This is a genomic window from Streptomyces sp. NPDC047886 (assembly GCF_043204435.1).
Classification (GTDB): Bacteria; Actinomycetota; Actinomycetes; order Streptomycetales; family Streptomycetaceae; genus Streptomyces.
Genome location: NZ_JBIDCF010000001.1, coordinates 955119 through 1070461, shown reverse-complemented (window position 1 = coordinate 1070461; position 115343 = coordinate 955119). Strand labels below are relative to the sequence as shown.

At 73.5% G+C, this 115343-nt stretch carries 92 protein-coding genes, 1 tRNA gene and 1 pseudogene; 57 read left to right on the top strand and 37 right to left on the bottom strand.

The features are described from left to right. Window positions 1-63: 63 nt before the first annotated feature. Window positions 64-1506 carry a PucR family transcriptional regulator gene (locus ACGF5U_RS04645; RefSeq protein ID WP_392713202.1) on the bottom strand — a complete coding sequence of 481 codons (1443 nt, stop codon included), beginning with the start codon at window positions 1504-1506 and terminating at the stop codon, window positions 64-66. A 186-nt stretch (window positions 1507-1692) separates the two neighbouring features. Between ACGF5U_RS04645 and speB the strand changes: the two genes are divergently transcribed. Then, complete coding sequence (gene speB, locus ACGF5U_RS04640; RefSeq protein ID WP_392712896.1) at window positions 1693-2694, top strand: agmatinase; 1002 nt, start codon at window positions 1693-1695, stop codon at window positions 2692-2694. A gap of 13 nt (window positions 2695-2707) precedes the next feature. Beyond that, complete coding sequence (locus ACGF5U_RS04635; RefSeq protein WP_392712895.1) at window positions 2708-4393, top strand: thiamine pyrophosphate-binding protein; 1686 nt, start codon at window positions 2708-2710, stop codon at window positions 4391-4393. A 75-nt stretch (window positions 4394-4468) separates the two neighbouring features. Here the strand turns inward: ACGF5U_RS04635 and ACGF5U_RS04630 are convergent, their stop codons facing one another. Next, window positions 4469-5284 carry an endonuclease I family protein gene (locus tag ACGF5U_RS04630; RefSeq protein ID WP_392712894.1) on the bottom strand — a complete coding sequence of 272 codons (816 nt, stop codon included), beginning with the start codon at window positions 5282-5284 and terminating at the stop codon, window positions 4469-4471. A 406-nt stretch (window positions 5285-5690) separates the two neighbouring features. On the opposite strand from ACGF5U_RS04630, the gene ACGF5U_RS04625 reads away from it, so the two are divergent. The 3 genes from ACGF5U_RS04625 (at window position 5691) to ACGF5U_RS04615 (ending at window position 11868) form a co-directional block, all read left to right on the top strand. Next, on the top strand, window positions 5691-9434 hold the full coding sequence (locus tag ACGF5U_RS04625) for an ABC transporter ATP-binding protein (protein ID WP_392712892.1): 3744 nt from the start codon (window positions 5691-5693) through the stop codon (window positions 9432-9434). A 488-nt stretch (window positions 9435-9922) separates the two neighbouring features. After that, entirely contained in the window at window positions 9923-10291 is a 369-nt protein-coding gene (locus tag ACGF5U_RS04620; protein ID WP_392713201.1) for a hypothetical protein, read from the top strand. A gap of 101 nt (window positions 10292-10392) precedes the next feature. Continuing rightward, entirely contained in the window at window positions 10393-11868 is a 1476-nt protein-coding gene (locus ACGF5U_RS04615; protein WP_392712890.1) for a S28 family serine protease, read from the top strand. A 112-nt stretch (window positions 11869-11980) separates the two neighbouring features. Here ACGF5U_RS04615 and ACGF5U_RS04610 read toward each other — a convergent pair whose 3' ends face one another. After that, window positions 11981-13822, bottom strand: a complete 1842-nt coding sequence (locus ACGF5U_RS04610; protein WP_392712888.1) for a glycoside hydrolase family 3 protein — start codon at window positions 13820-13822, stop codon at window positions 11981-11983. 602 nt (window positions 13823-14424) lie between these two features. Next, the gene (locus ACGF5U_RS04605) at window positions 14425-15204 is read right to left on the bottom strand and encodes a sugar phosphate isomerase/epimerase family protein (protein WP_392712887.1); all 780 of its coding nucleotides are present in this window, start codon (window positions 15202-15204) and stop codon (window positions 14425-14427) included. A gap of 90 nt (window positions 15205-15294) precedes the next feature. Here ACGF5U_RS04605 and ACGF5U_RS04600 point away from each other — a divergent pair, with 90 nt between their 5' ends. Continuing rightward, a complete protein-coding gene (locus ACGF5U_RS04600) occupies window positions 15295-15987 on the top strand; it encodes an SMI1/KNR4 family protein (RefSeq protein WP_392712885.1) in 693 nt (230 codons plus the stop codon). Window positions 15988-16012: 25 nt separating this feature from the next. Here ACGF5U_RS04600 and ACGF5U_RS04595 read toward each other — a convergent pair whose 3' ends face one another. Together ACGF5U_RS04595 and ACGF5U_RS04590 are read right to left on the bottom strand one after the other, a co-directional pair. Then, on the bottom strand, window positions 16013-16204 hold the full coding sequence (locus tag ACGF5U_RS04595) for a DUF397 domain-containing protein (protein WP_392712883.1): 192 nt from the start codon (window positions 16202-16204) through the stop codon (window positions 16013-16015). After that, window positions 16201-17043: a Scr1 family TA system antitoxin-like transcriptional regulator gene (locus ACGF5U_RS04590; RefSeq protein ID WP_392818320.1), complete on the bottom strand. Its 843-nt coding sequence runs from the start codon at window positions 17041-17043 to the stop codon at window positions 16201-16203. Before ACGF5U_RS04590 ends, ACGF5U_RS04595 begins: the two co-directional genes overlap by 4 nt. Before the next feature lie 144 nt (window positions 17044-17187). Between ACGF5U_RS04590 and ACGF5U_RS04585 the strand changes: the two genes are divergently transcribed. The 3 genes from ACGF5U_RS04585 (at window position 17188) to ACGF5U_RS04575 (ending at window position 18432) form a co-directional block, all read left to right on the top strand. Continuing rightward, window positions 17188-17619 carry an ATP-binding protein gene (locus ACGF5U_RS04585; protein WP_392712880.1) on the top strand — a complete coding sequence of 144 codons (432 nt, stop codon included), beginning with the start codon at window positions 17188-17190 and terminating at the stop codon, window positions 17617-17619. A gap of 172 nt (window positions 17620-17791) precedes the next feature. Further along, on the top strand, window positions 17792-18142 hold the full coding sequence (locus ACGF5U_RS04580; protein WP_392712878.1) for a DUF6247 family protein: 351 nt from the start codon (window positions 17792-17794) through the stop codon (window positions 18140-18142). Then, a complete protein-coding gene (locus ACGF5U_RS04575; protein WP_392712877.1) occupies window positions 18139-18432 on the top strand; it encodes a hypothetical protein in 294 nt (97 codons plus the stop codon). Before ACGF5U_RS04580 ends, ACGF5U_RS04575 begins: the two co-directional genes overlap by 4 nt. A 321-nt stretch (window positions 18433-18753) precedes the next feature. On the opposite strand, the gene ACGF5U_RS04570 is transcribed toward ACGF5U_RS04575, so the two are convergent. Then, window positions 18754-19812 (bottom strand): LacI family DNA-binding transcriptional regulator, encoded by a 1059-nt coding sequence (locus tag ACGF5U_RS04570; RefSeq protein ID WP_392712876.1) that lies wholly within the window; start codon window positions 19810-19812, stop codon window positions 18754-18756. Between the two features lie 233 nt (window positions 19813-20045). Here ACGF5U_RS04570 and ACGF5U_RS04565 point away from each other — a divergent pair, with 233 nt between their 5' ends. The 6 genes from ACGF5U_RS04565 to ACGF5U_RS04540 all read left to right on the top strand — a co-directional run bounded on the left by ACGF5U_RS04565 (window position 20046) and on the right by ACGF5U_RS04540 (window position 27412). Further along, the gene (locus tag ACGF5U_RS04565; protein ID WP_392712874.1) at window positions 20046-21197 is read left to right on the top strand and encodes a Gfo/Idh/MocA family protein; all 1152 of its coding nucleotides are present in this window, start codon (window positions 20046-20048) and stop codon (window positions 21195-21197) included. Beyond that, the gene (locus ACGF5U_RS04560) at window positions 21194-22369 is read left to right on the top strand and encodes a dihydrodipicolinate synthase family protein (protein ID WP_392712872.1); all 1176 of its coding nucleotides are present in this window, start codon (window positions 21194-21196) and stop codon (window positions 22367-22369) included. Before ACGF5U_RS04565 ends, ACGF5U_RS04560 begins: the two co-directional genes overlap by 4 nt. Then, entirely contained in the window at window positions 22366-23178 is an 813-nt protein-coding gene (locus ACGF5U_RS04555; RefSeq protein WP_392712871.1) for a sugar phosphate isomerase/epimerase family protein, read from the top strand. Before ACGF5U_RS04560 ends, ACGF5U_RS04555 begins: the two co-directional genes overlap by 4 nt. A gap of 234 nt (window positions 23179-23412) precedes the next feature. Further along, window positions 23413-23592 carry a hypothetical protein gene (locus ACGF5U_RS04550; protein WP_392712869.1) on the top strand — a complete coding sequence of 60 codons (180 nt, stop codon included), beginning with the start codon at window positions 23413-23415 and terminating at the stop codon, window positions 23590-23592. 127 nt (window positions 23593-23719) lie between these two features. Further along, window positions 23720-25945, top strand: a complete 2226-nt coding sequence (locus ACGF5U_RS04545; RefSeq protein ID WP_392712867.1) for an ATP-dependent RecD-like DNA helicase — start codon at window positions 23720-23722, stop codon at window positions 25943-25945. Window positions 25946-26122: 177 nt separating this feature from the next. Further along, a complete protein-coding gene (locus tag ACGF5U_RS04540; protein WP_392712866.1) occupies window positions 26123-27412 on the top strand; it encodes a citrate synthase in 1290 nt (429 codons plus the stop codon). 669 nt (window positions 27413-28081) lie between these two features. On the opposite strand, the gene ACGF5U_RS04535 is transcribed toward ACGF5U_RS04540, so the two are convergent. The 4 genes from ACGF5U_RS04535 to ACGF5U_RS04520 all read right to left on the bottom strand — a co-directional run bounded on the left by ACGF5U_RS04535 (window position 28082) and on the right by ACGF5U_RS04520 (window position 30176). After that, complete coding sequence (locus tag ACGF5U_RS04535) at window positions 28082-28393, bottom strand: heavy-metal-associated domain-containing protein (RefSeq protein WP_392712864.1); 312 nt, start codon at window positions 28391-28393, stop codon at window positions 28082-28084. 158 nt (window positions 28394-28551) lie between these two features. After that, window positions 28552-28737: a hypothetical protein gene (locus ACGF5U_RS04530; RefSeq protein WP_392712863.1), complete on the bottom strand. Its 186-nt coding sequence runs from the start codon at window positions 28735-28737 to the stop codon at window positions 28552-28554. Between the two features lie 32 nt (window positions 28738-28769). After that, window positions 28770-28967 (bottom strand): helix-turn-helix transcriptional regulator, encoded by a 198-nt coding sequence (locus ACGF5U_RS04525; protein WP_392712862.1) that lies wholly within the window; start codon window positions 28965-28967, stop codon window positions 28770-28772. A gap of 294 nt (window positions 28968-29261) precedes the next feature. Then, the gene (locus ACGF5U_RS04520; RefSeq protein ID WP_392712861.1) at window positions 29262-30176 is read right to left on the bottom strand and encodes a sugar phosphate isomerase/epimerase family protein; all 915 of its coding nucleotides are present in this window, start codon (window positions 30174-30176) and stop codon (window positions 29262-29264) included. A gap of 136 nt (window positions 30177-30312) precedes the next feature. On the opposite strand from ACGF5U_RS04520, the gene iolC reads away from it, so the two are divergent. The 5 genes from iolC to mmsA all read left to right on the top strand — a co-directional run bounded on the left by iolC (window position 30313) and on the right by mmsA (window position 36657). Next, on the top strand, window positions 30313-31419 hold the full coding sequence (gene iolC / locus ACGF5U_RS04515; RefSeq protein WP_392712860.1) for a 5-dehydro-2-deoxygluconokinase: 1107 nt from the start codon (window positions 30313-30315) through the stop codon (window positions 31417-31419). Further along, window positions 31416-32309 (top strand): deoxyribose-phosphate aldolase, encoded by an 894-nt coding sequence (locus ACGF5U_RS04510; RefSeq protein ID WP_392712858.1) that lies wholly within the window; start codon window positions 31416-31418, stop codon window positions 32307-32309. Before iolC ends, ACGF5U_RS04510 begins: the two co-directional genes overlap by 4 nt. A 62-nt stretch (window positions 32310-32371) precedes the next feature. After that, window positions 32372-33199, top strand: coding sequence for a 5-deoxy-glucuronate isomerase (iolB, locus tag ACGF5U_RS04505; protein ID WP_392712857.1), 828 nt, complete (start codon window positions 32372-32374; stop codon window positions 33197-33199). After that, window positions 33196-35082: a 3D-(3,5/4)-trihydroxycyclohexane-1,2-dione acylhydrolase (decyclizing) gene (gene iolD / locus ACGF5U_RS04500; protein WP_392712855.1), complete on the top strand. Its 1887-nt coding sequence runs from the start codon at window positions 33196-33198 to the stop codon at window positions 35080-35082. Before iolB ends, iolD begins: the two co-directional genes overlap by 4 nt. A gap of 75 nt (window positions 35083-35157) precedes the next feature. Next, a complete protein-coding gene (gene mmsA, locus ACGF5U_RS04495) occupies window positions 35158-36657 on the top strand; it encodes a CoA-acylating methylmalonate-semialdehyde dehydrogenase (RefSeq protein WP_392712853.1) in 1500 nt (499 codons plus the stop codon). Between the two features lie 12 nt (window positions 36658-36669). Here the strand turns inward: mmsA and ACGF5U_RS04490 are convergent, their stop codons facing one another. Continuing rightward, window positions 36670-36813, bottom strand: a complete 144-nt coding sequence (locus ACGF5U_RS04490) for a hypothetical protein (RefSeq protein ID WP_392712851.1) — start codon at window positions 36811-36813, stop codon at window positions 36670-36672. Window positions 36814-36957: 144 nt separating this feature from the next. Here ACGF5U_RS04490 and ACGF5U_RS04485 point away from each other — a divergent pair, with 144 nt between their 5' ends. Together ACGF5U_RS04485 and ACGF5U_RS04480 are read left to right on the top strand one after the other, a co-directional pair. Further along, window positions 36958-39690, top strand: a complete 2733-nt coding sequence (locus ACGF5U_RS04485; RefSeq protein ID WP_392712850.1) for a CocE/NonD family hydrolase — start codon at window positions 36958-36960, stop codon at window positions 39688-39690. Continuing rightward, window positions 39687-40547: an ABC transporter permease gene (locus ACGF5U_RS04480; RefSeq protein WP_392712849.1), complete on the top strand. Its 861-nt coding sequence runs from the start codon at window positions 39687-39689 to the stop codon at window positions 40545-40547. Before ACGF5U_RS04485 ends, ACGF5U_RS04480 begins: the two co-directional genes overlap by 4 nt. A gap of 48 nt (window positions 40548-40595) precedes the next feature. On the opposite strand, the gene ACGF5U_RS04475 is transcribed toward ACGF5U_RS04480, so the two are convergent. Further along, the gene (locus ACGF5U_RS04475; protein ID WP_392712848.1) at window positions 40596-41234 is read right to left on the bottom strand and encodes a DNA-binding response regulator; all 639 of its coding nucleotides are present in this window, start codon (window positions 41232-41234) and stop codon (window positions 40596-40598) included. 324 nt (window positions 41235-41558) lie between these two features. Between ACGF5U_RS04475 and ACGF5U_RS04470 the strand changes: the two genes are divergently transcribed. From ACGF5U_RS04470 to ACGF5U_RS04455, 4 genes are all read left to right on the top strand, one after another. Continuing rightward, window positions 41559-42032 carry a DUF1772 domain-containing protein gene (locus ACGF5U_RS04470; RefSeq protein WP_392712846.1) on the top strand — a complete coding sequence of 158 codons (474 nt, stop codon included), beginning with the start codon at window positions 41559-41561 and terminating at the stop codon, window positions 42030-42032. Window positions 42033-42158: 126 nt separating this feature from the next. Then, complete coding sequence (locus tag ACGF5U_RS04465; RefSeq protein WP_392712844.1) at window positions 42159-42839, top strand: DUF4142 domain-containing protein; 681 nt, start codon at window positions 42159-42161, stop codon at window positions 42837-42839. 93 nt (window positions 42840-42932) lie between these two features. Further along, window positions 42933-43550 (top strand): class F sortase, encoded by a 618-nt coding sequence (locus tag ACGF5U_RS04460; RefSeq protein ID WP_392712843.1) that lies wholly within the window; start codon window positions 42933-42935, stop codon window positions 43548-43550. A 53-nt stretch (window positions 43551-43603) separates the two neighbouring features. Continuing rightward, window positions 43604-44656 carry an NAD-dependent epimerase/dehydratase family protein gene (locus tag ACGF5U_RS04455; protein ID WP_392712842.1) on the top strand — a complete coding sequence of 351 codons (1053 nt, stop codon included), beginning with the start codon at window positions 43604-43606 and terminating at the stop codon, window positions 44654-44656. Window positions 44657-44697: 41 nt separating this feature from the next. On the opposite strand, the gene ACGF5U_RS04450 is transcribed toward ACGF5U_RS04455, so the two are convergent. Both ACGF5U_RS04450 and ACGF5U_RS04445 read right to left on the bottom strand, forming a co-directional pair. After that, entirely contained in the window at window positions 44698-45831 is a 1134-nt protein-coding gene (locus ACGF5U_RS04450) for a sensor histidine kinase (protein WP_392712841.1), read from the bottom strand. A 6-nt stretch (window positions 45832-45837) separates the two neighbouring features. Beyond that, window positions 45838-46578 carry a response regulator transcription factor gene (locus ACGF5U_RS04445; protein ID WP_392712840.1) on the bottom strand — a complete coding sequence of 247 codons (741 nt, stop codon included), beginning with the start codon at window positions 46576-46578 and terminating at the stop codon, window positions 45838-45840. Between the two features lie 119 nt (window positions 46579-46697). Here ACGF5U_RS04445 and ACGF5U_RS04440 point away from each other — a divergent pair, with 119 nt between their 5' ends. Genes ACGF5U_RS04440 through ACGF5U_RS04430 form a run of 3 tightly spaced genes read left to right on the top strand, consistent with a single transcriptional unit; the run spans window position 46698 to window position 49158 of the window. Next, window positions 46698-47537, top strand: coding sequence for a glycosyltransferase family 2 protein (locus tag ACGF5U_RS04440; protein ID WP_392712839.1), 840 nt, complete (start codon window positions 46698-46700; stop codon window positions 47535-47537). Next, window positions 47534-48337, top strand: coding sequence for a DUF2064 domain-containing protein (locus ACGF5U_RS04435; RefSeq protein ID WP_392712838.1), 804 nt, complete (start codon window positions 47534-47536; stop codon window positions 48335-48337). The genes ACGF5U_RS04440 and ACGF5U_RS04435 overlap by 4 nt, the downstream gene beginning before the upstream one ends. After that, complete coding sequence (locus ACGF5U_RS04430; RefSeq protein ID WP_392712837.1) at window positions 48334-49158, top strand: class I SAM-dependent methyltransferase; 825 nt, start codon at window positions 48334-48336, stop codon at window positions 49156-49158. Before ACGF5U_RS04435 ends, ACGF5U_RS04430 begins: the two co-directional genes overlap by 4 nt. A 310-nt stretch (window positions 49159-49468) precedes the next feature. On the opposite strand, the gene ACGF5U_RS04425 is transcribed toward ACGF5U_RS04430, so the two are convergent. Then, the gene (locus tag ACGF5U_RS04425) at window positions 49469-50692 is read right to left on the bottom strand and encodes a molybdopterin-dependent oxidoreductase (RefSeq protein ID WP_392712835.1); all 1224 of its coding nucleotides are present in this window, start codon (window positions 50690-50692) and stop codon (window positions 49469-49471) included. 112 nt (window positions 50693-50804) lie between these two features. On the opposite strand from ACGF5U_RS04425, the gene ACGF5U_RS04420 reads away from it, so the two are divergent. The 3 genes from ACGF5U_RS04420 to ACGF5U_RS04410 are packed head-to-tail and all read left to right on the top strand — an operon-like array spanning window position 50805 to window position 53736. Next, complete coding sequence (locus ACGF5U_RS04420; protein WP_392712834.1) at window positions 50805-52217, top strand: glycosyltransferase 87 family protein; 1413 nt, start codon at window positions 50805-50807, stop codon at window positions 52215-52217. A gap of 25 nt (window positions 52218-52242) precedes the next feature. Next, entirely contained in the window at window positions 52243-52881 is a 639-nt protein-coding gene (locus ACGF5U_RS04415; RefSeq protein ID WP_392712832.1) for a redoxin domain-containing protein, read from the top strand. Window positions 52882-52887: 6 nt separating this feature from the next. Continuing rightward, the gene (locus tag ACGF5U_RS04410; RefSeq protein ID WP_392712831.1) at window positions 52888-53736 is read left to right on the top strand and encodes a cytochrome c biogenesis CcdA family protein; all 849 of its coding nucleotides are present in this window, start codon (window positions 52888-52890) and stop codon (window positions 53734-53736) included. 70 nt (window positions 53737-53806) lie between these two features. On the opposite strand, the gene ACGF5U_RS04405 is transcribed toward ACGF5U_RS04410, so the two are convergent. The 3 genes from ACGF5U_RS04405 to ACGF5U_RS04395 all read right to left on the bottom strand — a co-directional run bounded on the left by ACGF5U_RS04405 (window position 53807) and on the right by ACGF5U_RS04395 (window position 56538). Then, window positions 53807-54328 carry a hypothetical protein gene (locus ACGF5U_RS04405; RefSeq protein ID WP_392712830.1) on the bottom strand — a complete coding sequence of 174 codons (522 nt, stop codon included), beginning with the start codon at window positions 54326-54328 and terminating at the stop codon, window positions 53807-53809. 67 nt (window positions 54329-54395) lie between these two features. Further along, window positions 54396-56063, bottom strand: a complete 1668-nt coding sequence (locus ACGF5U_RS04400) for an MDR family MFS transporter (protein ID WP_392712829.1) — start codon at window positions 56061-56063, stop codon at window positions 54396-54398. A 46-nt stretch (window positions 56064-56109) separates the two neighbouring features. Then, on the bottom strand, window positions 56110-56538 hold the full coding sequence (locus tag ACGF5U_RS04395) for a DUF6069 family protein (protein ID WP_392712828.1): 429 nt from the start codon (window positions 56536-56538) through the stop codon (window positions 56110-56112). Window positions 56539-56694: 156 nt separating this feature from the next. Here ACGF5U_RS04395 and ACGF5U_RS04390 point away from each other — a divergent pair, with 156 nt between their 5' ends. After that, a complete protein-coding gene (locus ACGF5U_RS04390) occupies window positions 56695-57384 on the top strand; it encodes a TetR/AcrR family transcriptional regulator (RefSeq protein WP_392712827.1) in 690 nt (229 codons plus the stop codon). 48 nt (window positions 57385-57432) lie between these two features. Here the strand turns inward: ACGF5U_RS04390 and ACGF5U_RS04385 are convergent, their stop codons facing one another. Both ACGF5U_RS04385 and ACGF5U_RS04380 read right to left on the bottom strand, forming a co-directional pair. Continuing rightward, on the bottom strand, window positions 57433-58191 hold the full coding sequence (locus ACGF5U_RS04385; RefSeq protein ID WP_392712826.1) for an SDR family NAD(P)-dependent oxidoreductase: 759 nt from the start codon (window positions 58189-58191) through the stop codon (window positions 57433-57435). Window positions 58192-58322: 131 nt separating this feature from the next. Further along, window positions 58323-59756 (bottom strand): MFS transporter, encoded by a 1434-nt coding sequence (locus ACGF5U_RS04380; protein ID WP_392712825.1) that lies wholly within the window; start codon window positions 59754-59756, stop codon window positions 58323-58325. A gap of 223 nt (window positions 59757-59979) precedes the next feature. Between ACGF5U_RS04380 and ACGF5U_RS04375 the strand changes: the two genes are divergently transcribed. From ACGF5U_RS04375 to ACGF5U_RS04325, 11 genes are all read left to right on the top strand, one after another. Next, the gene (locus ACGF5U_RS04375) at window positions 59980-60456 is read left to right on the top strand and encodes an AtaL-like protein (protein WP_392712824.1); all 477 of its coding nucleotides are present in this window, start codon (window positions 59980-59982) and stop codon (window positions 60454-60456) included. A 91-nt stretch (window positions 60457-60547) separates the two neighbouring features. Beyond that, window positions 60548-61729, top strand: a complete 1182-nt coding sequence (locus tag ACGF5U_RS04370) for an acyltransferase family protein (RefSeq protein ID WP_392712823.1) — start codon at window positions 60548-60550, stop codon at window positions 61727-61729. Continuing rightward, window positions 61726-62985, top strand: a complete 1260-nt coding sequence (locus ACGF5U_RS04365; protein ID WP_392712822.1) for a 3-deoxy-7-phosphoheptulonate synthase — start codon at window positions 61726-61728, stop codon at window positions 62983-62985. The genes ACGF5U_RS04370 and ACGF5U_RS04365 overlap by 4 nt, the downstream gene beginning before the upstream one ends. Window positions 62986-63015: 30 nt before the next feature. Beyond that, window positions 63016-64278 (top strand): aspartate kinase, encoded by a 1263-nt coding sequence (locus ACGF5U_RS04360; protein WP_392712821.1) that lies wholly within the window; start codon window positions 63016-63018, stop codon window positions 64276-64278. Window positions 64279-64438: 160 nt separating this feature from the next. Beyond that, window positions 64439-65263, top strand: coding sequence for a 2-amino-3,7-dideoxy-D-threo-hept-6-ulosonate synthase (locus tag ACGF5U_RS04355; protein WP_392712820.1), 825 nt, complete (start codon window positions 64439-64441; stop codon window positions 65261-65263). Window positions 65264-65462: 199 nt separating this feature from the next. Continuing rightward, window positions 65463-66602, top strand: coding sequence for a 3-dehydroquinate synthase II family protein (locus tag ACGF5U_RS04350; protein WP_392712819.1), 1140 nt, complete (start codon window positions 65463-65465; stop codon window positions 66600-66602). A gap of 4 nt (window positions 66603-66606) precedes the next feature. Further along, the gene (locus ACGF5U_RS04345) at window positions 66607-67389 is read left to right on the top strand and encodes an amidohydrolase family protein (RefSeq protein WP_392712818.1); all 783 of its coding nucleotides are present in this window, start codon (window positions 66607-66609) and stop codon (window positions 67387-67389) included. Next, the gene (locus ACGF5U_RS04340; protein ID WP_392712816.1) at window positions 67386-68729 is read left to right on the top strand and encodes an AMP-binding protein; all 1344 of its coding nucleotides are present in this window, start codon (window positions 67386-67388) and stop codon (window positions 68727-68729) included. Before ACGF5U_RS04345 ends, ACGF5U_RS04340 begins: the two co-directional genes overlap by 4 nt. A gap of 20 nt (window positions 68730-68749) precedes the next feature. Then, complete coding sequence (locus ACGF5U_RS04335; protein WP_392712815.1) at window positions 68750-69934, top strand: FAD-dependent monooxygenase; 1185 nt, start codon at window positions 68750-68752, stop codon at window positions 69932-69934. Between the two features lie 128 nt (window positions 69935-70062). Continuing rightward, window positions 70063-70851 carry a 2,3-dihydro-2,3-dihydroxybenzoate dehydrogenase gene (locus ACGF5U_RS04330; protein ID WP_392712814.1) on the top strand — a complete coding sequence of 263 codons (789 nt, stop codon included), beginning with the start codon at window positions 70063-70065 and terminating at the stop codon, window positions 70849-70851. A 53-nt stretch (window positions 70852-70904) separates the two neighbouring features. After that, entirely contained in the window at window positions 70905-71561 is a 657-nt protein-coding gene (locus ACGF5U_RS04325; RefSeq protein WP_392712813.1) for an isochorismatase family protein, read from the top strand. 72 nt (window positions 71562-71633) lie between these two features. On the opposite strand, the gene ACGF5U_RS04320 is transcribed toward ACGF5U_RS04325, so the two are convergent. The 7 genes from ACGF5U_RS04320 to ACGF5U_RS04290 form a co-directional block, all read right to left on the bottom strand. Continuing rightward, entirely contained in the window at window positions 71634-73193 is a 1560-nt protein-coding gene (locus ACGF5U_RS04320; protein ID WP_392712811.1) for a cation:proton antiporter, read from the bottom strand. 112 nt (window positions 73194-73305) lie between these two features. Continuing rightward, a complete protein-coding gene (locus tag ACGF5U_RS04315; RefSeq protein WP_392712810.1) occupies window positions 73306-73926 on the bottom strand; it encodes a malonic semialdehyde reductase in 621 nt (206 codons plus the stop codon). Between the two features lie 47 nt (window positions 73927-73973). Continuing rightward, window positions 73974-75269 carry an NAD(P)/FAD-dependent oxidoreductase gene (locus ACGF5U_RS04310; protein ID WP_392712809.1) on the bottom strand — a complete coding sequence of 432 codons (1296 nt, stop codon included), beginning with the start codon at window positions 75267-75269 and terminating at the stop codon, window positions 73974-73976. Between the two features lie 303 nt (window positions 75270-75572). Further along, on the bottom strand, window positions 75573-78011 hold the full coding sequence (locus ACGF5U_RS04305) for a prenyltransferase/squalene oxidase repeat-containing protein (protein WP_392712808.1): 2439 nt from the start codon (window positions 78009-78011) through the stop codon (window positions 75573-75575). A gap of 68 nt (window positions 78012-78079) precedes the next feature. Then, the gene (locus ACGF5U_RS04300) at window positions 78080-80215 is read right to left on the bottom strand and encodes an anthranilate synthase family protein (RefSeq protein WP_392712807.1); all 2136 of its coding nucleotides are present in this window, start codon (window positions 80213-80215) and stop codon (window positions 78080-78082) included. Window positions 80216-80358: 143 nt separating this feature from the next. Beyond that, window positions 80359-81972 (bottom strand): FAD-dependent monooxygenase, encoded by a 1614-nt coding sequence (locus ACGF5U_RS04295; RefSeq protein ID WP_392712806.1) that lies wholly within the window; start codon window positions 81970-81972, stop codon window positions 80359-80361. A gap of 675 nt (window positions 81973-82647) precedes the next feature. Next, window positions 82648-85737, bottom strand: a complete 3090-nt coding sequence (locus ACGF5U_RS04290) for an AAA family ATPase (RefSeq protein WP_392712805.1) — start codon at window positions 85735-85737, stop codon at window positions 82648-82650. Window positions 85738-86219: 482 nt separating this feature from the next. Here ACGF5U_RS04290 and ACGF5U_RS04285 point away from each other — a divergent pair, with 482 nt between their 5' ends. From ACGF5U_RS04285 to ACGF5U_RS04275, 3 genes are all read left to right on the top strand, one after another. Next, window positions 86220-86750: a YceI family protein gene (locus ACGF5U_RS04285; protein ID WP_392712804.1), complete on the top strand. Its 531-nt coding sequence runs from the start codon at window positions 86220-86222 to the stop codon at window positions 86748-86750. A gap of 569 nt (window positions 86751-87319) precedes the next feature. After that, the gene (locus ACGF5U_RS04280) at window positions 87320-88648 is read left to right on the top strand and encodes a cation:proton antiporter (protein WP_392818327.1); all 1329 of its coding nucleotides are present in this window, start codon (window positions 87320-87322) and stop codon (window positions 88646-88648) included. Window positions 88649-88952: 304 nt separating this feature from the next. Then, on the top strand, window positions 88953-90353 hold the full coding sequence (locus ACGF5U_RS04275; RefSeq protein WP_392712802.1) for an MFS transporter: 1401 nt from the start codon (window positions 88953-88955) through the stop codon (window positions 90351-90353). Between the two features lie 677 nt (window positions 90354-91030). Here ACGF5U_RS04275 and ACGF5U_RS04270 read toward each other — a convergent pair. Together ACGF5U_RS04270 and ACGF5U_RS04265 are read right to left on the bottom strand one after the other, a co-directional pair. Beyond that, window positions 91031-91489 (bottom strand): annotated as a pseudogene (locus ACGF5U_RS04270) (ABC transporter permease); the annotation flags it as partial. A gap of 206 nt (window positions 91490-91695) precedes the next feature. Further along, entirely contained in the window at window positions 91696-92391 is a 696-nt protein-coding gene (locus tag ACGF5U_RS04265) for an ABC transporter ATP-binding protein (protein ID WP_392712801.1), read from the bottom strand. Between the two features lie 566 nt (window positions 92392-92957). Between ACGF5U_RS04265 and ACGF5U_RS04260 the strand changes: the two genes are divergently transcribed. Together ACGF5U_RS04260 and ACGF5U_RS04255 are read left to right on the top strand one after the other, a co-directional pair. Then, window positions 92958-93593, top strand: coding sequence for a DUF305 domain-containing protein (locus ACGF5U_RS04260; RefSeq protein WP_392712800.1), 636 nt, complete (start codon window positions 92958-92960; stop codon window positions 93591-93593). A gap of 210 nt (window positions 93594-93803) precedes the next feature. Next, window positions 93804-95237 carry an ATP-binding protein gene (locus ACGF5U_RS04255; RefSeq protein WP_392712799.1) on the top strand — a complete coding sequence of 478 codons (1434 nt, stop codon included), beginning with the start codon at window positions 93804-93806 and terminating at the stop codon, window positions 95235-95237. A 117-nt stretch (window positions 95238-95354) separates the two neighbouring features. Here ACGF5U_RS04255 and ACGF5U_RS04250 read toward each other — a convergent pair. Continuing rightward, window positions 95355-95427: transfer RNA gene (locus tag ACGF5U_RS04250), tRNA-Arg, on the bottom strand. A gap of 317 nt (window positions 95428-95744) precedes the next feature. On the opposite strand from ACGF5U_RS04250, the gene ACGF5U_RS04245 reads away from it, so the two are divergent. The 7 genes from ACGF5U_RS04245 (at window position 95745) to ACGF5U_RS04215 (ending at window position 105210) form a co-directional block, all read left to right on the top strand. Then, window positions 95745-97337: a dynamin family protein gene (locus ACGF5U_RS04245; protein WP_392713200.1), complete on the top strand. Its 1593-nt coding sequence runs from the start codon at window positions 95745-95747 to the stop codon at window positions 97335-97337. Between the two features lie 509 nt (window positions 97338-97846). After that, window positions 97847-99571 (top strand): GTPase, encoded by a 1725-nt coding sequence (locus ACGF5U_RS04240; protein ID WP_392712797.1) that lies wholly within the window; start codon window positions 97847-97849, stop codon window positions 99569-99571. Between the two features lie 218 nt (window positions 99572-99789). Beyond that, a complete protein-coding gene (locus tag ACGF5U_RS04235; protein WP_392712796.1) occupies window positions 99790-100299 on the top strand; it encodes a single-stranded DNA-binding protein in 510 nt (169 codons plus the stop codon). A gap of 295 nt (window positions 100300-100594) precedes the next feature. Continuing rightward, complete coding sequence (locus tag ACGF5U_RS04230) at window positions 100595-102034, top strand: Cys-Gln thioester bond-forming surface protein (RefSeq protein ID WP_392712795.1); 1440 nt, start codon at window positions 100595-100597, stop codon at window positions 102032-102034. Between the two features lie 343 nt (window positions 102035-102377). Next, complete coding sequence (gene ettA / locus ACGF5U_RS04225) at window positions 102378-104042, top strand: energy-dependent translational throttle protein EttA (RefSeq protein WP_392712794.1); 1665 nt, start codon at window positions 102378-102380, stop codon at window positions 104040-104042. Between the two features lie 8 nt (window positions 104043-104050). Beyond that, window positions 104051-104524, top strand: a complete 474-nt coding sequence (locus ACGF5U_RS04220) for an acyl-CoA thioesterase (protein ID WP_392712793.1) — start codon at window positions 104051-104053, stop codon at window positions 104522-104524. Continuing rightward, complete coding sequence (locus ACGF5U_RS04215) at window positions 104521-105210, top strand: hypothetical protein (RefSeq protein ID WP_392712792.1); 690 nt, start codon at window positions 104521-104523, stop codon at window positions 105208-105210. Before ACGF5U_RS04220 ends, ACGF5U_RS04215 begins: the two co-directional genes overlap by 4 nt. A gap of 24 nt (window positions 105211-105234) precedes the next feature. Here the strand turns inward: ACGF5U_RS04215 and ACGF5U_RS04210 are convergent, their stop codons facing one another. Further along, window positions 105235-105639, bottom strand: a complete 405-nt coding sequence (locus tag ACGF5U_RS04210) for a globin (RefSeq protein ID WP_392712791.1) — start codon at window positions 105637-105639, stop codon at window positions 105235-105237. A 237-nt stretch (window positions 105640-105876) separates the two neighbouring features. Here ACGF5U_RS04210 and ACGF5U_RS04205 point away from each other — a divergent pair, with 237 nt between their 5' ends. Further along, window positions 105877-106875 (top strand): methyltransferase domain-containing protein, encoded by a 999-nt coding sequence (locus ACGF5U_RS04205; RefSeq protein ID WP_392712789.1) that lies wholly within the window; start codon window positions 105877-105879, stop codon window positions 106873-106875. Here ACGF5U_RS04205 and ACGF5U_RS04200 read toward each other — a convergent pair. The 5 genes from ACGF5U_RS04200 to ACGF5U_RS04180 are packed head-to-tail and all read right to left on the bottom strand — an operon-like array spanning window position 106856 to window position 115205. Further along, window positions 106856-108100 carry an FHA domain-containing protein gene (locus tag ACGF5U_RS04200; protein WP_392712787.1) on the bottom strand — a complete coding sequence of 415 codons (1245 nt, stop codon included), beginning with the start codon at window positions 108098-108100 and terminating at the stop codon, window positions 106856-106858. The genes ACGF5U_RS04205 and ACGF5U_RS04200 overlap by 20 nt on opposite strands. A gap of 54 nt (window positions 108101-108154) precedes the next feature. After that, window positions 108155-109519, bottom strand: a complete 1365-nt coding sequence (locus ACGF5U_RS04195; protein ID WP_392712786.1) for a VWA domain-containing protein — start codon at window positions 109517-109519, stop codon at window positions 108155-108157. Between the two features lie 50 nt (window positions 109520-109569). After that, window positions 109570-111138: a protein phosphatase 2C domain-containing protein gene (locus tag ACGF5U_RS04190; RefSeq protein ID WP_392712785.1), complete on the bottom strand. Its 1569-nt coding sequence runs from the start codon at window positions 111136-111138 to the stop codon at window positions 109570-109572. 3 nt (window positions 111139-111141) lie between these two features. Beyond that, window positions 111142-113925: a tetratricopeptide repeat protein gene (locus ACGF5U_RS04185; protein ID WP_392712784.1), complete on the bottom strand. Its 2784-nt coding sequence runs from the start codon at window positions 113923-113925 to the stop codon at window positions 111142-111144. Next, entirely contained in the window at window positions 113922-115205 is a 1284-nt protein-coding gene (locus ACGF5U_RS04180) for a hypothetical protein (RefSeq protein ID WP_392712783.1), read from the bottom strand. Before ACGF5U_RS04180 ends, ACGF5U_RS04185 begins: the two co-directional genes overlap by 4 nt. Between the last annotated feature and the right edge of the window lie 138 nt (window positions 115206-115343).

The following is a 115343-nucleotide window of genomic DNA, read 5'->3' as shown; positions in this document are numbered from 1 at the left end:
TGCTCATAGCGAAGTTACCGGGCGGTCACCACCCCTGTCCAGGGTTGTTCAGCTCACAACGGCTCACCGCGCCCAGCGCAGCGCGAACCACAGCTCCATACGGACCTCCGGGTCGTCCAGGTCCGTCGACAGCAGCGCCGCGCAGCGGGCGACGCGCTGGCGGACCGTGTTGCGGTGGACGCGCAGCGCGGTCGCCGTGCGGTCCCAGTTGCCGTGCAGGGACAGCCAGGTGCGCAGCGTCTCGGCGAGCGGCTCCGGCAGCGGCGCCAGCACGGCACGGGCGTGCGCGGCCGCCTCGTCCGGGTCCACCAGCGCGGCGAGCCCCGCCTCGCGGTGGCGGGCCAGCGGCGCGTGGGTCGCCTCGGCGCGGCGCAGGGCGCGCGCCGCCTGGAGGTCCGCCGCCGCCAGGTCCCCCGGGCCGGCCGGGGCGCTCACGCCCAGCGTCCAGCCCGGGTGCGCCGTCGCCTCGCGGCCGGCCGGGAGCAGGGCGCGTACCGTCCCGTCGCCCGCGTCGACCAGGGGGCTGCCCAGCGGGGGCGGCGGGGCCTTGGGGTCGGCGCCCCGCGCGTGCACCACCGTCCAGGGCGCGTCGCCGAGCAGGGGCGCCACGTCGGCCGGGGCGGCGCCGAGCAGCAGCCGGACGAGCGCGGTGGAGCGCGCCGCCTCGTCGGCGCCCTGGCGCGGGGCGGTGAGCAGCGACAGCAGGATCATGCCGACGTCCGCGACGCCCCGGCCCTCGTGGCGGTCCCGCATGGCGAGGCCCAGCGTGAGCCCCCGCTCGCCGACCGCGCCGAGGGTGTACGCGGCGAGATGGGCGCCGTCCGCGTGGCCGGAGGCGGCGGATGGCCGCGTCGCGGCCGTGCCGTTCACCACCCCCACCAGGTGCTCCAGGGCTTCGCGTACCGCCCGCGTCGCGGGCCTGCCCGCCGCCGCGTACTCGGCGCCGTCCGGCGTGAACAGGGCGGCCCGCCCGGACAGCCGCGACGCCAGCACCTGCAGCACGGCCGGTACCGGATCCGGGCGCGCGGCGGCCGCGGCCAGCGCCCGCTGGGCCTCCGTCACCCGGCGCAGCTCCAGGTGGCGGGCCTGCTCCATGAGCCGCCACACCGCGCGGGCGACCGCCGTGAACGGGGTCTCGGGCGGCACCTCCAGCAGCGGGAGCCCGTGGCGGGCGCAGGCCGTGACGAGTTCGCCGGGCACCGTGTCGTACACGGGCGTCACGCCGAAGCCGAGGGCCGCCGCACCGGCCTCCACGACCCGGGTGACGTACCGGTCCGCGTCGGTGAGCTGGACGCCCGCCGTCATCAGCAGCTCGCCGCCGAGGAGATACGGGTAGGGGTCGGCCATCTCGGAGGTGTGGACCCAGTGCACGTCGGTACCCGGGTCGCCGGTGACCAGCCGCAGCCCGAGCTCGTCGAGGGCGAGCAGCGCCGACAGCGCGATGGGCGGCGCGAACGGCACCGGAGACTCCGGCGCGGGCGCGCCGGGGGCGGGCGGCTCCGGCATGGTGGAGCCGGGCGCGGGCTGTTGCGGCGTCGGTGCGCCGGGCGGCTCCGGCGCGGGTGGCTCCGCCATGGACGTTTCCTCCATTTCCGGCGCGAGTAATGGAGGAAACGTACACTTCAGTGTCGTTCTCCGGCCATTTACGGTCGGTATCGAACGCATCAGGCCGTACGAGAGAAGGCACCGACCATGAGCAGCAACGACACGCCGCGCGGCCCCATCGACTCCTCGCGCGTCCCCCGGTACGCCGGCCCCGCGACGTTCGCCCGGCTGCCCCGCCTGGACGAGGTCGGCACCGCCGATGTCGCCGTCGTCGGTGTCCCCTTCGACTCCGGTGTCTCCTACCGGCCCGGCGCCCGCTTCGGCGGCAACGCCATCCGCGAGGCCTCCCGTCTGCTGCGCCCCTACAACCCGGCGCAGGACGCCTCCCCGTTCGCGCTCGCGCAGGTCGCCGACGGCGGTGACATCGCCGTCAACCCGTTCAACATCAACGAGGCCGTCGAGACCGTCGAGGCCGCCGCCGACGACCTCCTGAACACCGGCGCCCGCCTGATGACCCTCGGCGGCGACCACACCATCGCGCTGCCCCTCCTCCGCTCGGTCGCCAAGAAGCACGGCCCGGTCGCCCTCCTCCACTTCGACGCCCACCTCGACACCTGGGACACCTACTTCGGCGCCGAGTACACCCACGGCACCCCGTTCCGCCGCGCCGTCGAGGAGGGCATCCTCGACACCGAGGCGCTCTCCCACGTCGGCACGCGCGGCCCGCTGTACGGCAAGCAGGACCTCACCGACGACGAGAAGATGGGCTTCGGCATCGTCACATCGGCCGACGTCTACCGGCGCGGCGCCGACGAGGTCGCCGACCAGCTCCGCCAGCGCATCGGCGACCGCCCGCTGTACATCTCCATCGACATCGACTGCCTCGACCCGGCGCACGCGCCCGGCACCGGCACTCCCGAGGCCGGCGGCATGACCTCCCGTGAGCTGCTGGAGATCCTGCGCGGCCTCGCCTCCTGCAACCTGGTCTCCGCCGACGTCGTCGAGGTCGCCCCCGCCTACGACCACGCCGAGATCACCTCGGTCGCCGCCTCCCACACCGCGTACGAGCTCACGACGATCATGTCCCGTCAGATCGCCGCCGCCAGGGAGGGCCGGGAGCAGAGCGCGGCCGCCCGACCGGCGAAGTGACCGCGGCCGTCCGATGACCCACGACCACGACATCGTCCTGCGCCCCACGGCCGCGCAGACCGAGGCCGCGCTGAACCCGCCGCCGGGGCGGATCGGCGGCGACCTCGTCGTCGAGACCCTGCGCGGCCTGGGCGCCACCACGGTGTTCGGTCTGCCCGGCCAGCACGCGCTGGGCGTGTTCGACGCGCTGCGCCGCTCCGACCTGCGGTACGTCGGGCTGCGCGTGGAGAACAACGCGGGCTTCGCCGCCGACGGCTACGGCCGGATCACCGGCGAGGCCGCGCCGCTGCTGCTCTCCGCGGGGCCGGGCGCGCTCACCTCGCTCGCCGCGCTCCAGGAGGCGGCCGCCGCCAGCGCGCCCGTACTGGCCATCGGCGCCCAGGTCCCCGTGGCGGGCCTGGGCGGCGGGCGCCACGGCCACCTGCACGAACTGCGCGACCAGCAGGCGTCGTTCCGCGACATCGTGAAGTCGGTCCACACCGCCCGTACGGCGTCCCAGATCCCGTCCGCGATCGCCGCCGCCTGGGAGTCGGCGCTGACCGCCCCGCACGGCCCCGTCTGGGTGGAGATCCCGCAGGACGTGCTGACCGCGCCGGCGCTCCTGCCGGCCGTCACCGCCATGGACGCCACCCCGCACGAGCTCGCGCCGCGCCCCGAGCTGACGGCCGTCGCCGCGCACCTCCTGGCGACCGCCGAACGCCCGGCGATCATCGCGGGCGGCGGGGTCGTACGGTCCGACGCGTCCGGCAAGCTGCGGGCGCTCGCCGAGCGGCTGGACGCGCCCGTCGTCACCACCTTCGGCGGCAAGGGTGCCTTCCCCTGGGAGCATCCGCTCTCCCTCCAGTCCTGGCTGGAGGACCGGCACACCACCGACTTCCTCGAGGACGCCGACGTCCTCCTCGTCGTGGGCTCGGGGCTCGGCGAACTCTCCTCGAACTACCACACCTTCCGTCCGCGCGGCCGGGTGATCCAGATCGAGGCCGACCTCGGCAAGCTGGAGTCCAACCACCCGGCGCTCGGCATCCACGCCGACGCCCGCCTCGCCCTGTCCGCGCTGCTGGAGACGGTGGGGGAGCGCCACGACCCGACGGCCGCCGACCGCGTCCGTACCGTCCTCGACCGGGTACGGGAGCGGCTGGACGCCCAGGACCTGGCCCTGGAACGGCAGGTGCTCGCCGCCGTACGCGCCGCCCTGCCCGACACGGCGCCCAGCTTCTGGGACATGACGATCCTGGCGTACTGGGCCTGGTCGGCCTTCGACGCGAGGCGCCCCGGCACCATGCACTCCGCCCAGGGCGCGGGCGGCCTCGGCTACGCCTACCCGGCCGCGCTCGGCGCCGCCGTCGCCGACCCGACAGGCCCGGTCCTGGCCGTCTCCGGCGACGGGGGCGCCCTCTACTCGATCGCCGAACTGGCCACCGCCCGCCAGCACGACCTCCCGGTGACCTGGCTGATCGTCGACGACGGCGGCTACGGCATCCTCCGCGAGTACATGACCGAGGAGTTCGGCGCGCCGACGGGAACGGACCTGACCCGCCCGGACTTCGCGGCCCTGGCGGAGTCGTTCGGCGTCCCCGCGACCCTCACCACCCCGGAGACGCTGCGCGAGGACCTGGGGGCGGCGCTCGCCACCCCCGGCCCCTCCGTGGTCGTGCTGCCGGCGCTGCTCAGGATGTTCGCGCCGACGCACCGGGCCTGACCGGATCGACCGGATCGACCGGACCGACCGGATCGACCGGCTCGACTGAACCGACCGGACCGACCGGCGGGGCGGTCACCAGATCGACTCGACCCACTCCGGGTGGTCGATGAACGGGTTGCGGTTGCGCTGGTACGTGCCGTAAATGACCTCGTTGCGCCGCTTCTCGAAGGCGTCCGGCGGGTCCTGCTCGTTCCACTGCTTCAGCACGGAGAGCCGGCCGTGGTACGGGGCGGTGCTGTTGGTGACGGAGTCGTTGGGCTCCAGGTCGGGCCAGCCGTCGGTGCCCTCGTAGCGGACGGCCATGTAGAGGATCATGCGCGCCACGTCACCCTTGACGGCGTTGCGCGGCTCGAACGAGTTGGAGTCGGTGTAGCTGCCGGGCGCGCCGCTCACCGCGCTGCCGCCCCGGTCGAAGTCCTTGTTGCCGCGGATGTTGTTGACCGTCACGTCCTCGGGGCGGAGGTGGTGCAGGTCGGTGCCGGGCCCGGTGGAGGTGCCGAAGTCGCCGTGGGACTTGGCCCACACGTGCTCGCGGTTCCAGTCGCCGACGTCGCCGCCGTTGAGGGACTTGCTGCGGGACTTCCCGCTGTACAGCAGGATCACGTTGGCGCTGTTGGCCGGGTCCTGGTCGGTGGCCTTCAGCGCTTCCCAGACCGCCGAGTACGAGATCTTGCTCTGGTTGCTGATGACCGAGTGCAGGGCGCTCTTGAGGGCCGTTCCGGACTTGCCGGCCGCGTTCGCGTAGTACGTGTCGTCGTACGCGGTGGTGGTGGCCGTCTCGGGGGCCGGTGCCGCCGTGGCGGCGGGCGCGGCGGTGCCGACGAGGAGCGCGGCGGTCAGGAGGGGCGTCTGCCAGCGGCGTAGGGAGCGGGGGAGCGGCGATGACATGGCGGGGAAGCCTTTCCCGATGCGGTGACGCGCGTAGAGCGGGGCTGTCTACGCGGGTTGAGAGTGCGGCAACGGGAGAGTGACATGGACACGGTCACCTGTGTGTGAACGAGGCGCGTCGATTCCGTAGCGTTGTCATGGACGTGGTGATATCCGGGGCGCCGGGCCGCCGATCCAGCCGGGCCGATGGGCGGACGGCCAGCCGGGCCTGGAGGCCGACGGGCCCATGGACCGACGGGCGGACCTGGGCGGACCGGCCTAGGACCAAAGTCCGGAGTTCGCCTCCGCCGGGCCGGAACGGGATGAAAACCGGTCTCCGGCCTGTTGGAGCCTTCCGGTAGAGCAGCGGACGTTCACCAGATCAGCGGACATCAGCAGAGCAGCGGACATCAGCAGGAGGCGGACCGTGGAGTCGTCGGCGGGGGAACGAACAGCGGCACGGGCCGTGGACCAGGGCTGGGCGCGACGCCTGTGGGGGTACGCCTGGCGGCACCGGGCCGACGTCCTGCTCGCCCTCGGATCGTCCCTCGGCGGCATGGCCGTCATGGCACTCGTCCCGCTGATCACCAAGGTCGTCATCGACGACGTCATCGGCGCCGGAACCCGCTCCCTCGCCGTATGGACCGGGCTGCTGATCGCCGCCGCGGTCGTCGTGTACGTCATGACGTACATCCGCCGCTACTACGGCGGGCGGCTCGCGCTCGACGTCCAGCACGACCTGCGCACCGAGATGTACGGCACGATCAGCCGGCTCGACGGGCGGCGCCAGGACGAGCTGTCGACCGGCCAGGTCGTCGGCCGCGCCACCAGCGACCTCCAGCTCATCCAGGGCCTGCTGTTCATGCTCCCGATGACCATCGGGAACTTCCTGCTGTTCGGCATCTCCCTCGGCATCATGGCCTGGCTGTCGCTGCCGCTCACCCTCGTCGCGCTCGCCGTCGCCCCCGCCCTGTGGTTCATCGCCAAGCGCAGCCGCGTCCGGCTGCACCCCGCCACCTGGTACGCGCAGACCCAGGCCGCCCATGTCGCCGGCGTCGTGGACGGAGCCGTCACCGGCGTACGCGTCGTCAAGGGCTTCGGCCAGGAGGACCAGGAGACCGGCAAGATCCGCGCCGCCAGCCGCACCCTGTTCGCCGGGCGGCTGCGCACCATCAAGCTGAACGCCCGCTACACCCCCGCCCTCCAGGCGGTGCCCGCGCTCGGCCAGGTCGCCATGCTGGCGCTGGGCGGCTGGCTCGCCACCCGCGGCCAGATCACCCTGGGCACCTTCGTCGCGTTCTCCACGTACCTCGCGCAGCTCGTCGGACCGGTCCGGATGCTGGCCATGGTCCTCACCGTCGGACAGCAGGCCCGCGCCGGCGTCGAACGCGTCCTTGAGCTCATCGACACCGAACCCGCCCTCCAGGACGGCACCAGGGAGCTGCCCGCCGACGCCCCGGCGAGTGTCGAGTTCGACGACCTGTCCTTCGCCTACCAGGACGGCCGCCCGGTCCTCGACGGGTTCTCGCTGGAGATCAGGCCCGGCGAGACCGTCGCCGTCGTCGGCTCGTCGGGCAGCGGCAAGTCCACCGTGTCGCTGCTCCTGCCCCGCTTCTACGACGTGACGCACGGCGCCGTCCTCGTCGGCGGCCACGACGTGCGCGAGCTGACCACCGAGTCGCTGCGCGCCGCCATCGGACTCGTCCCCGAGGACAGCTTCCTGTTCTCCGACACCGTCCGCGCCAACATCGCCTTCGGCAGGCCCGACGCCACCGACGACGACATCCGTACGGCGGCCCAGGCCGCCCAGGCCGACCGGTTCATCGCCGAACTCCCCGACGGGTACGACACCAAGGTCGGCGAACACGGACTGACCCTCTCCGGCGGCCAGCGCCAGCGCATCGCGCTCGCCCGCGCCATCCTCACCGACCCCCGGCTGCTGCTCCTGGACGACGCGACCTCCGCGGTGGACGCCCGGGTCGAGCACGAGATCCACGAGGCCCTGCGCTCCGTCATGGCGGGCCGCACCACCCTCCTCATCGCCCACCGCCGCTCCACCCTGAACCTGGCCGACCGGATCGCCGTCCTGGACGACGGGCGGCTCTCCGACATCGGCACCCACGAGGAGCTGGAGCGCCGTTCGGCGCTCTACCGGCGGCTCCTCACCGACCCCGACGAACTCGGCGGCGTCTCGCCCGGCCACCTCCCGCCCGCCGCGGAGCGGGACGAGGACGACCGGACCGTACGGGACGAGCTGGACGCCGAGTTCGACGCGGAACGCGGTATCACCCCCAGGCTCTGGGAGCGGGACGCCGAAGCGGCCGGGGAGACGCCGGCCCCCGGCGCGACCCCCGAACTGCTCGCCCAGGTCGAGGCGCTGCCCCCGGCGAACGACACCCCGGACGTGGACGAGGCGCGGGCGGTACGGCCCGAGGAGTCCTACGGGCTGCGCAGGCTGCTGCGCGGCTTCGGGCCCGTGCTGCTGATCAGCCTCGGGCTCGTCGCCGTCGACGCGGGCATGGGCCTGCTGCTGCCGGTGCTGATCCGGCACGGCATCGACGAGGGCGTGACGCAGCTGTCGCTGGGCGCGGTGTGGGCGGCGTCCGCGCTGGCCCTGCTGTCGGTGGTCGTGCAGTGGGCGGCGCAGACCGGCGAGATCCGGATGACGGGACGCACCGGCGAACGGGTCCTGTACGCGCTGCGGCTGAAGATCTTCGCGCAGCTCCAGCGCCTCGGCCTGGACTACTACGAGCGCGAGCTCACCGGGCGGATCATGACCCGGATGACGACCGACGTGGACGCCCTGTCGACGTTCCTCCAGACCGGCCTGGTCACCGCGTTCGTCTCGGTGGTCACCTTCCTCGGCATCATGGTCGCGCTCGTCGTGATCGACGTACAGCTGGCCCTGGTCGTCTTCGCGACGCTGCCGCTGCTGGTGGTCGCCACGTTCTTCTTCCGGCGCGCCAGCGTCAAGGCGTACGAGCTGGCACGCGAGCGGATCAGCGTCGTCAACGCCGACCTGCAGGAGTCGGTGGCCGGGCTGCGGATCGTGCAGGCGTTCCGGCGCGAGCGGTCGGGCGCGCGGCGGTTCACCGACCGCAGCCTCGACTACCGCCAGGCCCGGGTGCGCGGCCAGTGGCTGATCTCCGTCTACTTCCCGTTCGTCCAGCTGCTGTCGTCCGTGGCCGCGGCGGCGGTGCTGGTTGTGGGCGCCGGCCGGATCCAGGCGGGCACGCTCACGACGGGCGCGCTCGTCGCGTACCTGCTCTACATCGACCTGTTCTTCGCGCCCGTCCAGCAGCTGTCGCAGGTGTTCGACGGCTACCAGCAGGCATCGGTCTCGCTCGGCCGGATGCAGGAACTGCTGCGGGAGCCGACGTCGACGGCGCCGCCCGCCGACCCGAAGCCGGTGCGCGAGCTGCGCGGGGACATCGCGTTCGAGAAGGTGTCGTTCGCGTACGGCACCGACGAGCCCGCCCTCACCGGCGTCGACCTGCGCATCCCGGCCGGGCAGACCGTCGCGTTCGTCGGCGAGACCGGCGCGGGCAAGTCGACGCTGGTCAAGCTGGTCGCCCGGTTCTACGACCCGACGGAGGGCCGCGTCACCGTCGACGGCGCCGACCTGCGGGACCTGGACCTCACGGCGTACCGGCACCGCCTCGGTGTCGTCCCGCAGGAGGCGTACCTCTTCGCGGGCACGGTCCGCGACGCCATCGCGTACGGGCGCCCCGACGCCACCGACGCCGATGTGGAGGCGGCGGCCCGCGCGGTCGGCGCGCACGACATGATCGCCACGCTGGACGGCGGCTACCTCCACGAGGTCGCCGAGCGCGGGCGCAACCTGTCGGCGGGCCAGCGCCAGTTGATCGCCCTCGCGCGCGCCGAGCTGGTGAACCCGGACGTGCTGCTGCTCGACGAGGCGACGGCGGCCCTCGACCTGGCGACGGAGGCCCAGGTGAACCAGGCCACCGACCGGCTGGCCGGCCGCCGCACGACCCTGGTGGTCGCCCACCGCCTCACCACGGCGGCCCGCGCCGACCGGGTGGTGGTCATGGACCACGGCCGCGTGGCGGAGGACGGCACCCACGACGAACTCCTCGCCGGGGACGGCCGGTACGCCGAGCTGTGGCGGACGTTCGTCGGCGAGGCGGAACCGGCACGGACGGCCTGAGCACGGCGTCGGCCGACGCACGCCGACGGCCGACGCGCACGCCGACGGCCGACGCGCGGGGTGACGGCCCGCGCGGGGTGACGGGCCGCGCAGGGGGGCGACGGCCGGCGCAGGGGGCGACGGGCGGCGCAGGGGGGGGCGGCGCAGGGGGTGACGGGCCGCGCAAGGCGCGACGGCCCCCGCAGGGCGATGGCTCGCGCAGGGCGATGGCTCGCGCAGGGCGATGGCTCGCACAGGGCGATGGCCCGCGAATCCGGAGGGCAACCGTCCGGGCCGGTGCCGCGTCGTACGCACGTACGCTCATGAGGCAAAGGGGAGCAAGCGTGTTCGGTGGGGCTGTGGCAGGGACTGGGGCGTGGGCTGTGGCTGGTGCGAAACGGCCCCGATCCCGATCCCGATTCCCATCCCGATTCCCGTCCCCATCCCCATCCGGATCCCCATCCGGATCCCGGTCCCGATCCGGATCCCGCCCCCGCTTCCCGTCCCGGATTCCGGGGACCGTTGTCGCCGTGGTCTGCGCCGTAGGGGTGCTCCTGGTCGGCGGCCCGGGAGTCCAGCCGGCCGCCGCGGCCGCCGGGTGCTCCGGACGGCTGGTCAAGACCGTCCCGTTCAGCACCGGTGAGCTGCGGATCTACAAGAGCCGCCAGTACGCGTGCGCGCTCACCGTCGCCAAGAAGCCGGGCGCCCGCCGCGCCATGTCCGTGTCCATCCAGCCGCGCGGCGGCCGGGCCGCCACCGACAAGGGCGACTTCGTGCGGCAGGCCGGGCCCGTGACCGTACACGCGCTCAACCGCTGCGTCAGGGCGTCGGGTCACATCGCGGGCAAGGGAGCCTCGACGGGCTGGATCCTCTGCTGAACAGCACGGTGACCGCGCGCCACCGCCCCAACCGGGTCTGGCGGTACGCCTGTTGAGCCCGCTAGGTTCACGGCGACCGTTGTGAACCCAGTGGAGGGCGCATGCGCAGGACGCTCAGATGGCTGCTGTCGCTCGTGGTGCTCATAGGCACCGTGAGCGCGGCCGGAACGGCTACCGCCGCCGGCCCGGACAGCACCGTGAACGGCACCACGAGTACCACGAGCACAACCGGCACCACCGCCGTAACCACCGCCGACATCAAGGACCGCATCCTGGCGATCCCCGGGATGAGCCTCGTCGAGGAGAAGCCGTACGAGGGCTACCGCTTCTTCGTCCTCAGCTACACCCAGCCGGTCGACCACCGCCGCCCCCTCAAGGGCACCTTCCAGCAGCGCCTGACGCTGCTGCACAAGGACACCAGCCGCCCGACCGTCTTCTTCACCAGCGGCTACTTCGTCAACCCCAACCCGCGCCGCTCCGAGCCGACGCGGATCGTGGACGGCAACCAGGTCTCCCTGGAGTACCGCTTCTTCACCCCGTCCCGCCCGCAGCCCGCCGACTGGTCCAAGCTGGACATCTGGCAGGCCGCGTCGGACCAGCACCGGGTGTTCACCGCGCTGAAGAAGATCTACGACCGCAAGTGGATCTCCACCGGCGGCTCCAAGGGCGGCATGACCGCCACGTACTACGAGCGCTTCTACCCGCGTGACATGGACGGCGTTGTCGCGTACGTCGCCCCGAACGACGTCGTGGAGCGCGAGGACTCGGCGTACGACCGGTTCTTCGCGAACGTCGGCACCCAGGAGTGCCGCGACCGGCTGAACGCCATGCAGCGCGAGGCGCTGGTGCGGCGTACGAGCCTGCAGAAGAAGTACCAGGACTGGGCCACCGCCGAAGGCGCCACCTTCACCACCGTGGGCACCGCCGACAAGGCGTACGAGGCGGTCGTCCTCGACTTCGTCTGGGGCTTCTGGCAGTACAACAACGAGGCCGACTGCGCCTCCGTGCCGGACGCCGCGACCGCCACGGACGACGAGATCTACGAGACCATCGACACCTACTCCGGCTGGTCGTTCTACACGGACCAGGGCCTGGAGCCCTACACGCCGTACTACTACCAGGCGTCCACCGAACTCGGCTCGCCGAGCCTGCGCATGGCCCACCTCGACGGCCTGACCCGGTACGGCTACCAGCCGGCGCACACCTTCGTGCCGGACGACATCCCGATCCGGTTCAAGCCGTGGGTGATGCGGGACGTGGACTCCTGGGTCCGCACCAACGCCCGCCAGATGCTCTTCGTGTACGGGCAGAACGACCCGTGGGGCGCGGAGCCGTTCCGCGTCGACCGCGGCGCCCGCGACAGCCACGTCTTCACCGCGCCCGGCGCCAACCACGGCGCGAACATCGCCGGTCTGACCGAGGACGACCGCGCCAAGGCCACGGCCCGGCTCCTGGAGTGGGCGGGCGTCGCCCCGGCCGCCGTCCAGGCCGACCCCGACCGCGCCAAGCCGCTCGGCCGCTACGACGCGCGCCTCGACAAGGCGGAGACCGCCCGCGACCGCGCCCCGCGCCTGTAACACCCCGCCTCCACCCACGGGCCGCGCGCCCCGGTCCCCGACCGCGCCGCGCGGCCCGTCCGCGTGTTGCCCCGCCCCCGTCCCCGCCGGCCGCGTGGGGCGGCGAGACTGGCTAGTACGACAGGCCGTGGCCCATCGGGTAGAGCACGCGGGTCGGGTCGTCCGCGCGTTGCACGGGTACGGGGAGGCGGCCTCGGGGGGCGACCGTGCCGGCGATGACGCGGGCGGCGGCGCGGAGTTCGACGTCCGTCCAGGAGTACGTGGCGAGGGTGGCCCGCTGGCCGTCGAGCCGCGCGATGTCGTACGGGTTGCGGATCGAGACCGTGATGACGGGCACCCCGGTCGCCGCGAGCCGGGTGACGAGCGTGCGCTGCGGACTCGTCGCAGAGACGTTGTACGTGGCGACGACGACGGCGTCCTTGCCCTCCGTGGCGGCTACGGCCTCGTCGATCTTTGCGGCGGTCGGCGCCGTACCCGTCGGCAGGGTCGTCACCCGGAAGCCCAGTTCCCCGAGCGCGGTGCTGAGCGTGGTGGTGGGCGGGCCGGTCGTCCCCGACGGTGAGGCCAGGTCGGCGCCGGCCACGAGCAGGTTCGGCTGCCGGGCGGTGCTCAGTGGCAGCAGGCTGCCGGAGTTGAGCAGCAGGGTCGTGCTCGCCTCCGCGATGCGGTCGGCCGCGTCGAGGTGGGCGTGCTTGCCGACGATGCGGTCGACACGGTCGTGCGTGACGTACGGATCGCGCAGCAGGCCGAGCTTCGCCTTGAGCCGCAGGATCCGAAGAATCGATTCATCGAGCCGCGCCTCGGTGATCTCCCCCTGCCGTACGGCGGTGAGGACGGCGTTCCAGGCGACGGAGAGCTTCGGCGGGTTGAGGAGCTGGTCGCAGCCCGCCTTCAGCGCCAGGACCGGCACCCGGTCGTCGCCGTACTTCGTCCGTACGCCCTCCATACCGAGCGAGTCGGTCACCACGACCCCCTCGTAGCCGAGCCGCTCCCGCAGGATCCCGGTGAGGATGGGGCGGGAGAGCGTGGCCGGGTCCTCGGCGGGGTCCAGCGACGGCACCACGATGTGCGCCGTCATGATCGCGTCGACGCCGGCGGCGATGGCCGCGCGGAACGGCGGCGCGTCGAGGGTCTGCCACTGCTCGACGGTGTGGTGGATGTACGGCAGCTTGGTGTGGCTGTCGTCGGTGGTGTCGCCGTGCCCCGGGAAGTGCTTGGCCGTCGCCGCGATCCCCGCCCGCTGGTACCCGGTGACCTGCGCGGCGACCAGACCGGCCACCGCCTGCGGATCGGCGCCGAAGGAGCGGACGCCGATCACGGGGTTGGCCGGGTTGACGTTGACGTCGGCCACGGGCGCGTAGTTCTGGCGGATGCCCAGCGCGGCCAGCTCGGTCCCCGCGACCCGCGCCGCGCTCCGGGCGGCGGTGCGCGATCCGGCGGCCCCGAGCGCCATGGCGCCCGGCATCAGGGTGGCGGGCATGCCGACGCGGGCCACTATGCCGTGCTCCTGGTCGGTGGAGATGAGGAGCGGGATGGGTGTGGGCTGCGCGAGCGCGGCGCGCTGGATCCCGTTGGAGAGGGCGGCGATCTGGTGGGGGTCGCGGGTGTTGTGCGCCCAGGCGAAGTAGATGACGCCGCCGACGTGGTAACGCTCGATCAGCTCGGCGGCCGTCCGTACGCCGAGCTCGCGCAGGTTGGCGTCGATGTCGGCCTGGTCGGGGTCGGTGGCGGAGTGCCCGTAGACCCGCGTGACGAAGAGCTGCCCGACCTTCTCCTCAAGGCTCATGCGGGAGGCGACCCGGGCGAGCCGCCGGTCGGTCTCGGCCGTGGCGGCGGGCGACGCGGCGGGTCGCGCGGCGGCGGTACCGGCGCCGCCGAACCCGGTGGCGGCGAGGGCGGTGGCGGCGGCGGTAGCGGTGAGGAACGTACGTCTGGAGGTGGCGCGGTGGTGCACTGGTGCTCCTTCCGGCCGTGCGGGACATCGTGACGAGGGGGACTGAAGGAAACTTCCAAGAAGTCACGGATAGCCGGAAAGTAACTGCCAGGTCAAGGATGCGCGCAGCACACGTCGGAAAATCCGAAGAACACACCCGCCCGGCCGGTCACCGGCGCTGGGCCCGCGACCGGCGCTGGGCCCGCCACCGGCGCTGGGCCCGCCACCGGCGCTATGGGAGGGGGCGCGTCGGCGGCGGGGTGCTGCCGGCCGCAGGCGGTGGGAGAGGGAGTCGGCCCGTGCGGCCAGCAGCGACGGCCGACACCGCTCTGCGGTGACTCACCGGCAGCACGCCCGGTTGGACGAGCGGGCCGGGGCCGGGGTTCCGCATTCCGCTTGCCCGGGTGCGGGTGCGGGTGCGGGTGCGTATGCGGGTGCGGGGTGTGGCTGCGGTGCCGGTGCGGGGGTGTCCCGGACAGCACCCGCGACCCGGGCGGCCGTGCGGCCGCCTGTCCGGGCTCTACGGGGCGTCCGGGCCGTCCAGGGCGTCCGGGCCGTCCAGGGCGCACGGGCCGCCCGGGAGTCACCGTCCGGCGCGGCGCGTCACCGTCCGGCCCGGCGCGTCACCGCAGTCCGCGCAGGTACTCCCGGGCCGGTGCCAGGAGGGGCTCGAACGCGGCCGCGTGCGGGTACCAGCGCTTCTCGTACTCCCAGCAGACCCAGGTGTCGTCGCCGACCGGCAGGGACACGCACTCCGCGAGCGGCAGCACCCCGGCCCCCAGCGGGAGGGGCGTCGTGTCGCCGGCCGACGCGATGTCCTTGACCTGGACGTAGCCCAGGTACGGCGCCACAGCCGCGTACGTCGTCGCCGGGGCCTCACCACCCAGCCAGGTGTGCATCACGTCCCACAGGACGCCCACGTTCCGGTGCCCGACCGTCGCCACGACGCGCGCCGCGTCCGCGCCGGTGCGGTGCGAGTCGTGCGTCTCCAGCAGGATCCGTACGCCCAGGTCCGCCGCGACCTCCGCCGCCGTGCCGAGCCGCCGCGCGGCCGTCGCGTCGGCCGCCTCCCGAGGCTGGTCGCCGCCGCCGGGGAAGACCCGCACGTACGGTGCTCCCAGGTCGGCCGCCAGATACAGCAGCCGGTGCAGCTCCTCGTACACGGGCTCGTCGTCCCCCGCCTCCGCCACGCGCGCGTACCCGGCGACGGTCAGGATCTCGACGCCCGCGCGATCGAACTCAGCGACCACGTCACGCCGTTCATGCGCGACCAGCCCCGGGTGCACCGGCTCCTCCGGGTGGGCGCGCAGCTCCACCCCGTCGTAGCCGCACTCGGCGGCGAGCCGTACGACATCGGCCACGGGCATGCCCGGCACCCCGAGCGTCGAGAACGCGTACCTCATGGGCCCGAACCTATCCCGCGCCCCGGCGCCGGGCACGGTTCCACCCGCCCGCGAACCGGCGGTGTCCGAGCGCGGCCCTATGGTGCGGGCATGACCGACACCTTCGATGTTCGCGCCGGGATGACCGGTGTTCTGCACGACCGCGCGCGGGCCTGGCGCTTCATCGCCGACTTCAGCGCCTACTGGCGGCAGCCGTTGCGTCCGGGCGACGGCTGGAGCCCCGCCGAGCTGGAGGCGGCCGAACGGCGTCTCGGCCTGAACCTGCCGGCACCACTCCGCGAGGCGCATCTGCTCTTCGGACGGCGCACCGACCTCACGAGCAACCACGACACGCTGCTGCCGCCCGAGAAGTTGTACGTGACCGACGGCGCGCTCGTGTACCGGGTCGAGAACCAAGGCACCGTCTCCTGGGGCGTCACGCTGGACGACCTGCACCGCGAGGACCCCGGCACCGTGATGCGCGCCGACCTCGCCGACCCGTCACAGGAACGCTGGGAGACCTGGGAGTCGAGCCTGACGGTCGCCTGCGTCGAGATGGTCATGTCCGAGACGGTTCAGTCCCCCGACGGATTCACCGACTACCTGGAGGTGGACGGTGAGGAGATCACGTGGGAGCCCGTGTTCCAGGAGCTGCCGGATATCGGCCGCGACATGCGCTGGTTCGCCGGCCCCGATGTCCTCATCCGCGAACTGGACGGCCTCTGCCTCCAGGCGCGTGCACGCACGGAGGAGGCACTGGACCGGTTGCGGGAGTCCGTGCCCGGGGACTGGCTGAACGGCTGACCACCGGCCGTCTACGCCCTACGCCTCAGCGGCGGGTGTTCGCGGCGTACGCGGTGAAGGCGGCCCAGGCTGCGGGGGAGACGGCGAGGGGGGTGAGGCGGGTGTCCTTGGAGTCACGGACGTGGACGGTGCGGGGAGCGTGCGCGACTTCGACGCAGTTGCCGCCGCCAGGGTCGCTGTAGCTGCTTTTGAACCAGTGCAGACCTGTAGCACTCATACGGCTCCTTGCAGTTGCTCCAACAGACTCATCGAAGCATCCGGGTCGAGAGCCTGTGAACGCATCCTGCCATAGCGCTGGAGCATCCCACTGACGTGCTTCGGGTTGGTAATGAGGAGGCTGGCTTCCTGGCCCTCCACGTATCCGATCCACTCGTTCCCCGGCGTCTCCGCGAGGTACATCGGCCCGTAGAGACCCGCGTGTTCCGGCCCACGAGTCGGCATGATCAGTAGTTCGACGTTACGGAGCCGGGCGCATCGCAGCAGGTGGTCGATGAGGCAGCGGGTGACTTCGGGACCGCCGAAGCAGCGCTCGATCACGGACTGCTCGATGATGAAGCCGAACGAAGTGGTCTGCCGTTCCGTCAGCAGTCGTTGCCGGTCCAGTCGTGCGGCGAGCCTCGTTTCCACCTGTTCCTCGGTCGCCAGGGGCAGGTGACATTCCATGACTCGGCGGGCGTACGGCTCGACCTGCAACAGCCCCGGCACCACGCGGCACTCGTACGCGTACAGGGTCAGGGCCTCCTCCTCGATGCCCACCCAGTGGTGGAACCAAGACGCCACGCCCGCCTTGCGCCGCAGGGGCTTCGCCGCAGCCTTGAGGACGTTCGCCGCCAACTCGCCCAGGATGGGTTCCACCCGCGAGGGGAGATCACGCGGCGGGAAACGCTTGCCCTGCTCGATCTTCGCGATGTAATGCACCGAGTACCGCACCTTCGGGGCGAAGTCCTCCTGTGTGAGACGCCCGCCCTCCCGCAGGGCCTTCAGTACGGCACCGAACACCTTGAGGCTGTCGGACAGTTCGGTGTCCGCTACCGCATCGCCCTTGTCCATTGCCATGGCCGCCTGCCTCCGGTCTGTCTCACCCACGGAGGAATCATCACCGTGTGTGACTCACGCAGTCCAGTCGGTGAGCTGGTACAGATCGTTTTGTACCAGTGATGTACCTGGTGACGGGTATCATCCGCCCGCGACGCTGGCCGCATGCCAGTCGTACCGGCCCAAGAGGGCGTCACCGTCAGTGTGTTCGTGCAGCGTTTCTCGTCCACCCGCCGTGGGGCGCGGCTCGCGCGGGTGCTGGCCGCGCACCAGCTCCACGTGTGGGGCGTACCGACCGGCGGTCGGACCGGGGATGCCGTACTTCTCGTCGTCGGGGAGCTGACCGCGAACGCCGTGCTCCACGGGCGCGTGCCGGGGCGGGACTTCGCGTTGCGGCTCGTACGGGACCGGGGCGCGCGGACCGTACGGGTGGAGGTGTCCGACACGCACCCCACGCCGCCGGTCCGGCTCCTCGCGCCCGCCGGCGCGGAGAGGGGCCGGGGCCTGGTCCTGGTCGACGCGGTGGCGTCCCGCTGGGGCGTGGCCGCACGGCAGGGTCCGGGCAAGACGGTCTGGGCGGAGGTCGCCTGCCCGTGACCGCCGGACGGCGAGGGCGCGATTCGCCACGGGCGGCGGCCGCCTCCTCCGGGTCCTCCCGCGAGTGGCGGTTCCACCGGCCCAGGGGGCGGGCGGGGCGAAAGGTCCGAAGGAGGCGAGCGATGCGCCATCGCGCCGATACTGTCAATGCCGTATCCCCGAGGAGTAGCCGATGACCACCGCCTCAGACCCGGCCTCGCCCATCCCGCCCATGCCCGAGCGCACGCCCAAGGCGCTGCGTCGCGCCATCGGGCTCACCGACGCGACGAGACCGCTCCTCTCTCAGTTCGACGCCGAGTGGAAGCGGCAGATCGCCGATACCTTCGATCTGGCCCCCGTCCCCGCTTTCGTCGCCCGCTGGTGGGGGATCTATGCCATCGACCGGGACCCCAGACTGGCGGCTCGCGTCGCCGATCTCGAGGCGCGTATCACCGCCGCCGCAGACGCGCAGGAGTTCAAGGCGCTGAGCGAGGAACTCTCCCAGATCCACTCCGCTGTGCAGGCCCTGGAGCCGGGCCAGTGAGCGAAGACGAGTTTCGGGGGCCGCCGTGGCAGCTGGACCACACGACGGCCAGCCGCACGTACCGAGACTCGTTACCGCCCGAGGTCAGGGAGCTGTTCCAGGATGCCGCCTTCGAATTGATCACGGCGAAGAACCCCTACCACCTCGACGGCGTCGAGCCGAAGCGTTCCACCCGGCCGCGAGGCGAACACACCATCTGGGTGGACGGCGGCCGTGGCTGGATGGACTTCACCTTCACCGACCGTGTGGCCGAGCCGCAGATCCAGGTGACCGGCATCTTCTGGCAGTGACGGCCACGTACAAGAGCTGACCGGTGCCGGGACCGGCTGTGGTGGCGGGTCGTATCGCGATCGGATGATGTCGCCTCGCCCGGCGGCTCGCGCCGAGGAGTGCCGCCCGTGGCGCGGCGGATCGCGCCGGTGGGCGCGGCCCGCCCGGCGGTGGGGCGTACCGGACGGTGCCGCCCGTCCGGTGGTGGGGCATACCGGGAGGGCCGCCCGCCCGGCGTCGGGGGGGTACGGGAAGGCGTCGCCCACCGGCGGGGCCCACCTGGCGCGGCGCCCGCGTGGGTGCGGGTTACCGGGAGGGGCCGGCTGCCCGGTGGTGGGGCGTCACGGTCGTGGGGGCGCCGTCGACGCGCGGATCATCAGTTCGCCGTCGATCGTCGTGAGGCCGCCCGCAGGGGCAGCCTCCGTGCCCATGGCGAGGCGCCCGGCGCGCGCGCCCGCCTCCTGCAGGGGGAGCCGTATCGTCGTCAGCGCGGGCACCGCGTCCACCGAGAACGGGAGGTCGTCGAAGCCGGCGACCGAGACGTCGTCGGGGATCCGCAGGCCCTGCTCCCGGAGGGCGGCGCAGGCGCCGAGGGCGACCGTGTCGTTCGCCGCGACGACCGCCGTCAGCGACGGTTCCCGGCGCAGCAGCTCCAGTGTCGCGTCGTAGCCGGAGCCCCGGTCGTACGAGCCGTGCACCGTGAGCCGTGCCACCTCCGCGTCCGCGACGCCCGCCGCGGCCATCGCCTCACGGTGGCCCTCCAGGCGGTGCCGGGTCGTCGTGCGCTCGGTCGGCCCGGCCACGTATCCGATGCGGCGGTGGCCGAGGCCCAGCAGGTGTTCGGTCAGGCGGCGGGCGCCGCCCCGGTTCTCGAAGGCGAGCGTGGCCGTGACGGCGTCCCCCGGCATCGACGGGCGGCCGCACAGCACCACGCGGGTGCCCGCGTCGGCGAGCCGCGCCAGCTTCGCGGCCATCGCGGTGACGTGCGCGGGGTCCTCCAGGGCGCCGCCGGTCACGACGACGGCGGCCGCCCGCTGGCGCTGGAGCAGCGTGAGGTAGGTGAGCTCGCGCTCGGGGGAGCCGCCCGTGTTGCAGACGACGGCGAGTTTCTCGCCGCCCGCGCGGCCGCCCGCGCTGTCGCCGATCGCGCTCTGCGCCGCCCCGGCCATGATCCCGAAGAACGGGTCGGCGATGTCGTTGACGAGGATGCCGACCAGGTCGGACGTGGCGGCGGCGAGTGAGCTGGCGGGGCCGTTGAGCACGTAGTCCAGCTCGTCGACCGCGCGCAGCACCCGTTCGCGGGTGGACGCGGCGACCGGGTAGTTGCCGTTCAGGACGCGCGAGACGGTGGCGGGGGACACCCGGGCGCGGGCTGCCACGTCGGCCAGGGTGACGGTCATCGCGTTCCTCCGAGGGGAGTCGGGCGCGCCGCTCGACCGGGGAGAACCGAGGAGAGTCGGGCGCGCCACTTGTACGGGTCGCTGTCGGCAGGCTAGCGTCATAGCTGATAGAAAGCGCTTGCTACGGCGGTGTCCAGTCGCGATCCCGATCGCACACCCGCAGCGCCCCGGGCGCGGTCACACGACCACCACGACCACCACCACAGGCACGACCACCACATGGAGGGACCTTCGTGACACGCAGGACAGTGCGGATCGCCATGAACGGCGTCACGGGGCGGATGGGCTACCGGCAGCACCTGGTGCGTTCGATCCTCGCCATCCGCGAGCAGGGCGGCCTGGACCTCGGCGACGGCCGGACGCTCTGGCCCGAGCCCGTCCTCGTCGGCCGCCGGGAGCACGCGCTGCGCGAGCTCGCCGACCGCCACGGGCTCACCGAGTGGTCGACCGACCTCGACGCCGTCCTCGCCGACGAGCGCACCGACATCTACTTCGACGCCCAGGTCACCTCGGCCCGCGTCTCCGCCCTCACCAGGGCGATCGCCGCCGGCAAGCACATCTACACCGAGAAGCCCACGGCCACCGACGTGGCCGGGGCCCTGGAGCTGGCCAGGCTCGCGCGCGACGCGGGCATCAAGCACGGCGTCGTCCAGGACAAGATCTTCCTGCCGGGCCTGGTCAAGTTGAAGCGCCTCATCGACGGCGGCTTCTTCGGCCGGATCCTCTCCGTGCGCGGCGAGTTCGGCTACTGGGTCTTCGAGGGCGACTGGCAGGAGGCCCAGCGGCCGTCCTGGAACTACCGCGCCGAGGACGGCGGCGGCATCGTCGTGGACATGTTCCCGCACTGGGAGTACGTCCTGCACGAGCTGTTCGGCCGGGTGACCAGCGTGAACGCGCACGTCACCACGCACATCCCGGAGCGCTGGGACGAGCAGGGCAAGCCCTACGCCGCGACCGCCGACGACGCCGCGTACGGGATCTTCCAGCTGGAGGGCGGCGCCGTCGCCCAGATCAACTCCTCCTGGGCGGTCCGCGTCCACCGCGACGAACTCGTCGAATTCCAGGTCGACGGCACCCACGGGTCCGCCGTCGCCGGCCTGCGCGACTGCCGCGTCCAGCACCGCTCCACCACCCCCAAGCCGGTCTGGAACCCCGACCTGCCCGTCACGCACTCCTTCCGCGACCAGTGGCAGGAGGTGCCCGACAACGCCGAGTTCGACAACGGCTTCAAGGCGCAGTGGGAACTGTTCCTGCGCCATGTCGTCCTGGACGAGCCCTACCACTGGGACCTGCTCGCCGGGGCGCGCGGAGTGCAGCTCGCCGAGCTGGGCCTGAAGTCCTCCGCCGACGGCCGCCGCTACGACGTGCCGGAGCTGACCCTGTGACCACGGCCCCCCGTACGATCCGGCTGCCCGGCCCGGACGGCGCCACGCGCGCGTACCGGCCCCGTACCGAACCCGTCCCCCGCGCGGAGGCGGCCGGCACCCCTCTCGCCTCGCGCGTCGTGTTCTCGGCCGCGCACGTGGTCGCCGACCCGTTCGCCGACACCACCCCCGACTCTCCGGCCGCGGTCGACTGGGACGCCACGCTCGCCTTCCGCCGGCACCTGTGGTCCCACGGACTCGGCGTCGCCGAGGCCATGGACACCGCCCAGCGCGGCATGGGCCTGGACTGGGCGGGCGCTGCCGAGCTGATCCGCCGCTCGGCCGCCGAGGCCAAGGCCGTCGGCGGACGCGTCGCCTGCGGCGTCGGCACCGACCAGCTGACGGGACCGGCGGACCTGGCCGGCGTGCGCGCCGCCTACGAGGAGCAGCTCGCCCTCGTGGAGGACACCGGCTCCCAGGCGATCCTCATGGCGTCGCGCGCGCTCGCCGCCGCCGCCCGCACCCCGGACGACTACCTCGACGTGTACGGCCACCTGCTGCGCCAGGCCCGCGAACCGGTCGTCCTCCACTGGCTCGGCCCCATGTTCGACCCCGCCCTGGAGGGCTACTGGGGCTCGGCCGGCCTAGACGCGGCGACCGACACGTTCCTGGAGGTCATCGCCGCGCACCCGGACAAGGTCGACGGCATCAAGGTGTCCCTCCTGGACGCCCAGCGGGAGATCGACCTGCGCCGCCGCCTCCCCGAGGGCGTGCGCTGCTACACGGGCGACGACTTCAACTACCCCGAGCTGATCGCGGGCGACGACCGGGGCTTCAGCCACGCCCTGCTCGGCATCTTCGACCCCCTCGGGCCGCTCGCCGCCGAGGCCGTCCGGGTCCTGGACACCGGTGACACGAAGGGCTTCCGCGAACTCCTCGACCCGACCGTCGAACTGTCCCGCCACCTCTTCGCCGCGCCGACCCGCTTCTACAAGACGGGCGTGGTGTTCCTGGCCTGGCTCGCCGGACACCAGGACCACTTCACCATGGTCGGCGGTCTCCAGTCCGCCCGCTCGCTGCCGCACCTGGCGCGGGCCTACGAACTCGCCGACGGCCTCGGCCTGTTCCCGGACCCGGAGCTGGCCGCGACCCGGATGCGCTCCCTGCTCGCCGTGTACGGGGGCCTGCGATGAGCGATCTGGCGCGCTTCAGCATCAACCAGATGACCGTCAAGCAGCTCGCCCTGCCCGAGCTCGTCGCGCACTGCGTACGGCTCGGCGTCCCGGGCGTGGGGCTGTGGCGGGAACCCGTCCAGGAGTACGGAGTCGAGGCCACCGCCAAGCTCGTACGGGACGCGGGGCTCGCCGTCACCACCCTGTGCCGGGGCGGCTTCTTCACCACCGCGACCGATCTGGACGACAACCGCGCCGCCGTCGACGAGGCGGCGGCCCTCGGCACCGACACACTGGTGCTGGTCTCCGGCGGGCTGCCGCCCGGCAGCGGGGACCTGACGGCCGCCCGGCAGCGGATCGCCGACGCGCTGGCCGAACTCGCCCCGTACGCCGCCGGGCGGGGCGTACGCCTCGCCATCGAGCCCCTGCACCCGATGTACGCCGCCGACCGCTGCGTGGTCTCCACGCTGGACCAGGCGCTCGCCCTCGCGGAACCGTTCCCGGCCGAGCAGGTCGGCGTCGTCGTGGACACGTACCACGTCTGGTGGGACGACCGGGCGCCGGCGGCGGTCGCGCGGGCGGGCGCGCAGGGCCGTATCCACTCCTTCCAACTCGCCGACTGGACCGTCCCGTTGCCCGCCGGCGTCCTCACCGGCCGCGGACAGATCGGGGACGGCGTGATCGACATGCGGGAGTGGCGCGAACGCGTCGACGCGGCCGGGTACACCGGCCCCGTCGAGGTCGAGCTCTTCAACGACGACCTGTGGGCCCGGGACGGTGTGGAGGTCCTGGAGGAGACGCTCCGGCGGTACGTGGAGCACGCCCTCTAGGCGGCGGACGGGATTCCGGAAAAATTACCCGCCGCAGCGGTGCAACCCTTCCGGCGTAACGAGTGTCGTAACAGGCATCAAGGTCTCCGGGGAGGGATCCGGGGGGATTCGGGGGGCCTTGCCGGGAGGGGGAACGCGCGGGGCCCGGTTACGACGACCGGGCCCCCAGTGCGTGCGTCCCCGGTGGTACGGATACGGATACGGATACGGCCACGGCTGGAGGGCGGGCAGCTGATGAGCGGAACCGGGAAGGCGGCGTTCGCGCTCGCGTGCGTGCTGAGCGTCGCCGCCGTGATCCTCGCCGTCATCACGACGGTCAGCTGGGGGCTGGCGGACTCGTCCGGCTATGTGCTGGCCGCCGCCGCCTTCGTCTTCGCGGCCCTCGGCATTCGCCACGGGGCGAAACGCGGCTGACCCACCGGGAGGCCGGTCGCCGGTGTGGGCCCCGGCCGGGTCGGTGCCGGGTTGTCCACAGACCGGGTCGGGGCCGGGTTGTCCACAGGCCGTCCGGGCTGTCGGACCCGGCGGGTAGCGTCGGAGCATGTCCAAACCAGCAGTGGTCGAAGGCGTTCTGGAGCGGATCACCTACGCCAACGAGGAGAACGGGTACACGGTCGCCCGGGTCGACACCGGGCGCGGTGCCGGTGACCTCCTCACCGTGGTCGGCTCGCTGCTCGGCGCGCAGCCGGGCGAGTCGCTGCGCATGGAGGGCCGCTGGGGCTCCCACCCGCAGTACGGCAAGCAGTTCACCGTCGACAACTACACCACCGTGCTGCCGGCCACCGTGCAGGGCATCCGGCGCTACCTCGGCTCTGGGCTGGTCAAGGGCATCGGCCCGGTCTTCGCCGACCGCATCACCCGGCACTTCGGCGTGGACACCCTCCGGATCATCGAGGAGGAGCCGAAGCGTCTCATCGAGGTGCCCGGTCTCGGGCCCAAGCGCACCAGGAAGATCGCCGACGCCTGGGAGGAACAGAAGGCGATCAAGGAGGTCATGCTGTTCCTCCAGTCCGTCGAGGTGTCCACCTCCATCGCCGTGCGCATCTACAAGAAGTACGGGGACGCCTCCATCTCCGTCGTCAAGAACCAGCCCTACCGGCTGGCGGCCGACGTCTGGGGCATCGGCTTCCTCACCGCCGACCGCATCGCCCAGGCCGTCGGCATCCCGCACGACAGCCCCGACCGGGTCAAGGCCGGGCTCCAGTACGCCCTTTCGCAATCCGCCGACCAGGGCCACTGCTTCCTGCCCGAGGAGCAGCTCATCGCCGACTCCGTGAAGCTGCTCCAGGTCGACACGGGCCTCGTCATCGACTGCCTCGCCGAGCTCGCGGCCGACGAGGAGGGCGTCGTACGGGAGCAGGTGCCGGGCCCCGAAGGGCGGCCGCTCACCGCCGTCTACCTGGTGCCGTTCCACCGGGCCGAGCTGTCCCTGGCCGGGCAGCTCCAGCGGCTCCTGCGCACCGACGAGGACCGGATGCCCGCGTTCCAGGACGTCGCCTGGGACAAGGCGCTGGCCTGGCTCGCGGACCGTACGGGGGCGCGGCTCGCTCCCGAGCAGGAGGAGGCGGTACGGCTGGCCCTCACGCGGAAGGTCGCCGTGCTCACCGGCGGGCCCGGCTGCGGCAAGTCCTTCACCGTCCGGTCCATCGTGGAGCTGGCCCGCGCCAAGAAGGCCAAGGTGGTGCTCGCCGCGCCGACCGGGCGGGCCGCCAAGCGGCTCGCCGAGCTGACCGGGGCCGAGGCGTCGACCGTGCACCGGCTGCTGGAGCTGAAGCCCGGCGGGGACGCCGCCTACGACCGGGACCGGCCGCTGGACGCGGACCTGGTCGTCGTGGACGAGGCGTCCATGCTGGACCTGCTCCTGGCGAACAAGCTGGTCAAGGCCGTGGCCCCCGGTGCGCATCTGCTGCTCGTCGGGGACGTGGACCAGTTGCCCAGCGTCGGCGCGGGGGAGGTGCTGAGCGATCTGCTGGCCCCCGGCAGCCCGGTTCCCGCCGTGCGGCTCACCCGGATCTTCCGCCAGGCCCAGGAGTCCGGTGTCGTCACCAACGCCCACCGCATCAACGCGGGGCAGCCGCCGGTCACTTCCGGACTGCCCGACTTCTTCCACTTCGTGGTGGAGGACACGGAGGAGGCCGGCCGCGTCACGGTGGACGTCGCCGCCCGCCGTGTACCGGCGAGATTCGGCCTCGACCCGCGCCGCGACGTCCAGGTGCTGGCCCCGATGCACCGGGGCCCGGCCGGCGCGGGCCACCTCAACGGCCTCCTCCAGCAGGCCGTCACCCCGGCCCGCCCCGACCTGCCGGAGAAGAGGTTCGGCGGCCGGGTCTTCCGCGTCGGCGACAAGGTCACCCAGATCCGGAACAATTATGAGAAAGGGGAGAACGGGGTCTTCAACGGCACGGTCGGCGTGGTCACCTCCCTGGATCCGGTCGAGCAGCGGCTGACGGTGCTGACCGACGAGGACGAGGAGGTGCCGTACGACTTCGACGAACTCGACGAGCTGTCCCACGCCTACGCCGTGACGATCCACCGCTCGCAGGGCAGCGAGTACCCGGCGGTCGTGATCCCCGTCACCACGTCGGCCTGGATGATGCTGCAGCGGAACCTGCTCTACACGGCCGTCACACGGGCCAGGAAGCTGGTGGTCCTGGTCGGCTCGCGGAAGGCCATCGGGCAGGCCGTCCGCACCGTTTCCGCCGGTCGGCGCTTTACCTCACTGCGCCACCGACTGACAGGTGAGGTACGGGTGGGAAACATCACCTAGGGCGCATCACGACTTTCGGAACCGGGGCGAACGGGGCAGGATGAGCAGGTTGACGGCACTGAGTGCCGCCAATTGGCCCAATGGTCGACCCCGAGTGCACTCTGCTGAGCCAAGTGGGGGATGGTAGAGACAGTCAGGGCACCTCGAAGAAGAGGCACTACGTCGGTGAGGGATGACGTGAGCGACAACTCTGTAGTACTGCGGTACGCGGACGGTGAATACACCTACCCGGTGGTCGAGAGCACCGTCGGTGACAAGGGCTTCGACATCGGGAAGCTCCGAGCCCAGACCGGTCTGGTGACCCTGGACAGTGGATACGGCAACACCGCCGCCTACAAATCCGCGATCACCTACCTCGACGGCGAGCAGGGCATCCTGCGCTACCGCGGTTACCCCATCGAGCAGCTGGCCGAGCGCTCCTCCTTCCTCGAGGTGGCGTACCTGCTGATCAACGGCGAGCTGCCCAAGGTCGACGAGCTGTCGGCCTTCCGTAACGAGATCACCCAGCACACGCTGCTGCACGAGGACGTCAAGCGGTTCTTCGACGGGTTCCCGCGCGACGCCCACCCGATGGCCATGCTCTCGTCCGTGGTCAGCGCGCTGTCGACGTTCTACCAGGACAGCCACAACCCGTTCGACGAGGAGCAGCGCCACCTGTCGACGATCCGGCTGCTGGCGAAGCTCCCGACGATCGCGGCGTACGCGTACAAGAAGTCGATCGGTCACCCGTTCGTCTACCCGCGCAACGATCTGTCGTACGTGGAGAACTTCCTGCGGATGACCTTCTCGGTCCCGGCGCAGGAGTACGAGCTCGACCCGGTCGTCGTGTCGGCGCTCGACAAGCTGCTCATCCTGCACGCGGACCACGAGCAGAACTGCTCGACCTCCACCGTCCGCCTGGTGGGCTCGTCGCAGGCGAACATGTTCGCCTCGATCTCGGCCGGCATCTCGGCCCTTTGGGGTCCCCTGCACGGTGGCGCCAACCAGTCGGTGCTGGAGATGCTCCAGGGCATCCAGGCCAACGGCGGCGACGTCGACACCTTCATCCGCAAGGTGAAGAACAAGGAGGACGGCGTCCGCCTGATGGGCTTCGGCCACCGGGTCTACAAGAGCTTCGACCCGCGCGCGAAGATCATCAAGGCTGCGGCGCACGATGTCCTGTCGGCGCTCGGCAAGTCCGACGAGCTGCTGGACATCGCCCTGAAGCTGGAGGAGCACGCGCTCGCCGACGAGTACTTCGTCTCGCGCAACCTCTACCCGAACGTGGACTTCTACACGGGTCTGATCTACCGGGCGATGGGCTTCCCGACCGAGATGTTCACGGTCCTGTTCGCCCTGGGCCGCCTCCCGGGCTGGATCGCCCAGTGGCACGAGATGATCAAGGAGCCGGGCTCCCGCATCGGCCGCCCGCGCCAGATCTACACGGGTGAGGTCCTGCGGGACTTCGTCCCGGTCGAGGGCCGCTGAGCCCTACCGGGTCTCCGGGTCCCTGGTGGTTGAGGCCGGGGGTCCGGGGGTTGTCCCCCGGGCGGGTGCTGCCACGGGCGAGGTCCTGCGGGACTTCGTCCCGGTCGAGGGCCGCTGAGCCACCGGGTGTCCGGGCCTCCGGTCGAGCGTCGCCGAGTCACCGCTCGCCGCGTGTGCGGGGCCTTGGGGCCCGGTGACGCCCGGTCGCGGGCCCGCGCGTAGGTACGAAAAGCGCCCCGCCGCCGATCCCCCCACGGGTCGGCGAGCGGGGCGCTTTCCATTTCCCCGGATCGGATTCCCCCCACGGGATCCGGGCCGGGCGTCTGCCGTGTTCCAGCAGAGGCTCGCGTGCGATCTGCCGGGGTACGTACGTACGGGAGGGCCGCTCAAAGCTCCCCGGTGCACGTGCCCCGGCCAACGCTTGCCTGGGACGTCCCCCAAGACATCCCATGAACGTCCCCCAAGACGTTCTCGGCATCGCCCATTCAGACTCGTGAGCCGTCCAAATGGTTACCCACAAATATCTGTGATCTGGATCTCTTTGTGAAGGTCTCGTGTGTCACGTGAAGGTGAATTCACGTGATGTCCCTTCCGGAGAAACCGCTGATCACCACATACGTGGACCAAAAGGGCCGGTGGCATCGCGGCCCGGTCGGCGGGTGTGGAGGGTCAGGCCAGGCCGACGAGCTCGTAACCGGCCTCGTCGACGGCGGCCCGGACAGCCGCCTCGTCCAGCGGAGCGGCGGAGACCACGGTCACCTGGCCGGTCGACGCGACCGCCTTCACGGAGGTGACGCCCGCGAGCGCGGAGATCTCCTCGCTGACCGCGCCTTCGCAGTGTCCGCAGGTCATGCCGGTGACCTGGTAGACGGTGGTGACGCCGCCGGCCGGGGTGTCGGCCTCTCCGCCGTGGCAGGAACCGGTGGGCGAGCAGCAGGAGCCGGTGGCCTGGGGCAGCTCGGTCTTCGTCTCGGCGGTCATGGTGTTTCTCCACTTCGGATGCGAGGGGACTGTCGAGCGTACGGAATCGTGGTGCGTCAGGGGCTCGTGGGAGCACGGTGACGGCCTCACGCGCTCCACTGTATACCCCTAGGGGGTATAGATTCCACCTCTGGCCGGGGCGTGTCGGGGGGACGGCCTCAGTTCACGGCAGGACGCCCGGTGGACGGGAGGGCCGGACGGCCCCGGTGCCGGGCCCACTCGTGGGCGAGTACGGACATGGCCAGCGCGTCGATCCGCTCGCCCTCGTGGAGCAGGGCCTCCCGCTCCACGCCCTCGCGGACGAAGCCGACCGAGGCGTGGCGGGGTGTGCGAAGGCCCCGCACCACCGGGGGTGCGGGGCCGGGGTGCCGGCGCGTCAGTCCCTGCGCCCTCTGTTCCCGGGGCGCTTGGACACCCAGACGCGGATGGTGTCCGCGTACCAGTAGGGCTTGCCGCCCTCCACGTGGTCGGGCTGGGGGAGCAGGCCGTGCTTCCGGTACGACCGGACGGTGTCCGGCTGGACCCGGATGTGCGCGGCGATCTCCTTGTAGGACCAGAGCCTTCTGTCCGTCATCTGTGGCACCTCCCTGCGGGCGCCGCGGCGGCAACCCGGGAGGGGCTGTCGGGGGAGCCGCGGCGTGGACGCTGGCGATCACTGGTCCTGTGCCCAATCGGCGACGCAGAGTGACGATCAAGGGGCGGCTGTTGAACGCCTGTGACCGAAAGGCCGCGAAACGGAGATATGTGTGACGGTGGAGAGACGGCTGTTACGGAAGTGGCGCATGTCCCGGAGGGGTGCGGACGTGGCGCATGTCCCGGAGGGGTGCGGACATGGCGCATGTCCCGGAGGGGGCGGGGGCGGCCGGACTCAGGCCCCGCACGAGCGGAGGAAGCGGCGCGTCCGTTCCGCGATCGGGAAAGGCCGGTCCGGCGGGCAGGGGTACATGTCCTGCTCCACGATGGCGAAGAGGTCCACATCCAGGGCCCCGGCCGCCGCCAGGACCGGCTCCAGCGCCGGCACCCCGGCCGGCGGTTCGCACATCACGCCCCGGGCGACGGCCGGCCCGAACGGCAGCTCCTCCGCCCTGACCTGGGCGAGGATCTCCGGGTCCACCTGCTTCAGATGCAGATAGCCGATGCGCTCCCCGTACGTCTCGATCAGCTTGACGCTGTCGCCGCCGCAGTACGCGTAGTGCCCGGTGTCCAGGCAGAGCGCGACCAGCTGGGGATCGGTCGCGTCGAGGAAACGGGCCACGTTCTCCTCGCTGTCGATATGGGTGTCCGCGTGCGGATGGACGACGATGCGCAGCCCGAACCGGTCCTGCACCTCCAGGCCCAGACGCTCGGTCAGCCTGGTGAGATGCCGCCACTGCTCCGGGGTCAGCACACGGTCCTCCAGTACGGCGCCGGTCTTGTCGTCGCGCCAGAACGACGGGATGACGACGAGGTGGTCGGCGCCCATGGCGCGGGCGAGGGCGGCGTTGTCGGCCACGTGCGCCCAGGTCTTCTCCCACACGTCGGGCCCGTGGTGCAGCCCGGTGAACACGGTGCCGGCCGACACTCTGAGCCCGCGGCGGCCGGTCTCCTCGGCGAGGCGGGCGGGATCGGTGGGCAGATAGCCGTACGGGCCGAGTTCGATCCACTCGTAGCCGGCGTCCGCGACCTCGTCCAGGAAGCGCTGCCAGGGGACTTGTCGGGGATCGTCGGCGAACCACACGCCCCAGGAGTCCGGGGCGGAACCGATGCGGATACGGGACAGCGGCGGCGGTGACAGCGGCGTCATGGGGGTCAGCTTGGGCACCGCCGGAGCGGGGCGTCAAGGGCCGGGGGCTACTTGGTCCGAATGTCAGGACAAAATATTGACAGGGGTTCGGGGTACGGCTAGACAGAGGGCGGCCGCCGATGGGAAGGGGACGCGCATGGAGACCGATCCGACGCCCGGAGCGAAGGGTGAACCGACGGGTCCCTACGACCTGATCACCATGGGGCGCATGGGGGTGGACCTGTATCCGCTGCGCACCGGAGTCCGGCTCGCCGACGCCGACACCTTCGGCAAGTTCCTCGGCGGCTCGGCCGCCAATGTCGCGGTCGCCGCCGCCCGGCTGGGCCGCCGTACCGCCGTCATCACCCGTACGGGCGCCGACCCCTTCGGCGAGTTCCTGCACCGGGAACTGCGCGGGTTCGGCGTGGACGACCGCTGGGTCACGCCCGTCGAGGCGTACCCGACGCCGCTCACGTTCTGCGAGATCTTCCCGCCCGACGACTTCCCGCTCTACTTCTACCGCCGGCCCAAGGCCCCCGACCTGGAGATCCACTCCCATGAGCTGGACCTGCCCGCCATCGAAGCGGCCCGGGTGTTCTGGGTGACCGGCACCGGCCTGTCCGCCGAACCCAGCCGCACCGCCACCCTCGCCGCCCTCGCGCACCGCGCCGGGCACGGGACCGGACACCGCGCCGTCCACCTGCCGGGGCACCTGCCGGGACGCCGCGACCACCGCGCCGGGCGCGACGACGAGCACCGCGCCGGGCGGTCGGCAGCGGCCGGCGACCCGCGCCGGTTCACCGTCTTCGACCTCGACTGGCGCCCCATGCTGTGGGAGCACCCCGACGACGCCCCCGCCCACTACGCCACCGCCCTGCACCACGCCACCGTCGCCGTCGGCAACGTGGACGAGTGCGAGATCGCCACCGGCGAGCGCGACCCGCACGCCGCCGCGCGCGCCCTCGTCGACGCGGGCGTGCGCCTCGCCGTGGTCAAGCGGGGCCCCGAGGGCGTCCTCGCGCTGACATCGGACGGCGAGAGCGCCGACGTACCGCCCCTGCCCGTCGACGTCGTCAACGGACTCGGCGCGGGCGACGCGTTCGGCGGCGCGCTCTGCCACGGGCTGCTCGCCGGCTGGCCCCTGGACCGCACCCTCCGCTACGCCAACGCCGCCGGTGCCATCGTCGCCTCCCGCCTCGCCTGCTCGTCCGCGATGCCCCGCCCCGACGAGGTCGCCGCCGCCCTGGAAGGCGTACGACCGTGACCGCCGTCGACCCGGCCCACCTCGTCACGGTCCGCGCCCGCCACCCCGAGGCCGTCGCCGAGGCCGCCGCCCGCCGCCGCCGGCGCCCCCTGCTCGGCGACACCGGCCGGCTCATGATCGTCGCGGCGGACCACCCGGCGCGCGGCGCCCTCGCGGTCGGCGACCGCCCGTTCGCCATGGCCAACCGGCTCGACCTGCTGGAGCGGCTCTGCCTCGCGCTGTCCCGCCCCGGCGTCGACGGCGTCCTCGCCACCGCCGACATCCTGGACGACCTGCTCCTCCTCGGCGCCCTCGACGGCAAGGTCGCCATGGGCTCCATGAACCGGGGCGGCCTCGCCGGGGCCGCGTTCGAACTGGACGACCGGTTCACCGGCCACCGCCCCGACGACCTCGCGCGGCTCGGCTTCGACGCGGGCAAACTGCTCCTGCGCGTCGACCACGGCGACCCCGGCTCCCTCGCCACGCTGCACACCGCCGCCCGCACCATCGACGCCATGGCCGCACACCGGCTGCCCGTCTTCGTGGAACCGTTCCTGTCCCGGCGCGACCCCGACGGACGCCTCCGCAACGACCTCGGAGCCGACGCCGTCACCACGTCCCTCGCCATCGCCTCCGGGCTCGCCGGGACCTCCGCGTACACCTGGCTCAAGGTGCCCGTCACCGAGGACCCCGACGACATGGCACGGGTCATGCAGACCACGACCCTGCCCGCCGTCCTCCTCGGCGGCGACGTCGGCCCCGGCCCGGACGACCAGGAGAAGGCGTACGAGAGATGGCGCGACGCGCTGCGCCTGCCCACCGTGCAGGGCCTGGTCGTCGGCCGCTCCCTGCTCTACCCGGCGGACGGCGACGTCACCGGGGCCGTCGACACCGCCGTGTCACTGCTCTGAGCGTGGCGCCGCTCCGGGAACGGGACACGCTGAGAACATCCAGAGGGGGGTACGGAGAGATCATGGACGAGCGGCAGTTGTACGTACCGAGGGGCGGGGCCGCCGACGGCCCCTACGCCCTGCGCATCGACCCGGCGCACGCCCGCTGGGACTACTCGGCGCTGCGCGTGCTGGAACTCGGCCCGGGAGCCTCCCACTCCCTCGCGACCGGCGCATGCGAATGGATCGTGCTTCCGCTCAGCGGTGGCTGTACGGTGCAGGTGGACGGCCGGTTCCTTGAACTGCGGGGCCGGGAAAGCGTGTTCGGCGGCGTCACCGACTTCGCCTACCTGCCGCGTGACGCGCACGCCCAGATCGCCTCCGGCGCGGGAGGCCGCTTCGCCCTGGCAGGAGCGAGGTGCGAGCGACGACTCCCCGCTCGCTACGGCCCCGCGCCGGAGGTTCCGGTCGAGCACCGGGGCAGCGGCACCTGCGCCCGGGAGGTCCACAACTTCGCCTCCGCCGACGCGTTCGCCTGCGACCGGCTCATCGCCGTCGAGGTCCTCACCCCCGGCGGCAACTGGTCGTCCTACCCGCCGCACAAGCACGACGAGCACCTCCCCGGCGAGGAGACACGGCTGGAGGAGATCTACTACTTCGAGATCGCACCCGACGGGCACGGCGGCGAGGGCTTCGGCTACCAGCGCGTCTCCCCGTCCCGGCCCGGCGGCGCCGACGTCCTCGCCGAAGTCCGCACCGGGGACACCGTGCTCGTCCCGGACGGCTGGCACGGCCCCTCCATCGCCGCCCCCGGCCACACCATGTACTACCTCAACGTCATGGCAGGACCCGGCGACGAACGGGAGTGGCGCATCCGCTTCCACCCCGACCACACGGAGGGATACCGATGACCGCGCCCGCAGACACCCGGCGCCTCACCACCGCCCAGGCACTCGTGGCCTTCCTCGCCCGCCAGTACAGCGAACGCGACGGGCACCGCCACCGGCTCATCGCCGCCACCTGGGGCATCTTCGGCCACGGCAACGTCGCCGGCGTCGGACAGGCCCTCGTCGAGTACGCCGACGACATGCCGTACCTCCAGGGGCGCAACGAACAGGCCATGGTCCACGCGGCCGTCGGGCACGCCCGCCAGACGGGCCGGCTGTCCACCCACGCCGTGACCACCTCCATCGGCCCCGGCGCCACCAACCTCGTCACCGGCGCGGCCCTCGCCACCGTCAACCGGCTGCCGGTGCTGCTCCTGCCCGGCGACGTCTTCGCCACCCGCCCCGCCGACCCCGTGCTGCAACAGCTCGAAGTCCCCTGGGCCGGCGACGTGTCCGTCAACGACACCCTGCGGCCCGTGTCCGTGTACTTCGACCGGATCACCCGGCCCGAGGCGCTGATCCCCGCCGCGCTCGCCGCGATGCGCGTCCTCACGGACCCCGCCGCGACCGGCGCCGTCACCCTCGCCCTGCCGCAGGACGTCCAGGCCGAGGCGTACGACTGGCCCGAGGAGTTCTTCGCCGAACGCGTCTGGCGGGTCCGGCGCCCGCGGCCCGACGAGGCGGAACTCGCCGCCGCCGTACGGGCGGTCCGGGCGGCCTCCCGGCCGCTGATCGTCGCGGGCGGCGGCGTCCGGCACTCCGGCGCCGAGACCGCGCTCGGCCGGTTCGCCGCCGCGACCGGCATCCCCGTCGCGTCCACCCAGGCGGGCAAGGGCTCCCTCACCCACGACCACCCCGCCGACGTCGGCGGCATCGGGCACACCGGCACCTCCACCGCCGACCGGCTGGCCCGCGCCGCCGACCTCGTCATCGGCGTCGGCACCCGCTACACCGACTTCACCACCGCCTCGTCGACGCTCTTCGCCCACCCCGGCGTCCGCTTCGTCAACCTCAACATCACGGGCTTCGACGCCCACAAGATGGCGGCGCTGCCGCTGGTCGCCGACGCCCGCGAGGGCCTGGAGCTCCTCTCCGCCGCCCTCGAAGGACACCGCGTGCCCGCGCCCTACGAGGACGAGTACCGCGAGGAGCGCGCCCGCTGGGAACAGCGCGTCACCGCCGCGTACACGGCCGCCGACGAGGACGCGCCGCCGACCCAGCCGCAGGTACTCGGCGCCCTCGACGCCCTCGTCACCGGGGACGACATCCTGATCAACGCGGCCGGCTCGCTCCCCGGCGACCTCCACCGGCTGTGGCGGGCCCGGTCGTCGGACCAGTACCACGTCGAATACGGCTACTCCTGCATGGGCTACGAGATCCCCGCCGCGATCGGCGTCGCCATCGCGGCGCCAGGCCGGCCGGTGTGGGCCCTCGTCGGCGACGGCACGTACCTGATGAACCCCACCGAACTCGTCACCGCCGTCCAGGAGGGCGTCCCCGTCAAGGTCGTCATCCTCCAGAACCACGGGTACGCGTCGATCGGCGGACTGTCCGAGGCGGTCGGCGGCGAACGGTACGGCACCGCCTACCGCCACCGGGCCCCCGACACCACGTTCACCGGCCCGCCCCTGCCCGTCGACCTCGCCGCCAACGCCGCCTCGCTCGGCATGCGGGTGCTGCGCCCACGTACCGTCCGTGACCTGCGGGAAGCCCTCGCCGACGCACGGGCGTCGACCGTCCCCACATGTGTCTACGTGGAGACCGCAACGGCAGACACAGTGTCGGGCGCGCCCCCCGCCGAGGCATGGTGGGATGTGCCCGTGGCCGCGACCGCGACCCGCCCGGCGGCGGTCAAGGCCCGCGAGGAGTACGACCGGCAGGTCGCCGCCCGGCGCCGCCACCTGTGACCCGGCGACCGCCGGCCGCGACCAGGCGCCGACACCCCGCCCCCGCGCCGCCATCTTCGAAGGAGCGTTCCGACCATGAAGACCGTCAACCACTGGATCGGTGGCAAGGCCGTCGACGGCACCTCCGGCAACTGGGGCCCGGTCACCGACCCCGCGACCGGCGAGGTCACCACCCGGGTCGCCCTGGCCTCCGCCGACGAGGTCGGCGCGGCCGTCGCCGCCGCCAGGACCGCGTACGAGACCTGGGGCACGTCGTCGCTGGCCCAGCGCACCGGCATCCTCTTCCGCTACCGCGCGCTGCTCGACGCCCGCCGCGCCGACATCGCCGCGCTGATCACCGCCGAGCACGGCAAGGTGCACTCCGACGCCCTCGGCGAGGTCGCCCGCGGCCTGGAGATCGTCGAGCTGGCCTGCGGCATCACCACCCAGCTCAAGGGCGAGCTGTCCACCCAGGTGTCGCACCGGGTCGACGTGGCCGCCATCCGCCAGCCGCTCGGCGTCGTCGCCGGGATCACGCCGTTCAACTTCCCGGCGATGGTGCCGATGTGGATGTTCCCGCTGGCCATCGCGTGCGGCAACACGTTCGTGCTGAAGCCCAGCGAGAAGGACCCGTCGGCGGCCAACCTGCTCGCCGAACTGGCCGCCGAGGCCGGGCTGCCCGACGGTGTCCTCAACGTCGTCCACGGCGACAAGACCGCGGTCGACGCGCTGCTCGCCCACCCGGACGTCGCGGCGGTGTCGTTCGTCGGCTCCACGCCCATCGCCCGGTACATCCACCTCACCGCCTCCGCCAACGGCAAGCGGGTCCAGGCACTCGGCGGCGCCAAGAACCACATGCTCGTCCTCCCCGACGCCGACCTGGACGCGGCCGCCGACGCGGCCGTCTCGGCGGCGTACGGCTCCGCCGGCGAACGCTGCATGGCGATCTCGGCGGTCGTCGCGGTCGGCGCCATCGGCGACACGCTCGTGGAGAAGATCCGCGAACGCGCCGAGAAGATCAAGATCGGTCCCGGTACGGACCCGGCATCCGAGATGGGCCCGCTCATCACCGCCGCCCACCGCGACAAGGTCGCCTCGTACGTCACGGGCGCCGCGGCCCAGGGCGCCGACGTGGTCCTCGACGGCACCGGCCTGCGCGTGGACGGCTACGAGAACGGCCACTGGATCGGCCTGTCGCTCCTCGACAAGGTCTCCACCGAATCCGACGCCTACCGCGACGAGATCTTCGGCCCCGTGCTGTGCGTGCTGCGCGCCGAGACGTACGAGGACGGCGTCGCCCTCATCAACGCCTCGCCGTTCGGCAACGGCACCGCCGTCTTCACCCGCGACGGCGGCGCCGCCCGCCGCTTCCAGCTGGAGGTCCAGGCCGGCATGGTCGGCGTGAACGTCCCGATCCCGGTGCCGGTCGGCTACCACTCCTTCGGCGGCTGGAAGGACTCCCTCTTCGGCGACCACCACATCTACGGCAACGACGGCGTGCACTTCTACACCCGCGGCAAGGTCGTCACCACCCGCTGGCCCGACCCCTCCGAAGCCCCGGTGGGAGTGGACCTCGGCTTCCCCCGCAACCACTGAACGCCCCGGGCGTCACAGCTCCCAGCCGAGCACCGGATGCCGTGAAGTCGCCCTCGTCGCGGGCGCCGGCCGCACGGTACCCGGGCGGGGCGGGCCGTCGTAGGGGTGCTCGGCGGCCATCAGCCCGGCGACCGCGGTGGCGCGGCGGATCTCCATGAAAGCCCCCTGATGCCCGGCTTCGTACCCGCGCGGCGTACCGCGTCTGGTGTACGGGAACGCCACCCCGTACTCCTGAAGGAGGCGAACGACTTCCGCCCGACGACAGCGGAGCCGGCGTCCGGATCCGCTTAGGGTCGAGTCATGCGAATCCGACTTCCCCGGCGATGGCCCGCGCTCGCCGCCGCCGTCGCGCTGCTGGCGGGCGCCGGCACGTGGACGGCCGTCGCCTCGGACGGTGAGCCGGCCGTGCGGCGCGCGGACACGGTGATGGACATGCCGGGCGCGCGCCTCGACACGTCCTTCTTCAGTACGGGCGGCGACGCGCGCCGCCCCGCCGTCCTGCTCGCGCACGGTTTCGGCGGCAGCAAGGACGACGTACGGGAGCAGGCCGAGGCGCTGGCCCGGGACGGTTACGCCGTGCTGACGTGGACCGCGCGCGGCTTCGGCAGGTCGACCGGCCGGATCGGGCTCAACGACCCGGACCACGAGGTCGCGGACGTCCGGCGGCTGATCGACTGGCTGGCGAAGCGCCCCGACGTCCAGCTCGACAGGGCGGGAGACCCCCGGGTCGGCGTGTCCGGTGTGTCGTACGGCGGGGCGGTCTCGCTGCTCGCCGCCGGACACGACCCGCGCGTCGACGCGATCGCCCCGCAGATCACCTACTGGAACCTCGCCGACGCCCTGTTCCCCGACGGGGTGTTCAAGAGACTGTGGGCGGGGATCTTCTTCTCCACCGGGGGTGTCCCGGAGGCCGGGGCCCCGCCCCAGGCCCAGGACTCCGGTGAGGACCAGGGCACGGGCTCGGGGCAGAGGCCGGGGCAGGCGCGGGGGCAGACCCGGGCCGCGGCCGCCGCCTGCGGAAGGTTCCAGGACGCGCTCTGCGCGATGTACGAACGCGTCGCCGTCAGCGGCAAGCCGGACGCCGCCGCCCGTACCGTCCTCGAAGAACGCAGCCCGTCCGCCGTCGGCGACCGCATCAAGGTGCCCGCCCTCATCGTGCAGGGCCAGTCCGACTCCCTCTTCCCGCTGTCCCACGCCGACGCCATGGCGAAGACCATCGGCGGCAACGGCGCGCCCGTCGCCGTCGACTGGATCGCCGGCGGACACGACGGCGGCGACCGCGAGACGGCCCGTGTCGAGGCCCGGATCACCGCCTGGTTCGACCGGTATCTGAAGGAGGACACGGGCGTCGACACCGGGCCCGCGTTCCGGGTCAGCCGCACCGGCGGCGTCGACTCCACCGACGGGCAGGCACAGTTGCGGGGCGCCACCGCCGACCGCTACCCGGGCCTGCGGGGCGACACCCGTACCGTGCCGCTGGCCGGCCCCGCGCAGACGTTCCGCAACCCGGCCGGAGCCGGCCCGCCCGCCATCTCCGCCGTTCCCGGCGTCGGCGGCGGACTGTCCCAGCTGTCCGCGCTGGGCGTCGGCCTCTCCCTCGACTTCCCCGGCCAGTACGCCCGGTTCGACTCGGCGCCGCTCACCGAACCGCTGCGGATCACCGGAGCGCCGAAGGTCCGCGCCACCGTCACCTCAGGCAACGGCGAAGCCGTCCTCTTCGCCAAGGTGTACGACGTCGGGCCGGACGGCCGCAGCCAGGTGCTGCCCGCCCAACTCGTCGCGCCCGTGCGGGTCGAGAACACCGGACGCGGCCGCCAGGTCGAACTGACCCTCCCGGCGATCGACCACGAGGTGGAGGCCGGGCACCGGCTGCGCCTCGTCCTCGCCGCCACGGACCTCGGCTACGCCTCCCCGGCCACCCCCACCACGTACACCATCGGCCTGGCGGGCGACGGGCTCTCCGTGCCGACCGCGCCCGCCGTCCGCACCCAGGCGGCCGGGCTGCCCTGGTGGGTGTGGGGCCTCCCGGCCGGCGGCGCCGTCGTCGCCGCCGCGCTGCTGCTGACCGCCCGCCGCCGCACCGCCGCGCCCGCGCCCGACCCCGGCCTCGCCGACGTACCGCTCACCATCGGCGGCCTGTCGAAGCGGTACGCCGGGTCCAGCGAGCGGTACGCGGTGCGGGAGCTGTCGTTCCGGGTCGAGAAGGGCCAGGTACTCGGGCTCCTCGGCCCCAACGGCGCAGGCAAGACCACCACCCTGCGCATGCTGATGGGCCTGATCACCCCCGACGACGGCGAGATCCGGGTGTTCGGGCACGCCGTACGGCCCGGCGCGCCGGTCCTGTCCCGGGTCGGCGCCTTCGTCGAGGGCGCGGGCTTCCTGCCGCACCTGTCCGGGCGGGAGAACCTGGACCTGTACTGGCGGGCCACCGGCCGCCCCGCCGAGGACGCCCATGTCGAGGAGGCCCTGGAGATCGCCGGCCTCGGAGACGCCCTGGCCCGCGCCGTGCGCACCTACTCGCAGGGCATGCGGCAGCGGCTCGCCATCGCGCAGGCCATGCTGGGCCTGCCGGACCTGCTCATCCTGGACGAGCCGACGAACGGCCTCGACCCGCCGCAGATCCGCGAGATGCGCGACGTGATGATCCGGTACGCGGCCGGTGGCCGGACCGTCATCGTCTCCAGCCATCTGCTCGCCGAGGTCGAGCAGTCCTGCACCCACCTCGTGGTCATGGACCGGGGCCGGCTCGTCCAGGCGGGCCCCGTCGCCGAGATCACCGGTGGCGGCGACACCCTGCTCGTCACCACGGCGGACGAGCCGCCGGAGCCGCTCGTGGAGAAGATCGGCGCCCTGCCCGGCGTCGGCTCCGCGACCCGTACCGAAGGGGGCGTGCTGGTACGGCTGGACGGCGCGACCGCTACCGCGCTGATCACCGAACTCGTCCGGCTGGACGTCTCCGTGACCGGCGTCGGCCCGCACCGCCGCCTGGAGGACGCGTTCCTCACCCTGATCGGAGGAGGAGGCACCGCATGAGCACCACCCTCACCACGGGCGCGCCCGGCTACCGGGCCCGTCACACGCTGCCCCTGCGCGTCGAAGCCGTACGGCAGCTGAAGCGCCGCCGTACGTACGTCATGGCGGCGATCCTCGCCGCGCTGCCGTTCGTCCTGGTCGCCGCCTTCGCCATCGGGGGCGGCCCGGACGGGCGCGGCAACAACCGCATCACCCTGATGGACACGGCGACGGCGTCCGGCGCGAACTTCGCCGCGACCTGCCTGTTCGTCTCGGCGGGCTTCCTGCTGGTGATCCCCGTGGCGCTGTTCTGCGGGGACACCGTGGCCTCCGAGGCGGGCTGGTCGTCGCTGCGCTATCTGCTGGCCGCGCCGGTGCCCCGCGCCCGGCTGCTGTGGTCGAAGCTCGTCGTGGCGCTCGGCTTCAGCGCGGCGGCGATGGTGCTGCTGCCGCTGGTGGCGCTCGCCGTGGGCAGCGTCGCCTACGGCTGGGGACCGCTGCGGCTGCCGACCGGGGGCTCCCTGGCCGCCGGTGACGCGCTGCCGCGCCTCGCGCTGGCCGTCGCGTTCATCTTCGTCTCCCAACTGGTCACGGCCGGGCTGGCCTTCTGGCTGTCGACCAGGACCGACGCCCCGCTCGGCGCGGTCGGCGGCGCGGTCGGCCTGACGATCATCGGCAACGTGCTGGACGCCGTGACGGCGCTCGGCGACTGGCGGGACCTGCTGCCCGCGCACTGGCAGTTCGCGTGGGCGGACGCGCTCCAGCCCCAACTGGAGTGGGGCGGCATGGTGAAGGGCGCCGCGGTGTCGGTGGCCTACGCGCTGGTGCTCTTCGCGCTGGCCTTCCGCGGCTTCGCCCGCAAGGACATCGTGTCGTAGTGGCGTCCCGGTGCTCGGCGCCCTGCTGCCCCGCGCCCGCCGCACGCTTCACAGCCAGCCGCGACGCGCCGCTTCCGCGCCCGCCCGGAAGCGGCTCGTCGTGCCGAGGACCGCGAGCAGTTCGCCCACCCGGCGGCTGTACGTCCGCCCCGATATGCCGAGCCGGGCGGCCGCCGTCTCGTCGGTGAGCCCCTCGGACATCGCCTCCAGCACCGGCCGCAGCCGCGACGGCAGCGCGCCCGGCGGCGGGGGCGGGACCGTGATCTCCTCGCCCGCTTCCCACCAGGCGTGGTGGGCCCGCACCAGGGCCTGGACGACGACCGGATCGCGGATCAGCAGCAACCCGTTGTAGAGCAGCTCCAGATCGAGCGGCACGGCCGCGACCGTACGGTCCACGACGATCATCTTGAACGGGATCGCCTCGGTCAGCCGGGCCCGTCCTGGCAGCCGCGCCGCCATGGCCACATCGGCCATCGTGACCCGCTCCAGCGCGTGCCGGGGCACCACCTGCCGTACCGTGCGCACCCGTTCGGCGGCGCTGCGCACGAACGTTCCCGCCAGCTCCAGGAACGGTGCCGGGATCGACTGGCCGAGGCACGCCGCCGGATCGTCGAACGTCAGCAGCTCCTGGCGGGCCGACTCGGTGAGCGCGGCGAGCGCGGCGCAGATGTGCCGGGTGCCGCGCACGGACTGCCCCGCCGGGCGTGGCGCCGGTGGCGGCTCCCCCCGCGCGCCCGGTAGTTGCTTCGAGGCCGCTCGACCGAGCACGGAGCCCGGAACGTTCGCCACGGCTGACCACCCCCGCCATCCCCTTGGAACGTACGCCACTCCATGTACTCATGTGACTGCGCACGGTGACAAGGGTGATATCCGTCGATGGCGAGTCCAAGCCAACACCTTTCGCCGGCCGCCGACCGAGCGCCACCCTGGTCGGCTGCTCACCCGAGGCGGCGGACGAACGGCTCGCGAAACGCGGCTGCGCCGCCGCCGCGACCCGGCCATCATGGCCGCATGCCCACCGCCACCGCCGCCGTCCTGCTCGCCCTCGCGGTCGTCTCCACCGGCCTGTACGCGGGCTTCATGCTGATCTTCCGCACCGGGATCATGCCCGCGCTCGCGCGGCTGACCGACGAGCAGTTCGTGACGGTCATGCGACGCGTCAACGAGTACGTGCCCCGCGCCGTGTTCCTCGCCGTGTTCGCCGGGGTGGTGGTCTTCCCCGCGGCCGCCCTCGCCCTACCCGTCGACGGCCGGTCCGCCGCCCAGCGGTGGCTCGTCCTCGCCGGGCTCGTCTGCGCCGTCCTCAACCACCTGGTCACCATCGCCGGGAACATCCCCCTCAACAACGCGCTCGCCGCGTCCGGGAGCGGCGACCCCGGCGCGGCGCGGGCCGCCTTCGAGACGCGCTGGAACACCCTCCACCTCGCCCGCACGGTGCTCGTCACCGCGGCGTTCGCGTCGCTCGTGGCCGCCACGCTCACCTGAACGCCGCGACGAGTCCACTGTTTGCCGTACGGCCGGTGGCGCGCGGCGCGGTGCCGTGTCCGGATGGTCGGGTGGCCCCCGAGTGGCGGGCCACGGCTACCGACGAACAGAACGGACGACGTCATCGTGATCCGCACGCACACCTGGGCCGCCGCGGCCCTCACCTGCCTCGCACTCTCCGGCATAGCCGCCGGGCCCGCCCTCGCCGCCGACACCGACAACGCCTTCCTCCGCGCCTCCCACCAGGGCAACCTCGCCGAGATCGCCGCGGCGCAGGACGCGCGGAAGAACGCCACGACCACCTGTGTGAAGACGGTCGCCGCCACCCTGGAACGCGACCACAAGAAGCTCGACGCCGACACCCGGGCACTCGCCGACAAGCTGGGCGTCGACCTGCCCGTCGCCCCGACGGCCGAACAGCAGCAGACCCTGGCCGACGTCATGGCGAAGGCCGGGACCGCCGCGTACGACACCGCCTGGCTCAGCACCCAGGCCGCCGCGCACGAGAAGACCCTCGGACGTATCGACACCCAGATCGCCAAGGGCGACAACGCCCAGGTCACCGCAGCCGCGAAGGCCGCACGGCCGGTCGTCGCCGGCCATCTCGACATGGTCAGGGGCGGGAAGTGCCACGCCGAGGCCGCGACACCGAAGAAGGTCCACGCCGGCAGCGGCGGCCAGGCCGCGACGCTCGCGGCCGACGTCCCCGTCTTCCTCGCGGTGCCCGCCGTCGCGGTGGGCGGCGTGCTGGTCGCCGGAGGCGCCTTCTGGGCCGCGTCACGCATGCGCCGCAACGACTCGCGCTGACGCGTCGTGGGCGTCGAGGACACCCGCCCCCCTGCCGGACCCGGCCCGCACGGTCCGGGTCCGGGCAGGGGCGCCGTCCGGGGCGGCCTCGGCATGGTGGCAGGCACCGTGCTCGCCACGCTGCTCACCGCGTCGGCGCCCCTGCCGACCCTGCCGGCCGCACCGGGCGCGCCCGACCGGGGCGCCCTGCCCGCGGCCGCCGCCGACACCGTGCCCGCGGCCGCCGCGCCCACCGGGGCCGCGCACGCGCCACCCGCCGCCCTCACCCTGCCCGGCCACTTCACGGACGTCCCGGTGGACCCGGTGGGCACCGCGCGCGACGGCGCGCTCGACGTGCCGGGATCACCGCGCAGGCTCGGCTGGTGGGCGCTCGGCGCACGCCCCGGCGCGCCGCACGGCACCGTCCTGCTCGCCGGGCACCTCGACACAGCCGACGAGGGCGTCGGTCCTTTCGAGGAGTTGCACGCCGTGCCGCTCGGCGCCCCGGTGCGGCTCACCACGGCCGACGGCACCCACCACGCGTACCGGATCGTCGCCCGCCGCACGTACCGCAAGGACCGGCTGCCGCCCGACCTGTTCAGCGCGCACGGCACGCCCCGTCTCGCGCTGATCACCTGCGCCGGCGCCTTCGACCCCGAGGCGCGCGCCTACGCCGGGAACCTCGTCCTGTACGCCACGCCCGTCCGTGCCCCGGTTCTTACGGGACGGTGACACGGCCGCGCGAACCCGCCCCACCCGGCCACCGGACGCCTAGCGTCATGCGCATGCGCGTACTCGTCACCGGAGGAGCCGGGTTCATCGGCTCGCACATCGTCCAGACCCTGGCGTCCCACGGGCACGAGCCCGTCGTCCTCGACGCCCTGCTGCCCACCGCCCACGCGGGCGCGCCGCCCCGGCCGCCCGAGGCCGCCGGGTGGATCCACGGCGACGTCCGCGACCCCGACACCGTCCGGCGGCTGCTGCGCGGCGTCCACGCGGTATGCCACCAGGCCGCCATGGTCGGGCTCGGCAAGGACTTCGCGGACGCCCCCGACTACGTCGGCTGCAACGACCTCGGCACCGCCGTCCTGCTCGCCGCGATGGCCGAGGCCGGGACGGCACGGCTCGTGCTCGCCGGCTCGATGGTCGTGTACGGGGAGGGGCGGTACGACTGCCCCGTCCACGGCACGGTGCGGCCGGGCCCGCGCGCGGAGGCGGACCTGCTGGCCGGGCGGTTCGAACCGCGCTGCCCGGTGTGCGGCGCCGACCTGACACCGGGGCTGGTCGGCGAGGACGCCCCCGTCGACCCGCGGAACGTGTACGCCACGACGAAGCTGGCCCAGGAGCACCTGGCCGCCGCGTGGGCCCGCGCGACCGGCGGCCGGGCCGTGTCGCTGCGCTACCACAACGTGTACGGCCCCCGGATGCCGCGCGACACCCCGTACGCGGGCGTCGCCTCGCTGTTCCGGTCCGCGCTCGCCAGGGGCGAGGCGCCGCGCGTCTTCGAGGACGGCGGGCAGCGGCGCGACTTCGTCCACGTCCGGGACGTCGCCGGGGCCAACGCCAGGGCCCTGGAGGCGCTCACCGAGCTGCCGCCCGGCACCCTCACCGCGTACAACACGGGCAGCGGGGACCCGCACACGGTGGGCGAGATGGCCGCCGCGCTCGCCGCCGCGCACGGCGGGCCCGCGCCGGTGGTGACGGGCGAGTTCCGGCTCGGCGACGTACGGCACATCACCGCCGACTCGGCGCGGCTGCGGGCCGAGCTCGGCTGGAAGCCGGAGGTCGGCTTCGCCGACGGCATGGCCGAGTTCGCCGGCAGCGAGCTCCGCACGTGACGTGACGTGACGTGGCGGGCGACGGGCGGCGGGCGGCGGGGCTACGCGGCCGCCAGCGGCGCGGCCACAGGCGCCGCCGGAAGCGTGACCTCGAACCGGCAGCCGCCCGCCACGTTGTGCACATGCGCGCGGCCCGCGTGCGCCTCCACGATGCCGCGCACGATGGCGAGGCCCAGGCCCGCGCCCGCCGGAGGGGTCCGCGCCTCGGAGCCCCGCCATCCGGTGTCGAACACCCGCGGCAGGTCGTCCTCCGGGATGCCGCCGCAGCCGTCGGTCACCGACACGACGACCGTGCCGTCCCGGTGCTCGGCGGCGACCGCCACGGTGCCGTCCGCCGGGGTGTGCCGGATCGCGTTCACCAGCAGGTTGGCCAGCACCCGGGTCATCTCCTTGCCGTCCACCTCGACGGGCACCGCGTCGACCCGGTCGCCGACAAGCCGTACGCCGTGCTCGCGCGCCAGCGGGTCGGCGCCCGCCAGGGCGTCGCCCACCAGGTCGTACACGGAGATCCGCGCCGGGCTCAGGGAGAGCGCCCCCGCGTGGATGCGGGACAGTTCGAACAGGTCGCCGACCATGCTGTTGAGCCGGTCCACCTCCGTACGCATCAGCCGGTGGTAGCGGGCCGGGTCCTTGACGACACCGTCCTCCAGCGCCTCCGACATGGCCCGCAGCCCGGCGAGCGGGGTGCGCAGGTCGTGCGAGATCCAGGCGACCAGCTCGCGCCGCGACGCCTCCAGGGCCCGCTCCCGCTCCCGGGACGCGGCGAGCCGCTCGCTGGTGGCGGCCAGCTCCCTGCTCAGCGCGGCCAGTTCGGCCGGGGCGGGACCCGCGGGCGCCGTGAACGTACCGCCGTCCCCGAAGTCCCGGGCGGCGACGGCCAGTTCACGGCAGCGCAGCACGACCTGGCGGCCCAGCAGCATGGCGGTGATCAGCGAGACGACGGCGGCCATCGCCACGACCATGGTGACCACGGACAGGTCGTGCGACGACAGGAACATCGCCTGGCACACCGCGAGCGTCCCGGCGAGCATCGCCGTCACCGTGACCGCCGCGACCACCGTCAGCGACACGGCGACCGAACGCCGCCGCGACAGCCGCAGCACCAGCGCGCCCAGCACTCCGGCGGCGGCCGCGCCCAGGAACGCGTACAGGGCGATGAGCAGGAAGTCACGCATGGTCGGTCACGCCTCCTCGTGAGCGGACTCGGCCGAGTCCACGGGCCCGGCGGGGTCGAAGCGGTAGCCCGCCCCCCACACGGTCTGGATCAGTCGCGGCCGGGCGGGGTCGTCCTCGACCTTGCCCCGCAGCCGCCGGACGTGGACGGTCACCGTGGACAGGTCGCCGAAGTCCCAGCCCCACACCTCCCGCATCAGCCGTTCCCGGTCGCAGACCTGGCCCGGGTGCTGGAGGAAGAAGCTGAGGAGGTCGAACTCGCGCAGCGTCAGCGCCAGTTCCCGGCCGTCCTTGGTGGCGCGCCGGGCCGTGGGGTCGACCTCCAGTCCGGCCGCGCGCAGCGGCGGCGCGGATCCGGCGGCCGGCGCCGTGACACCGCTGCGGCGGAGCACCGACTCCACGCGCAGCACCAGTTCGCGGGGGCTGAACGGCTTGGTGACGTAGTCGTCGGCACCGATCTCCAGACCGAGGATGCGGTCCTCCTCGTCGCTGCGGGCCGTCAGCATGATGACGGGCACCGGGCCCCGGTCGCGCAGCGTCCGGCAGACGGCCAGCCCGTCCATGCCGGGCAGCATCAGGTCCAGCACGACCAGGTCGGGCCAGTGCCGCTCGGCCGCCGTGAGGGCCGCCGGGCCGTCGGCCGCCAGGTCCACGCCGAAGCCCGCCCGCTCCAGGTAACCGGTGACCACCTCGGCCACGGTCGGGTCGTCGTCCACCACCAGGACGTGCTGGCGCTGTGCGTTCTCCATGCCGCAAGCCTCGCACCGACGGCCCCCCTCCGTCGCCCCCGGGGTGCCGCCGTGCGGAGGGACGTCCGCGTTTCGTAAGGTCTCCCGGCCCCCCAGTCGGCGACGGCGTTCGTACGGTGATGGTCGTGACCGAACCGACTCCCGTACCGGCGCACACCCACACCCCTGCCACGCACCACCCCGCCACCCGCACCCCGGGCACCGGCGACGCCCGGGGCGCCCCCACCGTCGACGTCGTCCTGCCCTGCCTGGACGAGGCCGAGGCCCTGCCCTGGGTCCTGGAGCGCGTCCCGCCCGGCTGGCGCGCCCTCGTCGTGGACAACGGCTCCACCGACGGCTCCCCGGACATCGCGCGCTCCCTCGGCGCCACCGTGGTCACCGAGCGGCGGCGCGGCTTCGGCGCCGCCTGCCACGCCGGGCTGCTGGCCGCCGACGCCGACATCGTCTGCTTCTGCGACTGCGACGCCTCGCTCGACCCCGGCCTCCTCACCGCGTTCGTGGCGCAGATCGCCGACGACGGCGCCGACCTGGTGCTCGGCCGGCGCAGGCCACGGGCCAGAGGCGCCTGGCCGCCGCACGCCCGCGCCGGGAACATGGCGCTCGCCCGGATGCTGCGCCGCCGCACCGGGCTGCGGCTGCACGACATCGGCCCGATGCGCGCCGCACGCCGAGAGGGCCTGCTGGCGCTGGACCTGACGGACCGGCGCAGCGGCTACCCGCTCCAGATGGTCGTACGCGCCGCCGACGCCGGATGGCGGGTGCGGGAGCGTGACGTGCCGTATCTGCCGCGCGCCGGGAAGTCCAAGGTCACCGGCACCTGGCGGGGCACCTGGCACGCGGTGCGCGACATGCGCGCGGTGCTGGCCGAGCCGCCGGCCGGCCCGTCCACCGAGCCGCCCGCCGATCCGCCCGGCGGACACTCCGCCCCGGCCTCCGGCGTGCGGAGGGCGGCCCGATGACCTCACCGAGTACTCCCGGCACCCCCAGCCCCAGCACCCCCAGCCCCTCCAGCACCCCCAGCCCCTCCAGCAACCCCGGTACGCCCACCACCCCCACCACCCTCCTGGTCATCGCCAAGGAGCCCGTTCCCGGCCGGGTGAAGACCCGTCTCACCCCGCCGTTCAGCCCCGTGCAGGCCGCCGGGCTCGCCGAGGCCGCACTCGCCGACACGCTGGACGCGGTGCTCGCGACGCCCGCCGACCGCCGGGTCCTCGTCCTCGACGGCACGCCAGGCGACTGGCTCCCGGCCGGTTTCGACGTGGTGCCGCAGGTGACCGGCGGCCTCGACGAGCGGCTCGCCGCCGCCTTCGCCGGCTGCGCGGGTCCCGCGCTCCTCATCGGCATGGACACCCCGCAGGTCACGCCCGAGCTCCTGACGGCCGGTCTGGACTTCGCCGGTACCGACGCCTGGTTCGGGCCGGCGGCCGACGGCGGCTTCTGGGCGCTCGGCCTGGCCGTCCCCGATCCGCAGCTGCTGCGCGGCGTGCCCATGTCCGTGGCCGAGACCGGCCGGGTGCAGCGGGCGCGGCTCACGGACGCCGGGCTCACCGTCCGGGACCTGCCGGTGCTGCGGGACGTCGACACCGCCGCCGACGCGCGGACCGTGGCGGGGCTCGTACCGGGCAGCCGGTTCTCCGCCCTGCACACCGCACTGGACATCGCACCCGACACCGCACCCGACACCGCACAGGACCGGGCACGGGACACCGCGGCGGACGGGACCCCGGCCGCCGACCGCACCGTGAGGGGGATCGGATGAGCGCCGTCGAATCGGCTCCGCAGTCCGTGCGCTCCGGACAGTCCGTACGGGCCTGGCGGGCCGATCCGTACACCGACGCCCTGCGCACCGGCCGGGGCCCGCTGTTCCTGCGGCGCGGCGACGGCTGGCTGCTGCCGCTGGAGGTGGAGCGCTGGTGCGCCGAACCCGACCGCGCCGACACCACCGTCCTCGACCGGTGCCGGGGGCCCGTCCTCGACGTGGGCTGCGGGCCCGGCCGGCTGGTGGCGGCGCTCGCCGCCCTGGGCCGCCCGGCGCTCGGCATCGACGTCAGCCAGGCAGCCGTGGACCGTACGGTACGGGCCGGGGGCACCGCCCTGTGCCGGTCCGTGTTCGACCCGCTGCCCGGCGAGGCCCGCTGGGGCACCGTCCTGCTCGTGGACGGCAACATCGGCATCGGCGGCGACCCGGCGGCCCTGCTGGGGCGCGCCGCCGAACTCGTCCGCCCGGACGGCACCCTGATCGTGGAGGTCGCCGCCCCGGACGTCGACGAACGGGTCGAGGTCCGGGTCGACGACGGCCGGGGCGCCCTGGGCGCCGCGTTCCCGTGGGCGCGGGTCGGCGCGCGGGCGCTGCTCGCGTACGCCGGGGCGACCGGCTGGACGGTCCGCGGCGAGTGGCGCGCGGACGGCCGCCCGTTCGTTCAGCTGCGCCGCCGGGCCGCCGTCCGGCCCGCCCGCGACCGCTCGGCCCACGACCGCCGCACGCGCCGGAGCAGCGGCGGCAGCCCCGCCCGTGCCCCGGCGGCGACGGCCGAGGCGACGGCCACCGCCGCGAGCAGCAGCAGCCAGTTCCGTACGTAGTCCAGCGGCAGGACCGACGGGTTGGACGGCCTCGGCGGCGCCAGCAGCACCGGCAGCGCGACCAGCGTCAACCCGCCCGCCACGACGAGCGCACCGCGCACCGCGCGCCGCGCCCGGGCGCCGCCGATGCCGCCGATGCCGCCGATCAGCAGGCCCACGGCCAGCACCAGCGGCGCCACCACCCCGTCGTGCAGCACCACCGCACCGGCCAGCCACAGCGCCACGTCACGGGCGCTGCCGGTGCCGGCCACCAGGTAGGCGCCGATGCCCATCAGGGCCACGCCCAGCCCACCGCACACGACTCTGCCCGTCACAGCGCCTCCAGCCGGCCGACCCACTTCGTCTGCCATACGCCCGGCCGGTTCGGCGCGATGATCCGCGCCGGATAGCCGTGGTCGGCCGACAGCACCTGCCCGTTGAGCCGCAGCGCCAGCAGCGTCAGCGGGTCGTGGACGTACTCGCGGCCCATCTCCATCACCTTGTACGCGCCCCGCCGCTCCAGCGACACCACCCGCAGCGCCGCGTCCGGCGGGGCGCCGGCCCGCTCCAGCAGGTCCCGGATCCGTACGCCGGTCCAGTGGGCGGTCTTGCTCCATCCCTCCACGCAGGCGATCGGCAGCTCCACCTCGTGCTGGGGCAGGGCGCGCAGCGCGTCGAGGGTCAGTTCGTACGGGCGCGGCCCGACGACGCTCAGCCGCCACTCCCGGGCCGTCAGCGCCGTGGTGCGCGCGGCGGCGGCCGTCCGGTTGACCGGCAGGCCCTGCTGACCGTGGTCGGGGTGGCGGGGCGCCAGCAGGTCGAGCGCCTTCAGCGGCGTGACGGACTGCCCGACCGTGGTCACGGTGACCGCGCCGACCGCCACCGCGACCCCGGTGAGCAGCGACCGCCGGTCCGGCCCTTCGGCGGCAGGCAGCGCCAGGGTGCCGGGGGAGCGGCGGCTCCAGTGGTCGCGGATGTCCGGCCACTTGACGGCCACGTGCAGCAGCAGGGCGCCCGCGAGCAGCCAGGCGACGGCGAAGTGCACGGGCACGAAGGAGAACGGCCACGGGTACCACTGGGCGGTGTTCAGCAGCCCGGTGAACAGCTGGAAGACCGACGCCGCGACGAGGACCGCGACCGACAGCCGTTCCAGGCCGTGCCGCACCGAGCGGAGCGCGGGCTTGACGAACAGCCGGGGGTAGACCGTCCACAACTTGGCGAACAGCAGCGGGACCGCAGCGATACCGGCGGCCACATGGAGCCCCTGGCTCACCCGGTAGCCCCACACGGGGCGGCTGGGCAGCACGTTCGCCAGCCAGTCCGGCGGCCGCTGCGCGTAGTGGCTGAGCACACCGGTGAGGAAGCACACGGCGACGGCGACGCCCAGCCAGCGGCCGACCGACGTCGCGGTCCTGGCGTCGTGCAGCCGCCCGGTCAGCCGGGGCCGCGGCAGTTCACGCGGCAGTCGCGCCCGGAGCTGCCCGGACCGGTCGCGGAGCCGTCGGAGCGGGGGCGGCAGGGGCCGGGGCGGTCGGGGAGCGCGCGGCAGTCTCATACGTCCATGACACCGCCGAACCGGCCCGCCGGGGCGCAGCGACGCCTTACGAAACGCGGACGTCCGGGTCGGTGGCCGCCGATCGGCGGCCCCGGCTGGAAGGCTGTGGCGCGTGTCCACGCCGCGTACCGTCCTCGCCTCCGCCCTTCTGACCGCGCTGGTCGCGGTCCTCGTCCTCACCATCCGCCACGACGGCTACCACACCGACCCGGTGGGCCTGTCCTGGTGGTACGCGGCCGCGTGGCTGCTGTTCGCCGGGGCGGCCTGGGCGCTGCGCGGGGTGCCCGTGCGCCGGGCCGTCGTCCTCGTCGTCGCCGGGTCCGCCGCCGTGGCCGCCACCGGACTGGTCGCGGCGCCGCGCACCAGCACGGACGCCTACCGGTACGCCTGGGACGGCCGCGTGCAGGCGTCGGGCGTGTCGCCCTACGACCACGCCCCCCGGGACCCGGCGCTCGCCCCCCTGCGGGACGACTGGCTGTTCCCGAGCGGCGCGGACTGCGCGGGACCCGACCGGGCGCGCATCGCCCCCGCCGACGACGGCACCAGACGCTGCACCCGCCTCAACCGCCCGTCGGTGCACACCATCTACCCGCCTGCCGCCGAGGCGTACTTCCTGGGTGTGCACGCTCTGTCCCCGGACGGCGCCCGGCTGAAGCCGTTCCAGGTCGGCGGGGCCCTGCTGTCGGTCGGCGTCACCGGGGTGCTCGTACTGATCCTGCGGCGGCGCGGCGACCCGCGCACCGCCGTGTACTGGGCCTGGTGCCCGGCCGTGCCCGTCGAAGCGGTCAACAACGCCCATGTCGACGTGCTCGGGGTGCTGTTCGCGGTCGCCGGACTCGGCCTGGTCGTACGGCACCGGGTCGGCGCGGGCGCGCTGCTGGGCGTCGCGGTCGCCACCAAGCTGATGCCGGCGGTCGTCCTGCCGGGCGCGCTGGCGGGCGTACGGCGAGTGCGCGACGCGGCGGCCGTCCTGCTGCCCGTCGCCGCCGTCACCGCGGCCGGGTACCTGGCGTACGCCCTGGTCTCCGAGTACTCCGTCTTCGGCTACCTCGGCGGGTACGTCGAGGAGGAGGGGTACGGCGACGCCGCCGCCCGCGACCGGTACGCCCTGCTCCGCCTCGTGCTCCCCGACGACTGGGCGCAGCCCGCGCTGATCGCCGTGATGGCGGCCGTCTGCGGTCACGTCCTGTGGCGCGGCGACCCCCGGCGGCCCTGGAGCGGCGCGCTGCTCGTCACCGGCTGGGCGTTCCTCGCGCTGACCCCCGGCTACTCCTGGTACGCGCTGCTCCTCGTCGCGCTCGTCGCGCTGGACGGCCGCTGGGAGTGGCTCGGCGTCGCCGTGGCGGGCGCCGCCCGCTATGTCACCGCCCAGGCGTTCGAGGAACGGGACGTCGTCGGCACGACCGTGTACGCCGTCGCCGCCGGGGTGGTGCTCGCGGGCTGGGCGCTGCGCAGACGGCGGTCGGCGTCACAGATTCGTAAGGCCGCCGCGGACCCGGTCAGGCCGCCGGCCGCTCTAGGTTGAAGTCACCGATCCGCAGGAGGAGTTCATGATGCCCATACGCGCCCGTGTCCGCGCCCGTGCCCAGGCCGGCGTCCGTGCCCGCGCTCTCGCGCCCGTCGCGCTGGTCGCGACCGCAGCGCTCGCCCTGACCGGCTGCGGCGGCGGCACGGAACCGGCCGCCGCCCCGGCGGCGCCCCCGGCGGCCTCGTCCTCGCCCGCGGCCTCTGCCTCGTCCTCGGACGGCGCGCCGTCCGACGCGCCGTCCGGCGCCGCCCAGGCCCCGGAGTCCCTGCGCTTCACGGCCACGACCGTCGACGGGAAGCCCTTCGACGCGGCCACCCTCGCGGGCAAGCCGACCGTGCTGTGGTTCTGGGCGCCCTGGTGCCCCAAGTGCAAGGCGCAGTCCGGCGAGACGGCCAAGGTCGCCGCCGACTACGCGGGCAAGGCGAACGTCGTGGGTGTCGCCGGCCTCGACAAGCAGAGCGCCATGCGCGGCTTCGTCTCCGACAACGGGATCGACGGCTTCCCGCAGCTCTCCGACGAACCCGGCACCGTCTGGAAGAAGTTCGGCATCACCCAGCAGAGCACCTACGTGGTGCTCGACAAGGACGGCAAGACCGTCTTCACCGGGGTGCTTCCTGGCGGCGACGGCCTGTCCGACAAGGTCGCGAAGCTCGTGGGCTGACCGGCGATGTCGGACCTGCCCCTCGCGCTCGCCCTGTCGGCGGGCATGCTCGCCGCGGTCAACCCCTGCGGGTTCGCCCTGCTGCCCGCCTATCTGTCGCTGCTCGTCCTCGGCGACGACTCGCCCACCCGCACGGCGGCGGTCGGCCGGGCCCTGCTCGCGACGGCCGCCATGACCGCCGGGTTCACCGCCGTCTTCGCGGTGTTCGGGCTGGCCGTCGCGCCCGTCGCGGGCCAGGTGCAGGAGCATCTGCCCTGGTTCACCATCGTGTTCGGCGTCGTGCTCGCGCTCGTCGGCGGCTGGCTGCTGGCCGGCCGGACGCTGCCCGCGCTGCTGCCGAAGGTGCGCCGCGCCCCGACCGTGACCCGCTCGGTCCCGTCGATGGCCCTGTTCGGCGGGGCGTACGCCATCGCGTCGCTGGGCTGCACGATCGCGCCGTTCCTGGCGATCGTCGTGTCCGCGTTCCGCAGCGGCTCCACCGTCGAGGGGGCGCTGCTGTTCGCCGCGTACGCGGGCGGCATGGGCGCCATCGTCGGCGCCGCCGCCCTGACCGTCGCCCTCACCCGTACGGCCCGCGTCGCCGGACTGCGCCGGTTCGGCGCCGTCGCCTCCCGACTCGGGGGCGGCCTGCTGCTCCTGGTCGGCGCGTACGTGGCGTACTACGGCTGGTACGAGATCCGGGTCCTGCGCGGCACGACGGTCACCGACCCGGTCGTCGACACGGCGGGCGCCGTCCAGGGCTGGATCGCCGAGTCCCTCGACACCGTCGGCGTCCCGGCCGTCGCCGCCGTCCTGGCCCTGCTCGTCGCCGCCGGGGTGCTGCTGCGCCGCCGCCGCGCCCGGGCGGAGGACTGAGGACCGCCCCGAACGCCCGTCGCCGCGCCCCCGGGGGGGGGGCGCGGCGACGGGCGGGAGGAAGGGCCGGTCAGTGGCGGCCCTTCTCCAGGTAGATGGTGGTGGAGTGGGCCTGGGAGTTGCCCGGGTCCACCACCAGTTCACCGCGTGCGTTGCGGTACTTGCCGGTGCCGCCCGTGATGGCGCCGCTGAACTTGCCGGACGGCGGGGCGCCGATCGGGTCGACGCGGATGAACGCGACGGTGATCTGGCCGTCGGGCAGCTTGATGACGTCCTGGCAGTTGACGATGACCTCCTTCTCCGTCACCCGCTCGTTGACGCAGTTGCCGCCGTCGAAGCCGATCTTCTTGCCGTTCTGGTACATGTCGTTGCTGAACGTGTGGCTGTCGCCCGCGCTGATGCCCTTGGTGCTGTGGTCGAGGAACTCGAGGTGGACGGGGCGGGCTTCGAAGCGGATGACCTCGGTGCCGTGCCGGTACCCCTGGTCGAGCTGCCCGCCCTCGCTGTTGCCGGCGAGCGCGACGCCCGCCCCGGTGGCGGTCAGCACCAGGGCGCCCGCGACTCCCAGAAGGGTCTGCGACTTCTTGCGCATCGAAATCTCCCGAATGAGGGGATGGTTGGGTTGCTTGAATGGTGCGTCGCGGACCCTCCCGGGGACATCACGTGATCGCGCGATCCCCCTGCTTCTGCGCGCCACCCGCGTCACCCGGCGGACCTCCCGGGCCGCCGGGGCCGCCGGGGCCGCCGGGCCCCCGGGCGGCGAGCTCGTCGTCCGGGAGCAGCAGCGTCAGCACGACCAGCACGACCGCGATCGCCGCTGCCACGGCGAACACGGTGTGCAGGGAGACCACGAACGACTCGCGTACCGCGTCCCGTACGGGCGCGGCGAGCGCCGCGATCCGCTCCGGTTCGCGCAGCAGGTCGCCCGGGTCCCTGGTGGCGGCACCCTCGGGCAGCCGGGTGCCGAGCGTGGAGGTGAGCCGGGCCGTCAGCAGCGCGCCCAGGACGGCCACACCGAACGACGCGCCCATCTGCCGCAGGAACGTCGCCGCTCCGGTGCCCGCGCCGAGCTGCATGCCCGCCAGACCGTTCTGCACGGCCAGGACCAGGGGCTGCATGCACAGGCCCATGCCGAGGCCGAGCACCACGAGGACGGCGAAGATGTGCGGCAGGGAGCTGTCGGCACCGAGCGTCACCCCGGCGAGGACACCGGCGGTGACCAGCACCGTCCCGGTGACGATGAACCACTTGTACCGGCCGGTCGCGCCGATGGCCCGGCCGCCGAACACGGACGTCAGCAGCATGGCGCCCATCAGCGGCAGCATCAGCAGACCCGAGACGGTCGGGGTGTAGCCCTTGACCACCTGGAGGTACATCGGCAGGTAGATGATCGAGCCGAACATCACCATGCCGAGGACGAACATGGCCGCGTTGGCGAGCGAGAACGACCGCCGGCGGAACAGGTCCACGGGCAGGATCGGCTCCTTCGCCCGCAGCTCCACCGCGACGAACAGCGCGAACAGCGCGACGCCCGCGACCCCGCAGACGATGATCAGCGGATGGCTCCACGGGTAGGTCTGCCCGCCCCACGAGGTCATGAGCAGCAGTGCCGTGGTGCCCGCGACCATCAGTACGGCGCCCAGGACGTCGAGCCGGTGCTCCCGCCGGGTGTTCGGCAGCTGCCGCAGGACCCGGTCGCTGACCAGCAGGGCGACGAGGCCGAGCGGCAGGTTGAGGAAGAAGATCCAGCGCCAGTCGTGCTCGGCGAACCAGCCGCCGACCAGCGGTCCCGCGATGCTCGACACGCCGAACACCGCGCCGAACAGGCCCTGGAGCCGGGCCCGTTCGCGGGGCGGGGTGATGTCGGAGACGATCGTGAACGCCAGGATCATCAGGCCGCCCGCGCCGAGCCCCTGCACGGCGCGGAACCAGATGAGCTGGCCCATGCTCGTGGCCAGGCCGCACAGCAGTGACCCGGCGAGGAACACGCTGATGGCGAAGAACAGGACGCGGCGCCGCCCGTACAGGTCGCTGACCTTGCCGTACAGCGGCATCGCCGCCGTGCCGGTGATCAGGTACGTGGTGATGACCCACGCGTACTGGTCGAGGCCGCCGAGCTTGCCGACGACCGTGGGCAGCGCCGTGGCCATGATGGTCTGGTCGAGGGCGCCCAGCAGGACGGCGGTCATGAGTCCGGCGACCACCGTCCGGATCTGCCCCCTGCTCAGGACGGGGCCGGCCGGCGGGCCGCCGGGCCCCATGGGACCCCCGTGGCCGCCGTGGCCGCCGGGGCCGTGCGGCGGGCCGCCGGATGTCTCACTGCCCATGGTCCTCCTCCTTCCGGTGCTCTGGCGCGGATGCCGGTGAGGCCGGTCAGGCGTCGGAACGGCCGGCGGAGCCGCGGGTCAGACCGGGGATCAGCACGGCGGCGACGGCCAGGTGCATCAGGCCGAGCCAGACCCGGGTCGACGTCTCGATGTCCGGACCCGCCAGCGGGGCGAACGAGATCAGCAGGGCGACGACGGCGATGATCGTCCAGATCTTGCGGGCCTTGCCGCTGCGCCGCTCCAGCAGCGCCAGCAGGCCCCAGCCGGCCAGCGCGGGCAGCAGCGCCGAGACGATCACGAACGGCACGGCGATCTCGAACGGGTCCTTGCCGGCGCCCTGCGGAACGAGCAGTTCGTTGCCGAGGACCGGCACGGCGATCACCCAGACCACGACGGCGGCCACGACGGCCGCCAGCACGGTCAGGAGACGTCCGCGCCCGGTGGACGCGGTGGTGCGCGCGGCGGTGGTGCTCATGGAAGCCTCCAGATCGACAGGTATGTAGGTCGCGTAGGTCGGGGACGAGGAAGTGCACACCGTGTGCACAAAGTAAACTACACCCGACGTGCAGTTCGGTTCAAGCGGAGAATGAGCAGAGGGAACGGCCATGGACAGGGGCATCAGGAGGCGCGCATGGTGAAGACGATCGAGGACCCGCAGAACGCGCGCAGCCGCCGCACCAGCGCCGGCCTGCTCACGGCCGCCCGGGAACTGCTGGAGGAACAGGGCTTCGACGCGCTGACCATGGCCGCCGTCGCCGACCGCGCCGGCGTCTCGCGCCGCGCGGTCTACCTCCACTTCGCCTCCCGCGCCGAACTGCTGTCCCGGCTGTTCAGCTACGTCGGCCGGAGCGAGGAGCTCACCGACTCGCTGGAGCGGGTGTGGGTGGCGCCGGACGCGGTCACCGCCCTCGATGAGTGGGCGCGGCACGTGGGCCGCTGCCATCCGCGCATCCTCGCCGTCTCACGGGCCATCGACCGCGTGCGCGGCTCCGACCCGGACGCGGCCGCGCTGTGGGACGCCGCCATGGACAACTGGTACGCCGGCTGCGGCCGGGTCGTCGGCGACCTGGAGAAGGAAGGCCGCCTCGCCGCGCCCTGGACCGCCGAGACGGCGACCGACGCCCTGTGGGGCCTGATGTCCTTCGAACTGCTGGAGCGCCTTATCGTGGACCGCGGCTGGACGCAGGCGCAGTACACGGAACACCTGGCGCTGCTCTTCCACCGCACGTTCGTGGCGCCCGGACCCGAACAGGCCGAGGCCCCGGCCGAGGACCGGGACCGGAGGCGGGAACGCGAACGGCCCGCGACCGGTCCCTCCTGAGGAAGGGACGTCCGTCGCGGGCCGTGACAGCGCGGTGGCCGCGCCCTGCTACGCCGTACCGCCCCCGTCGACCACCACGTCGTGGCCGACGACGAACCCGGCCTCGGCCGAGCACAGCCACAGCACCGTGGCCGCCACCTCGTCCAGCGTGCCCACCCGGCCGATCGGCAGCGCCGCCTTCAGCCGGGCGTCCCGCGCCGCGTCGTCCTCGCCGGGCGCGCGCGACATCGGCGTGTCCACGGGGCCGGGGCTCACCGCGTTGATCCGGATACCGTCCCCCACGCACTCCAGGGCGGCCGTACGGGTCAGCGCGCTCACCCCGGCCTTGCTCGCCGCGTACGCGCCCGTGCCCGGCCGCCGCATGTGCGGGCCGATCGCCGACGACGTGTTGACGATGACACCGCCGCCGGCCGCGCGCATGTGCGCGATCTCGTGCTTCATCGACAGCCACACACCGGTCAGGTTCGTCGCCAGCACCCGGTTCCACGCCGCCTCGTCCAGCGCGGCCACGGGGCCGCCCGCCGCGACACCCGCGTTGTTGAACGCGATGTGCAGCCCGCCGAACCGTTCGACGGCCGTGCCCACCATGGCGGCGACGTCCCCGGAGTCCGCCACGTCCGCCGTGACCCAGGCGGCCCGGCCGCCCTCGGCGTCGATGAGCTTCGCCGTCTCCTCCAGCGCCTCGCGCCCGCGCCCGGCCACGACGACCGCCGCGCCCTCGCGGGCGAACGCCAGGGCCGTGGCCCGGCCGATACCGGAACCACCACCGGTGACCAGGGCGACCTTTCCGGCGAACCGTTCGGTCATGGGGACAACCACCTCTCGTACGACGGATGCGACAGAAAACGAACGTTCCGGGGGGGGCCCGGGGCTCGGGGGCTCGGGGCTCGGAGGCGGGGGCTCTGGGGCTCGGGACTCGCGGCCCCGGCGCCCCGGGCTCAGGGGAGTCGCGCGGGGCGCGGGGCGCGGCTCAGCCACAGCGCCAGCACCGCGCCCGCCGCGGCCATGAGCGCGGCCGCCCCGATCCCGTACGCGTAACCCGACGTCAGGGCGTCGGCGGCGGCCGCCGTCTCCAGGCCCCTGGTACGGCTCTCGGCGACCGCGGTCAGCACCGCGACGCCGACCGCGCCGCCGATCTGCAGCGTCGTGGTCACCAGGCCCGAACCGGCGCCCGCCGTCGGGCCGGTGAGCCCGTCCGTACAGACCACGAACGCGGCGACGATCGCGGCGCCGAGGCCGAAGCACCACACCCCGGCGGGCAGCAGGAACGTCGCCACGATGCCGCCGCGCGGGTCCAGTACCGCGCCCCACCACACCAGCGCGGCCAGCTGGAGGACCAGACTGCTCCACAGCACCGTCACCGGGGGGACCCGGGCGAACGTGCGGAACGCCAGCTGCGACCCGGTGAACATGGCGATGCTGATCGGCACCGTGGCGCCCGCGGCGAGCAGCGGACTGTAGTCGCGCACCTGCTGGAGGAAGAGCGCGATGATGAAGAACAGCCCGAACAGCAGGGCGCCCAGCAGGGTGTTGACGGCGTTGCCGAGGACCACGTTGGCCCTGCGGAACAGCACGCGGGGGATGAGCGGCGCGGCGGCGCGCAGCTGACGCGCCACGAACGCGCCGAGCAGCAGCGCCGCCACGGCGAACTCGGCGAGCGTCGGCGCGGCCGTCCAGCCCTGGACGCCGCCGCGCACCACCGCGTAGATCAGCAGGCAGAGCCCGCCGGTCACGGCGAGCGCACCGGTGACGTCGAGGCCGCCGGTCCCGTGCGGTCTGCTCTCGGGCAGGACGCGGGCCCCGACGACCAGGGCGGCGGCGCCGATCGGCACGTTGATGAGGAAGACCCACTGCCAGCTGCCGGCCAGCAGCAGACCGCCGACCAGGATGCCCACCGCTCCGGCGAACCCGCCGAGGCTGCCCCAGATGCCGAGGGCGCGGTGCCGCTGCGGGCCCTCCTTGAAGATGTCGGTGACCAGGGCGAGCGCGGCCGGTGAGACCAGCGCCCCGCCGAGGCCCTGCGCGGCCCGCGCGACCACCAGGTGCCAGGCCTCCGTGGCGAGCCCGCAGGCGAGCGACGCCAGCGAGAACAGCACCAGGCCCCACAGCACGAGGCGGCGCCGCCCCACCAGGTCGGCGGCCCGGCCGCCGAGCAGCAGGAACCCGCCGAGCGACAGCATGTAGGCGTCCATCACCCAGGCGAGGCCCGTGGGCGTGAAGCCCAGGTCCTCCCGGATCGACGGCAGGGCGATGTTCACGATGCCGCCGTCGAGCACGATCATGAACTGCACCGTGGCGAGCACGGCGAACAGCGACCACGGATTCCGTTCGGCTCCGGCCCGCACGGGCGCGTCGGTCCTGACGTTGCTCACTTGGGCCACTCCCACTCGCGGGTTTCCGGATTGTCGACAGGCGGGCCCCAGCCTGCTCGGGGCCGCCCCGCGCCACATCCCGTCTTCACGCCATTCGCGCCTCCCGCGTGCCCGGCGGCCGGTATGGCGGGCCACTCACGCGAACACGTGATGCCCCGGCGGGCCGCTGGCGGGCAGCCTCGATCCGCAGCGGGGGAACCCACACCGAAAGGCAGTCGAAGCCATGATCACCATCACGCACACCGTCCCCATCGGTGACCCGGCGGACGGCGAGGGGCCGGCCCTCGACCCGGAGGCGCTGTGGCAGAGCCTCCGGCACAAGGCCGAGAGCCCGGTGAGTTATGTGCCCTCGATCACCGAGGCGTCGGTCGTCGAGCGGTACGACGACGGATTCCTGCGCGAGATCCTCCTCCGCGGCAAGAACCGCTACCGCGAGCGGGTGCACTTCGAGCCGAAGAACCGGGTCGTGTTCGAGCAGCTCGACGACCCGTTCCTGGCACTGATCACCAATGAGATCGGCCACGACGCCGACGGCCGCCCCACCTACACCCTCGCGGTGACCCTCTCCGACGGGGGCATCGAGAAGGCCCGTCAGGACCCCGGCTTCCTCGCCGGCACCGACATGGTCTTCTTCGACACCGCGCGTGCCACCGCCAACAGCCTGATGCTCATGAACTCCCAGGGGAACCAGGGCGCGTGACGCAGTACCGGCCTCTCCTCCCGGCCTCGGAGGGACGGGAGGAGAGGCTCCATCCCCAGGGGGTGTCCCCCCAGCCCGAAAGGTGACGAACGTGCAGCCACATGAGGCAGCCGCCTCCTCGTCGAGACTTCCCTCCCTGACCGGTATGCGATTCATCGCGGCCGCGATGGTGTTCGTCTTCCACGGAAGCCTGGAGAGGCTCTTCCGGGATTTCGGCGTCCAGGAGGACTACGCCTTCGCCGTCGCCACCGCCGGCTCGATCGGCGTGTCCTTCTTCTTCGTCCTCAGCGGATTCGTTCTCACCTGGTCGGCACGGACGTCCGACACCGTCCCGCGCTTCTGGCGGCGGAGGTTCTTCAAGATCTTCCCGAACCATCTCGTCACCTTCGTCGTGGCGCTGGTGCTCATGGCGTGGGCGGGGCAGCGGACCGGGCTCACCGAGGGCGTGGCCAACTTCTTCCTGCTCCAGTCCTGGGTGCCGGAGTTCCAGTTCTTCAACAGCGTCAACGGCGTGAGCTGGTCGCTCTCCGTGGAGCTGCTCTTCTACCTGTCGTTCCCGCTGCTCATCAAGGTGGTCAGGGCCATCCCGGAGAACCGGCTGTGGCTGGCCGCCGCCGTCGTCGTGGCCGCCGTGCTGCTGATGCCGCTGGTCGCCCAGGTGTTCCTGCCGGACCAGCCGTCGATGATGCCGTGGGGACCCGCGTCGCTCACCCAGATCTGGTTCGTCTACATCTTCCCGCTGGTCCGTGCGCTGGAGTTCCTCCTCGGCATGGTGCTGGCGCGGATCGTGCTCACCGGGCGCTGGATCGGGCTGGGGCTGCTGCCGGCCACCCTCCTGGTCGTCGCCGGCTACGTGGCCTCTCTGTACGTGCCGTTCCTGTACGGCTTCGTCGCCGCGACCGTCATCCCGCTGGCGCTGCTGATCCCGGCCGCCGCCACCGCCGACGTCGCCGGCCGCAAGACGTGGCTCAGCACCCGCACGATGGTCTGGCTCGGCGAGATCTCGTTCGCCTTCTACCTGGTGCACCGGCTCGTCATGACCTACGGACACCTGGCCTTCGGACGGGCGCCCAACGGCTACGGACTCGCCTGGAGCACCCCGGTGGGCATCGCGTTCCTCGTCGCCGTCTTCGCGGTGACCCTGCTCCTCGCCTGGGCGCTGTACGCCCTGGTGGAGCGCCCGATCATGCGGCGCTGGGCGTCCCCGAGGGCGTCCGGCGGTGCCGGCGGCACCCGGCGGGCGGCCCCGGCGGACACGGTGAGGCTCTCATGACCGACCACATACCCGGCACCCGGGCGGCCACCGCTTCGGCCACCGCCACCGCCACGGACCCGGTGGCGGCCGGCCCGGCCGACGGGCCGGTGCGCGCCTGGGTGGGACGACCGGCCGAACAGCAGCCGGACTGGCGGGACCACCCCGCGTACGCCCGTACCCGCAGGGCGCTGGCCGCGGCCGCGCCGCTGGTCACCCCGGCCGAACTCGACGCGCTGCGGGGCTCGCTGGCCGAGGTGGCCGCGGGACAGGCGTACCTGCTCCAGCTCGGCGACTGCGCCGAGAGCCTCTACGAGTGCTCGCCCTGGCACACGCAGGGCAAGCTGGCCGTGGTCGACCGGCTCGCCGACCAGACCACGGCCGCCACCGGTCTCGCGGTGGTACGGGTCGGGCGGATCGGCGGCCAGTTCGCCAAGCCGCGCTCCAAGCCCACCGAGGCGCAGGTGGACGGCGAGATCCCGGTGTTCCGCGGCCACCTCGTCAACTCCGAGGTGCCGACCAGGGCCGCCCGCCGGCACGACCCGCGCCGCATGCTGTGGGCGTACGAGGCGAGCGCCAACGTCACCCGCTGGGTGAAGGCGCACCGCCAGGTGTACGGCGGCATGGGCCCGTGGACCAGCCACGAGGCGCTCGTCGTCGACTACGAGGACGCGCTGGTCCGCGAGGACGCGGAGACCGGGACGGCGTACCTCGGCTCCACGCACCTGCCGTGGATCGGGGACCGCACCCGTCAGCCCGACGCGGCGCACACCCGGCTCCTCGCCGCCGTCGCCAACCCGGTGGCCTGCAAGATCGGCCCGGACGCGCGCCCCGACGACGTCACCGAGCTGTGCCGGCTGCTCGACCCGGACCGTGTCCCCGGCCGGCTGACGCTGATCGTCCGCATGGGGCGCAGCGCCGTCGCCGACACCCTGCCGCCGCTGGTCGAGGCGGTCCGCCGGGCCGGACACCCGGTGGTGTGGCTGTCCGACCCGATGCACGGCAACACGGTACGGGCGGCGGTCGGCCTGAAGACACGGCGCCTGGACGACATGGTCGCCGAGGCGGTGCGGGTCAGGCAGGTACTGGAGAGCCAGGGCCAGCACGCGGGCGGGCTCCACCTGGAGGTCGCGGCCGCCGACGTCACCGAGTGCACGGGCGGAGCCGTGGACGACGACGAGGCGCTGCTGGAGCGGTACACGACGCTGTGCGATCCACGGCTCAACCCGGACCAGGCGGCGGAGCTGGTCGACGCCTGGCTGCGCGGCACGGTCTGAGGTTCCGGTGTTCCCAGGGGGAGGACGGCGATGAACGCCACGAACGGCACGGTGGTGCAGAAGTACGGGGGGAGTTCCCTCTCCACGTACGACAAGGTCAACCGGGTCGCCGGGTTCGCCGCGGCCTCGCACCGCGCCGGGCGGCCTACCGCGGTCGTCGTGTCGGCGCGGGGCGACACCACCGACGATCTGCTGCGGGCGGTGGACGAGGTCAGCGGCGAGGTGCGCGGCGACGGCGTCGCCCGCGAGATCGACCAGTTGCTGGCCACCGGCGAGAACGCGTCGGCGGCGCTGGTCGCGCTGGCGGTGTGCCGGCTCGGCGTGCCGGCCGTCTCGCTCACCGGGGCGCAGGCGGGCATGACGGGCACCGGACGGCACGGCGCCGGTGTCATCACCGGCATCGACACCGGCCGCGTCCGGAGCCTGCTGCGGCAGGGCAGGGTCGTGATCGTCGCCGGCTTCCAGGCGGCGAACGAGGAGGGCGACACCCTGACGCTCGGCAGGGGCGGCTCCGACACCACCGCCGTCGCGCTGGCGGCGGCGCTGGACGCGGCCGAGTGCGAGATCTACACGGACGTCGACGGGGTGTACTCGGCCGACCCCCGGATCGTTCCGGCGGCCCGCAGGCTGCCGGAGGTGGACCTCTCCACCATGGCCGAACTGGCGTTCGCGGGCGCCCGGGTGCTGCACTCCCGGGCGGTCGAGCTCGCCGCTCTGCGGGACGTCCGGCTGCGCGTGCTCAGCGCGTTCGAGCGGGGTCCCGGAACCGTCGTCATGAACAGGGCTGGAGACGCTGTGCTGGAGAGCCAGGGCGCGGTCATCGCGGTCGCGCACGATTTCGACGTGGCACGGGTCCTCGTGCACTCCCGTTCGGGCACGGCCGACGCGGCCGCCGAGGTCCTGGAGGTACTGGCCCGCCACTCCGTACCCCTCGACATGGTCGCCAGGTCGGGGCCGTTCGAGGACGAGTTCCGGATGGGCTTCACCATCCGCCGCAGCGACGTGGAGGCGATCCGCGCGCCACTCGCCAAGGCCGCCGCCGAACTCGGCGGCGGGGTACGCGTGGACGAGGAGCTGGCGAAGGTGTCGCTCGTCGGCACGGGCCTGCTGAACCGCCCGGAGCACGTGGCCCGCATGGTGTCCGTCCTCGCGGCGGAGTCCGTGTCCACGAGCTGGATCTCCACCTCCCAGCTGCGCGCCTCGGTGATCGTGCCCCGCACGCGGGCACTCCACGCGGTCGAGGTCCTGCACCGCGCGTTCGGTCTGGAACGCGACGGTCTGCTGTCCGCCTGACGGCTCGGCGCCCCCGGCACCGCCCGGAGACCGCGACGAACCGGAGACCGGAAGGAACCGGAACCAGGAGACCCCGGGATCCGGAAGGAGCCGGCGCGTACCGCCGGTGGGACCCGCCGGAGAGAACCGCCGGAGAACCGACAGAGAAAGGTAAAGCCCCGTGTCCGTCAATCACTCGTTCGCCCGCGCGATGAGGCTCCGCCGGCTCCACCGCCACGGCGGCGGAAGGCTGTTCATCGTCCCGCTGGACCACTCGGTCACCGACGGTCCCGTGACCGGCGGGACGTCCCTGGACCACCTGGTCGGCCAGCTCGTCGGCAACGGCGTGGACGCGGTGGTGCTGCACAAGGGCAGCCTGCGCCACGTCGCCCACCACCGGTTCGCCGACACCTCGCTGATCGTCCACCTCAACGCCAGCACCCGGCACGCCCCGGACCCGGACGCCAAGTACCTGGTGTCCAGCGTCGAGGAGTCCCTGCGGTGGGGCGCGGACGCCGTCAGCATCCACGTCAACGTCGGGTCGCTGGAGGAGCGGCAGCAGATCGCGGACCTGGCGGCCGTCGCCGACGCCTGCGACCGCTGGAACGTTCCTCTTCTGGCGATGATGTACCCGCGCGGCCCCAAGGTCAGCAACCCGCGGGACCCGGCGCTGATCGCGCACGCCGCGATCCTCGCCGCCGACCTCGGTGCCGACATCGTCAAGTCCGTGTACGCGGGCTCGGCCGCCGAGATGCGCGACGTCGTGCGCAGCGTCCCGGTACCGCTGGTCGTGGCCGGCGGTCCGAGGCGGCCCGGCGTGGACGCCGTCACCTCCCATGTCTCCGAGGTCCTGAGGTCCGGGGTCGTCGGCGTGGCCATGGGCCGCAACGTCTTCCAGGCGCCCGACCCCGGGCTGATGGCCCGTGAACTGGCGCGGGTCATCCACGACGACACCGCGCCGGTGCTGGTCCCCACCATCGAAGAACTCGATGTGGCCGCCGGCTGAGCCGGCGGGCCACCGCCCGTACCGACGGACGTCCCGTCGTCCGCACGGCCCCACGCCGCGCCGTCAGGACCCCCGTCCCAGCCGCCGTACGCACCGTCGTACGCGCCGGAACCCCTACCACCACCCGTACACGGTCCGTGTACGACCGCCGCGCGTCCCCGTGCCGCGTGCCGCCACCACACGACCCGCGCATCCACCGATGCCGGGCGCACACCATCGAGCGAGGAGTACTTCCGTGAAGCTGTGCTGGGTCGACGTCCGCACCATCGAAGAGGGCGCCCGGAAGGCCGTGATCGAGGAGGCCGTCCACCAGCGGGTGGACGCGATCGTCGCGGCCTCCCCCGCCGACCTGGAGGGTCTGCCGCCCACCGTGAAGAAGGTCCTGGTCCCCGGCGGCGACACCCCGCCCGAGGACCTCGGCCAGGCGCAGGTCGTCATCCTCGACGCCCCGCGCACCCGGATCGCGCAGCTCGCCGCCGAGCGCCCCGAGGTGGAGTTCGGCCGGTTCGTGGAGATCGTCGACGCCGAGACGCTGGAGCAGGCCTGCGACGCCGCCCGTACCGAGAAGTGGGCGGTGCTGCTGTTCCGCGACCCCACCAAGATCCCGCTGGAGATCGTGATCGCCGCCGCGGCCCGCGCCACCGGCAGCATCATCACCATCGCCCAGGACGTCGAGGAGGCCGAGATCATCTTCGGTGTCCTGGAGCACGGCTCCGACGGCGTCATGATGGCGCCGGCCGCGGTCGGCGACGCCACGGCGCTGAAGGCCGCCGCCGAGGCGCAACCCGCCGACCTGGAGCTGGTCGAGCTGGAGGTCACCGCCACCGCCCACATCGGCATGGGCGAGCGGGCCTGCGTGGACACCTGCACCCACTTCCGCGAGGACGAGGGCATCCTCGTCGGCTCGCACTCCAAGGGCATGATCCTGTGCGTCAGCGAGACCCACCCGCTGCCGTACATGCCGACCCGCCCGTTCCGCGTCAACGCCGGCGCCATCCACTCGTACACGCTCTCCAAGGACGAGCGGACGCACTACCTCAGCGAGCTGAAGGCCGGCAGCAAGGTCCTCGCCGTGGACGTCAAGGGACAGACCCGGATGGTCACGGTCGGACGCGTCAAGATCGAGTCGCGTCCGCTGATCTCCATCGACGCCGCCGCCCCCGACGGCCGGACGGTCAACCTGATCCTCCAGGACGACTGGCACGTCCGGGTCCTCGGCCCCGGCGGCGTGGTGCTCAACAGCACCGAACTCAAGCCCGGCGACAAGGTCCTCGGCTACCTGCCCGCCGAGGACCGGCACGTCGGCTACCCGATCAACGAGTTCTGTCTGGAGAAGTGACCGGGTGGACCGGCATGACGGGCGCCAGCGCGCCAGGGTCTTCGACTTCCGTGCCCGGGTGGCCCCCAGGCCCGGAGCGCCGGCCCGGCTGCTGGCCGCCATGGATCAGTACGGGATCGACCGCGCCGCCGTCACGGCGGGCGGCGTGGTCGACCCCGACCTGCTCGCCGAGCAGGTCATCAGGGGCGGCCACGTCGAGACCGACGCCGACAACGAGGCGGCGCTCGCCGCCTGCGAGGCGTCCGGCGGCCGGCTCGTGCCCTTCTGGTTCGGCAACCCGCACGGGGAGGGCCCCGACGCCTACCGGAAGAACGCCCACCGGTTCCGCGGCCTGGAGATCTCCCCGGCCGTGCACGGCGTACCGCTCGCCGACGACCGCACCACCGCCCTCGTCGAGGCCGCCGCGGAGGCCGGACACGCCGTGTACCTGGTGTGCCTCGGCCGCCCCGGCGTCGGGGTGACCGACCTGGTGGCCCTGGCCGGGCGGTTCCCCGACGTCACCTTCGTCCTCGGGCACTGCGGCTTCGTCGGGATCGACCTGTACGCCGTCAACACCGTACGGCCGGTGCCGAACATCGTCGCCGAGACCTCCGGCTGCTACACGGGCGTCGCCCGTGCGGCGCTGGAGCGCCTCGGCCCCGACCGGGTGCTGTTCGGTACGGAGTTCCCGCTCCAGCACCCGTCCGTCGAACTCGCCAAGATGCGGGCGCTGGAGCTGGACGACGCGACCTGGCACCGCGTGGCCTGGGCCAACGCCCACCGCCTACTGGGAGAGGAAGCACCGTGAACGACACCCCGACCGCGCCGCCCCTGCCGCCCGTGCCGTCCACGCTGCCCCACATAGGGCAGTGGAACAGCGTGGACGAGCTGACGGCGCTCCAGGACAAGCAGCTGCCGCTGATCCTCGCCAAGGCCGCCGAGTCCCCGTTCTACCGGGCCAGGTTCGGCGACGGGCCGCCGCCCGCGTCCCGCGCCGACCTCGCCTCCGTACCGCTCACCACCAAGCAGGACCTCCGCGACAACTACCCCTTCGGGATGCTCGCCGTCCCCAAGGAGGAACTCGCCACCTACCACGAGTCCAGCGGCACCGCGGGCCGCCCCACCCCGTCGTACTACACGGCGGAGGACTGGACGGACCTCGCCGAGCGCTACGCCCGCAAGTGGACCGGCATCACCGCCGCCGACACGTTCCTCGTCCGCACCCCGTACGCCCTGATGATCACCGGGCACCTCGCGCACGCCGCCGCCCGGCTGCACGGCGCGACCGTCGTGCCGGGCGACAACCGGTCGCTGGCCATGCCGTACTCGCGCGTCATCCGCGTCCTGCACGACCTGGAGGTGACGCTCACCTGGTCCATGCCGACCGAGACGCTGCTGTGGGCGGCGGCCGCCCGCGCCGCCGGCCTGAGCCCCGACAAGGACTTCCCGGCCCTGCGCGCCCTGTTCGTCGGCGGCGAACCGCTCAGCGACGCCCGCCGCCGGCGGATCAGCGAACTCTGGGGCGTCCCGGTAGTCGAGGAGTTCGGCTCCACCGAGACCGGCAGCCTCGCCGGCGAGTGCCCGCACGGCCGGATGCACCTGTGGGCGGACCGGGCGCTGTTCGAGGTGTACGACCCGGAGACCGGGCGCACCTCGCCCGAGGGCAGCGGCCGGCTCGTCGTCACCCCCCTCTACCGCCGGGCCATGCCGCTGGTCCGCTACAACCTGGACGACGACGTCGAGGTCAGCTACGCCGACTGCCCCTGCGGCTGGCACCTGCCCTCCGTCCGGGTGCTCGGCCGGGCCGCGTTCGGCCACCCGGTCGGCCGCGCCAAGGTCACGCAACACCGCCTGGAAGAACTGGTGTTCGGCCTTCCGGTCGCGTACGGGGTGCTGTTCTGGCGGGCCAAGGCAGCGCCCGACCGCCTGCACGTCCAGATCGAGGTGGCCGAAGAGCACCGGGCCGCCGCCACCGGCGCGCTCACCGCCGCGATCCGCGCCGAACTGGGCGCGGACTGCGAGGTCACCGGTCTGGAGCCGGGCACCCTCGTCCCGCACCGGGCGCTCACCGCCGTCCACGACGTCGTCAAGCCGCGCAGCCTGTTCGGCGCCGACGAGGACTGGGACAAGGCGCTCCTCTACTACTAGGCATCAGGGAGAAGACCACCATGGGCAGGGACGGAATGCGGGTCGCCGTCGTCGGCGCGGGCATCGCGGGCCTCACGGCCGCGGCGGCCCTGAACCGGGCGGGCGTCCGCACCCGGGTGTTCGAACAGACCGGCCACCTGGGCGAGGTGGGAGCCGGTATCCAGCTCTCGCCGAACGCCACCGGACTCCTGCACCGCCTCGGACTGGGCGACAGCCTGGCCTCCGTGGCCGTGCGCCTGGAGGCCATCGAGATGCGCCGCTGGGACACCGACGAGGTGCTCATGCGCACCGAACTCGGCGACGCCTGCGAGGAGATGTACGGGGCGCCGTACCTGAGCGTGCACCGGGCCGATCTGCACCGGCTGCTCCTCGACCGGGTGCCCGACGACACCGTCACGCTCGGCGCCCGCTGCACGGGCGTCGAGGAGCGCGGCGACGAGGTGGTGCTGCGGTTCGCCGACGGCACGACCGAGACCGCCGACGTCGTCGTGGGGGCCGACGGCATCCACTCCGCGGTCCGCGAGACCCTCGTGGCCGACGAACCGCGCTACTCCGGCCAGACCGTCTACCGGGGCCTCGTCCCGGCCGACCGGCTCGGCCACCTCCTCACCGAACCCCGGGTCATGATCAGGCTCGGCCCCGGCCGGCACTGCGTGTGCTACCCGATATCGGGCGGCAAGCAGATCAGCTTCGTCGCCACCGCCCCGGCCGACGAGTGGCGCACCGAGTCCTGGACGGAACCGGCGTCGACGCGGGAGCTGGTCGCCGCGTACGACGGCTGGACCGAGGACGTACGGGAACTCCTGGGCGCGGCCGACTCGGTCACCCGCTGGGCCCTGCACGACCGCGACACGGTCGGCCGCTGGAGCACCGACCGGATCACCATCGCCGGGGACGCGGCCCACCCCATGCTGCCGTTCGGCGCGCAGGGCGCGAACCAGGGCATCGAGGACGCGGTGGCGCTCGCCGCCTGCCTGCGCACCGCGACGGCCGACACCGTCCCCGAGGCGCTCGTCCGCTACGAGGCGGCCCGCCGCCCGCGTACGGAGGCCGTCCACCGCACCATCCGCGAGAACGCCCGCAACCACCATGTCGCCGACGGCGCGGAGCAGCGGGACCGCGACCGTTCGATGAACGAGCGCTGGGGCCTGCGCGGCCAGGAGTGGCTCTTCGGCTACGACGCCGAAGCGGCCGTCACCGGCTGAGCGGCCGCGGGGAGGCAAGCGCCGCGCGCGAGGCACCACGGCACCACACCGCACCACGGCACCACACCGCACCACACCCGCACCACGGCACCACCGTCCAACGCGTGATCTCAAGGGGGAACCGTCACATGCGTGCAGCCGGTTATGAGAACGCCGTCGTCCTGGTCACGGGCGCCGGTCAGGGCATAGGGGCCTCCGTGGCCCGGGCCTTCGCCGGGAGAGGAGCCCGGGTCGCGGCCCTCGACGCCAACGCGGAGGCGGTGGAGAAGGTCGTCGCCGAGATCGAGGCCGACGGCGGCCGGGCCGGCGCCTACCCGGCGGACGTCCGGGACGCGGGGGCCGTCGAGGACGTCGTGGAGCGCGTCGAGACCGACCACGGCCCCATCGACGTGCTGGCCAACGTGGCGGGCATCCTGCGGACCGGCCCCGTCGTCGGCATCACCGACGAGGACTGGGCGACGGTGCTCGCCGTCAACACCACCGGCGTCTTCCACGTCTCGCGGGCCGTCGCCCGCCGCATGCTGCCCCGGAGGAGCGGCGCGATCGTCACCGTCGCGTCCAACGCCGCCGGGGTACCGCGGATGCACATGGCCGCGTACGCCGCGTCCAAGGCGGCGACGGTCATGTTCACCAAGTGCCTCGGCCTGGAGCTGGCCGGCTCCGGCATCCGCTGCAACCTGGTCTCGCCCGGGTCCACCGACACCCCCATGCAGCGCGCCATGTGGAAGGACGGCAGCAGCAGCCCGCAGGCCGCCATCGACGGCTCCCTCGACACGTACCGGGCGGGCATCCCGCTGCGCAAGCTCGCCGAACCGTCCGACGTGGCCGACGCGGTGCTGTTCCTCGCGTCGGACGCCGCCGGTCACATCACCATGCAGGACCTGTACGTCGACGGCGGCGCGGCCCTGCGCGCCTGAGAACACCGTGCTCGACGCACCACCGTGCTCAGCGAAGGAGACAGACGCCCATCATGGCCATACCGCCCATCGCCCCGTACGCGCTGCCCGGGGCGTCCGAGCTGCCCGGCAACAAGGTGTCGTGGACGCCCGACCCGGACCGGGCCGTCCTGCTCGTCCACGACATGCAGCGCTACTTCGTCGCCCCGTTCGCGGCCGGCGCGTCGCCGCTCACGGAGCTGATCGGCAACATCCGCCGGCTGCGCGAGACGGCGGCCGACCTCGGCGTGCCCGTCGTCTACACCGCACAGCCCGGCGGCATGACCCGTGACCAGCGGGGACTGCTGCACGACTTCTGGGGCCCCGGCATGAGCGTCGACCCCGGGAACCGGGACATCGTCGACGAGCTCGCGCCGGCCCCCGGCGACACCGTCCTCACCAAGTGGCGCTACAGCGCCTTCCACCGCACCGGCCTCACCGAACTGCTCGCCGAACAGGGCCGGGACCAGGTCGTCATCTGCGGCGTGTACGCGCACATCGGCTGCCTCGTCACCGCGTGCGACGCCTTCGCGATGGACGTCCAGCCGTTCCTGGTCGCGGACGCCCTCGCCGACTTCTCCCGCGACGAGCACCTCATGGCGCTGCGCTACGCCGCGTCCCGGTGCGCGGTGACGGCGGTCACGGACACGGTCCTCACCGCGCTGCGCGCCCGCACCGTCCAGCGGGTGTGACGCGCGGCCCCGCACCACCACCGAGGCCCGCCGGGGAAACCTCCCCGGCGGGCCTCGGCGCGTACGTACCGCTCAGCGACGCGCGGGACGCCTGCCCCAGCGGTCGATCAGCGACAGCGCGGGCGAGGTCAGCACCGTCGACACCAGCGCCATCAGCACCAGCATCGTGAACATGACCGGGGTGATGACGCCCAGGTCCAGGCCGATGTTGAGGATCACCAGCTCGGTCAGGCCCCGGCAGTTCATCAGCACGCCGAGCGACAGCGACTCCCGCGCGCCGACGCCGGCCGCGCGCGCCGCGAGGGCGCCGCCCGCCAGTTTCCCGGCGAAGGCCGCCAGGATGATCAGCCCGCACCACGCCCACAGCCCGGCGTCCCCGGCCAGCAGGCCGACCTCGGTGCGCAGCCCGGTGTGGACGAAGAACAGCGGCAGCAGCAGGGTGGTGGTCATCCGCGCCATCTGGTGCGTGGCCTGGTCGACCTCGGGTGCGGTGCGCGGCGTGATGACGCCGAACACGAACGCGCCGAAGATCGAGTGGATGCCGATGGCGTCCGTGGCGTACGCGGAGAGCATGACGCCGCCGAGCAGGACGGGCAGGACGGCCCCTTCCGGGATCCTCCGGCCGCCGCGCCCGCCGGTCACCATCAGCCGGTGCAGCAGCGGGCGCACCACGACGGTCATCACGGCGAAGAACGCCAGGGCGAGCGCGAACGTCACCGCGGCACCGGACGGCGAGTCGTTGTTCACCAGCGCGACGACCAGCGACAGCAGGCACCAGGCGGTGACGTCGTCGATGGCCGCGCAGGTCAGTGCCGTGGCGCCCAACGGCGTACGGTTCAGTCTCCGTTCGGCGAGTATGCGCGCCAGCACCGGGAACGCCGTGACCGACATGGCCACCGCCAGGAACAGCGCGAACGCCCCGAAACCGACCTTCGCGGGGGCGAGCGGCCCGTAGGCGGCGAGCGCCAGGAGCAGCCCGCACAGGAAGGGCAGCGCGATGCTCGCATGGCTGACCAGCAGCGCGGTCCTGCCGCGCTGCCGCACGAGCCGCAGGTCCAGCTCGCGGCCGACGAGGAACATGAAGAAGACGAGACCGATCTCGGCGAGGTTGCCGAGTGCGGGCAGCACGGCGCCGGGCAGCAGCCAGGCCGCCGCGTCGGGCCACACCAGCCCGAGGACGGACGGGCCGAGCAGGATGCCGGCGAAGATCTCGCCGATCACGGGCGGCTGCCCCACCCGCCGGAACAGCCGCCCCGTCAGATAGCAGGCGGCCATGATGACGGGTACGGCGGTGAGCAGCTTCGGGAACACGGCGGCATGGCCGCCGGTACCGGGTGACGCACCGGACTCGCCGCCCGCCGCGGGCGCGGCGCCGGTGCCGGTGCCGGTGCCGGGCTCCAGACCGGAGCCGTGGCGCAGGGCGAGGACGGCCAGGACGATCGGGACGACGACGAGAGCCGCGTACGCCAGCCCCGTGCGTACCAGCACGGAACGGGCACGGCGCCCGCCGGTACGTGAGCCGGTGGGTGAGTCGGTGGACAGGGGCTGCGCGGGCACGGTCCGCGCCGATGCGTGCTGCGGTGGGTCGGCGTGAGCCAGACGATCCGGTACGGACTCCACCTCGGAGGACATGTGCGCTCCTTGCGTCGGCGGGATGCGAGCGGTGGGCGCACGTACGGACGGTGCCCTCCCGGTCGGGTGAACGGGAGGGCACCACGGTGCGCGCACACGCTGTGGATGCGGGTCAGACGGTGGTGACGACCTGCTCGTAACCGAGCCGGGGGCCGCGCGGGTACCAGGCGTCGGGGCCCGGCCTGCCGATGTTGACGACGGCGAGGACCCGCTGCCTGCCGTCGGGCAGGAAGTCCTTCTCCACGGCCCCTGCGTCGAACCCGGTCATCGGGCCGGCCGCGAGCCCGGCCGCGCGGACGCCGAGGATGAAGTAGCCGGTCTGGAGGGCCGCGTTGAGCTTGGCCGACTCCTCCCGGACACCGGCGTCGGAGTAGAACATGTCCTTGGCCTGCGGGAAGGCGGGGAACTGGGTCGGCAGGTGCTCGTGGAAGTCGGTGTCGGCGGCCAGGATCGCGGTCAGCGGCGCCTTGCGGGTCTTCGCCGCGTTGTCGTTGTACATGTGACCGGCGAGGCGCTCGCGGGCCTCGGCCGTCCGGACGAGGACGATCCGCAGCGGCTGCTGGTTGAAGGACGTCGGCGCCCACTTGACGAGTTCGTGGATCGCCTCGATCTGCTCGTCCGTCACCGGCTCGTCGGTGAACGTGTTCGCCGTGCGCGCCTCACGGAAGAGGACGTCCTGCGCCGCCGGGTCGAGTACGAGGTGCCGGGTGTGCGGCTGGTCGGTGGCCGTCATGTCGGGGTGTTCCGCCCTTTCGTGTGGGGTGGTCGGATGGGGTGGGGTCAGACGGTCGTCGTCGCGGGCTCCGGGTGGACCGGGCACTCGTGCAGCGGCTCGTACGGGGCGAACGTCGCCCAGCGGTCCTCGGTGCGCAGCCACTGCGACACGGGGTTGTCGGTGCTCCAGAAGTCACCGCTGAGGACACGCGTGAACCACTTGCCCTCGACGTCCACCCCGTGCGCGCGCAGGAACCTGCCGAGGTTGTACTCGGACTCGTAGTACGCGTAGATGATCCGCGCGTAGGTGTCCGCGCCCGTCTTGAACCGCCGCGTGTAGCGGTCCTGGAGCTCGGCCTCACGCTCCGGCTCGGCCAGGATGCGGTCGACGTGCTCGGCGGCCATCGTCCCGGTGGCGACCGCCAGGAAGACGCCCCCGGAGAAGATCGGGTCGAAGAAGCAGGCCGCGTCACCGACGAGGAACCAGCCCGGTCCCGTCATGGTGTCCGCGTAGTAGCAGTAGTCGGTCTCCACCCGGACCTCCGGGCGGGCCACGGCCCCCGTCAGCCGCCGCGCCACTCGCGGCACGCGCGCCAGGTGCTCGTCGAAGACCTCCTCCGGCTTGCGGTTGCGCAGGACGGCACGCGGCATCACCGCGCCGACGCTGATGGTCTCGGGCCAGATCGGGATCGCCCACAGCCAGCCGTCCGGGTGCCCGCCGACCTGGATGTCGCCCTCGTGGCCCGGGTTCTGGCTCTCGTCCAGACCGTCGTAGTGGCGGAACACGGCGACGTTGCGCAGCCGCTCGACCGTGCGGCGCAGCTGCCGGGTCTGGGCGATCTTGCTGGCGCGGCCCGCCGCGTCCAGGACGTACTTCGCGCGGACCTCGTGCGTGCCGCCCGCGGCGTTGAAGCGGACGCCGGTCACCCGGTCGCCCTCCTCCAGCAGGTCCGTGACGAGCGCCTCCTCGACGACCCGGGCACCGCTCTCGCGGGCGTGGCCGGCGAGCAGGTCGTCGAAGTGGGAGCGTTCGAGCTGGAAGGTCGTCGGGTAGCGGCCCTCGCCCTGGTCGCTGAAGTCGACCCGGCGGAAGTCCCCCGTGGGGAAGATGAACTCAGCGCCCCGCTTGGTCACGTAGCCCTGCTTCAGCGCCTTGTCGAGCGCCCCCATCCGGTCCAGCAGGGTCATCGTGTACGGCAGCATCGACTCGCCGATGTGGAAGCGCGGGAACGACCGGCGCTCCAGCACCAGCACCGACCTGCCCGCCCGCGCCAGAGTGGCGGCGGCGGAGGTGCCGCCGGGGCCCGCGCCGATGACGACGACGTCGACGTGGTCCGGGAAGGGCGCCTGGTGGTCCGTCATGGAGGGAACTCCTTCGAATGGTCCGGCCGCGGGCGCGCGTGAGCGGGCCGGGTGGCCGGCGGTGGGAAGGTGATGGGGACATCGTGTGCCGGAAGCGGTACGCGGGACATCACGCGGTCACGGGATAAGCGGCGCACGGGATAGGCGGCGCACGGGGTGGGGCCGCTCACGCGACGGGCGGCCTCACACGCGCCGCCGCAGACGCCGTGATGAGCCGACCGACTACGGGAGGCGGCTTCGGGGGAGGCGGTGTGGGGAGGCGGCTGGGAGAGGCGGCTTCCGCGAGGGGGCGCGGGGCGCGGCTCAGGTGACGAGGGCCGTCCAGTCGCGGTTCGGCGCGCCGCGCAGCAGCGACAGCGACTGGAGCGGATGGAATCCGTCGTCGTCCCACACCGGCGGGGCGCCCTGGGGCTCCGGCAGCCCGAACGCGGGCTGGCGCTGGGCCACGAGCCAGCGCTCGCAGCGCTCCGGACCGGCCGGCCGGGCCCCGAGGAGCGTGAGCGCGGCCAGCGCGTGGTGCGTCGCCGCGGACCCCGCCCGCCTCCCGGGCGCGTGCCCGAACCCGCCCGCCGCGGTCTGGAGGCCGCGCAGCCACTGGACGGTGCGCCGCTCGCCGGCCACCGGCAGGCCGAGGTGCAGCAGGGCGGCGACGGCCTGCCGGGTCGCGTGGGCGGTCGGGGGGAGGCCGGGCCGGTTGGCGTAGCCGCCGTCCGCCGTACGGCAGGCGGCCACGAACGCCGCGCAGCGCGCCGCCGCCACACCGTCGAAGGCCTGCGCGGGAGCGGCGGCGGGATCAGGGCCGCCCCCGGTGGGCCGCGCCACCGTCAGCGACGGCGCCCGCAGGACGCGCAGCGCCGCCAGGGCCAGGCCGGTGTGCCACACGTCCGGTACGGCTCCGGGCACCCCGCCGAACCCGCCGCGCGTACGGCGGCACGACAGCAGGTACCCGGCGGCCGCGCCGGGCCGCGCGGGACGGCGCCCCGCCAGGTGCAGGGCGAGCACCGCCGTGGCGGTGGTGGCGGCGTCGCTCAACTGCCCGGGGCGCACCCCGAAGCCGCCGTCCGGGTTCTGCGCCTCCTTGAACAGGGCCAGGAGTTCGGCCGGGGACGACCACTGGTCGCCGAGCAGACGCAGCATGGCCATGACACGGTAGGCGGCGGGGACGTCCAGGTACGCCAGGTCGGTCCGCCGCCCCCCGGGAACACTGCGCCCGGCCGGTACGACCCGCAGCAGCCGGTCGTGGTCCAGCGGCAGCGGCACATCGCCGTCGACCCGGGGCACCGGCGTCCCGAGCCCCCCGCCCCTGGCACCCCCGACCACCCACAACCCCCGCGCCCTCCGCGCCTCGCCCCGCGCCCTCGCCGCCTCGCCCCGCGCCCCGCCGAACCCACCGGCCGCCGGGTCGATCACGCCTGCCACCACGGCTGTTCGGCCCGCCGCCGGGTCCGTCCCGCCGGCCACCGGACCCGTCCCGCCGGCCACCGAGGCTGTTCCGCCCGCCACTGCGGCTGTTCGGCCTACCGCCGGGTCCGTCGCGCCCCCCGATGGTCCGGTGGCGGCGTCGTGGTCGAAGCGGGGCGACGCGGGGCCGAAGGCCAGCGCCACCAGCGCCTGGGTGCGGGCCGACTTGGCCTGTGGCGCGGGCGGCGGCGGGGCCGTACCGGCGGGCGCGGACGGTGGCGTCGGGCCCGCACCGAGCTGCTGGAACGTCAGGACGGCCGGTTCGTCCTCCGTGGCCCACAGATGGCCGATCGCACGGAAGACGCCCCCGTGCCGGTGGTCCGCCAGATCGGTGACCGCCCGCCCCGCCCACCGCAGCGTGTCCGCCGCCCCGAACCCGCCCGCCTCCAGCGCGCGGGCGGCCAGCGCGACCAGCGCGGCGTCCTCGGCGGTCTTCACCGGGAACGGCGAACCGCCCTCCGCCACCGCGAACGTCCAGTCGACCCGGGGCCTGCCGTCGATCGCCGCCCGGTCCCAGAACCCGCCGCCACCCGGGTCGTGGCAGCGGGCCACCACCCGAGCCAGCAGCGTCCGCGCCGACTTCAGGTACTGCTCCTCCGCCAGCAGCGTGCCCGCCCGCGCCAGCGCGTGGGCCACCCGCGCGGACGGCCCGCACAGCGCGGGCAGCGCCGACGCACGCGGCCACACGGACACGCCCTCGACGAGCTCGGACAGCCGGTCCGCGAGGACCTTCATCGAGGACGCGTCCACGCCGTCCTCGCCCGTCCGCGCCGCCACGTCCAGCGCCCGCACCGCCGCCGCCGTGGCCAGCGGCGCGCCCGCGTCACCGCCCCGTACAGGGCGCCAGTCCTCGGACAGCAGCGTCGGGAACCGCCCTTCGACCGCCGTGTGCAGACACCGGTTGAGGACGTCCACCGCCTGGGACCGCGTGGCGTCGCAGTCCAGCCGGTGCGCGCCCGCGAGCAGCGCCGCCCCGGCGTCGAGCTGGTGCAGCGGTGTCCGTACGCGACCGGTCGGCCGTGCCCGCCAGAACCGGTCGGCGCGTTCGGTGAACCCGGGCTGTCCGTGCCGGTCGATCAGTTGGCGCAGACCGTCCATCGCCACGGTCAGGTCCTCGGTGCTGCCGTGCTCGGCGAGCACGAGCACGGCCGCCGCCTGGGCGTCGAGATCCTTGTCAGGGGAGATGCGTACGCGCCCGGAGGGGACGGTCCAGCCGTGGACGCCCCCTTCGCGCCGGTCCAGCATGCGCGTGCGGAGGAACCGCAAAGCTGTCAGAGGCATGAGATTCCTGGGCTCCTAGGCTCCTGGTGTCTGGCTCCGGGGCCCCGGGACCACCTGGGGCCGGGGCGCTAGGTACCGACGGGCGACACAGGCGCCGCCGACGACGACACAGACGCCGCTGACGGCACCGGCGCCGCCGGACCCCCACCGTCCCGGTCCGCCCCGTCCCGATCGGCCGCGTCCCGATCGGCCGCGTCCCGGTCCGCCCCCTCCCGGTCGCCGTCGAGCAGCGCCGCCAGGGTCTCCGCGAGCACCGCCGAGCCGTTCCGTGTCAGCAGCGACTCCGGGTGGAACTGGAGCGAGGCGAACGAGGCGGCGCGCAGGGCGTGGACCTGCCCCGTCCGGCCGTCCCTGCACACCTCCACGGGCCCGGCCACGGCGTCGTGCCGCAGCACGTCGCCGTCGTACCGTGCCGCGAACGTGTTGTAGAAGCCCACGATCTCGGGCCGCCCGAAGAAGTCGACCTTCCGCTGGACGCCCTGGTTCGGGACGCTCCTGCGGATCAGCTCCAGACCGAGGAGCCCCGACAGCACCTGGTGCCCGAGGCACACGGACAGGAACGGGATCCGCCGCTCCAGCAGCCGGCCCGTGATCGCGCGCAGGGCGCCGATCCGCGGGTCGTCCGTGTCCCGGGGGTCGCCGGGCCCCGGACCGACGACCACCACGTCGTACCCGCCCGGGTCCATGTCCCGCGCCTCGTCGTGGCCGTGCACGGCGGCGTCCATGCCCAGCGCCCGCAGGTGCTGGGCGAGCATCGCGGTGAACGTGTCCTCGGCGTCCACGATCAGCGCCCGGCGCCCGCGCAGTGCGGGGACGGCGCGGGACGAGTCCCCGGACCGGTCGTCGCGCAGCCAGAACTCCGCCAGGTCGGTGTTGCGTTCGGCCAGCGCGCCGCGCACCTGCGGCAGGTCTCCGAGCCGCCCGCCCGCCCCGCCGCCACGAGCCGGGAACGGCGCACCGGAGAGCGCGGCGATCAGCCCCGCGGCCTTCGTGCGGGTCTCGGCGACCTCCGACGCGGCGTCCGACAGCCGGACCAGCGTGGCGCCCACGCCGACGCTGAGCCGACCGGCCGCGTCCACGTCCGCCGTACGGATCAGGATGGCCGAGTCCAGGGCGCGCCCGCCCTCCTCGTCCCGTCCGACGAGGGCCAGCACCCCGCTGTAGTAGCCGCGCCTGCCCGGCTCGTGACGGGCGATCACCCGGCACGCGTTCTCCAGCGGGCTGCCGGTCACGGTCGGCGCGAGCAGCGTCTCGCGGAGGACGTCCCGTACGTCCATCGTGCTCGGGCCCTCGATGAAGTACTCGGTGTGGGCGAGCCGTGCCATCTCCTTCAGCCGTGGCCCGACGACCCGGCCGCCGGTCCGGGCGCAGACGCGGGCCATCATCTTCAGCTCCTCGTCCACGACCATGGCCAGCTCGTCGGTCTCCTTGCGGTCCGCGAGGAACTCCATCAGTCCGGGCAGGCTCGGCCCGGACTCCGGGTAGCGGTAGGTCCCGCTGATCGGGTTCATCACGGCGACGCCCGCGTCCAGGCTGACGTGGCGCTCCGGCGAAGCGCCGATGAAGGTGCGGGAGCCGGTGTGGACGACGAACGTCCAGTGCGCGCCCGACTCGCTGAGCAGCAGCCGCCGGAAGATGGCCAGCGCGGTACGGGGCGACCAGCCGGCGACCGTCGCCGTGAACGCCCGCTTGATGACGAAGTTGGAGCCCGCGCCCCGGCCGATCTCGTCGGCGAGTACGCGGCGCACGGTCTCGGCGTACGTGTCGTCGTCGACGTCGAACCCGGCGTCGCGCAGATCGACGGGCGCGTCCGCGATCCGCGTGACGGCGTCGGCCACGGCCAGCGTGCCCTGCGCCCGTACGGACAGGGCGAGTACGGGTTCGCCGTCGTCCCGGCAGGCGAAGCCGCGCTCGGTGATCTGCCGGAATGGCACGACGGCCAGCAGCTCGTGCCGCGCCCCGCGCGGACCGCCACCCTCGCCAGGGCCTTCGCCCGGGCCGTCACCCGTGTCGTCGGGCAACGGCAGATCGGCCAGCAGCCGTACGTCGGTGACGTCTCCCGCCAGTACGTCGACGCGCTCGGGACCGGTGGCGGAACCCGGCCGGTGCAGCAGCGCGAAGGCGGGCGGTCCTGAATCGAGCAGTGCGTCCAGATCCACGTCGGACCCGTCAGCGGAGAAGCCCCATGACAGTGCGTCGGTCATCGTGTGCCTTCCGGTTCTGCGGAGATGAGGGGATGAGGGCGGCCGTGCGGGAGCGGACGCGTATGCGGGTACGAAGCCGCATGCCGAGTGCGGGATGCCGAATCGGGATGCGGGGCGCGGGATGCGGGGCGCGGGGCCGGCTCTCAGTGCCCGGTCACCCGGTCCAGGACCGCGTCCCAGTCGTCGGGCACGGTGTCGCCCTGCCAGGCGACGTGCTGGTCGGGCCGCACCAGCACCAGCGAGCAGCCCCACGCCTCCCGGATGGCCGCCGCGTCGTCCAGGGCGAGCCGCGTCACCGGCAGGCCCCGCCGCTCGGCCTCCTTCACGGCGGGTACGCCGTCCCCCGTACCGGACAGGTCCAGCAGCGTCAGCCCGGTGCCGAGGCGGTCGAACAGGGCGGCGCCGCCCGCCAGCCGGATCGACGGGAGCCGCCCGCCCGGCCACGGCTTCGGGGACACGCGCCGCCATTCCCAGCGGGGCGCCGGGCCGTCGGGGGCGCTCACGACGGGCGAGCCCGCGTAGCGGTAGCCGTGGTGGATGCCCACGTTGTCCAGCTGGTAGTCCTCCTGCTCCAGGAACCCGGCGAGCTGCTCGCGGGTGGCGCCGATGGACGTGAGCTGGGCGAACCGGCGCCAGACCTCCATGAGGTTGACGCACATCTCCCGGTTGAAGAGGGCGACGGGACGGCGCTCGGCCTCGTAGCTGTCCAGCAGCGCCGGTCCTCCCCAGCCGCCGACCACGGCGGCGAGCTTCCAGCCGAGGTCCACGGCGTCGCCCAGACCGGTGTTCGCGCCGTGCCCGCCCACCGGGTAGAACTGGTGGGCGCAGTCGCCGGCGAGGAAGACGGCGCCCTCGCGGTAGGCGCGGGCGACGGACAGGGAGCCCTGCCACTGGCTGACGTTCAGCAGCTCGTCCACCGTGAAGGAGCAGCCGAACCGTTCGTACATGACGGCCACCGGGTCTGCGGGGAACGGCTCGCCGTCCGCGATCCGGAAGCTGGCCGTCCAGGTGTCGGCGCCGTCGCGGGACACCAGGTTGAGGCCCTTGGCGGTGACGGTGAGGAAGTTCCTGCCGTGCCGGTTGAGCAGCGGGTCGGAGCTGCGGAAGTACAGCGAGCAGTGCCGGGTGGGCGGCGCGGCGACGTCCAGCGGCACGCCGACCACGTCCCGTACGGCGCTGCCCGCGCCGTCGCAGGCGACGAGGAAGCGGGCGCGCAGCGTGCGCGCGGCGCCGCCGTCGCCCTCCGCCACGGTGGCGGTCACCCCGCCGGGCCCCTGGTCGAGCCCGGTGAACGTCCAGCCCTCCCGCAGGTCGATCAGCGGGTGCTCGCGGGCGGCGCCGCGCACGACGTCCTCCAGCAGCGAGCCGCGCACCCGCTGGTACGCCTCCAACGGCTCGGAGCCGTCACCGGCGGCCGCGTACCGGGCGGCGGTCTCGGCGACGGAGGGGTAGCGCCAGATGGCGATGGGCGCCTCGTCGTAGCCGCGGGCGAAGAGGAAGTTGGACGGCTGGTCCCGGGCGACGCCCCGGGAGCGGATCTCCTCGGCGAGCCCGAGCCGGCGCAGCAGTTCCATGCTGCGCCCGTTGACGTAGTCCATCTTCGGGTACGGGGACGGCCGCAGCGACCGCTCCACGACGATGCTCGCCACGCCGTACCGGGCCAGCTCCAGGGCCAGGACCGAGCCGACGGGCCCGGCGCCGACCACCAGCACGGGAGTGTCGTGGGACGCGGACGCGGACCGCGGGTGTGCGCTCACGGCGGATGCTCCTTCGGACGCCGATGGGGAACGCCGGCGCCGGAAGCCGCCGACCCCCAAGAGACTCGCGGCCCGGCCCCCGCCCCGGCATCACGTCTTCACGTGATCTCACCCCGGGACCCCCGCCACCCGCGCCTCCGGGCCCACCGCCACCCGCGCCTCCGGGCCCCCGCCACCCGCCCGCTGCCCGATGCCCCGCCCCGGGCCCTCCTGCCCCGGACCTCCGGCCACCCCCGCCACCCCGCCACCCGCGCCCACGAGCCATCGCGCGTCCCACCCGCCCGCCGCCCCATGTCACGGCCCCACGCCCGACCGGCCTCCAGCCACGCCCGCCACCCGCGCCGCCGAGCCCCGAACCCCAGGCCCACGGGCCTCCCGCCCCCGTCGCCACCCGCGCCCCGCCGGGCCGCCGCCTCCTGCCGCATCCCGCGCCCCCGCCGTCTCCCGCAGTCCGCGGGCCGGCGCCCCGAGTCCCGTACACCTGGGTTGGGTGTGCGGGTGTGCGGGCATGGAGGTGCCCGGGCGGTTTCCGTGGCGCTCGCGTCGCGCACGGGACCACCCGGGCGGGGCCCGGTCTCCCGGTCGGATCACCCCCGCGAATCCGCCCGTCGTCCGCCGTTTTTCGGGGAGCCCCGGCCCCGACGCCCCCGCTGGATCACCTCTCCTCGTGCCGTGTCAGGCCGCGCCCGCCGTCTGGGCGGTCTCCCCGGACTCCTCCAGGTACGCCGCGAACCGGCGCGTGAGTTCGACCCGGCTGTGCACGCCCAGCTTCGCGAAGACGTGCCGCAGGTGGCTGTCCACCGTGTGCGGGGACAGGTACAGCTGGTTGGCCACCTCCCGGTTCGTGAGCCCCTCCGTGACCAGTTGGGCCACGCGCAGTTCGGAACGGGTCAGCGTGGAGCGGGCCGGCAGCGTGCCGATGGCGTCCCGGTTCGTGACCTTGGACCGTACGCCGAAGCCCCGCAGGGACTTCGCCGCGCGCGCCGCGTCCCGTTCCGTACCGCTCGCCGTGTACTGGGCGACCGCCTCCTCCATGAGCGCGACCGCCCGTTCCCGGTTGCCGGCGGTGTGCTCGGCGAGCGCCGTGTCCTCGAACGCCGCCGCGCGGGCCAGCAGCCGGGGGCTCGCCCGGAAGTGCGAGGAGGCCAGCCGCAGCGCCTCCAGGTCACCGAGGAGCAGCCCGCGGGCGTGCGCGGCGGCCCCGGCGATCGACGCGACGCCGGGGTTGCGGTCCCGCAGGCTCTCCGCCGCCACGACCACCGCCTCGGCCCGGTCCAGCGCCGACGCCCCCGCCCGCATGGCGATCCGCACCAGAACGGGCGCCGCGCCAGGGTCGTTGGCGAGCAGCAGCATCCGTTCCGGCGTCCGGTCCAGGACCGGGGTGAGCGTGTCGAGCGCCGCGTGGTGGTCGCCGACCGCCTCGTGGAACAGGGCCGTCGGCCACGTCTGTTCGGCGGGGCCGACGCTGATCCCGTCCTCGACGAGGCTGTTGATCTGCCGCAGATGGCCCCGGGCGACGGACAGTTCACCGCGCCGGATCGCCATCTGCGCCAGCAGTCCCAGCAGCGGGACGGTCAGCTGCAGCGCCTGGAGCTGCTGTGTGATGCGCAGCCCGGCCTCCGCCTCGGCCTCGGCCTCGGCGAGCCGCCCGTCCAGCATCCGCAGTTCGGCCCGGTAGTAGTGCCACAGCGGCTGCGACCAGGCCGTACCGAGCTGGGTTGCCTCCCGCTGCCCGGTCAGGTAGATCATGTCGGCCTCGTCGAACCGGTCGACGGTGACCAGCCCCCGCGCCAGCCACAGTCGCGGGTGGCGGTGGCGGACCTCGCCGCCGCCCCGGTCCGCGGCCTCCACCGCCGCGACCGCGTGCGAGACGGACGCGTCCAGGTCGCCGCGCCCGCGCGCCGCGACACTGCGCGCGACCGTGCCGAAGACCAGCGCCGACGCCGAGTCCTCCCCGCACGCGGCGGCCAGCGCCGCCGCCTCGGCGCCCGCGCGGTCGGCGCCGTCCAGGTCCCCGACGTACAGCAGGGCGTGCGCCTGGATGGCGAGGAGTTGCGCCCGGGACGCGTCGGGCACGCCGCGCCGCGCCAGCGCCCGCCGGGTGTAGCGGATGACGGCGGCGTTCTGCCCGGCGTGCTTGAGCGCTTCGGAGAGGCCGAGCAGCAGCGCGGCCTCCGTCCGCGCGTCGAGCCCGCTGCTGAGCGCGGACTCGCCCAGTTCCTGCGCCTCGCGTAGCCGCCCGGCGCAGGCGAGGAGCCGTACGGCGTCGGCGGTCAGGCCGGCCCGGGACGGATCGTGGGCGTCGATCAGCTTCAGCATGCGCAGGATCAGGTCGGCGGCGGTACCGGGCGCGTGCGGGGCGATGTCGGTGGCCGCCTCGCGCAGCACGGTCAGCGCCTGTCCGTCCCCGGCGTGGCCGCTGCGGATGAGGTGCTCGGCGACCTCGATGGGGGAGCGCCCCTCCTCCCGTACGACCACGGCGGCCTCACGGTGCAGGGCGAGACGTACGGACTCGTACATCTTCTCGTAGACCGCCTCGCGTATGAGGTCGTGGCTGAACGCCAGGTCGGTGCCCTGTTCGACCAGCGTCCCGGATTTGAGGGCCTCCTCGACGGCCAGCACCAGGCCGGTCGCGGAGCAGCCGACCAGCCCGGCGGCCTCGTGCATCGTGAACGGCCGGCCGAAGACGGAGGCGACCTCGACCAGCCGGCGCGCCTCGGGCGACAGGTCCTTCATCCGGTGGTGGACGGCGCCGAGGAAGTCGGCGGGGAGCCCCCCGGACACGACGGTCGCGGCCCCGTCCGCGATCAGGACGCGCCCCGCGTTCCGTACGGTGATGAGCAGTTGCTCCAGCAGGAACGGGTTGCCGCCGGCGCGGTCGGCGAGCGCCAGCACCGAGGGGTCGGGCGCGGCCCCCAGGATGCGGGAGCTGAGCTCGGCGACGGCGTCGTCGCCGAGCGGGCCGAGCGGGACGCGCTGCGCGCACTCGCCGATCAGCCACTCGATGGCGTCCTGCGCCGCCGACCGCGCGGGCACGGGGCGGCGGGCGAGGAGCCACAGGACCGGCGACGAGAACAGCTCGGGCACCAGGATGCGCAGGGCGAGGGCGGTGAGTTCGTCGGCCCATTGGGCGTCGTCGAGGACGATCAGCATCGGGCGGTCGTGGGCACAGCTCTCGATCAGGTCGCGCAGTTCGTCGATGAGCCAGAAGCGGTCGCCGCCCGCGCTGCCGAGCGCGGCGATGTCGAGCCCCGGCAGTTCGCCGCGGCGGAGCGCGGTCAGCAGGGGCGTGAGCGGGGCGACGCGGTCGAGTTCGGCGGCCCGCCCCACGGCCACCAGCATGCCGAGCTCTTCGGCCTCGGCCGTGATCACGTCCAGCAGGCGGCTCTTGCCGATGCCGGCCGGACCTTCGATCACCAGGCAACCACCCGTGCCTTCCACTGTTGTCGTGAGGGTGGCTCTCAGTTCGGACAATGTGCTGTCCCTGCCCACCAAGGAAGCTCTGGCCGTGCGCAAAGTCAGATCCCCTCTCTCCCGTTGTCGTGGCCCGGGGGAAGGTCGACAGCCAGGGCGAGCCTGTCCGTCGCAGGGCAACGGGGACCGCGTGAGCAGCCCCGTGCCACCGCCCGTCGGCCGTGCTCTCCCCCGAGTCCCGCTTCCGCGGGCCAACGATTGTTCTCCGTGAGCGGCCACCACCCTGCATTGTGGACAGTCAAAGAGACAATCTTGATTCAACAACCGACGCGCTGAGTTCACTCTATCCATTTGAATGATCACGAGTGGTCACATCCAAAACTGACTTCTCGTCAACTGGTGCAGAGGCCGGCATTCCGCCCGGCTGGTGCGCTTTTAATGGCGCGATCCCGACCGTGAATGCTCGCCTCCGTCAGGAGGGTCGCCGTTCAGAACTCATGACCGGCCAAGCTGATTCAACATTCAATGGATATCGCTGGCTGGAATGGGATGCCCTGTCGGCGGGGGGTGGATGGGGGTCGCCGGGTGGCCGGAAGGGTGTCGTCGGTACCGGCGGAGTGGGGTGGGTCACTCCCTCAAGTGTCACGCCCCTGAGCGGTTTTCAGCCAAAGGTGACCGACGGGAGGTTGCGCCGTCCGCGCTCCTCTGCCTCTTGAACTGAGCTTCACGCCCTGTGTACTTTAGGCCGCGTACACCGTGTGTAGTTCCTGAGTGGGCCGACGGGCGGGGCATGTCCGTCCACGGCTCCGACGCCGAACCGAAGGCAGGTAGTGATGACCACCTCAGCCTCTCCGCGGACCATCCGTCCCGGCATGTGGCAGGCGGACCGCGGTGCGACGACGGCGACGTTCGCCGTCCGCAACATGCTGCTCATGACCGTCACCGGCACGATCCCGGTGACCGGCGCGAGCGTGCGTGTCGCGGCGGACGGCACTCCCACCGAGGTCGTGGCCGAGCTGGCGCCCCAGGGCTTCAGTACCGGCAACGACAAGCGTGACGAGCATGTGCGTGGCCCCGAGTTCCTGGACGCGGCGGCGCATCCGGTGATGCGCTTCACGTCCGAGCGGATCGTCGCGACCGGGGACGGCTGGACGGTCGTCGGCTCCCTCGCCCTGCGGGGGGTCACGACCACCGTCGAACTGGCCGTCACGGTCACGGAACTGGGCGGCGAGAGCGCGCGCGTCCGCGCCCGGGGCCGGATCGACCGGCACCAGGCGGGCGTCACGGCGATGTCCAACCTGATGATCGGCAAGGACGTCGCCATCGACCTCGATGTGACGCTGCGGCACTCTCTCCAGGACTGACCACGGCCCGCACGCCCGCGCACCCGCGCGGGCGTGCGCGGGACGCACCGTACGCGCCGACACGCCCGACGCACGGCACCGCGCGTCCCCACGCACCACACAGCACCACACAGCACCGCACGGCACCGCACCGCACGGCGCCGCACGGCAGCGCCGTACGCACCACGTCACACCGCACCGCACCGCACGGCGCCGCACCGCGCCGCGCCGCGTCGAAGGGACGACTCGGCGCGTCCGCGACCGACCGGAATTCGGTCGAGGCGCCCCCTGCCGGGCCGGCGGCATCGCCCGCCCGCTCGTGGACGCGTCCGTCGTCCGCCCGTTCTCACGGCCCATGAGGCCGCCGACGGAAGGCGAGAGCGCCCACGCGCCCCCGCCGACCGCTGGTGCGTCCGCGTGCCGTATTCCTCACCCCGCCGGCCCTCTCGAGGTAAACCGGCGCGGGAATTCTCACCATGCGTCCGACGGGTCCGACGGAACCCGTGTGGCGACCAATACCGCGTGAATGGACAGCAAAGTCAACTGATCGGGGGGTGGGCAGGCATATGCCTGACGGTAATGAATTGACGATGATGCTCTTCCTGCAATTGGCGACCGTCCTCGTGGCGTGCCGTGCGGTGGGGCTGCTCTTCCGGCGGCTGGGGCAGACACAGGTCGTCGCCGACATGGTGGCGGGCTTCCTGCTGGGGCCGACGCTCCTGGGGTTCGTGTTCCCGGCCATCCAGGACCATCTGTTCCCGACGGCCGTCCAGCCGCCCGGCGGCGGTGAGTCGATCACCCACCCGTCGCTGCACGTCCTGTACGTCATCGGGCAACTCGGGCTCGTCCTCTACATGTTTCTCGTCGGCCTCGCCTTCGACAACGGGCTCCTCGTGCGGCACCTCAAGGAGTCCGCCACGGCCTCTGTCGCCGGCATCATCGCCCCCGTGGCGGTCGGCGGCCTCATCGGCTGGCAGCTCGCCAGCGGCGACACCTTCTTCCCGGACAGCGTCGCCCCCTGGCAGGCGGCCCTGTTCGTGGCGGCGGCACTCGCCATCACCGCGTTCCCGATGCTCGCCCGGATCGTGTACGAGGAGAAGCTCACCCGCACCAAACTGGGCACCGTCGCCGTGGCCTGCGCGGCCGCCGACGACGCGGCCGCCTGGATCCTGCTGGCCGTCGTGGTCGCCGCCGCCAAGGGCGACCCGCAGGTGGCCGTCATCGCGGTGGTCGGCAGCCTCGTGTACGGGGTGTTCATGACCACGGCGGGACGCAGGCTGCTGACCCGGCTGGGCAGGTGGGCCACCACGACCCGCAACGGCCCGCCGGAGTCGGGCCTGCGGCCCGAGGCCCTCGGCCTGGTGACCGTCGTCCTGCTGCTGTGCGCCTGGTTCACCGAATGGACCGGTGTCTACTCGGTGTTCGGGGCGTTCATCCTGGGCGCCGTGATGCCGCGCGGGGTGTTCGCCGAGGAGCTGCGGCGCCGGATCGAGCCGGTCACCGTCCATATCCTCCTCCCGGTGTTCTTCGTCTACTCGGGCCTCAACACCGACCTCAACGTCCTGGTGGACCCGACCGTCCTCATGGTGTTCGCCGTGGTCCTGGTCGCCTCGTTCGCCGCCAAGGGCGGTGCCTGCACGCTCGCCTGGCGTGCCACGGGCAGCTCATGGCGGGACGCGGCCGCCCTGGGCTCCCTGATGAACGCCCGCGGCCTGATGGAGCTGATCCTGCTCAACGTGGGCCGTGCGGAAGGGCTCATCACGGTGGAGCTCTACACGGTGCTGGCCCTGATGACGGTGGTCACCACCATGTCGGCGTCGCCGCTCTACCGCCGCATTCGGCGCGGCGCGCCCCCGACGACACCACCGGAGGACCCGTCGGCCCCCAAGGCGCTCCCGGAACCGGCGATCCCCCGCTGACCGTCGGCGGCAAGGCCGTCAGGCCGCGCGACGGCCTGACGGCCTGACCGTCCAACTGCCCGACCGCTTGACGGCCTGACGGCCTGACGGCTCGACCGCCTGACGGCGCCCGACCGTCCAACTGCCTGACCGCCTGACCGCCTGACCGCCTGACCGCCTGACGGCCCGACCGTCCAACTGCCTGACGCCTGACCGCCTGACCACCTGACGGCTCGACCGCCCGGCCGCGGTGGGCGATTGGCCCGGCTTCCCCGGCCTGGAATGGACCAGGCCGGGGAACGGCGGCGGATCTACCGTCGCCGACATGCCCCGAACCTTCCCCCGTCTCGGAGCGGCGCCCCGGGCGCTGGCCGTGGCGCAGTTGAGCAACTCCGTCGGTGACGGCGCGTTCTACGTCTGCTCGGCGCTCTACTTCTCCCGGATCGTCGGCCTGTCCGCCGGCCAGATCGGCATCGGCCTGACCGTGGCGTGGGCGGTGGGATCCATGGCGGGCGTGCCGCTCGGGCAGCTCGCCGACCGCCGGGGGCCACGCGGAACCGCCGTACTGCTGGCCCTGGCCACCGCCGCGACGGTGGCCTCGTTCCTCCTCATACGGTCCTTCGCGCCGTTCCTCGTCGCCGCCTGCCTGTACACCACGGCCCAGTGCGGTCTGGCGGCCGCCCGGCAGGCCCTGCTGGCAGGGCTGGTCGAACCGGCTGCCCGTACGGGCGCGCTGGCCGCGCTCCAGTCCACGCTGAACGCGGGGCTGGCTGCCGGAGCGGGGATCGGCGGGCTCGCCCTGTACGCGGGCACGCGCACGGGCTACCTCGCGGTGTTCGCGCTGGACGCGCTGTGCTTCCTCGGCTGCGCGCTCGTCCTGCGCCGCCTGCCGCACGTGCCGGGCACCGTGCCGCCGACGGGTGGCGAGCCCCGGTTCGCGGTCCTCCGCGACCGCCCGTACGTCCTGGTCACCCTGGTGAACGCGGTACTGCTGCTGCGCCTTCCGCTGCTGAGCCTGGCGCTCCCGCTGTGGATCGTGGAACGCACCCAGGCGCCCGGCTGGACGGTGTCGGCGCTGTTCGTCCTCAACACCCTGACCGTGACGCTCTTCCAGGTCCGTACGGCCCGGACGGTGACGGGCACGGAGTCCGCGACCCGCGCGGTGCGCCGCTCCGGCGTCGTCATCCTCGCCTCGTGCGCGGTCTTCGCGGTCACCGCGGCTCCCGGCCTGTCCGCGTGGGGGGCCGTCGCCGTCCTGGTCCTGGGGTCGGGGCTCCAGGTGATCGCGGAGATGTGGCACTCGGCCGGGTCCTGGCAGATCGGCTTCGGGCTGGCCCCGCGCGACCGGATCGGCCAGTACCAGGGCTTCTACGGCGCCGGCGTCCCGCTGGCCCGTACCCTCGGCCCGGTCCTGGTCACGACCCTGCTGATCACCTGGGGCGTCCCCGGCTGGCTGACCCTGGGCGCCCTCCTCCTCGCAGCCGCCACGGCCATGACCCCGGCGGTCCGCCACGCCGAACGCCGCGCGGCGGCGGAGGCTCCCGGACCGCGCCCCGAGGGGCCGGAGAACGACGACGGCGGCACGTTCGGGGCCACCGCTCGGCGGAACAGCCAGACCGCCGCCACCGCCAGACCCGCCAGCCAGGCCAGGGCGATGAGGAGCGGACCGGTCTCGTCGAACCCCGGGGTGAGGGCGGCGTCGATCAGGACGCGGCCTGAGCCGTAGCCGGGCAGGGCGTGCGCCCAGCCGGGCGGGGTCGGTCGGAGCATGGGGCTCTGTGCGATGCCCAGGTCCAGGAAGGGCACGAGGAAGGCGATCAGGATGCCGCCGAGGCGTCCGAAGAGCGGCCCGATGAGGACGCCGACGAGCGCGTAGGTCAGGGCGATGAGAACACTGGCGGCGATGTAGAGCGGCCAGTTCCGGGCGTCGAAGACGGTGGCGGTCACGGCGAGGGAGGCGGCGGTGGCCGCCAGCGCGCCCGTGGCGACGACGGCCAGCCGGGAGGCGAGCAGCGCCGTGGGGCGGAACCCGGCCAGCGACAGGCGCCGGTCGGCCGAGCGGGCACCCAGGATCACGAACAGCCCGGTCAGAGCGGCGAGCGACCCGATGGCGATGGGGGCCATGGTGCCGCCGTGGATGTCGGGCAGCCAGGCCCGCTGCGAACCGGTGCCACCGCCTTCGCGCACGGTCAGCGTGGTGTACTCGCCGGGTGTGGTGGCCACCGCCAGAAGGACGAACACGACGGGGACGGCGGCGAGGAGGACCCACAGCACCCGGTTGCGCGAGGCTTCCCGCAGCCCGGCCCGCACCCCCGCGCCCAGCTGCGCGCGCGGCGAGCCGGGCGGCGCGCGGTGCGCGGCGCGGTGGGTGCGGCTGGTGGTGGTGATCACCGTCCAGGCCACGGCGACGGCCGCCGCAGTCCAGACCAGGGCCCACCCGAGGTCGCCGGGACGCCCGCCGTGGCCGGACGGCAGGTCGACCATCCACAGCGTGACGAAGTGCGTCGGCAGGACCCTCGTGAAAGTGCGGTCGGCCGCGCCAAGGACGGGACCGAAGAAGACGTCCAGGATCCATACGAACAGCACGAGCACGGTGCCGTTGACGGGGTCGGCCACCAGCGCCCCGATGAGCGCGCCGATCGCCAGGTAGATCACCGCGAACATGACGGTCCCCGCGACGACCCGCCCGGGTGCGTCCCCCAGCCCGGTGCGCACGGCGAGTGCCACCACGGCAGCGGCGGCGGCTACCAGCGCCAACGCCAGTCCCGCCGCCAGGCGCGCGGCCATGAGCCGGGACGGGGCGAGGCCCGCCACGACCAGGCGGCGGTCGGCGGCGCGGGCGCCGCGCAGCTGGAAGTACATGGCGGTGGCGGCGATGAAACCGGCCGCCCAGCCGGCGGTGGCCGTCTGCACAGCCGGGCCGCCGGGCCCGCCGAGCAGTTCGGCGGTGTCGGCCAGGGGACCCGCGGCCACCACGACGAACACCACCGGCACCACCACGAGCACCAGCGGGTTCATCGGGGTGCGCGCGGCGTCCGCGAGGAACCGCCGGGTGAGCAGGACGCCGGTCATCGCGGCACCGCCCGCCCGTCGCGCAACTGGACGATCCGGTCGAAGCGCTCCTCGTCGGTGACGAAGTGACTGATGATCAGCACAGAGCGGCCGGCCCGCCGGCGCTCGGCCACCAGGTCCCAGAACTTCAGGTACGTGTCGAAGTCGAACCCGGCGTACGGCTCGTCCAGCAGCAGCACCTCGGGATCGGGCGCCAGCGCCAGCCCGAGGTTCAGCTTCGACAGCGTGCCGCCCGAGAGCCGGTCGGCGCGGGCGGCCGCGTACCGTTCGAAGCCGAGCCGGCTGTAGACGGCGGCCCGTGAGGCGCGCTCGGCCTCCGGGGAGAGACCGTAGGCACGGCCGAACAGCTCGAAGTGCTCGTCGCAGGTGAGCCGTTCGTACACCACGGGTTCCTGCGGGCAGTAGCCGATCCGCCCGGCACGGGTCACGGTTCCGTCGTCCGGGGCCAGGTCACCGACGAGGATCCTCATCAGCGTGCTCTTGCCGGAGCCGTTCTCGCCGACCAGGCCGACGACCTCGCCTGCGGCCAGTTCCAGATCCACCCCCTTGAGGACCGGTGTGCGGCGCCGTACGGGCCACACTCCTCTCCCGTGCGCCTTGACGATCCCCTGGGCCCGCAGCACCACGGCGCCGGCCGTGGCCTCGGCACGGGCATCCGCCGTCGGTGGCGTGTGTGCTGGAACGCCGGTCATGTCGTCCTCCCGGTGGCCGCGCGCCTGACCCCGGCCGGACCCGGCTCCGACCGGACCGGGCCAGGGCCGAACCTGGCTTCGACCGGACCCGGCCCGGACCGCTCGCCGGAACCGCGACCGCCGCCGTGTCCACCGCCTCCGCCGCCGTGTCCGCCACCGCTGCGGTGAGCGCCACCGCCGCCGTGTCCGCCGAGCGCGCCGCGCATCGGGGGCCTCCTTCAGCGGAGGGCGGGGCCGCGAGCGCGGCCCGTGGGGCTTCGGGGCGCGACGGCGCCCTCGGTGGGGTCCGCCCGTCGTCCCTCTTCCTCTTCGATCGTCTCCCCGCCGAGCCCGGGTGAGGGGGGCCGGAAGGCCCGCGCGCGGGGCCGCCCGTCCCTGTCCGGCCCTCTCCCGGGACATCTCCCCAGCACCGTCACCGTGCTCGTGTGAGGCATCCGGCCCGGTCGCGGCCGGTCGTGCCGGTCGGCGGTCGCCCGTTCGCGTCGTTCGGGACGGCACAGCGTCCGGCCCCGTGCCACGCTTCCGGCGAGAGGATCATCCCGGAGCGCCGAGCGAGGAGCGTCACGATGAAGGACAGCCGCGCACCGATTCGCCGCGTGGCGGTGTCCGCCGCCGCGACGCTGGCCGCACTGACCCTGACCGCGTGCGGCGGCGACGGCGACAACGGGGCGACGGAGAGCTCCCCGCGGGCCACCGCCTCGCCCGAGGCGGCCGACGGCAGGCACAACGCGGCCGACGTGACCTTCGCGCAGAGCATGATCGTGCACCACCGCCAGGCCGTCGCCATGTCCGACATGGCCGCCGATCACGGTGCATCCGCTCAGGTCGAGGCACTGGCCGAGAAGATCAAGAAGGCGCAGGAGCCGGAGATCACGACCATGTCGGGCTGGCTGAGGTCCTGGGGCGAGGACGTGCCGGAGGGCATGGAGACGGACGGCATGGACCACGGCATGGACAGCTCGCCCATGCCCGGGATGATGGGCGACGAGCAGATGGAGGCGCTGCGGGGCACCTCGGGCGCGGCGTTCGACACCATGTTCCTGACCATGATGATCCAGCACCACAAGGGCGCGATCGCGATGGCGGAGACCGAGAGGAAGCAGGGCGCCTACGGGCCCGCCAAGCAGCTCGCGGACGAGGTCGTCGCCACCCAGCGCGCCGAGGTCACGCAGATGGAGAAGATGCTGCGGGGCGAGGACTGACGGCTCCCGGCCGCCTGCCGTCGGGCAACCCGGTCTCCGGGGCACCGCGAACGCGGGCGGCCGGACCCAGTCAATTGGCGTAGGGGCGATCACGCAGCGCACGAGTCCGTCTGCACGGGGCAGTCGGCGACGCTGCCGTAGCGAGCTATCATCTAAGTAAGATTCAATCTACGTAATATTGGAACTGCTTTTAGCGGGGGCGGGGCGCCGATGGAGTTCAGGGGCAGGACGGCCGATCTGGATCTGCTGGCTCGACAGCTGGGCGTGGTGCTCGAGGGCGTGGCGGCCACCCGTGGGCGGTCCGTGATCATGACGGGGCGGCGCCGGGTGGGGAAGTCTCGCCTGGTGCAGGAGTTCTGTGACCGGTCCGCGGTTCCGTACGCGGTCTTCCAGGCGACCCGGGGCCGCAACGCCGTGGCCGAGCGGGCGGACTTCATCGCGGCGCTCGCGCAGTCCGCCCTGCCCGGGGCGGAGCTGGTGGCCGGATTGCAGGCCGTGGACTGGAACCAGGCGCTACGCGCGCTGGCCGTCGCGGTGCCGGACGACGCGCCGAGCATCGCGGTGATCGACGAAGTGCCGTGGCTGGTGGAGCAGGACGCGGAGTTCGAAGGGGCGCTGCAGACGGTCTGGGACCGCCATCTGTCCGCCAAGCCGGTTCTGCTCGTCCTGGTCGGCAGCGACATGTCGGTGATGGAGGCGCTGCAGTCCTACGGGCGTCCGTTCTTCGGGCGGGCGGCGAAGATGACCGTTCAGCCGCTGCACCTGGCCGATGTACAGGCGATGACCGGCCTGGGCGCGGCGGAGGCTGTGGACGCATTGCTGATCACAGGGGGCTTCCCGGAGATTGTCCAGTCGTGGCGGCCGGGCATGAGCCGGACCGACTTCCTGCGTGAGGCGGTGGCCAACCCTCTGTCGCCGCTGTTGATGGCGGGTGAGTTGTCGCTGCTGGGGGAGTTTCCCGAGGCCTCGCATGCGCGGGCGGTGCTGGAGGCGGTGGGCAGCGGCGAAAGGACCTTCTCCACCATCGCGGCCCAAGCCGGAGGCTCGGGGGCGCTGCCTTCGGGCACGCTGTCCCCGCTGCTGAACACCCTGCAGGCCAAGCGGGTTCTCACGGCCGACGTGCCGGTGTCCGCGAAGGCGGACACCAAGAACAAGCGCTACCGCATCGCCGACCCCTACCTCCGGTTCTGGCTGGCCTTCCTGCAGCGGGGGATCCCGCTCATCGAGCGCGGTCGGGGTGATCTGGCCCTGGAGCGCATCGAGCGCTCGTGGACGACCTGGCGGGGGCGTGCGGTCGAGCCGGTCGTCCGGGAATCCCTGCTGCGGCTGTTGCCCGACGAGCGATGGCCGGAGACAGAGGCGGTCGGAGGCTGGTGGAACCGCCAGAACAACCCTGAGATCGACCTGGTCGGCGCCGATCGTGGACCAGTGGCGGGTGCGGTGCACTTCGTCGGTTCCGTCAAGTGGCTCGAGTCCCAGACGTTCGGCCGACGCGAATACGATGCCCTGGCACGAGACGTGATCGCGGTGCCCGGCGCCGGGCGGGACACCCCGCTGGTCGCGGTGTCCCGCAGCGGTGTGGCCGGCGAGCTGCCTCTCGCGGCTCATTGGGGGCCTGAAGACTTGGTGCGCGCCTGGCAGTAGCTCCCGCGTACGACGCCCCGCTTGCCGCGCTGAGCGCGGCCACCGTCCCTGATCTCGCCCCGGATCGGAAAGCGGGCGGCGACGGTCGCGGGGGCCGTTGACCAGCCCACAAGTAAGCGCCCCCGGCAGGACTCGAACCTGCGGCCAAGCGCTTAGAAGGCGCCTGCTCTATCCACTGAGCTACGGGGGCCGGTGGTGGCCGTGTGGCCTGGAGCCCCGGGTGGGTGGTCCGTGACCTCGCCGGGGACAAGGATAGGGCTCCGATCGCCTTGGCCCGGTCGCTTCACCTGCGTGGCACGATGTGGAGGTTCGGTGAAGCGAAACCGATAATCGCAGGCAGGTGCGATTTCCGCAGTGCTTTTCGCGCCCTCCCGGCCCGGGTGTTGTGCACTCGTTATGCCTGCGCCCCACTCATCCCGTGTGTCCCTTGTGTCTAGTCGGCGCGCAGGGGTTGGCTATAAGCTTCAAAAAGGTCACGAAATTGGGCATTCTTCGCATGTGGTGACCTTGGACGTACGGCCTCAGCTTCTCGACGCACTCTCCGCCCTGCGCGACAGTGTCGCCGCTGTGCGTCTCCCACTCCCGCTGCCAGGCGCGCCACGCGCGCGGCAGACACGGGCCGAGCTGCTCGCACAGCTCGACGACTACCTGGTGCCCCGGCTCAAGGAGCCGGAAGCGCCGATCCTCGCCGTCATCGGGGGATCCACCGGGGCGGGGAAGTCCACACTCGTCAACTCCCTTGTGGGGCGCCGCGTCAGCGAGGCCGGGGTGCTCAGACCCACCACCCGTACCCCCGTCCTCGTCTGCCACCCGGACGATCACCACTGGTTCGCCGGGACGCGCGTCCTGCCGCAGCTGACCCGCGTGTGGGGCCGCCACGAGGAAGGCGAGGACGGCGTCGACGAGGCCGCCGAGGGCCGCTCCCTGCGGGTCGAGACCGCCGACACCCTGCCGCGCGGGCTCGCCCTGCTCGACGCGCCCGACATCGACTCGCTCGTGGTCAGGAGCCGGGAGCTCGCCGCCGAGCTGATCTGTGCCGCCGACATCTGGGTGATGGTCACCACCGCGTCGCGGTACGCCGACGCCGTTCCGTGGCACCTGCTGCGTACGGCCAAGGAGTACGACGCCATGCTCGTCACCGTCCTCGACCGGGTACCGCACCAGGTCATCGGCGACGTCTCCCGGCAGTACACGGCGCTCCTCGACCGGGCCGGGCTCGGCCACGTGCCCCGGTTCACGATCCCCGAGCTGCCCGAGTCGACGGGCGGCGGCAACGGCCTGCTGCCCGATACCGCCGTCGCCCCCCTCCGGGACTGGCTGGCCCACCACGCCGTGGACCCGGCCGCCCGGCGGCAGGCCGTGGGGCGCACAGCCAACGGGGTCATCGACTCCCTCCGCGCCCGCATGCCGGAGCTGGCCGGGGCGGTCGCCGCCCAGCACGCCGCGGCGCTCCGGCTCACAGGCGCCGTCGAACTCGCCTACGACGAGCAGAGCGGCCGGGTCCGCCGGGAGCTCCGGCGGGGCGCCGTCCTGGCCGGGGACGCCCGCGCCCGCTGGCGCAGCTACCCCCGCGACTGCACCGCCACCGAACTGCTCGACGCCCTCACCGAGTCGCTGACCGCCCTCCTCCAGTGCGCCGTGGCGGCCGCCGACGAGCACGTGGAGGAGGCGTGGCGGCGCGAACCCGCCGCCGACGCGGTCCACGGGTCACACGTCCGCACCGACCGGGAGGCGGGCGAGCGCATCGGCATGGCCGCCCGCCGCTGGCGCCGGGTCCTGGAGGAGGTCGCGGACGACGAGGTACGGCGTACGGAGCGCACCGCCGCCCCCGACAGCGAGACCGTCGCGGCGCTTCTGGCGGTCGCCCTGCTCGGCGGCCGGCGGGCCAGGGGTGCGGGGGAGCGGCTCGCCGAGCTGATCGGTGCTCAGGGCGCCCTGCGCCTCCGGGACAAGGGCGCCGAACTCGTCACCACGTACATCGCCCGTGTCCTGAACGAGGAGCGTGACCGGCGCCTGGCGCCGATCGACGCCCTCGGTGTCACCCCTGAGCCGCAGGCCTCGCTGATCGCCGCACTGTCCGTACTGCAGAAGGAGAGGTGACGGCGGTGAGCGCCGTGGAGGAACGCTGGGAGGACGGGATCATCGCCCGCCGTGCGAACGAACGGCCGGTGTACGACGACGAGGCGACCGAGGCCAGGTCGGGCACGGGCACGCGCGGTCAGGAGAGCCCGGCCGGCGCGGAACGCGCCGGGCAAGGACGCGGAGCCGGGGGCGCGGGAGACGGAGACGGCGCGGGAGAGGGAGGTGGCGCGGGAGACGGTGCGGGAGCCGGAGGGAGCACGGGAGCGGCAGGGGGCGCCGGAGACGCAGGAGGTGCCGGAGGCGGAGGCGGAGGGGACACGGGCGATATGGACGGTGTCGAGAACTCCGGGGCCCGGGGCGCCTCCCGGTACCGCACCGGCTCCACGGGCTCGCCCGGCTCCACGGGCTCTAGGGGTTCCACGGGCTCTGTCGGCTCCACGGGTTCCACGGGCTCTAGGGGCTCCACGGGCCCTGTCGGCTCCACGGGTTCCACGGGCTCTGTCGGCCCCACGGGCTCTACAGGCTCCATGGGATCCACCGGCTCCATCAGCCCTGCCGGCTCCACCGGCCCCGCTGGTTCCGGGCGCTCCGGAGGCTCCCGGGGCGGCGGGACGGGCTCAGGGGCCGACGCACAGTCGGCACACGTACCGATCGGCGGCACCTACGGGGGCGCCCTCCGGGAGCGCCTCGACGCACTGAGGGAACTTCTCGGCCTCTCCGCCACCCGTCTGGACGGCCAGACCCTCGCGGAGGCGGGCCGCCTGCTGGACGAAGCGGCGACACGGCAGCGGCTCTCCTCGCGCCACACCGTCGTCGCGATCGCGGGCGCCACCGGAAGCGGCAAGTCAACTTTGATCAACGCGCTCGCAGGGGTACCGATCTCCGAGACCGGACTGCGCAGACCCACCACCTCGGCGCCCATCGCGTGCAGCTGGTCCGAAGGCGCGGCCGGACTCCTCGACCGGCTGGCCATCCCGGGGCGGCTGCGTCGCAGGCCCCTCGCGGGCGGCGCCGGTGACGAGACCCTTCAGGGCCTGGTCCTCGTCGACCTGCCCGACCACGACTCGGCCGTCACCACCCACCGCGAACAGGTCGACCGGGTCCTGGCCCTGGTGGACGCGGTGATCTGGGTCGTGGACCCGGAGAAGTACGCGGACGCGGCGCTGCACGAACGCTATCTGCGGCCCCTCGCCGGGCACGCGGAGGTCACCTTCGTCGTGCTCAACCAGATCGACCGGCTGCCCGACGAGGCCGCGCACCAGGTGCTGGACGATCTGCGGCGGCTGCTGGACGAGGACGGCATGGCGCTCGGCGAGCACGGCGAACCGGGGGCGACCGTCATCGCCGTGTCCGCCCTCACCGGGGAGGGCGTCGGCGAACTGCGCGAACTGCTCGGCGCGTTCGTCCAGGGCCGCAACGCCGCGGCGCGGCGGCTGTCCGCCGACGTGGACGCGGCGGCCGCGCGGCTCCGCCCGGTGTACGTGGCGGACGGCCGGCCGGGCCTCGTCGAGCGGTCCCGCGAGGACTTCGGCGCACGGCTCGCGGCGGCGGTCGGCGCGACGGCGGCGGGCGAAGCGGCGGAGCGCGAGTGGCGGCGCAACGCCGGCCGCGCGTGCGGGACGCCGTGGCTGCGGCTGTGGCGCTGGTACGAGCGGCTGCGCACCCCCGGGGGCGGCGAGTCCCGGCCGGTCACGCCCGTGGAGGAGGAGCTGACCGCACGCCAGCGCGTCGAGCAGGCGGTACGGATCGTCGCCGACGAGGCGGCGGACGGGCTGCCCGCCCCGTGGGCGCAGGCGGTCCGCGAGGCGGCCGCGCGCGGCGCGCGGGGACTGCCGGAGGCGCTGGACGAACTCGCCGTGAAGGCCACCGAACCCGAGCCGGGCGCCCGCCCGCCGAGGCCCGCGTGGTGGCCGGTCGCGGTGGTGGTCCAGGCGGCCATGACCCTCCTTCAGGTCTACGGCGCGCTCTGGCTCGTCGGCCAGATCGCAGGAGTGCTGGAACCCGGGCTGCTGCCTCCGGTCCTCATCATGCTGGCCGGCATCGTCGGGGGGCCGCTGGTGGAGTGGGCGTGCGCGGTCGCGGCGCGCGGACCCGCACGGCGGTACGGGCAGGAGACGGAGCGCAGGCTGCGGGAGGCGGCATCGGCGTGCGGTCGCGCCCGGGTGCTCGATCCGATCGCGACGGAGCTGATGCGGTACCGGGAGGTGCGCGAGCAGTACGCGACGGTGTCGGGCCGCGTCCGCACCCCGTGACCGCCGCGCCGCCGTGACGGCCCGCACCCCTGACCGCCCGCGCCCGTGACCACCGCACCGCCACCCCCGGCCGCTGCCGCCTACCGATCGGGTGACGGAGTTGTCCACAACCGGCCGGCCGTCCACAGGCCCCAGCGGGAATCGTGCCCGCGCCCCAGCATGGAGGGGCAGACGGCGGCCGGTGCGGGACCGGCCTCGTGACGGGGAGGAGCCGGGTCATGAACGACACCATGGTGACGGTCGTGGGGAATGTCGCGACCAATGTGGAATTCCGCGAGACGGCCACGGGCGGGGTGGCGAAGTTCAGGTTCGCGGCCACGGCCCGCCGCTGGGACCGGGAAAGGGCGGCGTGGTCCGACGGGCCCACGAGTTTCTACACGGTGAGCGCGTGGCGGGCACTCGGGGCGAATCTCGCCGCGTCCGTCTCGATCGGGGAACCGCTCGTGGTGCACGGAAGGTTGCGGGTGCGCGAGGAGGGCTGGGAAGGCCAGCGCAGGACGTACGTGGACATCGACGCGGTAGCGGTGGGTCACGACCTGACGCGTGGTACGTCGGCGTTCCGGAGGGCCGTCAGGCGGGAGCTCCGGCCGACCGACCGTCAGGAACCGGAGGAGACGGCCGAGCCCGAAGAGGCCGCCCCGCCCGCGCCCGCGCAGCCTCACGGCCCCGCCGACCAGGCAGGACGGCAGTCGCGCGCGAAACAGGCGCAGTTGGCTCCGGTTCCTTGAGCCCGCCCCTTGGGGGGTCGACCGGCGGGGGTGCGCGGCCGGTCCGCGGGTCCGGGGCGGACAACCGGAGGTGACGGTGAGTCGGCCGTCCGTAGGTCCTGAGTGAACAACCACCCCCGATCGGGGGGTTCATCGTAACGATTTTGCTTCGGAATGATTGAACGACGGCATCGTGGGGGACTCGCGGCGGCTGCATCCCTAGGATTCCCGCGTACTCACGGGGCACTTGAGTCAGCAGGCGAGGCGCTCCCCACTTGCGTACCACGCGAAAGTACCTCGCCCAGAGGGGAAATCTGTGTTTGCTGCGTTTTCTGGACAGAGGCGGAAGGGGCGTGCCACTCGCCTCGCCGCTGCGATTCTCGCTTCCGGTCTGATCGCCGGAGGTTCTATAGCGGGCGCGGCCACGGCCGCGGCGGACGACGGCCCTCAGCATCCGGGAGGGGCCTCCGCCACGCTCAAGGGGCTGACCACCTACGACAAGGCCGAGCTGCACGTCAACGGCAAGAAGCACCCGCTTCCCGCCGGCCTGTTCGAGATGGCCGTCGACGGGGGCGGCACCCTGAAGACGTACTGCATCGACATCAACAACCCGACGCAGGACAAGGCCAAGTACCTCGAGACCTCCTGGGACCAGACCTCGCTCGGCGCCAACAAGGACGCCGGGAAGATCCTCTGGATCCTGAAGAACTCCTACCCGCAGGTCGACGACCTCAAGGCGCTGGCCAAGAAGGCCGAATCCGGTGACCTGACCAAGCAGACCGCGGCCGCCGGTACGCAGGTCGCGATCTGGCGGTACTCGGACGGCGCCGACGTCAAGGCCGTCGACCCGGCCGCCGACAAGCTCGCCGACTGGCTTGAGAAGAACGCCGAGGAGATCGAGGAGCCCAAGGCCTCGATCAGTCTCGACCCGAAGGCGGTCTCCGGCCGTCCCGGCACCAAGATCGGCCCCGTCACGGTCCACACCAACGCCGCCAGCGTCACGGTGAAGCCGCTCGCCGAGGCGACCGCCGGCGGCGCCAAGGTCACGGACAAGGACGGCAAGCCCGTCACCGAGGCCAAGGACGGCACCAAGCTCTACGTCGACGTGCCGGCCGATGCCGCCGACGGCTCCGCCGAGCTGACCGTCCAGGCGACGACCTCCGTCTCCGTCGGCCGCGCGTTCGCCAGCGAGACCAAGAGCCAGACGCAGATCCTGGCCGGCTCCAGCGAGTCGACCGTCAACGCGTCGGCGACCGCCAGCTGGGCCAAGATCGGTGCCGTCCCGGCGCTCTCCGCGGAGAAGAACTGCGTCAAGGGCGGCGTGGACATCACCGCCAAGAACGAGGGCGACACGCCGTTCACCTTCGAGCTCAAGGGCCTGAAGTACACGATCGGCGCGGGCGAGTCCAAGACGGTGACCGTCCCGGTCGGCGAGGACCAGGCGTACGACTTCACGATCGACCTGCCGAACGGTGAGACCAAGACGTTCAAGGGCGTCCTGGACTGCAAGACCGCGGGCACGACGCCGCCGCCGTCGGACGACGACAAGCCGAGCTCCGAGCCCAGCCCGCAGTCGGGCGGCACCACCTCCGCCGGCACCACCGGCACGGGCGGCAGCACCGGTGACCTGGCCGAGACCGGCGCCTCCAACTCCACCCCGATGATCGCGGGCATCGCCATCGCGTTCGTCATCGCCGGTGGTGGCGCGGTGTTCTTCCTGCGCAAGAAGAAGGGCGCGGCGGCCGCCGGTCAGTGACCCGGCCACCCGAGTGACCCGGGACGCCCCGGGTGACCGGGAAGCCCCGGGTGACCGGGGATGAGCCCACCACGGGCGAGCCCGTGACAGCGGCGGCCCCGGACGTGCGTACCCACGCCGTCCGGGGCCGCCGTCTTTCCGCCCGCCTGCCCGTCCGCCCGCCCGTCCTTCCCGCCCGCCCGCAGCCGGGGCGGGGCGGGCCCGGGGCGGGCCCGGCGCCCGTCGCGCACCGCGGGTGCCAGGCCGTTTTCACCTTGGGGTGGCGGTACGGCAAGATGGGGTGTATCTGCCCTCATACGGCGGAGCCGCGAATCGACTCCTACTGATTGCCGGACGGTTTCTCTTGGCTGAGTACATCTACACGATGCGCAAGACGCGCAAGGCGCACGGCGACAAGGTCATCCTCGATGACGTGACGCTGAGCTTCCTGCCCGGCGCGAAGATCGGTGTGGTCGGCCCGAACGGCGCCGGTAAGTCCACCGTCCTCAAGATCATGGCCGGTCTGGAGCAGCCCTCCAACGGTGACGCGTTCCTCTCGCCCGGCTACAGCGTGGGCATCCTGCTCCAGGAGCCGCCGCTCAACGAGGAGAAGACCGTCCTGGAGAACGTCCAGGAGGGTGTCGCCGAGATCAAGGGCAAGCTCGACCGGTTCAACGAGATCGCCGAGCTGATGGCCACCGACTACTCGGACGCCCTCATGGAGGAGATGGGCAAGCTCCAGGAGGACCTGGACCACGCCAACGCGTGGGACCTCGACGCCCAGCTTGAGCAGGCCATGGACGCGCTCGGCTGCCCGCCCGGCGACTGGCAGGTCACCAACCTCTCCGGTGGCGAGAAGCGCCGCGTCGCGCTCTGCAAGCTGCTCCTGGAGGCCCCCGACCTGCTGCTCCTGGACGAGCCCACCAACCACCTGGACGCCGAGTCCGTGCAGTGGCTGGAGGCGCACCTCGCCAAGTACGCCGGCACCGTCGTCGCGATCACCCACGACCGGTACTTCCTCGACAACGTCGCCGAGTGGATCCTGGAGCTCGACCGCGGCCGCGCCCACCCCTACGAGGGCAACTACTCCACCTACCTGGAGAACAAGGCCGCCCGTCTGAAGGTCGAGGGCCAGAAGGACGCCAAGCGGCAGAAGCGGCTCAAGGAAGAGCTGGAGTGGGTCCGCTCCAACGCCAAGGGGCGCCAGGCGAAGTCCAAGGCCCGTCTCGCCCGGTACGAGGAGATGGCCGCCGAGGCCGACAAGATGCGGAAGCTGGACTTCGAGGAGATCCAGATCCCGCCGGGCCCGCGCCTGGGCAGCGTCGTCGTGGAGGTCGAGAACCTCAACAAGGCCTTCGGTGACAAGGTCCTCATCGACAACCTGAGCTTCACCCTGCCCCGCAACGGCATCGTCGGCGTCATCGGCCCGAACGGCGCGGGCAAGACCACGCTGTTCAAGATGATCCAGGGCCTGGAGGAGCCGGACTCCGGCACCATCCGCGTCGGCGAGACGGTCAAGATCTCCTACGTCGACCAGAGCCGCGCCAACATCGACCCCAAGAAGACGCTGTGGGCCGTCGTCTCCGACGAGCTCGACTACATCAACGTCGGCCAGGTCGAGATGCCGTCCCGCGCCTATGTGTCGGCGTTCGGCTTCAAGGGCCCGGACCAGCAGAAGCCCGCGGGCGTGCTCTCCGGCGGTGAGCGCAACCGGCTGAACCTGGCGCTGACCCTGAAGCAGGGCGGCAACCTGCTGCTCCTCGACGAGCCGACCAACGACCTCGACGTCGAGACCCTGTCGTCGCTGGAGAACGCGCTGCTGGAGTTCCCGGGCGCGGCCGTGGTCGTCTCCCACGACCGGTGGTTCCTCGACCGGGTCGCCACGCACATCCTCGCGTACGAGGGCGACTCGAAGTGGTTCTGGTTCGAGGGCAACTTCGAGTCGTACGAGAAGAACAAGATCGAGCGTCTCGGCCCGGACGCGGCCCGGCCGCACCGCGCCACCTACAAGAAGCTCACCCGGGGCTGAGGCAGTCAGTGGCTCGCCATATCTACAGCTGTCCCCTGCGCTGGTCCGACATGGACGCCTTCGGGCACGTCAACAACGTGGTCTTCCTCCGCTATCTGGAGGAGGCCCGCATCGACTTCATGTTCCGGCTGGCGCCGGGGGACGGTTCCCCGTCCTTCTCCGGCGGCTCGGTCGTCGCCCGGCACGAGATCGACTACGTACGGCCGCTCGTCCACCGGCACGAGCCGGTGACCGTCGAGTCCTGGGTCACCAAGATCGGCGCGGCGTCGCTGACGATCGCGTACGAGATCAAGGACCCCGACCAGGTGTACGTCCGGGCGTCGACGGTCGTCGTGCCGTTCGACCTCGCCGCGCAGCGCCCGCGCCGCATCAGCGCCGAGGAGCGGTCGTTCCTGGAGGAGTACGTGGACGACGGCATGCGCGCCGACACCCGCGCGAAGGCCGGCACGACGGGCCGCCCGGAGGGTAGTGCCGCGGCATGATGGCCACGGCGCCGCTCCACTTCGCCGACGCCAGGGAGGCGGCGGGTATCGCCGCCTTCCTGACCAGGCTGCTCCGCTACGACAAGGCCGCCGCGGTCCGCCTCCAGGCGGGCGGCGGCGCCCTCGCCGTCTTCGGCCGGCCGCCGTCCTTCGAGGTGCTGGCCATCCGCACGGCCGCGCTGCTGGACGACACGCCGTTCGACCTCACCGTCTCCGCCGGTGAGCTCCTGGAGGGCATCGAGGAGTCGGCGGGCAAGGCGATCCTGCCGGCCCCCGTCACCGGACCGCCCTGGTCCGGGGTGCTGCCGCCGCGCGGCGGCTGGCACGAGGTGCCCGGCCTGCCCGACGCCGCCGGGCTGCGCGGCGCGGTCGCCGCCGCCGTCGCCGAGTTCCGCGCCCGGGACGCCGCCCTGCCCGACGATGGCCGCACCCGCGCGGAGCGAGACCGTATCGGCCGGGACATCTGGTCGAGGACGATCGGGACGACCGGGCTGCCCCTGCGCGCGGTCCACGCCGCCCAGTCGCTGGGCTTCCTGCCGCCTCGCGGCGCCGTACCGCACGAGCTGCCCGTGACGCTGCTGGGCGCGGGTCCGTGGCTGCGGCTGCGCACCCCGTTCGGTTCCGTCGCCGTACGGACGGCGGGCCTCGGGTCCGGCCTCGGCGACCTGGGCGTCACCCCCGTCTGACGCCGCCGCCCGGCCCGTACCGGATCAGTCGGCCGTGTTCACCATCGACGCGGCCGCGTACGTCAGGTACTTCCACAGCTGCTGCTCGTGCTCCTCCGCGAGACCGAGCCCGTCCAGCGCCGCCCGCATGTGCCGGAGCCACGCGTCGTGCGCCGCCCGGTCGACGGTGAAGGGCGCGTGGCGCATCCGCAGCCGGGGGTGGCCGCGGTGGTCGCTGTAGGTGCGGGGCCCGCCCCAGTACTGCATCAGGAAGAGCGCGAGCCGCTCCTCGGCCGGACCCAGGTCCTCCTCCGGGTACATCGGCCGCAGCAGCGGGTCACCGGCGACACCCTGGTAGAACAGATGGACCAGGCGCCGGAAGGTCTCCTCGCCGCCCACCTGCTCGTAGAACGTCTGCTCGGGAAGCGTGCCGCGCGGAATCTCGATCACTGAACAATCCTCGCAGAAGTCGTCTCGGTCCCGTCCATGGTCTCAGACGCCCCGACCGAGGACCCGGGCCCTAGGACCCGCCGCGCGACGCCCGCCCCGGGCGCCGTACCCGTGGACCCGCCGCGGAACGCCCGCCCGGGCCGCCGTACCCGTGGATCCGCCGAGGGACGCCCGCCCCGGGCGCCGCGCTCGCGTGTGCTGCTCGCCTCCCGCGCGTCCTCGCAGGAGAGTGGAGGTATGGCCACAGCACGAGACGATCCGTTCGAGGCGGCGGCCACCCGGGCGCGGCACCGGCTGGTGCGGCGGATCGCCGCGCTCGGCGCGCTGGACGACCCCGCCTGGCGGGCGGCGTTCGAGGAGATCCCCCGCCATCTGTTCGTACCGTCCTACTACGTGGGCGTCCTGGGCGGCTACGAACTGCGCCGCCAGGACGACCCGGACGCCCGGCGGCGGGCGCTGTGGCTGGAGGGGGCTTACGAGGACCGGCCGCTCGGCACGCGCGTACGGGACGGGGACATGGTCTCCACCGCGAGCCAGCCGTCGCTGATGGCCTCCATGCTGGACGCCCTGGCCGTACGGGACGGCCACCGCGTCCTGGAGATCGGCACCGGCACCGGCTACAACGCCGCCCTCCTCGGGCACCGGCTGGGCGACGACCTGGTGACCACCATCGACCTGGACGCGGACATCACGCGGGACGCGGAGGCCCATCTCGCGGCGGCGGGCAGGCACCCGGTCGTCGTGACCGGCGACGGGGCGCACGGCTGTCCGGCTCGCGCGCCGTTCGACCGGATCATCGCCACCTGCACGCTGCCGTCCGTACCGGTCGGGTGGCTCGGCCAGTGCCGGCCTGCCGCCCGGATCCTGGCGCCGCTGTCCACCGGGCTCATCGCCCTGGACGTACGGGACGCCGATCACGCGGAGGGCCGCTTCCTGGGCACCGCTGTCTGCTTCGTACCGCTGCGCGGCGACGCCCCGCCCGGACCCGTCGTCCACACGGGAGGGCTGCCCCGGCACGCGATCGACGAGGAGCCGTTCCGGTTCCTGCTGACCCTGACGGCGGGCAGCCTCGACCCGCGCGAGGCCTACGCGCTCTGGCAGCGCGAGCGGCGCCCCGACCGCGAACGGTTCGGTGTGACCGTCAGCGGCGGGCGGCAGTGGGCATGGCTGGACGACCCCGAGGGGCCGTACCTCTGGCCCCTCGGGTCGCCACCGGCTAACCGCGGCGAATGGTGATGGTCGTCCAGGCGCCGACGTGCACCTGGTCGCCGTCCTTCAGCGGAACGGGCACGTAGGGCTGGATCGGGTCCTCGGCACCGTTGAGCGTGGTGCCGTTGGTGGAGTTCTGGTCGACCACGGCCCACGAGCCGTCGGGCTGCTGCACCAGCACGGCGTGCTGGTGTGAGACGCCCGGGTCCTCCGGCGGCACCGACAGGTCGATGTCCGGGGACTCGCCGGTGGAGTGCCTGCGGCGGCCGATGGTCACCTGGGTCCCGGACAGCGGGAGGTGCTGCTCGGGGGAGTAGGCGGGCAGGTTCAGCCCGGCCGCCTCCGGGCCGCTGCGCCGCATCATCGCCATGAAGTACTCGCGGTCGGGTGCGACGGACGCCGTCCACCCGGCGGGTGCCGCTGGGAAGTGCGGAGCCTCGGGCCGCTGGGGCGCCTGCGACTGGTACGGCGGCTGGGGCGCCGGGGGCGGAGGCGGGGCGGCGTGCGGCGGGGGCCCCTGGTGCGGTCCCTGGTGCGGCTGCTGGGCCTGCTGCGGCTGCTGGTGCTGCTGGGGCGGGGCAGGGGCCGGCGCGGGCGGGGGAGCGGGCGCCTGGACCGCCTGCGGGGGAGGAGCCGGGGCCGGCTGCTGCGGCGGGTGCGGCTGCGAGGGCGGCGACAGGACCCAGTCGTCACCCTCGTCGGCGGGCCGGGGCGTCAGCGGCTCGGCGGGACGGTTCACCTGTGACGGACGCGAGCCCTGGTACTCGTACGGGTCCGGCGGCCGGGGCGTGTGCGGCGCGGGCGGCGGAGGCGGGGAAGAGGGCGGGGGCGCGGACTGGAAGCCAGGCGGCAGGTTCAGACCGGGACCGGGGCCACCGGGACCGGGGCCCCCAGGACCGTGGCCGGGGCCGCCGGGGCGGAGGGACGGCGGCGGTGCCACGGGCGTGTACGAGGTCGCCGTGTTGGTGAGGAAGTTCCACCGGCACTCCTCGCAGAACGGCGCCATGGCCTCGCGCGGCGTACGGCACTGCGGGCAGAGCTCCGCCTGCTGTGTGGCGTTCGGGTCACCGACCGCCGGGCCGGGATAGTCGTAGCCGGGCGCGGGCGGCGGGGGGCCCGGCGCGGGCGGCGGGGGAGGGGGAGGCGGCGGAACGGCACCCGCAGGCGCGCCCGCCCCGCCGGCCATGCGATGGCCGCAGACCTCGCACCAGTCGTCGGAACCCGACTGGTGTCCGTTCGGGCAGGTCGGCATGTCGGCGCTTCCCCCTCTCCTCGTCGGCCGGCGTCGCGACCGGCGTACTCGTCGTTACGACCTGTTCTTCACGCGAACGGTCTTCGTGGAGCGCGTTTCGAGGGTCATCTCGTCGGCCTCCGCGACCTTCGCCTTCAGTCGCACAGTACCTGTCGCCGCGTCGACCACGTCCACCACCTTCGAAAGGAGTTTCGCGGTATCCGCGTTCCCGGAGGCGGCCGCCAGCTGGACGGCACGGCCCAATCTGGCCGTCGCGCCGTCGAAATCACCCGACTTGCGCGCTTCCAGCCCCTGCTGGATGACATAGGCGAGTTCGGCCTGGCCCGTGTAGTGCGCCACTTGGGGGTTGATGGCGGTCGACGCGGCCATGTCGTCCGTCCACACCGCCCGTACGAGTCCCTGGGACAGCGCGCGGGGCGCGCCGCCCGCCGGGTCGGGGAGCATCAGCGAGACCCTGGCCGCCAGCATCTCCTGGCCGACTCCGGCGTGCGGCACCCGTACGCACACGTGGTAGTCGCGGGACTCGTCGCCCCATGAACCGGTGGGGTAGTCACCGGCTCTCGGCCCCGCCTCCGTGCGGCGGCCCGTCAGGTCCTCCACCGTCGGCGCGACCTGCTTCACGAACAGGACCTCCGCGCCGACCGGTGTCCACAGCCGCAGCGCGACGTCCGCCACCTCCTTGCCCATGGCGTTCTCCATCATGCGCGTGAAGTCGGCGGCGAGGCCGGACGGATCGGCGACGATGTCGGCCGTGCCGAGCAGCGCCGACGCGATACCGGTCACCTCCTTCACCTCCCAGTCGGTGCCCACGCCCCGGGCGTCACAGGTGAACCGGCCGGCACAGGAATCGAGAGCGGCCCGCAGATCCGCCGGGGACTCGTGCTCGTTGCGGCCGTCGGTGAGCAGGATGCCGTGCCGGATCGGGGTGTTCGCGGAGGCCAGCAGCCGGTCGGCCAGCCGCAGCCAGGTGCCGATCGCCGTGCCGCCGCCCGGGCCCAGCTTCCGCAGTGCCTCCTTCGCCCCGGCCCGCGTACGGGCGTCGGCGGTGGCGAGCCGGCCGTCCCCCGGGTACACCTCCGTCGCGACATGGGTGCCCGCGACCACCGCGAAGGCGACGCCGTCGCGCAGCGTGTCGATCGCCGCGGCCGTGGCGTCCCGGGCGTTGCGCATCTTCGTCGGCGGGTAGTCCATCGAACCGGAGCAGTCCACCATGATCACCACGGCCGCGCCCGGCGCCTGCCCGGGCACGGCCGCGGGCGACGCCGCCGCGACCGTCAGAGGCGTCCCGCCGGTGCTGCCGCCACCGGTCGAGGCGACCGTGACGATGGCGTTCACCTCGCGCCCGCCCTCGGGCAGGTACTCGTTCTGGTACACGTCCACCGAGAACTGCGGCACGTTCGACTTGGAGAAGTTCGCCATCCGATCGGCTCCTCAGCACGTCACGAGTAGGGGGAGGTGCGGGGCGGCGCTCAGGCCGTCGGGGGTTGCCGGCCGTAGGCCGATCCTGCCCCCGCCGCGTCCATGGCGAACGGGACCACCGCCACCGTTACGTTGTCGTGCCCGCCGCCGTCGAGCGCGTGCCCGACCAGTACCCGCGCACCGTGCAGCGGCCTCCCGGCGGCGTCCGCCGGCACCACCCGCGCCATGTCCTCCGCCGCCTCGGCGTAGTTCCACAGACCGTCCGTGCACACCACGACCACACCCGGCCGGTCCGGCTTGAACGCGGCGGTGTGCGGCTCCAGTTCGTACGCGTCGGCCCCCAGCCAGCCGGTGATCGCGTGGGCGCGCTCGTCCGCGTACGCCTCCGCCTCGTTCAGCAGCCCCGCCGCGACCATCTGCGCCGCCCACGAGTCGTCCTCGGTGAGCCGCGCGGGCGGGCCGCCCCGGTCGTCGGGCACCCAGTAGGCGCGGCTGTCGCCGACCCAGCCGACCACCAGCAGGCCGCCGGCCACGACCGCGCCGACCAGCGTGCACGCGGGCGCGTTGCGGTGGCGGTGCGCGTCCTGCTCCCGCGCCTCCTCGTCGTCAGCGGCGAGGGCGTTGACCGCGTCGGCCGCCGCGACGATGGCGTCGTGCATCGCCTGCTGCGGGTGCGTGCCGCGCGGCAGCGAGTCCAGCAGCGACTCGTTGGCCGCGCCGGCGGCCGCCGCCGACGCCTCGTCGGGGCGGGTCGCCGATGAGACGCCGTCGCAGACGATCGCCACGACGGCCGGTGACCCGTCGGGGAGGGCGGTCGCCGACAGCGCGAACGCGTCCTCGTTGCGGTGGTGGCGCAGCCCCCGGTCGCTGACGGCGGCGACGCCGCCGAGTTCCTCCTCGATGTGGTCGCGCTCGCGGGGCTGGGCGTGGCCGCAGTTCTCGCAGTACCCGTCGGGGTCGACATGGCCGGAACGGCACGCCACGCACACCTTGGTCCCGGGAGCCGGGGCCGCCGGGGCGGGTACGGGTACGGGCGCGGGCGGCCGTTCGGCGACACGCGGATCCGGCGCGGCCAGCTCGAAGTCGCCGCCGTCCGCGGCGGGCACACCGTCGTGCCGTACGGCCGGCGGCTCCGTGGGGACGGGCGGTGCCGCCGGAGGTGCCGCCGGGGGAGGCGTCGGGGCGTTCGGGGCGGGAGGTGGCACGGGGGGTACGGGTGGCAGGGGAGGTGCGGGAGGTGCGGGAGGTGCGGGAGGCGCAGGCGGCAGTTCCTTGCCGCCCGAGTCCGTGCCCGGAACGTCCCCGGACCGCTGTGCGGCGACCGGTCCGCCCTCGGCCGCGGTCGGCCACGCGACGCCCGCCACCGGCGCGCCCGCGACCGGCGCGCCCGCCACGGGCGGAGCCGCTCCGGGCGGAGCCACGGGGGGCGGGGCAGCGCCCGCCACGGGCGCGGCGCGCGGCGTGCCGAGGGCCACCGTCGGGCGGTCCGGCTCGCGCGGCGGTTCAGGTACGGCCGACAGGTCGTAGCCGCATGCGCCGCAGAACCGGTCGGCCGGTTCCAGCGGCTCCGCGCAGCCGGGGCACGAAGGCCCGGCGGTCGGCTGGTGCATCTGCGCCATCAATCACACCCACGTCCGGGGGCGGAAGCGGTTGGCCCGCTCCACCAGCTCGATCCTCTCATCGCCGCGCTGAGCGAGCCGGGCGAGCACTCGGTACGAGCGCTCAAGGCCGAAGCGCAGTCCGCGCTCGTCCAGTTCGCTGCCCAGCAGCGACGTCCGTACGGGTTCCCCGCCGGGGCTGCCGGAGAGAACCCAGTCCAGTGCGCTACCCAGTACCTCGGCCGCCAGTCGCTCGCGGCGCACCGCGTCCAGGCCGAACCGGCCGAGCGCCTCCACCTGACCGGCGGCCGCCCTCAGGTCCCCGAGCAGCGGATCCGTCGCCGCACGCTGCCGCAGCCTGGCCCGTACGGCGGCGACCCGCGCGGCCGTGTAGTGGATCGACGCCTCCGGTACGGACTCCAGCGCGTGGACGGCGCCCGCCCGGTCGCCCGCGGCCAGCCGCACCCGGGCAAGACCGAACGCGGCGCTCACGAAGCTCGGGTCGGTCGCCCACACGAGGCGGTAGTACTCGGCGGCGTTGTCCAACTGGCCCAGCACCTCGGCGCAGACCGCCAGGGCGAGCTTGGGCGCCGGTTCGCCGGGGAACGCGTCGTACACCGCGTCGAAGGAGAGCGCGGCGTTCGCGTGGTCGCCGCTCGCCAGGGCGACGATCCCCCGGTACCAGATCACCCGCCAGTCGTCGGGGTACCGCTGCTCCAGCGCCTCCATGGTCGTGGTCGCGGCGACCGTGTCGCCCGTCTCCAGCCGGGCGCGCAGCTCACGCAGCCGGAGCTCGGGGGAGCTCGCCGGCGCGGTGTGCAGTGCGGCGATCAGCTCGGCAGGCGCGGACGCCGTGAGCCCGGCCAGGAAACCGGCGTTGGGGTCGGCCGGGTCGACATGGGGCACCGGCAGCGCGAGCGCCGTGGCGCGGACGTCCGGCGCGGCGAGCATCGGCCCGGCGAGCGGGGGCGCGGCCGGCGTCGGCCCGGCGAGCGAAGGCGCCGCGAGCGACGGCATACCGGCCGCACCCGCCACACCGGCCGCACCCGCCACACCGGCCGCACCGGCCGCACTCGGCACACCGGCCGCACCCGCCACACCGAACCCGCCCGGCCCCGTACCAGGCGATCCGGCCGTCCGAGGACCCGGCACCGCCGCCCGGCCCGCCGTCGCCCCGGCCTGCGCCGTCCCGCCCACCGCCGCCCCGGCCGCCGCCGTCCCGCGCCCGAACAGCCCGGCGCCACGCCGTGGCACGTCCCGCAGGCCCAGCCGCGACACCTCCCCGGACGGCTCGGCGAACAGCACGGTGTCCGGCACCCGCGTCTCGGAGCCGAACAGCGGCGACAGCGCCGGGCGCGGCTGCCCCGACTGCAGCGCCACGACCTCCCGCAGCACGCCCGTCAGCTGCTCGGCCATCTCCTGCGCGGAGGCGAACCGGCGCGCCGGGTCCGGGTCCGTCGCCCGGACCAGCAGCCGGTAGAACGACTCGTACCGCTGGAACACCTCGATGTGCTCCGGGTCGGGCAGCGAGTCGACGAACACGTTCGTGTAGCCCTGGAAGTCGAACGTCAGCACCGCCAGCGTCCGCGCGACCGTGTACAGGTCCGAGGCGACCGACGGGCCGAGTTCGACGATCTCCGGCGACTGGTAGCCGACCGTGCCGTAGATGGCCGACTCGTCGTCGTCCATCCTGCGGACCGCGCCCATGTCGATCAGCTTGAGCTGGTCCTCGGTCTGGATCGCGTTGTCGACCTTGAAGTCGCAGTACAGCAGGTTGCGGCTGTGCAGATGACCGAGCGCCTCCAGCGCCTCGATGCCGTACGCGCACGCCTGCTCCACCGGCAGCGGATCGCGCCGCCCGTCGAGGCCGCGCCGCTCGTTCGCGATCTCCTTCAGCGACTTGCCGCCGACGTACTCCATGACGATGTAGCCGTCCAGCGAACCCGTCCGCTGGTCGAGGTGTTCCACGAAGTTGTAGATCCGCACGATGTTGGAGTGCTCGATCTCGGCGAGGAACCGCCGCTCCGAGATCGCCGCCGCCATCGCGTCCTGGTCGCCCGTGTCCAGCAGGCCCTTGAGGACCACCCACCGGTCGGAGACCGCGTGGTCGACGGCGAGGTAGATCCAGCCGAGCCCGCCATGCGCGAGACAGCCCGCCACCTCGTACTGGCCGTGCACGATGTCGCCCCGGCGCAGCTTCGGCACGAACGAGTACGGGTGCCCGCACTTCGTGCAGAAACCCTCCGTACGCCCCGGCCTGCCACCGCGTGCCCGACCGACCGGCGCACCGCAGTCGGAGCGCGAGCAGAATCGCTTCCGCTCGGGAACCTCGGGCTTCTCCATCACCGCCGAGCGCGGGTCGGGACGCGGCACCTCCGGCACGGTGACCAGACCCGCGCCCAGCCGGTTCCGGCCCGACTGGCCCGTGGACGGCCCGGAGCTGCGCACCGAGACCGATCGGGACGTCGCCGCGCCCGACAGGGACCGGGACAGCCGGCCGGACACCGAGCGCCGGGACGTGGACGACCGCGACGAGGCCCGCCCGGAACCCCGCGACGACCGCGCCGAGCCGCCCGAAGCCCCGCCCGAAGCCCCGCCCGAAGCGCCACCCGAAGCCCCGCCCGACGCTCCGCTCGCCGACGAGGGGCCGGAGCCGGCCCGCGCGCCCGCCGCGACACCCGTCGGCGGCGACGACAGCAGTCCGCGCGGCGCGACGACCGGGGCGAGCCCGCACTGGTCGCAGTACAGCTCGCCGCCGCCCACGTCCTCGTACGAGCCCTCGCAGCCGGGGCGCTGGCACCGGTTCATCGACTCCCCCTACGGTCCTCGGGTCCGGACAGCAACTCCGTGGCCGCCCGCTGGTAGCGCAGCACGGCCTGTTCGGCGACGCGCAGGTCGCACGGCGCGCTCCACAGCATCCGGCGCGCCGCGTCGTACCGCTCGATCAGCAGCGGGTCCTCCGCCATGCCGTGCCGGGACACCTTCGCCCGGTACGCGTCGAGGCGGCCGCGCAGCTCGGCCCGGACCGCGAGCGGCGCCGTGACCGCCGTCAACTGCTCACGCGCCCGCAGCAGTTCCTCCTCGGCCTCCCGCTCCAGCGCCTCCAGCAGCGGCGACAGCCGGTGCCACCGGGCGTGCCTCCGGTACTCGGCCGCCGTCGCCAGCCGCTCCTGGAGAGCGGTCGGCGGGCCGCTCACCACGGGCACCTCCGACGCGGCGATCTTGGCCAGGACCTCGCCGCGCGCCGTACGGGCCTCGGCGAGCGTCCGGTCGGCCCGCGACAGCACGTCCCGCAGCCGCAGCAGCCGGGCCTCGGAGTCCTGCCGTACCTGCAGGACCGCCTCGATCTCCCGGCGCACGTCCTCCAGGGCCCGCGCCGCCCGGTCGTACCGGTCGGTGTCGGGCCGGCCGCCACCGGGCGCCGAACTGCCCGCGGCGGGACGCCAGAACGCCAGCGGATCCGTCACGACCTGGGTGCGCAGCGTCGCCAGCTCCTCGGTGACGGCCTCCAGTTCGTCGCCCGCCGGGTGCTCCCCCGGCCGTACGCCCACGGAGTGCGCCAGTGACCGGGTGCGGTTCAGCTCCGCCGCCAGGAGGTCTATCCGGGCGGGCAGCGCCGACCACACGGCGTCCGCCGTCACCACCATGTCCAGCGAGGCCGCGTACAGCTCGTTCATCCGCGCGACCAGCCGCTCCAGCGTGAACCGCTCCGCCAGCGCCGCGCCGGAGACCGCCTGCACGGCGGCGCCGGAGATCGTGACGCTCTCGCCGCGCAGCCGGTCGGTCAACTCGACCAGTTCGTCCCTGCCGGGCCAGCGGCGCCGCGCGCGCACCTCCCGCACCTCGCGCAACGCGTCCGTGTACGCGTCGAAGTACGTCCACAGCAGCGCGATCGTCCGCTCGGTGTCGGCCCAGCGCTCCTTGGTTGTGCCGGTCAGCTCGGCGCCTTCGAGGAGCCTGCGGCCCGCGTGGTCCTGGAGGGCGAGCAGCGAGTCCTCGACCGCCTTGTGCTCCGCCCCCAGCCGCGCCAGCGCACGGTCCACCTCGTCCCGGTCCATCACCGGCCCGGGGGGTCCCGTGACGCCCATCGATCACCTCTCCGCTCTCGTTCGCCGGATCACGCGCGTGCACCGCCCGTCGCGGCCGTTCCGAGCCCCACCGGACCGTGCCGCCCCCGGAACCACCGTGCCGTGGGGGCCGGTGCTCCCGGCAGGGCCCATGTGCCC

Excerpts from the sequence above, each read along its gene's own strand:
- ACGF5U_RS04485 (WP_392712850.1), top strand. The coding sequence starts at position 36,958 with ATGCGAATCCGACTTCCCCGGCGATGGCCCGCGCTCGCCGCCGCCGTC.
- ACGF5U_RS04335 (WP_392712815.1), top strand. The coding sequence starts at position 68,750 with ATGGGCAGGGACGGAATGCGGGTCGCCGTCGTCGGCGCGGGCATCGCG.
- ACGF5U_RS04580 (WP_392712878.1), top strand. The coding sequence starts at position 17,792 with ATGACCACCGCCTCAGACCCGGCCTCGCCCATCCCGCCCATGCCCGAG.
- ACGF5U_RS04195 (WP_392712786.1), bottom strand. The coding sequence starts at position 109,519 with ATGGCGAACTTCTCCAAGTCGAACGTGCCGCAGTTCTCGGTGGACGTG.
- ACGF5U_RS04590 (WP_392818320.1), bottom strand. The coding sequence starts at position 17,043 with ATGGCAATGGACAAGGGCGATGCGGTAGCGGACACCGAACTGTCCGAC.
- ACGF5U_RS04550 (WP_392712869.1), top strand. The coding sequence starts at position 23,413 with ATGAGCGGAACCGGGAAGGCGGCGTTCGCGCTCGCGTGCGTGCTGAGC.
- ACGF5U_RS04480 (WP_392712849.1), top strand. The coding sequence starts at position 39,687 with ATGAGCACCACCCTCACCACGGGCGCGCCCGGCTACCGGGCCCGTCAC.
- ACGF5U_RS04300 (WP_392712807.1), bottom strand. The coding sequence starts at position 80,215 with ATGACCGACGCACTGTCATGGGGCTTCTCCGCTGACGGGTCCGACGTG.
- iolC (WP_392712860.1), top strand. The coding sequence starts at position 30,313 with ATGGAGACCGATCCGACGCCCGGAGCGAAGGGTGAACCGACGGGTCCC.
- ACGF5U_RS04385 (WP_392712826.1), bottom strand. The coding sequence starts at position 58,191 with ATGACCGAACGGTTCGCCGGAAAGGTCGCCCTGGTCACCGGTGGTGGT.
- ACGF5U_RS04395 (WP_392712828.1), bottom strand. The coding sequence starts at position 56,538 with ATGAGCACCACCGCCGCGCGCACCACCGCGTCCACCGGGCGCGGACGT.
- ACGF5U_RS04450 (WP_392712841.1), bottom strand. The coding sequence starts at position 45,831 with ATGCGTGACTTCCTGCTCATCGCCCTGTACGCGTTCCTGGGCGCGGCC.
- ACGF5U_RS04635 (WP_392712895.1), top strand. The coding sequence starts at position 2,708 with ATGACCCACGACCACGACATCGTCCTGCGCCCCACGGCCGCGCAGACC.
- iolB (WP_392712857.1), top strand. The coding sequence starts at position 32,372 with ATGGACGAGCGGCAGTTGTACGTACCGAGGGGCGGGGCCGCCGACGGC.
- ACGF5U_RS04630 (WP_392712894.1), bottom strand. The coding sequence starts at position 5,284 with ATGTCATCGCCGCTCCCCCGCTCCCTACGCCGCTGGCAGACGCCCCTC.
- ACGF5U_RS04205 (WP_392712789.1), top strand. The coding sequence starts at position 105,877 with ATGGCCACAGCACGAGACGATCCGTTCGAGGCGGCGGCCACCCGGGCG.
- ACGF5U_RS04425 (WP_392712835.1), bottom strand. The coding sequence starts at position 50,692 with ATGAGACTGCCGCGCGCTCCCCGACCGCCCCGGCCCCTGCCGCCCCCG.
- ACGF5U_RS04360 (WP_392712821.1), top strand. The coding sequence starts at position 63,016 with ATGAACGCCACGAACGGCACGGTGGTGCAGAAGTACGGGGGGAGTTCC.
- iolD (WP_392712855.1), top strand. The coding sequence starts at position 33,196 with ATGACCGCGCCCGCAGACACCCGGCGCCTCACCACCGCCCAGGCACTC.
- ACGF5U_RS04520 (WP_392712861.1), bottom strand. The coding sequence starts at position 30,176 with ATGACGCCGCTGTCACCGCCGCCGCTGTCCCGTATCCGCATCGGTTCC.
- ACGF5U_RS04315 (WP_392712810.1), bottom strand. The coding sequence starts at position 73,926 with ATGACGGCCACCGACCAGCCGCACACCCGGCACCTCGTACTCGACCCG.
- ACGF5U_RS04460 (WP_392712843.1), top strand. The coding sequence starts at position 42,933 with ATGGTGGCAGGCACCGTGCTCGCCACGCTGCTCACCGCGTCGGCGCCC.
- ACGF5U_RS04535 (WP_392712864.1), bottom strand. The coding sequence starts at position 28,393 with ATGACCGCCGAGACGAAGACCGAGCTGCCCCAGGCCACCGGCTCCTGC.
- ACGF5U_RS04365 (WP_392712822.1), top strand. The coding sequence starts at position 61,726 with ATGACCGACCACATACCCGGCACCCGGGCGGCCACCGCTTCGGCCACC.
- ACGF5U_RS04430 (WP_392712837.1), top strand. The coding sequence starts at position 48,334 with ATGAGCGCCGTCGAATCGGCTCCGCAGTCCGTGCGCTCCGGACAGTCC.
- ACGF5U_RS04405 (WP_392712830.1), bottom strand. The coding sequence starts at position 54,328 with ATGCGCAAGAAGTCGCAGACCCTTCTGGGAGTCGCGGGCGCCCTGGTG.
- ACGF5U_RS04285 (WP_392712804.1), top strand. The coding sequence starts at position 86,220 with ATGACCACCTCAGCCTCTCCGCGGACCATCCGTCCCGGCATGTGGCAG.
- ACGF5U_RS04435 (WP_392712838.1), top strand. The coding sequence starts at position 47,534 with ATGACCTCACCGAGTACTCCCGGCACCCCCAGCCCCAGCACCCCCAGC.
- ACGF5U_RS04320 (WP_392712811.1), bottom strand. The coding sequence starts at position 73,193 with ATGTCCTCCGAGGTGGAGTCCGTACCGGATCGTCTGGCTCACGCCGAC.
- ACGF5U_RS04260 (WP_392712800.1), top strand. The coding sequence starts at position 92,958 with ATGAAGGACAGCCGCGCACCGATTCGCCGCGTGGCGGTGTCCGCCGCC.
- ACGF5U_RS04545 (WP_392712867.1), top strand. The coding sequence starts at position 23,720 with ATGTCCAAACCAGCAGTGGTCGAAGGCGTTCTGGAGCGGATCACCTAC.
- ACGF5U_RS04555 (WP_392712871.1), top strand. The coding sequence starts at position 22,366 with ATGAGCGATCTGGCGCGCTTCAGCATCAACCAGATGACCGTCAAGCAG.
- ACGF5U_RS04325 (WP_392712813.1), top strand. The coding sequence starts at position 70,905 with ATGGCCATACCGCCCATCGCCCCGTACGCGCTGCCCGGGGCGTCCGAG.
- ACGF5U_RS04215 (WP_392712792.1), top strand. The coding sequence starts at position 104,521 with ATGATGGCCACGGCGCCGCTCCACTTCGCCGACGCCAGGGAGGCGGCG.
- ACGF5U_RS04375 (WP_392712824.1), top strand. The coding sequence starts at position 59,980 with ATGATCACCATCACGCACACCGTCCCCATCGGTGACCCGGCGGACGGC.
- ACGF5U_RS04455 (WP_392712842.1), top strand. The coding sequence starts at position 43,604 with ATGCGCGTACTCGTCACCGGAGGAGCCGGGTTCATCGGCTCGCACATC.
- ACGF5U_RS04605 (WP_392712887.1), bottom strand. The coding sequence starts at position 15,204 with ATGAGGTACGCGTTCTCGACGCTCGGGGTGCCGGGCATGCCCGTGGCC.
- speB (WP_392712896.1), top strand. The coding sequence starts at position 1,693 with ATGAGCAGCAACGACACGCCGCGCGGCCCCATCGACTCCTCGCGCGTC.
- ACGF5U_RS04290 (WP_392712805.1), bottom strand. The coding sequence starts at position 85,737 with ATGGATAGAGTGAACTCAGCGCGTCGGTTGTTGAATCAAGATTGTCTC.
- ACGF5U_RS04410 (WP_392712831.1), top strand. The coding sequence starts at position 52,888 with ATGTCGGACCTGCCCCTCGCGCTCGCCCTGTCGGCGGGCATGCTCGCC.
- ACGF5U_RS04415 (WP_392712832.1), top strand. The coding sequence starts at position 52,243 with ATGATGCCCATACGCGCCCGTGTCCGCGCCCGTGCCCAGGCCGGCGTC.
- ACGF5U_RS04350 (WP_392712819.1), top strand. The coding sequence starts at position 65,463 with ATGCCGGGCGCACACCATCGAGCGAGGAGTACTTCCGTGAAGCTGTGC.
- ACGF5U_RS04525 (WP_392712862.1), bottom strand. The coding sequence starts at position 28,967 with ATGACGGACAGAAGGCTCTGGTCCTACAAGGAGATCGCCGCGCACATC.
- ACGF5U_RS04645 (WP_392713202.1), bottom strand. The coding sequence starts at position 1,506 with ATGCCGGAGCCGCCCGCCCCCGGCGCGCCCGCGCCGGAGTCTCCGGTG.
- ACGF5U_RS04445 (WP_392712840.1), bottom strand. The coding sequence starts at position 46,578 with ATGGAGAACGCACAGCGCCAGCACGTCCTGGTGGTGGACGACGACCCG.
- ACGF5U_RS04280 (WP_392818327.1), top strand. The coding sequence starts at position 87,320 with ATGATGCTCTTCCTGCAATTGGCGACCGTCCTCGTGGCGTGCCGTGCG.
- ACGF5U_RS04305 (WP_392712808.1), bottom strand. The coding sequence starts at position 78,011 with ATGCCTCTGACAGCTTTGCGGTTCCTCCGCACGCGCATGCTGGACCGG.
- ACGF5U_RS04200 (WP_392712787.1), bottom strand. The coding sequence starts at position 108,100 with ATGCCGACCTGCCCGAACGGACACCAGTCGGGTTCCGACGACTGGTGC.
- ACGF5U_RS04585 (WP_392712880.1), top strand. The coding sequence starts at position 17,188 with ATGCCAGTCGTACCGGCCCAAGAGGGCGTCACCGTCAGTGTGTTCGTG.
- ACGF5U_RS04615 (WP_392712890.1), top strand. The coding sequence starts at position 10,393 with ATGCGCAGGACGCTCAGATGGCTGCTGTCGCTCGTGGTGCTCATAGGC.
- ACGF5U_RS04570 (WP_392712876.1), bottom strand. The coding sequence starts at position 19,812 with ATGACCGTCACCCTGGCCGACGTGGCAGCCCGCGCCCGGGTGTCCCCC.
- mmsA (WP_392712853.1), top strand. The coding sequence starts at position 35,158 with ATGAAGACCGTCAACCACTGGATCGGTGGCAAGGCCGTCGACGGCACC.
- ACGF5U_RS04265 (WP_392712801.1), bottom strand. The coding sequence starts at position 92,391 with ATGACCGGCGTTCCAGCACACACGCCACCGACGGCGGATGCCCGTGCC.
- ACGF5U_RS04185 (WP_392712784.1), bottom strand. The coding sequence starts at position 113,925 with ATGAACCGGTGCCAGCGCCCCGGCTGCGAGGGCTCGTACGAGGACGTG.
- ACGF5U_RS04595 (WP_392712883.1), bottom strand. The coding sequence starts at position 16,204 with ATGAGTGCTACAGGTCTGCACTGGTTCAAAAGCAGCTACAGCGACCCT.
- ACGF5U_RS04330 (WP_392712814.1), top strand. The coding sequence starts at position 70,063 with ATGCGTGCAGCCGGTTATGAGAACGCCGTCGTCCTGGTCACGGGCGCC.
- ACGF5U_RS04255 (WP_392712799.1), top strand. The coding sequence starts at position 93,804 with ATGGAGTTCAGGGGCAGGACGGCCGATCTGGATCTGCTGGCTCGACAG.
- ACGF5U_RS04390 (WP_392712827.1), top strand. The coding sequence starts at position 56,695 with ATGGTGAAGACGATCGAGGACCCGCAGAACGCGCGCAGCCGCCGCACC.
- ACGF5U_RS04440 (WP_392712839.1), top strand. The coding sequence starts at position 46,698 with ATGGTCGTGACCGAACCGACTCCCGTACCGGCGCACACCCACACCCCT.
- ACGF5U_RS04190 (WP_392712785.1), bottom strand. The coding sequence starts at position 111,138 with ATGGCGCAGATGCACCAGCCGACCGCCGGGCCTTCGTGCCCCGGCTGC.
- ACGF5U_RS04490 (WP_392712851.1), bottom strand. The coding sequence starts at position 36,813 with ATGGAGATCCGCCGCGCCACCGCGGTCGCCGGGCTGATGGCCGCCGAG.
- ACGF5U_RS04310 (WP_392712809.1), bottom strand. The coding sequence starts at position 75,269 with ATGACGGACCACCAGGCGCCCTTCCCGGACCACGTCGACGTCGTCGTC.
- ACGF5U_RS04275 (WP_392712802.1), top strand. The coding sequence starts at position 88,953 with ATGCCCCGAACCTTCCCCCGTCTCGGAGCGGCGCCCCGGGCGCTGGCC.
- ACGF5U_RS04235 (WP_392712796.1), top strand. The coding sequence starts at position 99,790 with ATGAACGACACCATGGTGACGGTCGTGGGGAATGTCGCGACCAATGTG.
- ACGF5U_RS04180 (WP_392712783.1), bottom strand. The coding sequence starts at position 115,205 with ATGGGCGTCACGGGACCCCCCGGGCCGGTGATGGACCGGGACGAGGTG.
- ACGF5U_RS04240 (WP_392712797.1), top strand. The coding sequence starts at position 97,847 with ATGGGATCCACCGGCTCCATCAGCCCTGCCGGCTCCACCGGCCCCGCT.
- ACGF5U_RS04470 (WP_392712846.1), top strand. The coding sequence starts at position 41,559 with ATGCCCACCGCCACCGCCGCCGTCCTGCTCGCCCTCGCGGTCGTCTCC.
- ACGF5U_RS04600 (WP_392712885.1), top strand. The coding sequence starts at position 15,295 with ATGACCGACACCTTCGATGTTCGCGCCGGGATGACCGGTGTTCTGCAC.
- ACGF5U_RS04400 (WP_392712829.1), bottom strand. The coding sequence starts at position 56,063 with ATGGGCAGTGAGACATCCGGCGGCCCGCCGCACGGCCCCGGCGGCCAC.